Annotated in this window: 92 protein-coding genes and 3 pseudogenes (2 of these 95 cut by a window edge); 52 read left to right on the top strand and 43 right to left on the bottom strand. The window is 52.2% G+C overall.

The features are described from left to right. Together pmrB and HA50_RS30160 are read right to left on the bottom strand one after the other, a co-directional pair. Positions 1-173, bottom strand: the beginning of a protein-coding gene (pmrB, locus tag HA50_RS30155; protein ID WP_084881058.1) for a two-component system sensor histidine kinase PmrB. 907 nt of this gene lie to the left of the window's left edge; the window shows 173 of its 1080 coding nt (coding positions 1-173); its start codon is at positions 171-173; the stop codon falls past the left edge of the window. A gap of 269 nt (positions 174-442) precedes the next feature. After that, entirely contained in the window at positions 443-1384 is a 942-nt protein-coding gene (locus HA50_RS30160) for a formyltransferase family protein (protein WP_084881059.1), read from the bottom strand. A 235-nt stretch (positions 1385-1619) separates the two neighbouring features. Here HA50_RS30160 and HA50_RS30165 point away from each other — a divergent pair, with 235 nt between their 5' ends. The 9 genes from HA50_RS30165 (at position 1620) to HA50_RS30205 (ending at position 25897) form a co-directional block, all read left to right on the top strand. Beyond that, positions 1620-2795, top strand: coding sequence for an efflux RND transporter periplasmic adaptor subunit (locus HA50_RS30165; RefSeq protein ID WP_084881060.1), 1176 nt, complete (start codon positions 1620-1622; stop codon positions 2793-2795). Beyond that, on the top strand, positions 2792-4729 hold the full coding sequence (locus HA50_RS30170; protein WP_084881061.1) for a MacB family efflux pump subunit: 1938 nt from the start codon (positions 2792-2794) through the stop codon (positions 4727-4729). The genes HA50_RS30165 and HA50_RS30170 overlap by 4 nt, the downstream gene beginning before the upstream one ends. A gap of 119 nt (positions 4730-4848) precedes the next feature. Beyond that, a complete protein-coding gene (locus tag HA50_RS30175; RefSeq protein WP_084881062.1) occupies positions 4849-7590 on the top strand; it encodes a hypothetical protein in 2742 nt (913 codons plus the stop codon). Next, positions 7553-8251 carry a hypothetical protein gene (locus HA50_RS30180; RefSeq protein ID WP_084881063.1) on the top strand — a complete coding sequence of 233 codons (699 nt, stop codon included), beginning with the start codon at positions 7553-7555 and terminating at the stop codon, positions 8249-8251. The genes HA50_RS30175 and HA50_RS30180 overlap by 38 nt, the downstream gene beginning before the upstream one ends. Continuing rightward, the gene (locus HA50_RS30185; RefSeq protein WP_084881064.1) at positions 8244-13511 is read left to right on the top strand and encodes a hypothetical protein; all 5268 of its coding nucleotides are present in this window, start codon (positions 8244-8246) and stop codon (positions 13509-13511) included. The genes HA50_RS30180 and HA50_RS30185 overlap by 8 nt, the downstream gene beginning before the upstream one ends. A 222-nt stretch (positions 13512-13733) precedes the next feature. Beyond that, complete coding sequence (locus HA50_RS30190; RefSeq protein ID WP_084881065.1) at positions 13734-15113, top strand: glycoside-pentoside-hexuronide (GPH):cation symporter; 1380 nt, start codon at positions 13734-13736, stop codon at positions 15111-15113. After that, entirely contained in the window at positions 15110-17146 is a 2037-nt protein-coding gene (locus HA50_RS30195) for a glycoside hydrolase family 31 protein (protein ID WP_084881066.1), read from the top strand. The genes HA50_RS30190 and HA50_RS30195 overlap by 4 nt, the downstream gene beginning before the upstream one ends. Before the next feature lie 137 nt (positions 17147-17283). Next, positions 17284-20991 carry a hypothetical protein gene (locus HA50_RS30200; protein ID WP_084881067.1) on the top strand — a complete coding sequence of 1236 codons (3708 nt, stop codon included), beginning with the start codon at positions 17284-17286 and terminating at the stop codon, positions 20989-20991. A gap of 67 nt (positions 20992-21058) precedes the next feature. Continuing rightward, positions 21059-25897 carry a hypothetical protein gene (locus HA50_RS30205; protein ID WP_139811101.1) on the top strand — a complete coding sequence of 1613 codons (4839 nt, stop codon included), beginning with the start codon at positions 21059-21061 and terminating at the stop codon, positions 25895-25897. Positions 25898-25965: 68 nt separating this feature from the next. On the opposite strand, the gene HA50_RS30210 is transcribed toward HA50_RS30205, so the two are convergent. The 4 genes from HA50_RS30210 to galB are packed head-to-tail and all read right to left on the bottom strand — an operon-like array spanning position 25966 to position 29378. Beyond that, complete coding sequence (locus tag HA50_RS30210; protein ID WP_167379279.1) at positions 25966-26841, bottom strand: NAD(P)-dependent oxidoreductase; 876 nt, start codon at positions 26839-26841, stop codon at positions 25966-25968. Further along, positions 26834-27925: a 4-oxalomesaconate tautomerase gene (locus HA50_RS30215; protein ID WP_084881069.1), complete on the bottom strand. Its 1092-nt coding sequence runs from the start codon at positions 27923-27925 to the stop codon at positions 26834-26836. Before HA50_RS30215 ends, HA50_RS30210 begins: the two co-directional genes overlap by 8 nt. 2 nt (positions 27926-27927) lie before the next feature. Then, positions 27928-28644, bottom strand: coding sequence for a 4-carboxy-4-hydroxy-2-oxoadipate aldolase/oxaloacetate decarboxylase (locus HA50_RS30220; RefSeq protein WP_084881070.1), 717 nt, complete (start codon positions 28642-28644; stop codon positions 27928-27930). Beyond that, complete coding sequence (gene galB, locus HA50_RS30225; RefSeq protein WP_084881071.1) at positions 28641-29378, bottom strand: 4-oxalmesaconate hydratase; 738 nt, start codon at positions 29376-29378, stop codon at positions 28641-28643. The genes HA50_RS30220 and galB overlap by 4 nt, the downstream gene beginning before the upstream one ends. Before the next feature lie 136 nt (positions 29379-29514). Here galB and HA50_RS30230 point away from each other — a divergent pair, with 136 nt between their 5' ends. The 4 genes from HA50_RS30230 to HA50_RS30245 all read left to right on the top strand — a co-directional run bounded on the left by HA50_RS30230 (position 29515) and on the right by HA50_RS30245 (position 34685). Further along, a complete protein-coding gene (locus HA50_RS30230) occupies positions 29515-30753 on the top strand; it encodes a LysR family transcriptional regulator (RefSeq protein WP_244193726.1) in 1239 nt (412 codons plus the stop codon). Positions 30754-30963: 210 nt separating this feature from the next. Then, on the top strand, positions 30964-31710 hold the full coding sequence (locus tag HA50_RS30235) for a gluconate 2-dehydrogenase subunit 3 family protein (RefSeq protein WP_084881073.1): 747 nt from the start codon (positions 30964-30966) through the stop codon (positions 31708-31710). A 3-nt stretch (positions 31711-31713) separates the two neighbouring features. Further along, complete coding sequence (locus HA50_RS30240; protein WP_084881074.1) at positions 31714-33471, top strand: GMC family oxidoreductase; 1758 nt, start codon at positions 31714-31716, stop codon at positions 33469-33471. Further along, positions 33468-34685 (top strand): cytochrome c, encoded by a 1218-nt coding sequence (locus HA50_RS30245; RefSeq protein ID WP_084881075.1) that lies wholly within the window; start codon positions 33468-33470, stop codon positions 34683-34685. Before HA50_RS30240 ends, HA50_RS30245 begins: the two co-directional genes overlap by 4 nt. 18 nt (positions 34686-34703) lie before the next feature. Here HA50_RS30245 and HA50_RS30250 read toward each other — a convergent pair whose 3' ends face one another. Next, complete coding sequence (locus HA50_RS30250) at positions 34704-35504, bottom strand: IclR family transcriptional regulator (protein WP_084881076.1); 801 nt, start codon at positions 35502-35504, stop codon at positions 34704-34706. 75 nt (positions 35505-35579) lie between these two features. Here HA50_RS30250 and HA50_RS30255 point away from each other — a divergent pair, with 75 nt between their 5' ends. The 7 genes from HA50_RS30255 (at position 35580) to HA50_RS31645 (ending at position 43384) form a co-directional block, all read left to right on the top strand. Continuing rightward, the gene (locus HA50_RS30255) at positions 35580-37031 is read left to right on the top strand and encodes an NAD-dependent succinate-semialdehyde dehydrogenase (RefSeq protein ID WP_276329390.1); all 1452 of its coding nucleotides are present in this window, start codon (positions 35580-35582) and stop codon (positions 37029-37031) included. 28 nt (positions 37032-37059) lie between these two features. After that, the gene (locus HA50_RS30260; RefSeq protein ID WP_084881078.1) at positions 37060-38220 is read left to right on the top strand and encodes an iron-containing alcohol dehydrogenase; all 1161 of its coding nucleotides are present in this window, start codon (positions 37060-37062) and stop codon (positions 38218-38220) included. A gap of 54 nt (positions 38221-38274) precedes the next feature. Continuing rightward, positions 38275-39066 carry an AttM family quorum-quenching N-acyl homoserine lactonase gene (gene attM / locus HA50_RS30265; RefSeq protein ID WP_084881079.1) on the top strand — a complete coding sequence of 264 codons (792 nt, stop codon included), beginning with the start codon at positions 38275-38277 and terminating at the stop codon, positions 39064-39066. Positions 39067-39358: 292 nt separating this feature from the next. Continuing rightward, complete coding sequence (locus HA50_RS30270; protein WP_084881080.1) at positions 39359-40738, top strand: MFS transporter; 1380 nt, start codon at positions 39359-39361, stop codon at positions 40736-40738. 13 nt (positions 40739-40751) lie between these two features. After that, positions 40752-42008 (top strand): gallate dioxygenase, encoded by a 1257-nt coding sequence (locus tag HA50_RS30275; RefSeq protein ID WP_084881081.1) that lies wholly within the window; start codon positions 40752-40754, stop codon positions 42006-42008. A 93-nt stretch (positions 42009-42101) separates the two neighbouring features. Continuing rightward, positions 42102-43067 carry an MFS transporter gene (locus HA50_RS30280; protein WP_208617358.1) on the top strand — a complete coding sequence of 322 codons (966 nt, stop codon included), beginning with the start codon at positions 42102-42104 and terminating at the stop codon, positions 43065-43067. 173 nt (positions 43068-43240) lie between these two features. Continuing rightward, positions 43241-43384: a hypothetical protein gene (locus HA50_RS31645; RefSeq protein ID WP_208617359.1), complete on the top strand. Its 144-nt coding sequence runs from the start codon at positions 43241-43243 to the stop codon at positions 43382-43384. A gap of 138 nt (positions 43385-43522) precedes the next feature. Here the strand turns inward: HA50_RS31645 and HA50_RS30285 are convergent, their stop codons facing one another. After that, entirely contained in the window at positions 43523-44689 is a 1167-nt protein-coding gene (locus HA50_RS30285; RefSeq protein WP_084881082.1) for a M20 aminoacylase family protein, read from the bottom strand. 15 nt (positions 44690-44704) lie between these two features. Then, positions 44705-46039 carry an MFS transporter gene (locus HA50_RS30290; RefSeq protein ID WP_084881083.1) on the bottom strand — a complete coding sequence of 445 codons (1335 nt, stop codon included), beginning with the start codon at positions 46037-46039 and terminating at the stop codon, positions 44705-44707. Positions 46040-46188: 149 nt separating this feature from the next. On the opposite strand from HA50_RS30290, the gene HA50_RS30295 reads away from it, so the two are divergent. Continuing rightward, positions 46189-47124: a LysR family transcriptional regulator gene (locus tag HA50_RS30295; protein WP_084881219.1), complete on the top strand. Its 936-nt coding sequence runs from the start codon at positions 46189-46191 to the stop codon at positions 47122-47124. Positions 47125-47144: 20 nt separating this feature from the next. Here the strand turns inward: HA50_RS30295 and HA50_RS30300 are convergent, their stop codons facing one another. From HA50_RS30300 to HA50_RS30325, 6 genes are read right to left on the bottom strand one after another with little or no spacing between them, the layout of a single operon-like run. Beyond that, positions 47145-47804, bottom strand: a complete 660-nt coding sequence (locus HA50_RS30300; protein ID WP_084881084.1) for an EAL domain-containing protein — start codon at positions 47802-47804, stop codon at positions 47145-47147. After that, positions 47805-48869, bottom strand: coding sequence for a fimbrial protein (locus HA50_RS30305; protein ID WP_158087464.1), 1065 nt, complete (start codon positions 48867-48869; stop codon positions 47805-47807). A 2-nt stretch (positions 48870-48871) separates the two neighbouring features. Further along, positions 48872-51301 carry a fimbria/pilus outer membrane usher protein gene (locus HA50_RS30310; protein ID WP_158087465.1) on the bottom strand — a complete coding sequence of 810 codons (2430 nt, stop codon included), beginning with the start codon at positions 51299-51301 and terminating at the stop codon, positions 48872-48874. Between the two features lie 4 nt (positions 51302-51305). After that, positions 51306-52004: a fimbrial biogenesis chaperone gene (locus tag HA50_RS30315; RefSeq protein ID WP_084881087.1), complete on the bottom strand. Its 699-nt coding sequence runs from the start codon at positions 52002-52004 to the stop codon at positions 51306-51308. A 56-nt stretch (positions 52005-52060) separates the two neighbouring features. After that, the gene (locus tag HA50_RS30320; RefSeq protein WP_084881088.1) at positions 52061-52657 is read right to left on the bottom strand and encodes a fimbrial protein; all 597 of its coding nucleotides are present in this window, start codon (positions 52655-52657) and stop codon (positions 52061-52063) included. 21 nt (positions 52658-52678) lie between these two features. Continuing rightward, the gene (locus HA50_RS30325; protein WP_139811102.1) at positions 52679-53281 is read right to left on the bottom strand and encodes a helix-turn-helix transcriptional regulator; all 603 of its coding nucleotides are present in this window, start codon (positions 53279-53281) and stop codon (positions 52679-52681) included. Positions 53282-54101: 820 nt separating this feature from the next. Between HA50_RS30325 and HA50_RS30330 the strand changes: the two genes are divergently transcribed. The 3 genes from HA50_RS30330 (at position 54102) to HA50_RS30340 (ending at position 56649) form a co-directional block, all read left to right on the top strand. Then, positions 54102-54881, top strand: coding sequence for a winged helix-turn-helix domain-containing protein (locus HA50_RS30330; RefSeq protein WP_084881090.1), 780 nt, complete (start codon positions 54102-54104; stop codon positions 54879-54881). Beyond that, complete coding sequence (locus tag HA50_RS30335) at positions 54878-55372, top strand: FidL-like protein (protein WP_084881091.1); 495 nt, start codon at positions 54878-54880, stop codon at positions 55370-55372. Before HA50_RS30330 ends, HA50_RS30335 begins: the two co-directional genes overlap by 4 nt. A gap of 245 nt (positions 55373-55617) precedes the next feature. Continuing rightward, entirely contained in the window at positions 55618-56649 is a 1032-nt protein-coding gene (locus HA50_RS30340; protein WP_084881092.1) for an AI-2E family transporter, read from the top strand. Here the strand turns inward: HA50_RS30340 and HA50_RS30345 are convergent. Further along, positions 56638-59367 (bottom strand): cation-transporting P-type ATPase, encoded by a 2730-nt coding sequence (locus HA50_RS30345; protein WP_084881093.1) that lies wholly within the window; start codon positions 59365-59367, stop codon positions 56638-56640. The genes HA50_RS30340 and HA50_RS30345 overlap by 12 nt on opposite strands. Before the next feature lie 462 nt (positions 59368-59829). On the opposite strand from HA50_RS30345, the gene HA50_RS30350 reads away from it, so the two are divergent. From HA50_RS30350 to HA50_RS30360, 3 genes are read left to right on the top strand one after another with little or no spacing between them, the layout of a single operon-like run. Further along, the gene (locus HA50_RS30350; protein WP_084881094.1) at positions 59830-60918 is read left to right on the top strand and encodes an efflux RND transporter periplasmic adaptor subunit; all 1089 of its coding nucleotides are present in this window, start codon (positions 59830-59832) and stop codon (positions 60916-60918) included. Continuing rightward, the gene (locus tag HA50_RS30355) at positions 60918-63980 is read left to right on the top strand and encodes an efflux RND transporter permease subunit (RefSeq protein WP_084881095.1); all 3063 of its coding nucleotides are present in this window, start codon (positions 60918-60920) and stop codon (positions 63978-63980) included. Before HA50_RS30350 ends, HA50_RS30355 begins: the two co-directional genes overlap by 1 nt. Continuing rightward, the gene (locus HA50_RS30360; protein ID WP_084881096.1) at positions 63973-64938 is read left to right on the top strand and encodes an acyltransferase family protein; all 966 of its coding nucleotides are present in this window, start codon (positions 63973-63975) and stop codon (positions 64936-64938) included. Before HA50_RS30355 ends, HA50_RS30360 begins: the two co-directional genes overlap by 8 nt. Before the next feature lie 42 nt (positions 64939-64980). Here HA50_RS30360 and HA50_RS30365 read toward each other — a convergent pair whose 3' ends face one another. After that, positions 64981-65334 carry a DUF1428 domain-containing protein gene (locus HA50_RS30365; RefSeq protein WP_084881097.1) on the bottom strand — a complete coding sequence of 118 codons (354 nt, stop codon included), beginning with the start codon at positions 65332-65334 and terminating at the stop codon, positions 64981-64983. Positions 65335-65495: 161 nt separating this feature from the next. Here HA50_RS30365 and HA50_RS30370 point away from each other — a divergent pair, with 161 nt between their 5' ends. After that, entirely contained in the window at positions 65496-65801 is a 306-nt protein-coding gene (locus HA50_RS30370; RefSeq protein ID WP_084881098.1) for a HigA family addiction module antitoxin, read from the top strand. 111 nt (positions 65802-65912) lie between these two features. Next, positions 65913-66599, top strand: a complete 687-nt coding sequence (locus HA50_RS30375; RefSeq protein ID WP_084881099.1) for a RipA family octameric membrane protein — start codon at positions 65913-65915, stop codon at positions 66597-66599. Between the two features lie 33 nt (positions 66600-66632). Here HA50_RS30375 and HA50_RS30380 read toward each other — a convergent pair whose 3' ends face one another. Further along, complete coding sequence (locus tag HA50_RS30380; RefSeq protein WP_084881100.1) at positions 66633-66887, bottom strand: hypothetical protein; 255 nt, start codon at positions 66885-66887, stop codon at positions 66633-66635. Between the two features lie 149 nt (positions 66888-67036). On the opposite strand from HA50_RS30380, the gene HA50_RS30385 reads away from it, so the two are divergent. Continuing rightward, a complete protein-coding gene (locus HA50_RS30385) occupies positions 67037-67369 on the top strand; it encodes a gamma-glutamylcyclotransferase family protein (protein ID WP_084881101.1) in 333 nt (110 codons plus the stop codon). A gap of 264 nt (positions 67370-67633) precedes the next feature. Then, positions 67634-68581, top strand: coding sequence for a LysR family transcriptional regulator (locus tag HA50_RS30390; protein ID WP_084881102.1), 948 nt, complete (start codon positions 67634-67636; stop codon positions 68579-68581). Here the strand turns inward: HA50_RS30390 and mdcH are convergent. From mdcH to mdcA, 8 genes are all read right to left on the bottom strand, one after another. Further along, the gene (gene mdcH / locus HA50_RS30395) at positions 68563-69474 is read right to left on the bottom strand and encodes a malonate decarboxylase subunit epsilon (RefSeq protein WP_084881103.1); all 912 of its coding nucleotides are present in this window, start codon (positions 69472-69474) and stop codon (positions 68563-68565) included. The genes HA50_RS30390 and mdcH overlap by 19 nt on opposite strands. Beyond that, positions 69471-70076 (bottom strand): malonate decarboxylase holo-ACP synthase, encoded by a 606-nt coding sequence (locus tag HA50_RS30400; protein WP_084881104.1) that lies wholly within the window; start codon positions 70074-70076, stop codon positions 69471-69473. Before HA50_RS30400 ends, mdcH begins: the two co-directional genes overlap by 4 nt. Before the next feature lie 2 nt (positions 70077-70078). Beyond that, positions 70079-71038 carry an AEC family transporter gene (locus HA50_RS30405; protein ID WP_084881105.1) on the bottom strand — a complete coding sequence of 320 codons (960 nt, stop codon included), beginning with the start codon at positions 71036-71038 and terminating at the stop codon, positions 70079-70081. A gap of 131 nt (positions 71039-71169) precedes the next feature. Then, positions 71170-71958, bottom strand: a complete 789-nt coding sequence (mdcE, locus tag HA50_RS30410) for a biotin-independent malonate decarboxylase subunit gamma (RefSeq protein ID WP_084881106.1) — start codon at positions 71956-71958, stop codon at positions 71170-71172. Then, positions 71955-72791, bottom strand: coding sequence for a biotin-independent malonate decarboxylase subunit beta (locus HA50_RS30415; RefSeq protein ID WP_084881107.1), 837 nt, complete (start codon positions 72789-72791; stop codon positions 71955-71957). The genes mdcE and HA50_RS30415 overlap by 4 nt, the downstream gene beginning before the upstream one ends. Then, a complete protein-coding gene (gene mdcC, locus HA50_RS30420) occupies positions 72784-73083 on the bottom strand; it encodes a malonate decarboxylase acyl carrier protein (RefSeq protein ID WP_084881108.1) in 300 nt (99 codons plus the stop codon). The genes HA50_RS30415 and mdcC overlap by 8 nt, the downstream gene beginning before the upstream one ends. Before the next feature lie 9 nt (positions 73084-73092). Continuing rightward, complete coding sequence (locus HA50_RS30425; RefSeq protein WP_084881109.1) at positions 73093-73959, bottom strand: triphosphoribosyl-dephospho-CoA synthase; 867 nt, start codon at positions 73957-73959, stop codon at positions 73093-73095. Then, complete coding sequence (mdcA, locus tag HA50_RS30430; protein ID WP_084881110.1) at positions 73959-75614, bottom strand: malonate decarboxylase subunit alpha; 1656 nt, start codon at positions 75612-75614, stop codon at positions 73959-73961. Before mdcA ends, HA50_RS30425 begins: the two co-directional genes overlap by 1 nt. 451 nt (positions 75615-76065) lie before the next feature. Here mdcA and HA50_RS30435 point away from each other — a divergent pair, with 451 nt between their 5' ends. Beyond that, the gene (locus HA50_RS30435) at positions 76066-76659 is read left to right on the top strand and encodes a MerR family transcriptional regulator (RefSeq protein ID WP_084881111.1); all 594 of its coding nucleotides are present in this window, start codon (positions 76066-76068) and stop codon (positions 76657-76659) included. A 50-nt stretch (positions 76660-76709) separates the two neighbouring features. Here the strand turns inward: HA50_RS30435 and HA50_RS30440 are convergent, their stop codons facing one another. Further along, positions 76710-77186 carry a nucleoside deaminase gene (locus HA50_RS30440; RefSeq protein WP_084881112.1) on the bottom strand — a complete coding sequence of 159 codons (477 nt, stop codon included), beginning with the start codon at positions 77184-77186 and terminating at the stop codon, positions 76710-76712. Beyond that, positions 77179-78501: a nucleobase:cation symporter-2 family protein gene (locus tag HA50_RS30445; RefSeq protein WP_084881113.1), complete on the bottom strand. Its 1323-nt coding sequence runs from the start codon at positions 78499-78501 to the stop codon at positions 77179-77181. The genes HA50_RS30440 and HA50_RS30445 overlap by 8 nt, the downstream gene beginning before the upstream one ends. A gap of 136 nt (positions 78502-78637) precedes the next feature. On the opposite strand from HA50_RS30445, the gene HA50_RS30450 reads away from it, so the two are divergent. The 7 genes and pseudogenes from HA50_RS30450 to HA50_RS30480 all read left to right on the top strand — a co-directional run bounded on the left by HA50_RS30450 (position 78638) and on the right by HA50_RS30480 (position 86785). Further along, positions 78638-79528, top strand: coding sequence for a LysR family transcriptional regulator (locus HA50_RS30450; protein WP_244193727.1), 891 nt, complete (start codon positions 78638-78640; stop codon positions 79526-79528). Between the two features lie 689 nt (positions 79529-80217). Beyond that, the gene (locus HA50_RS31955; protein ID WP_244193728.1) at positions 80218-80832 is read left to right on the top strand and encodes a LuxR family transcriptional regulator; all 615 of its coding nucleotides are present in this window, start codon (positions 80218-80220) and stop codon (positions 80830-80832) included. Positions 80833-80853: 21 nt separating this feature from the next. Further along, entirely contained in the window at positions 80854-81399 is a 546-nt protein-coding gene (locus tag HA50_RS30460) for a fimbrial protein (RefSeq protein ID WP_084881115.1), read from the top strand. Between the two features lie 57 nt (positions 81400-81456). Further along, a pseudogene (locus HA50_RS30465) lies at positions 81457-82222 on the top strand (fimbria/pilus periplasmic chaperone). After that, a complete protein-coding gene (locus HA50_RS30470) occupies positions 82194-84761 on the top strand; it encodes a fimbrial outer membrane usher protein (protein WP_084881116.1) in 2568 nt (855 codons plus the stop codon). The pseudogene HA50_RS30465 and the gene HA50_RS30470 overlap by 29 nt, the downstream one beginning before the upstream one ends. A 37-nt stretch (positions 84762-84798) precedes the next feature. Beyond that, positions 84799-86094: a fimbrial usher protein StbD gene (gene stbD / locus HA50_RS30475; RefSeq protein ID WP_420872895.1), complete on the top strand. Its 1296-nt coding sequence runs from the start codon at positions 84799-84801 to the stop codon at positions 86092-86094. A 16-nt stretch (positions 86095-86110) separates the two neighbouring features. After that, a complete protein-coding gene (locus tag HA50_RS30480) occupies positions 86111-86785 on the top strand; it encodes a fimbrial assembly chaperone (protein WP_244193729.1) in 675 nt (224 codons plus the stop codon). A gap of 226 nt (positions 86786-87011) precedes the next feature. Here the strand turns inward: HA50_RS30480 and HA50_RS31960 are convergent, their stop codons facing one another. Continuing rightward, positions 87012-87377: a carboxymuconolactone decarboxylase family protein gene (locus HA50_RS31960; protein ID WP_244193737.1), complete on the bottom strand. Its 366-nt coding sequence runs from the start codon at positions 87375-87377 to the stop codon at positions 87012-87014. A gap of 84 nt (positions 87378-87461) precedes the next feature. Next, a pseudogene (locus HA50_RS31965) lies at positions 87462-87806 on the bottom strand (carboxymuconolactone decarboxylase family protein); the annotation flags it as partial. An 86-nt stretch (positions 87807-87892) separates the two neighbouring features. Between HA50_RS31965 and HA50_RS30490 the strand changes: the two are divergent. Then, positions 87893-88786, top strand: coding sequence for a LysR family transcriptional regulator (locus tag HA50_RS30490; RefSeq protein ID WP_084881120.1), 894 nt, complete (start codon positions 87893-87895; stop codon positions 88784-88786). 44 nt (positions 88787-88830) lie between these two features. Here HA50_RS30490 and bdcA read toward each other — a convergent pair whose 3' ends face one another. Then, positions 88831-89544: an SDR family oxidoreductase gene (gene bdcA / locus HA50_RS30495; protein WP_084881121.1), complete on the bottom strand. Its 714-nt coding sequence runs from the start codon at positions 89542-89544 to the stop codon at positions 88831-88833. 212 nt (positions 89545-89756) lie between these two features. Here bdcA and HA50_RS30500 point away from each other — a divergent pair, with 212 nt between their 5' ends. From HA50_RS30500 to HA50_RS30515, 4 genes are all read left to right on the top strand, one after another. Beyond that, positions 89757-90002 (top strand): ParD-like family protein, encoded by a 246-nt coding sequence (locus HA50_RS30500; RefSeq protein WP_084881122.1) that lies wholly within the window; start codon positions 89757-89759, stop codon positions 90000-90002. After that, positions 89999-90784: a type I methionyl aminopeptidase gene (gene map, locus HA50_RS30505; protein WP_084881123.1), complete on the top strand. Its 786-nt coding sequence runs from the start codon at positions 89999-90001 to the stop codon at positions 90782-90784. Before HA50_RS30500 ends, map begins: the two co-directional genes overlap by 4 nt. A gap of 76 nt (positions 90785-90860) precedes the next feature. Continuing rightward, positions 90861-91403, top strand: coding sequence for a peptide-methionine (S)-S-oxide reductase MsrA (msrA, locus tag HA50_RS30510; RefSeq protein ID WP_084881124.1), 543 nt, complete (start codon positions 90861-90863; stop codon positions 91401-91403). Positions 91404-91715: 312 nt separating this feature from the next. Then, a complete protein-coding gene (locus HA50_RS30515; protein WP_084881125.1) occupies positions 91716-92018 on the top strand; it encodes a contact-dependent growth inhibition system immunity protein in 303 nt (100 codons plus the stop codon). Positions 92019-92030: 12 nt separating this feature from the next. Here the strand turns inward: HA50_RS30515 and HA50_RS30520 are convergent, their stop codons facing one another. After that, positions 92031-92945 (bottom strand): LysR family transcriptional regulator, encoded by a 915-nt coding sequence (locus HA50_RS30520; RefSeq protein ID WP_084881126.1) that lies wholly within the window; start codon positions 92943-92945, stop codon positions 92031-92033. 128 nt (positions 92946-93073) lie between these two features. Between HA50_RS30520 and hpxD the strand changes: the two genes are divergently transcribed. After that, on the top strand, positions 93074-94105 hold the full coding sequence (hpxD, locus tag HA50_RS30525) for a molybdenum cofactor-independent xanthine hydroxylase subunit HpxD (RefSeq protein WP_084881127.1): 1032 nt from the start codon (positions 93074-93076) through the stop codon (positions 94103-94105). 11 nt (positions 94106-94116) lie between these two features. Beyond that, positions 94117-95085, top strand: a complete 969-nt coding sequence (locus HA50_RS30530) for a PDR/VanB family oxidoreductase (RefSeq protein WP_084881128.1) — start codon at positions 94117-94119, stop codon at positions 95083-95085. On the opposite strand, the gene HA50_RS30535 is transcribed toward HA50_RS30530, so the two are convergent. Further along, the gene (locus HA50_RS30535) at positions 95082-95687 is read right to left on the bottom strand and encodes a LysE family translocator (protein WP_084881220.1); all 606 of its coding nucleotides are present in this window, start codon (positions 95685-95687) and stop codon (positions 95082-95084) included. The two genes, HA50_RS30530 and HA50_RS30535, sit on opposite strands and share 4 nt — an antisense overlap. A gap of 110 nt (positions 95688-95797) precedes the next feature. Between HA50_RS30535 and HA50_RS30540 the strand changes: the two genes are divergently transcribed. Together HA50_RS30540 and HA50_RS30545 are read left to right on the top strand one after the other, a co-directional pair. After that, positions 95798-96712 carry a LysR family transcriptional regulator gene (locus HA50_RS30540; protein WP_084881129.1) on the top strand — a complete coding sequence of 305 codons (915 nt, stop codon included), beginning with the start codon at positions 95798-95800 and terminating at the stop codon, positions 96710-96712. A gap of 201 nt (positions 96713-96913) precedes the next feature. After that, positions 96914-97078, top strand: coding sequence for a con-10 family general stress protein (locus HA50_RS30545; RefSeq protein WP_013511857.1), 165 nt, complete (start codon positions 96914-96916; stop codon positions 97076-97078). 404 nt (positions 97079-97482) lie between these two features. On the opposite strand, the gene HA50_RS30550 is transcribed toward HA50_RS30545, so the two are convergent. Genes HA50_RS30550 through HA50_RS30560 form a run of 3 tightly spaced genes read right to left on the bottom strand, consistent with a single transcriptional unit; the run spans position 97483 to position 101311 of the window. Further along, positions 97483-98793 carry a c-type cytochrome gene (locus tag HA50_RS30550; protein ID WP_084881130.1) on the bottom strand — a complete coding sequence of 437 codons (1311 nt, stop codon included), beginning with the start codon at positions 98791-98793 and terminating at the stop codon, positions 97483-97485. Position 98794: 1 nt separating this feature from the next. Continuing rightward, entirely contained in the window at positions 98795-100567 is a 1773-nt protein-coding gene (locus HA50_RS30555) for a GMC family oxidoreductase (protein ID WP_084881131.1), read from the bottom strand. A 24-nt stretch (positions 100568-100591) separates the two neighbouring features. Continuing rightward, positions 100592-101311 (bottom strand): gluconate 2-dehydrogenase subunit 3 family protein, encoded by a 720-nt coding sequence (locus HA50_RS30560; RefSeq protein ID WP_084881132.1) that lies wholly within the window; start codon positions 101309-101311, stop codon positions 100592-100594. A gap of 445 nt (positions 101312-101756) precedes the next feature. Between HA50_RS30560 and HA50_RS30565 the strand changes: the two genes are divergently transcribed. Further along, the gene (locus HA50_RS30565; protein ID WP_084881133.1) at positions 101757-102785 is read left to right on the top strand and encodes a LacI family DNA-binding transcriptional regulator; all 1029 of its coding nucleotides are present in this window, start codon (positions 101757-101759) and stop codon (positions 102783-102785) included. Between the two features lie 63 nt (positions 102786-102848). Next, positions 102849-103310, top strand: coding sequence for an OsmC family protein (locus tag HA50_RS30570; protein ID WP_084881134.1), 462 nt, complete (start codon positions 102849-102851; stop codon positions 103308-103310). A gap of 3 nt (positions 103311-103313) precedes the next feature. On the opposite strand, the gene HA50_RS30575 is transcribed toward HA50_RS30570, so the two are convergent. The 7 genes and pseudogenes from HA50_RS30575 to HA50_RS30605 all read right to left on the bottom strand — a co-directional run bounded on the left by HA50_RS30575 (position 103314) and on the right by HA50_RS30605 (position 112158). After that, positions 103314-104390 (bottom strand): diguanylate cyclase, encoded by a 1077-nt coding sequence (locus HA50_RS30575; protein WP_084881135.1) that lies wholly within the window; start codon positions 104388-104390, stop codon positions 103314-103316. A 171-nt stretch (positions 104391-104561) separates the two neighbouring features. After that, on the bottom strand, positions 104562-106397 hold the full coding sequence (locus HA50_RS30580; protein ID WP_084881136.1) for a methyl-accepting chemotaxis protein: 1836 nt from the start codon (positions 106395-106397) through the stop codon (positions 104562-104564). Positions 106398-106539: 142 nt separating this feature from the next. Continuing rightward, positions 106540-107817 (bottom strand): beta-ketoacyl-ACP synthase II, encoded by a 1278-nt coding sequence (gene fabF / locus HA50_RS30585; protein WP_084881137.1) that lies wholly within the window; start codon positions 107815-107817, stop codon positions 106540-106542. Between the two features lie 21 nt (positions 107818-107838). Beyond that, the gene (locus HA50_RS30590; protein ID WP_084881138.1) at positions 107839-109398 is read right to left on the bottom strand and encodes a DHA2 family efflux MFS transporter permease subunit; all 1560 of its coding nucleotides are present in this window, start codon (positions 109396-109398) and stop codon (positions 107839-107841) included. Next, entirely contained in the window at positions 109395-110426 is a 1032-nt protein-coding gene (locus HA50_RS30595; RefSeq protein ID WP_084881139.1) for an HlyD family secretion protein, read from the bottom strand. The genes HA50_RS30590 and HA50_RS30595 overlap by 4 nt, the downstream gene beginning before the upstream one ends. After that, the gene (locus HA50_RS30600) at positions 110423-110968 is read right to left on the bottom strand and encodes a winged helix-turn-helix transcriptional regulator (protein WP_084881140.1); all 546 of its coding nucleotides are present in this window, start codon (positions 110966-110968) and stop codon (positions 110423-110425) included. Before HA50_RS30600 ends, HA50_RS30595 begins: the two co-directional genes overlap by 4 nt. A 208-nt stretch (positions 110969-111176) precedes the next feature. Next, positions 111177-112158 (bottom strand): annotated as a pseudogene (locus HA50_RS30605) (LacI family DNA-binding transcriptional regulator). Between the two features lie 305 nt (positions 112159-112463). Between HA50_RS30605 and ascF the strand changes: the two are divergent. Both ascF and HA50_RS30615 read left to right on the top strand, forming a co-directional pair. Beyond that, positions 112464-113912 (top strand): PTS cellobiose/arbutin/salicin transporter subunit IIBC, encoded by a 1449-nt coding sequence (gene ascF, locus HA50_RS30610; RefSeq protein ID WP_084881141.1) that lies wholly within the window; start codon positions 112464-112466, stop codon positions 113910-113912. A gap of 12 nt (positions 113913-113924) precedes the next feature. After that, positions 113925-115343: the 5' portion of a 6-phospho-beta-glucosidase gene (locus HA50_RS30615; RefSeq protein WP_084881142.1), read on the top strand. The gene runs 12 nt beyond the window's last position; the window shows 1419 of its 1431 coding nt (coding positions 1-1419); the start codon lies at positions 113925-113927; the stop codon falls past the right edge of the window.

Below are 115343 nucleotides of genomic sequence, written 5' to 3' on the forward strand. Positions count from 1 at the left end.
GGGTTGTGATTATCCAGTGCGGCATTTACCAGCAGCGCGATCTGTTCTTTGCTCTCATGCCATACCCCCCACACACTGATGGTCTGACAAACAATCAGAATTAAGCCAATCACCAGCAATAACCGCCAGCGCAGGGTGCTGTTTTTGCGGGGGCGTAACAGAGGCCAGAACATGGTCAGCCCCTCGCTTCTCTGGGTTTAGTTAAAATAGTTTTAATCCAGGGTATGAATAATATTCTCATTACCCACTGAGCGAAAACTCGGGCAGGAAAAATCGAAAATTGAATTAATATTGACGGGGAAAGAACAAATAATAACGGATTCCTTACGATCCGCTGAAATAAAGAAAGGGGCATTCTTGACTGGCCTCCTCTAATGATGAAGAGACCAGTTTCTCACCGTTACATTAGGTGATCCTTAAGTTGCTATATGATAATTTTTATTTACGTATTTTGCGGTGTATTCTGACTACTTACCGTGTCACCCACACGCAATCCTAACTTGCGCGCCAGTTCAGCGCCGTTCATCCGCACGCCTTCCTGGGCTTGTCCAGCCACCACTTCAAGCTGCCCTTCACCGCAGGCAATTACCAGCGGATCAAGGCTTAATACGGTACCGGGTTGGTCAGGTGATTTATCCGCACTGACATGACTTTGCCAGACAACAAACCGCTGCCCATTTGCCGCACCAGAAGCGCCTGGCCATGGGCTGGCGAGCCCGCGTACCAGATTGTGGATATCCGGCGCGGCGGCATGCCAGTTGATCTCGCCATCCTCCGGCTTACGGCGTCCGAAACGACTGGCCTGAGACTCATCTTGCTCCCGCTCTGCCAACTGACCGGCGCAGAGCGCAGGTAGCCAAACGGCCAGCATCTTCCCGCTGGTGCTGACCAGCTTGTTATGCAGGCTATGGGCATCATCCTCAGGCAATATTCTGACCTTTTCCTGGGCCAGAATCGGGCCACAATCAGGACGAGCGATCAGACGAAACAGCGTGACGCCAGTCTCCGCATCGCCCTTGATTAAGACCCAATTCAGATGCGCCCTGCCACGATGGGCAGGCAGCAGAGAAGCCTGCACGCCAAACGCCCCGCGACGGGGGATCGCCAGAGTTTCGCGGCTGAGTATCTGCCGAAATGACAGGCTGAACAACATATCGGGGGCCAGTGTCTGCAACAGCGCCAGCCATTGCGGCTGATTGACGTCTTCTGGCATATACAGCGGAATATTTCGGGCCTGTGCCATCCGGGCTACCGAGCCATGGAAGTGATTTTCGCCCGGTGCATCAGCATGCGTGAACACGGCACAGATTTCAAAACCCGCGTTTTCCAGCGCTTCCAGGCCAGCACATCCCATATCGTGGTAGGCAAAAATGACAGCTTTCATTGGTTTCCTTTATATCGGTGGTCGCGGAGGGTAAGACGCATCACATGATAGCGGGCGAAAATTAAAATATGCTTAAACACATTACTTTTCACAGATGTCAGGATAAATCCTGCGATTTCTCATAACTCATTCATTTTTCTTGCCGGTTATGCGGCCTAATCTGAGCGTTGAAAACCAGTTTTCACTTGCCGTAACGGCACGTGATTATTATCCTCTGGCAAAAAAAGGGACTCTCATGCCAACTTCAACGAAAAAATGGTTTTTTCCAGCCTTTGCTGTTCTGCTGATCATCCTCGGTGTTTATAAACTTAATGCCTCCCGCAACAAACCTGACAACATCATTACCACCACCGTTCGTCAGGGCAACATTGAAAACGTCATCGCTGCGACGGGTAAAATGGATGCCATCGAACGCGTTAACGTGGGTGCTCAGGTTTCCGGTCAGCTGAAGAAATTGTATATCCGCACGGGTGATAACGTGCATAAAGGTGAACTGATCGCCGAAATCGATGACCAGCCGCAACGCAGTGGCCTGCGCAATGCCGAAGCGGCACTGAGCGTCGCCAAAGCGGATTTAGAAACCAAACAAGCCACCCTGATGCGTCAGGAAGCGCAATTCAAACGCCTGCAACAGATGCTGAAGATGAATTTAGTGTCCCAGCAGGATTTTGACACCGGCGCTGAAGCCTGGCGTATTGCGCGCGCAGAGCAAACTGCCCAGCAGGCGCGCGTGATTCAGGCGCAGATTGAGGTGGATAAAAAACAGCTCGACCTGAGTTACACCCGTATCATGGCTCCGATGGATGGCACCGTCATCGCCATCATTACCAAACAAGGACAGACGGTAAACGCGGCGCAAAGTGCCCCGACCATCGCCAAACTGGCACAGCTGGCCACCATGACCATCAAAGTGCAGATATCTGAAGCGGACATCAACAATATCAAACCCGGTCAGCAGGCCTGGTTCACCACCTTCTCCGACCCGGATAAACGTTACAACGCCACCTTACGCAGCATCGAGCTGGCACCTGATACGGTGATGAAAGATGACGCGCTGATGAATAACAGCGAGAGCAATTCCACCAGCGCCACCACTGCTGCGGTGTATTACAACGCGCTGCTCGATGTGCCCAACCCGGATAATTCCCTGCGCATCGCCATGACCGCCCAGGTCAATCTGCTGCGCGACTCCGCCAATAACGCACTGCTGATTCCGCTTCAGGCGCGGAAAAAAGATGCTGATGGCAAAAGTTATGTTGAAGTCGCAGATGAAAATCAGCAGCCAGTTAAGCGCTACATCACCACCGGCATTTCTGACAACGTGGATATTCAGGTACTGAGCGGCCTGCAGGTGGGTGAAAAAGTCATTCTTGCCGCCCAGGCTGCTGGCGCAGACAAGGTGGTGATGTGAATATCATCGAGCTGAAAAATATTACCCGCACCTACGCCTTTGGCTCGCAATCTCTGAACGTTCTGAAAGATATCAACCTGAGCATTGCCGAAGGGGAAATGGTAGCGATTATCGGCCCGTCCGGCTCGGGCAAATCAACGCTGCTGAATATCCTCGGCTGTCTGGATGCCGCAGATAGCGGAGAGTATCACCTCAGCGGGCAGAACATCGCCAGTCTGTCTGCGGATGCGCTGGCAAAAGTCCGGCGCGAGCATATCGGTTTTATTTTCCAACGTTATCATCTGATGCCGGATCTGAATGCCCTGAGTAACGTAGAGATTCCGGCCATTTACGCCAATGTCGCCGGAAATTCCCGTCGGGCACACGCCGCTCAGTTGCTGGAACACCTCGGGTTACATGGCCGTGCGCACCATAAACCAGGGGAATTGTCCGGCGGACAGCAACAACGCGTCAGCATCGCCCGCGCACTGATCAATGGTGCGGAAATTATTCTGGCAGATGAGCCCACCGGCGCGCTGGACTCCCATTCCGGTGAGGAAGTGTTGCGCATCCTGAGTGATCTTAACCGTGATGGACACACGGTGATCATTGTGACGCACGATATGAACGTTGCGCAGCACGCGGATCGCATCATCGAAATCCAGGACGGCTCGATTGTCGCTGACAGCGGCCGGGCCACAGAAACGGTGGGTTCCCGTTATCAGCCCACTGCGGCGAAGAGCCAGAGCAAATGGCGCGGCATCGGCGATCGATTACGCGAATCATTACGTATGGCACTGCATGCGATGAATGCCCATCGTCTGCGCACCTCGCTGACCATGACGGGCATCATTTTTGGTATCGCCGCCGTGGTGACAGTTGTCGCGCTGGGGCAAGGTGCACGGCAAAGTACGCTGGAGAGTATTCAGGGGCTGGGCACCAATGTGGTGACTATTTATGCCGGGGGGGATTTCGTTGAGGATGAAAGCCAACCGACGAAAACGCTGGTGATGTCTGATGTGCAGGCCATTGCCCGACAGCAATTTGTTGCAGCCGTCAGCCCGGAAATGATGTCTACCCAACCTATTCGCTACCTGTCTAATGCCTCTAAAACCACGGTTTATGGCGTCGGTAAGGATTATTTCGCTATTCAGGGTATTAAACTCATTGAAGGGGGTAATTTTTCAGACGAACTTCATGCGACTCAGGAAATCATCATTGATGAAAATACCCGGAACAAACTGTTTGGCGATCAACCTGGCAACGCGCCAGGCAAAATGATCATTCTCGGTTCGGTTCCGGTGCGGGTGGTGGGTGTCGCAAAGTTGAACGATGGTTCCAATCCTAATCGCCTTAACGTCTGGCTGCCGTGGAGCACCATGATGTATCGCATCAACGGCCAGACATCTCTGACCAGCTTCAGTATCAAACTGAAAGATGATATCGCCAGTGGTCCGGCGGTGGCTGCGTTGAGTGAAATCCTGACCGACCGCCACCGCGGGAAAGATTTCCTGGTGTTTAACCGCGATAAGTATCGCCAGGCTATCGAAAATGCCGCTGCCACGCTGACACTGCTGATTCTGATGGTTGCGGCTATCGCGCTGACCATTGGTAGCATTGGCGTGATGAATATCATGCTGGTGTCGGTGACCGAGCGTACCCATGAAATTGGCGTGCGCATGGCAGTCGGCGCCCGCCGCAGTGACATCATGCAGCAATTTATGATTGAGGCCGTGCTGGTATGTCTGGTCGGCGGCGTTTTGGGGGTAGGACTTTCACTGGCGATTGGCCCGCTGGTCAGCCTGTTGGCTGGCGGTTTACTGACGGCCATCTACTCCTGGGAGTCCGCCGCTGCCGCCTTTATCTGTTCAACCGTGATCGGGATGATCTTTGGTTACCTGCCCGCACGTAAAGCCGCACGCATGGACCCGGTTGCCGCACTGGCAAGTGAATAAACCATCTATCCGGGGCGGGTAACGCCCCATTTTATTACCCTGTTAAATTGTCACTCTCAAAAAATCTGTACTAAAGTTTAGGTTGCGATATTCATTCAAGCAAATAAGGAAATTTGCCTATGCAACCTGAAATCAACATTTCCCCTGGATGCAACAGGGGTGCAGTATTCACTGCGATGCTTGCCGGTTATAACCGGGCAATAGGTACGATAAGAACCATTACCAACACCCCCACCCTGCCCCTTTCCCGCCTGATTTACCAATGTTTACCTGCCACAGAACCTCTGTTAGAAAAAACACGTGAAGACTTTGAGAATGATTCTTACCCTTATAAATATTACATCGATCTCTTTATCGCGATAAAAATCATGAAATCTGACAAAATGAAGCCACTGCTTGTCAGGTTATATCGACCAGACAAGAATAAAACCTCAACGAATAAACAGGCCGTTAAGGATTTTATCGAATTGACAGGCATCAGCCAGGGTATTCCGGAAATAAATTATCGTATTTTTAAAAAACTGGTTCAAATTCTGGAGGATGGTGGCGCACTGCGTAAGCCACCCGAAAATATAGTACCCCCTGCCATATCACGCGATACCGTACTGTTGAATTTCTTCTCCTCATTTATTGCTCCGCAATTCATTACACTTCCGGTTATTAATGAAGGAATTAAAGCATTAGTGGTTTCTGGTATATCCCTGTTCTCACCTGGCCTGGCTGGGGCGATCAAATATGTTGATACATTTAACCCAATTAAGTTCTTCTTCCCGGATGTCAACCCTCATGAATACTCACAACGTTTACGCCGCGAAGCGATCATGGCGTATCATCGACGGCAGCAAGGCAGACAGCATAACAATAACTATTCTGCATCTCATCAGCATTCACCAGCCAGTGCTGTAACACCTGATGCACCGTTGCTCGGTGCCTCTGCCGCTGCGGTGCTGGCAGCTCGTGGCTCGGGCAGTGCCGCAGCTATCACAGCCGCCGCCGCTGCGCTGGTGACCGGTTCATATCTGGCATACCGGATTATCCCTTATTTGATCGCTGATAATAAAATATTTAGCGAAGAAGATCCCCCGGCTGAGAATGAAATAATCGAGGTACAACATGACGTGTTTCATGGTTCACAGCCGCAGAGTCTGAGCCTGACCAATACGACAACGCCTGAAATGATCACTTGCCTCAATACTATCAGTATCGTCCGTGAATTGTTAAATTCGGCACAGACCGGATTGAGACTGGTCGATGAGTTCAGCCAATATATTTTTGACGAACATTGTGATCTTAATATCAGGCATGCGGAACATTTGTTAAAGAAGATGGGGGTAACTCAATTCACTCCTCATGACCGGGATGAGATCAATGCCATATTAATAGACATTTTCTCTGTATTGCTCACTCCGGTAGGCAGAAACAATATTCTGAACCTGAACGCTCTGGTTTTTTCGGTAGGGAAAATGGTGATTAAAATCTGGCGCGATAATGCTTCCGGCAACCAGGATAACACCATTACCTATGCACTTGACAAACTTCGCCTGCATATTTCACGTATTCTTGTTAATACTTTAGGTCTTATTGATGAAACGAAAACCCGACGATTTGCTAACTATATAATCACCTTATCCGCACCTGACTTCATACAATTTGAAAATAATGGTCTTGGTGGAGAGAAAATTATATCTAAAAAGCTTAATAACTATTGGGTGTGTATGGGTGAAGAATACCCGAACAATAAAGCTCTTCGTTTCGGTGATTTTTACCGGGCGTTACATAAAGGAGAGCGCTTAGTGCATTTCCTGATAAGGGGAAGATTTTACAAAGATATTTTTTCGCAGGACCCCGATGGCGCCAGATTTGAAAATTATACCCGAACCGTCAACAAAGCGACGATGGAGTACCATGAACTGGATGTCACGCTGGAACGACAATTATTCCTGACGTTAAATGACATCATTATTTATCGATTTAACCATCTGGGTGTCGATGTCACTCGTCCAATGGATTTTGACAGAGCAACGTTCAAAATCCATCGTCACCCTGCCAGACATCTGGAATACCCTTACCTGCAAAACTGCAAAAGTTTACTTTGTGCGATCCGCAGCTTCCCCGACGGTATAAAGGTCGTTTATGAAAGCATGCCCAACTCTATTCCTGGCCCATTGAGAAATCATAAATATGACAGCAGCACCGTATTTACATTAAAACCTTATCCAAAACGGCTGGAATTACAGAGGGAATACCATGACATCTCATCAGAAATTGAGAAAGAACATATTCAACTCTATCAGCAGGTAGCAACACGGGCATTTTCTTTGATAACTGAGGACGACAGAAATTTTATTAATTCTCCCCACGTCAAACTTTCCATCATCGACCTTGATAATCACCGCTTACAACGCATCCGCTTTATGCTGACACATAAAGCCTTCAGATTGCTTCCCGAAATCGCACAGCGTATGTCCTATAATGTCCGGCCTTATTGCCAGACTGGTGTACTATTTTTTGCCAGAAATTACCAGACTCAGGAAACACGCATTTTCCAGTTAAATATAGAAGCGAGCCGTATTCAACTCCAACTCCCTGTAACCCGATTAGCCGTGAACAGTATGCAGGACATCACCGATCTGGGCGATAAATTTCTCAATCAACACTATGTCTTTACGGATGGACTCCTTTTCTGGGATCCCTGCGATGATATTATTGAACCTACAACATCATGGCTTGACCCACCAGAGAAAATGTGGGACTTCATTTCACAACACTATCAATATTATCGTGCAAAATGGTGTGCATACAGTAGACCTGATCATTATATCGTTGCBTTTTTTCACGGAGAGAGATATTGGAAAGGCTGAGGTTGCTATACCCCTCATAATTAATCATGCCGTCGAAAACCGCAAAAAATTACTTGAACTGCAAAAAGAAAAGATAAACACCGCCACAGAAACCGAAAGAGAAAAGGATGACCGCAAGGGGACATGGGGTATGATTGCTGATTATTTACCCCTGAAAGAATGTTATGAACTTGGCAAAGACATTTTTTATAATAGAGAAGATACCCTCTATACTTCTGCGTCAATCGATTGGTTACGAGCTGGTATATGCGCGCTTGATACGCCCTTTCCCCCGGGGGTAACAAAATCACTTAAAGCATTAGGGAGTAGCGTCAGGACACTTTATATACAGAGAATGCAAAAAAAACATCAGTTACGTGTACTGAATGAAAAAATAACCCTTGCTCTGAGCATGCCTCATTCCAGCCAACAAGATCCTTTGGCAATTTTCGCACCGACCAGAAAAGCGCTTGAGAATGAAATCAATGACTTAAACCTGTCACTTCGGCAATCACAGGAAAAAGTCGCCCATACATTACTCCAGCTGGCTTCTATCCCAAGTAAAATTATGTTTCCTGAGTCTAATATATCCCCGGATCGATCGGCACCTCTGGCCATACTTCCGGGTATTTTTGGTCGGTTAAAAAAAACACGCCCGGGCGTTATACTCAGACATGGGTGAATTGCCTTTTCAACGCTGGAATGCACCCGAATGGGAAAATAAATATAACATTGAAAATTTTGCCGTACCCATGCCTGCCAAAGTTAATATCACCTGCTTTACCGATGGTTCTCAGTCTAAAAACATCACCCTGAATGTTTTCGATATTCATCGCAAAAGCCCGCCGTTATATATGGAAATGTTTTTTTCTGCATTAAAAAACCCGGATGCACAGGAAATCATTGAGACCGCCATGGATGGAGGATGGCGAATTTCAAATGACTATGACCGCATGGCCATGTTCTGTTTTCGATCTTTCACTTTCCCTGTACGATTGTTTGTTAACAAAATATTAGAGTTAAATAGTTATTACAACCTTAATCAAAACCGAACCGATATCAATGCGGAGTTTTTTTATAACCACTTACAGAAAAATGCTAACAATAACAAAACCACACCACTTGAAAATGTTGTACTGACCGCAGAGCAAAATCTTCTTATCGACCTATCCATGAATGTCATTAATAAGACATTCAAGAGCAATATTCAGGCATTCGAAGCCAACTATCTGTTTTTGCTGGATGATGGCCTGATGAGAAAAGATACTGATTCGTTATTAAAATTGGTGGGTGAAGGAGAAAGTGCGCAGGCAGAAAAAACCCGGACGCAGCAAGATATACACTACGAAATGGGGCGATTCACCTTATATCTGACCCGTTCTTCTGCTCAGGAAAAATTTCACCTGGCGGTGATCGATTTTCTGATTGATTTCATCAGAGATACCATTGAACAAAACCCTGCCGCCATCAGTTTGTTTAGTGCCAGCATTGAAATATTTAAAAAACGTTGTGACGAATATCGTCTTGCTCATCCAGGGTCTGAACCTCCTTCACTGGCCGAGTTTATCCAAACGCGATTTCGGATGATGAAAAGGATAGAAGTTATTTATGAAATATATGCCCGTATTGAATACAGTGCCAAAGTGCTGGCTGATTACCCTATCGAAGAATGGTCAGGCACTGATGCCCAGGCTGACTGGCTGGCAGCTATGCAGGAATATTTATCGCCAGATATGCGTTTTCAGGATATGAAACCTTTTCTTGCTGATGTCACTAAAAGAGTGGTCGCTGACTGGCAAAAAATTCTGCGCAATGCAAGCATGGCACGGGAAACGCAAATTATTGATGCTGATGAGGTGAATTCTGAATTTATTTCGCTGGTCAAAAATGCTTTCAAAGAATGCTGTCTGATTCATCACTCTTTGTTGTTTTGCCAATACTATCTGGTTGATGAGGGCTGCTGGTTTACCTTCCTGACAAATGACTTTATCTCGGAAACCCATTTGCGTTCCCGACGCCAGGTGTACAGCGAACATCCTTTTGAGCCGCTGCCCATCACGCATGACAAGGAACTGCCTGACGCATTTAATGCGCAGACCGGCCCCTTGTTAGTCAGGTTTAACCAGAACAATACGGCGTTATATCAGGCGACGCTGAATAACGTCGTGCAAAATTTCATCTTTTTTTCGCTGCTGCCCTTCCATGACAGATTATATGGTCATCTGCTGACGCTCCCGACACCGGAAAAGATCACATCAGATGACATCGCATCCATGATGGATAAACTGATTGATGAAGAGGGTGAACTACAATCTGCCGAGATTATGGTGTTACAGCGTTATCTCCCCGCAGCAACATTAATCGACAACGACCGCCTGTTCAGACTGTTAAGTGATATTTTTCTGCTGAACGACCCCAGCATACCAAATCTCTATATCCATGTTTTGCATCAGCTACAAAGGGTGATGAATTTACCCTGGATCACTCTGGAGCAAATTGCTGATGAAAGATTTCTCAATCAACAATCGATTAATTTTGTTCAGGATTTTCAGCGCGCGCAGCCAGATACACAGGGACGGATACTGCTAGCCATCTCGCGTTTTATCAAAGCGATCGTACGCCATCATCTGGCATTTACCGGCGCATTAGGCAATATCGATCCCAGCCTGAAACAACTGGTGATCACTGATGCACCGGCACAACAACTCTGTATCGGTGCCATCATCGCCCATCAGCTTCAGGCAAATACACTGTCTCACGGATATTTACTGAAACTCTACAGCGCAGCCCTGTATGATCCGGGCTTTATTCCAGTCATCCGCGTCCCTCAGTTGGCGCTGCTAAGCATGTATGGCAATCATTACGCCGCTGATGCACTTCATTCCCTGAGTCAGCGGCTGTCCCATGCGGCACAAGGGCAAACGCAGGTCCTTGCCTGTGCCACAGGTAGCCAGAAGTTAGCCATTGAACTGGCTGAATTCAGTTTTGCTTCTGCCACTGCTGAAGCACATCAGCGTTTACTTGCTGTTGCTATCACCACCCTCAGAGACCTCCATAAGTTACTGACCCACAGCCTGCCCCCGAAGCTTGAGCAACCATTACGCCAGGCGCGCGAACGGGGAGAATTGCGCTTCAGCTGGTATTTGACCGCCGGGCAGAATGTCACCGTGGCTGGGATCGGTTTTGCCACCCCCAATCAAAATGAGGGATTGATAGTGCCCTTTGGTTTGCCGTTACCTGCCATCGGGCCGGTACGGCAGATGCCTGTTTCACGCAATGCTGCAAAATTAACCCACCTGTGCTTCGGTGATAATCACCAGGAAAGCATCCCCTTCACCTTTTACGAACTGACAGCAGAATCCCGGAAATATCCCACAAACGAAACGGTGATAACCACATTCGCCAATCTGGTGGAATCCTCATTGCGTCAGCAATTCCTGCAACTTGCACAGGCGAAAAATGCCACAGGCTTTGCCACACAACATCATCAGACCCAGGAATGGCTGACACGACATTTCCCTTTTTACGCTGCCAAACACAGCATTACTGAAGAAGTACAGTCCGAGCGTATTATCCAACTGGCCGCTCATCCCGACATCGTTAAATGGAAAAATCGTACCCTGCAAAAAGCGGATAACCAATCATCGGTAGACTATGTCGAGCAGGCTATTTCCGGGGTGATGGGAAAGTTTACCGACTGGCCAATGATTGCGAAGGCATTAAGAACCCGCTGGACAACAGATGACACATATTCTCCTGACGCCCTGCCAGCCACGGGGTTTATGGGCGTCTGGTGGGACCCAATAAGTTATGTCTGTTATCTTGGTTTTGGCACCGGAAATGAACGCTCTCTGTATGCCAGCCTGGCGGGGAACCGCGCAGGTTTGTACTTACTGACCGATAATGATGTGCATCGCCGAATCTGGCAGTCGCTCAGTTTGCGCTCAGAACTGCAGAATGAATATCAGGCATTCCGTAGTGGAAATCTCACGGCGCGGATCTTCTTTGAACACAATGTGCGTCAGGCATGGCAGCAACAGCAGGCAACGACAAGCGAAAACTGGCAGCTCATGCCAGCACAAAGCGCAACTGAGCTAATCCGCCATGGTGTGTTATACCCCGTTTCCTATCTGCAGCCTGAAACCCGGCAAAACGATACCTCGTTGAAACTCACCCCCTATACTCTGCAATTTCACACTGGCGATTTGGTCTTTATATTCAGTGAAAACAGCTACCGCAACGTCAGTTACCGTTTTCTTGACGCGCAAGGGAAACTTCAGGTATTCCCCCTCGGGCAGCTGGACTGGCCACGCCAGATACAGGCTGCGGATGGGACATCTTCCGAAGCGTTATTTAGCACCACGATGGAACATTTCCTTGCGCGGGAACAGAGACAAAAGTTGGCCGATTTCCTGCCATTGCTGACCAATCCGCAACAGCAAGTTATGCAATCTGCGCTGTTGAATGGGCTGGTTACACGGCGGAATTACATTCACTCGCTCAGTAACGTCACCGCCGATATCCCGTTTCGTTTTGAATTCAGCCTGGGCGGATTAATCGAACTTGATCAGGCTCTGAAACGCAGCGGAACCAGCCTGAGTAACGAGATTCATCAACATCGATTGAATGAACGTCCCTATGCAGAGCTGAACCAGGATACCTGCGATATCTTTTCCTGGCGCAACGCTGATCTTTATGATGTCGCAACATGCAACCAGACTCTGGAAGCACTGCACAAAAAAAATGAAACCCTCACCCGACTGGTATATATCCTGCAAAATCATCAGGTGCTGCAAAGACACCCTGAAATCAGCAGCTATGGTTGGGTAGAGCAAGGTCGTAAGATACTTTCCCGCGCGATTACCGCTATCGAATGGTTTACATCCAGCAGACCGCGCCCCATTGATACTGATGAAGAAAACACGCGACTGCACCAGAATTACCTGGCGCTCAATAACTTCTTTAGTTATTACGACGAGCAACCTTATGTGACACCCGAAGTATTCATGGACGAATGGCAATATCACCTCGACCAATCCTGGCTGCCTCGTGATTATCAGGCGTGGATTCGGACCTTTGCGCAACTCCGTTTGCTGGCGGCAACCATCCCTGATAGTCGTCGTGCCAGTGACCCCTTTCTGCAATTAAATGAACAAAGCTGGCAGGGACAGACGTTGCAAAAATACGCAGGACAGTTGCAGCACATTATCAATGGTGCGCGAACCTACTGGTTGCAGGTTCATAAACCTGAAAATCTAATGTTAATCAGACCAGAGACCTCCCCCCTCGATATCAGTTTGTCCTCAACAAAACATGAGCTGCCAGTTCGCCTGATCGTTTCTGTCAGGGTGGGTGATGCAGCAGCCACAGGCAAGGCACAGCCCTTGTTGCTCTCCCCTGATCACGCAGGAGACATATTGCTGGCCAACGCATCTCCGATCACCGCCACGCATACAACCGTTCGTCTGGCGGGTATTCACGGTGAGCCACAACGTGTGCGTGAATTCGCAGCATGGGCCAGACATCGTCTGGCCGGACCGATATTTATGTGTGAACTATCCGGATCAGGTTTTCTCTTCCGATTGCAAAATAGAATCCAGCAGGTGATGACAACGGAGGCACAGGGCTGGAATGCCGCTGAACAAAAATTTTATGCTGCGGCTGAGACCATTCAATTTATGAAAGCAGGGGATTTTAGCGCGGCTGATCGTTTCCGCTATCTCGACTTTTTTAGCCATCTTTTCACCAGCGAAATTCTGGTTATGCGCCTGATCATGCCCGACCCAGAAATGGTCTTCGGCTTAATGTGTGACGCTGTAAATTCTCTGCACCCGGAACAGGCAGACGAGGATGTGTCCATGGCATGGTTTATGTTCAAAGAGACTTTTGCTGTCGCGGCGACCGGGGAAGATCGACGTCCTCCCTGGTTGATTGGCATATAACGGCTCCAACATAAATCCCTGATAATTAATATGCATTGCATGATCTTTGCCATGTTAATTATTTGTTGCCATTGTTGTTACCCGTATCACATAAAGTAAAAAACATAAAACCTGAAAGAAATCCCGCAATTGTCTCGCCACGCCGCACTTTCTATAACTAAGCGTCGGAGCCAGGGAGGGTGTCATTGACCCTATGCGATACAAAGACAGGCGGGAATCTTTATGCAAGCAAGCTTAACGATTAAAGAGAAAATCAGTTACGGACTGGGTGATATGGCCAGCCATATCGCCATTGATAACGTCATTATTTTCCTCACTTTTTATTATACCGATGTGGTGGGCCTGCCTGCGGTATTTGTCGGCACCCTGTTCCTGCTGGCGCGCGTGGCCGATGCGGTGATCGACCCGGCCATGGGCATGGTGGCAGACCGCACCCGTTCTCGCTGGGGCAAATTCCGGCCCTGGCTGCTGATGCTCGCCGTGCCATTCGGGGTGAGTTGTATGCTGATCTATGCGGTGCCGGAAAGCCTGTCGCTTAGCGGCAAAATGGTTTATGCCGCCGTCACTTACAGCCTGATGATGCTGATGTATACCGCCATCAATATCCCCTATTGTTCGATGGGGGCAATTATCACCTCCGATGATAATCAGCGCATTTCGTTGCAGTCGTGGCGCTTCTTTCTCGCTACGCTGGGCGGTGCCATGTCTACCTTCCTGATGATCCCGCTGGCAACCTGGCTGGGTGGTGGCAACAAGCTGGAAGGCTACTTTGCCGCGATGTCGATTATGGCGACGCTGGCAACGCTGATGTTTTTTGTTTGTTTCCTCAATACCCGTGAGCGCGTCAGTGCACCAGCCAGCCATAGCCATTTCCTGACCGACCTGCGTGATCTATTGCGTAATGATCAGTGGCGCGTGGTCGCCCTGCTGGTGTTCTGCAACATTTCCTTCGGCGTGGTGCGACTGGGAGCCATGATGTACTACGTCACCTATTTTCTGGGTGATGCCAGCCTGTTTATGTGGCTGCTGGCGGCGCATATCGTCGGCAAAAGCGTCGGCAGCGTGCTGGCAAAGTTGCTCACGCGCCGCCTGAACAAAATCACCGCCTTTACCCTCAGCGCCATAGTGTGCGGCGTGCTGAGCATCAGCATCGTGTTTCTCCCTGCCACCGTGGTGTTGCTGGTCGGTATGACCTTTATCGTCTCCAGTTTCTACCAGGTCACCACCACCCTGATGTGGGTAATGATGTCAGACGTGGTGGATTATGGTGAATATCGCCAGGGGAAACGCCTGGATGGCACCGTGTTCTCCACCTTGCTGGCAGTGCTGAAAATGGGCATGGCGATCAGCGGGGCCATCGTCGGCTGGACCCTGGGGTTGAGCGGCTATGTCGCGCAGGCTCCACATCAGCAATCCTCCGCAATGATCGCCATTGTCGCGTTATTTTCCGTTATTCCCGGCCTGCTGGCGCTGCTCAGTGCGCTGGCGATGCGGGGTTACAAACTGAATGACGCCCTGATGCGCACCATCAACCAGAACAAAGTGTCGGCGCAACCTGCCGCCACCGGACCGACCGTTTTACAACCACAGGAGTTGTCATGAGCGAATTACGTGCCGAATCCCAGCGTATTGTCTGGACCTTTGATCGTCAGACACTGGTTATTGAACCCTGGGGGGCAAATAGCCTGCGGGTACGTGCCACCTGCCAGCCGGAATTGATCGACAACGACTGGGCGCTACTGCCAGCCCAGCCTTGCGAGGTTGAAATTAAGCGCGAAAATGAATCGCTCAGCCTGCGCAATGGCAACATCACCGCCACCCTGAACATACGTGGTCAGCTGGCTTTCTATAACCAGCATGGCGAATTGCTGCTGGAAGAGTTCTGGCGTCAGCGCAGCACCGTCGGCATTGGTGCATCTGAGAAAAGCCAGGATAAATACATCAGCGCCCTGAAACTGGATGGCCGCAGTTTTCGTCCGATTCCCGGCGGAAAATATCAGCTGAGCGTACGTTTTGAAGCGCGTGCCGAAGAGAAAATCTACGGCATGGGGCAATACCAGCAGGATTGTCTCGATCTGAAAGGCTGTACGCTGGAACTGGCGCAACGTAACTCCCAGGCAAGCGTCCCGTTTATGGTTTCCAGCCTCGGTTATGGCCTGCTGTGGCATAACCCGGCGATTGGTGAAGTCACTTTTGGTAAGAACGGCACGCGCTGGCAGGCCGAGGTCACTGACCAGATGGATTACTGGATCACGGCAGGCGATACCCCGGCAGCCATTGTCCGTCAATATGGTCAGGCCACCGGCACGGCTCCGATGATGCCTGGCTTTGCCACGGGTTTTTGGCAGTGCAAATTACGCTATCGCACCCAGCAGGAAGTGCTGGAAGTGGCGCACGAGTATCGCCGTTTGCAACTGCCGCTGTCGGTGATCGTTATCGACTTTTTCCACTGGCCGAATCAGGGAACCTGGTGCTTTGATGCCCGCGACTGGCCGGACCCAGGCGCGATGGTGCAGGAACTGAAAGCAATGGGCATTGAAACCATGGTTTCGGTGTGGCCGACGGTGGACAGTCGCAGCGAGAACTATCGCCTGATGAAATCAAAAGGGCTGTTGGTCAACAGCGAACGTGGCGTATCGGTGAACCTTGATTTTATGGGTAATACCACCTTCTTCGATGCCACCCACCCCGCCGCACGTGAGTTTGTCTGGCAGGAAGTGAAACGTAATTATTATGACCTGGGTATTCGCACCTTCTGGCTGGATGAGGCTGAGCCGGAATACCGTGCCTACGATTTTGACAACTATCGCTACCATCTTGGCCCGGTGCAGGAAGTGGGAAACATCTACCCGCAGCTGTTTGCCCGCGGTTTTTATGAAGGGCTGCAACAACAGGGCGAAACAGAAATCGTCAATCTGGTGCGTTGCTCCTGGGCAGGAAGCCAGCGTTATGGCGTGCTGGCCTGGTCAGGGGATGTGCATTCCTCATTTCATGCTCTGCGTAATCAGTTCACTGCCGGGCTGAATATGGCGATGGCCGGTATTCCATGGTGGACCACCGATATCGGCGGTTTTCAGGGCGGCAATATTCACGATCCCGCCTTCCATGAACTGTTGATTCGCTGGTTCCAGTGGGCCGTGTTCTGCCCGGTGATGCGTTTGCACGGCTACCGCGAGCCACAGATTGAACCGAATGAAGCATGGCGCGATGGTATCGCCCAGTGCAACAGCGGTTCACCGAATGAAGTGTGGAGCTATGGGGAAGAGAATTTCACCCTGATGAAAAGTTGCCTGCTGCAACGCGAGCGGCTGCGTCCCTATATCGACCAGTTGATGCGCGAGGCGCACGAATTAGGCGATCCGGTGATGCGCCCGCTGTTTTATCACTATCCGCAGCAGCCGGAAAGTTGGCAGGTGGAAGATCAATATCTGCTGGGACGCGACCTGTTAGTTGCGCCAGTGCTGCATGCTGGTCAGCGTGAACGTGACATCTGGTTGCCCGCCGGGGACCAGTGGATTGCCCGCAATGGCGAACGCTATCAGGGAGGACAACGGATTAAGGTTGCGGCCCCTCTCAGTGCCATTCCGGTATTTCTGCGTGAAGGAGGTCACGCAGATGTGCTGCATCACGAATAAATAAATCAACAGATACAGCGCGAGCGATCGCGCTGTCTTTAAAAACATCCGCCGAATAAAAATCTAACGACTATAGTTATCAATGAGAGAACAATGATGCCCTGATGAATATTAACTGCAAATAAGGACGTTTGCCGATGAACTGCGATCTCCATTCTTCTGCCATTTCAAAAGGTGAATCCTGTTTAAAGCAGACAGTCACTTGTTATAATCTCGCTCTGGGAACAATAAGGACAATAACCAACGCACCCTGTATCCCCTTATCCAATCAGATCCACCATTACTTATCCTCCCTGATTGCATCCGTTTCACCTCAGACCAACAAAAACGAAGACGATTTTCGCAATCAGAGTTTCCCTTATCAGAATCATCTCTATATCGCCATCGCCGTACAGATTATGCAACGGAGCGACATAAAACCGCTACTGGCACAGTTGTATACGGAAGATGATCACTACATTAGTCATTTCCTCTCGCTGTCGGGTATCAACTGGGGTATACCCTGCGGAGTAAATCAGGATATTTTTGCGCAACTGGTTTCAGTGCTACACCAGGGTGGCGCACTGAAAGAAGCACCGCTCCCGACCCGTCATGCTGACAGCCACATTCCTCGTGAAATAGTCTTACTTAATTTTTTCTCGTCTTTTATTTCACCCAGATTATTCACCCCGGCGCTGGTGAATGAAGGTGTTAAGGGGGTACTGATGTCAGCCATCACCCTGATATCACCGGTGGCTGGCGGTGTCATTAAGATGATTGATGGCTTCAACCCGCTGACGACACTTTTTCCTCATCGCACAAATAATATTTCGCGTTTGGTTCGGGATGAGACGAACAATATTACGACACTGAAAAGCGTATTCTCTTTCTTGCCCACAGGTAAGCAAAAGCCACCATCACACGATTATTCAGCGTCAGCCAGCGCAACAACCGTCAATACCCCGCTGCTGGTTGGAAGTGCAACACTGGCACTGACACCACACCCACAATGCGTGGTAAAAACGATGGTGGGTATCACCTCAATAGGATTAGCCGGGGCCTACACCCTTTACCGTTATTTCTCTTCTCCACCAGAGTTTACTGGCCTGGTGCAGAATAATGACCTTGCGTTGAATAGTGAGAACAATAACCTTACCCACAGTGTATTTTATCCAGCGAGACCCGCCAGCCTGAGCCAGCTAAACCCGAATGGACGGAAAAAGACCTGCTATGATATTGAACGTGCGATACAGGAACTTCTCTCCTCAAATAAAAATGGCCTGAGATTGGTTGATGAGTTGTGTCATTTTATTTTCGATCAATATAGCGATTTGAACATATCACATGCCCGCAGGTTATTGAAAAAATGGGAGATCAAGAATTTCGGTCCTCACGATCGCACCGAGATGTCGGTATTACTCACGCATATTTTATCGGTATTACTCACCCCTGCGGGTAAAAAAGAGGTTTTCGATCTAAACAATCTCATTTTTTTGACAGGAGAGGAAGTCAACCAAATCTGGCTGAGAAATCTAAGGAACAGACCACAGGAAACCATCAATGACGCGCTAAAAGAGATACGCTTATTTGTATCAGCACGTCTGGTGAAAGAACTTGGCGCAGTTGATTTAACTAAAGCCGATAAACTGATCGATTATATCGTTTTATTATGCGCCCCCGATCTCATCCAGTTCCATAATAATAATAAAGGCAATCTGGATGTGGTATCGAAGGAAGGTTATTATTACTGGAATTATCTGGGAAAGGAATATTCAGACAACAATTATGTTTACCACCAGGACTTTAACTTCGCTATAGAAGAAGGCAGGAAATATGGTTTTTATTTGCGCAGACGAAAGTTCTATGATGGCATCGAAAAGTTATCCCCGGTAAGAGAATTATTTGAGAACTTCACCAGCAGTATTAATCAGGAATTCATTAACTATCATGAGAAAGATGTTAAGCTTGAGCAACTTATTTTCCCCACTTTCGATGATATTATTGAAGATGCTTACCGTGAAAAAGGCGTCACTGTCTTTACGCCAATAAACTTTGACAGAGAAAGCCTGCGAGTTAACTTACAGCCATATATAGATAAAGATGATGAAGTTGAATACCTGCGCAAATGCAAGGATATCCGTCAGGTCATCCGTAGCTTTCCGGATGGTATGGATGTATTACGACGTCGCCTGCCTAACCTAGTGCCCTATTCATTGCGGAGTTATACGTCAGATGACAGCTCTTTATTTGTTCTCCGACCGCATCCAAAGCGAGACGAGTTGAAAGAAAGCCATGAAAGAATTTATCAGGAGATCTGTCAGCAACATAAGTCGTTGTATAAAGATGTCGTGCGCATGGCGTTTGAAATGGATCCCAATTATCACTTTTTCTCTGATCCCCTGGTTCAGATTAGCGTTGTAAAACTGGATAGCAGGCGTATACAAAAAATCCGTACCATGTTCATGCCCAAATCTTTCAGATTTCATGCCCAAACCATGTTACAAGCAGCCTATAATCCGCGAAAACATTATCAACGCGGCGTGATTTTTATTGCTGAACATACCCAAACCAAAGAGAAGCGATTTTTCGCCGCTAATATAGAAGCCAGCCGAATATATCGACAACTTCCCATCATCTCACTCAATATTAATAAGACAGAAGATATAGCCCGTTTATCGAATGAATTTCTTGATGGACATTACAAGTTTCACGATGGCAAGCCTTTCTGGGATCCCTGTGATGAGCAACAAGCGTTCAAAACATCCTTACTCAGCCCGCCGGAAGAAGCGTGGAATTATATCACCGAGCGATTACAGTTTGTTAAATCCATCGCCTGCAAAGCCACCCGCTCAGAAAAAGAGATTGTCCCACTGTTTACAGAAAAAAAACTGGGAAACTCGACAGCCGCTATCCAGCGGCTACAAAAAGAAATGTTAGATATGCGTGACGAATATTTAGCCTATGAAAAGGAAGAAATAGATACCTCACGAGAGACAGACAGAGAGCGCGATCTGAGAAAAGGAAAATGGCAACTATTTAAAGAAAAACTCCCCCTTTATAGCTGCATTGAGATGGTTGATGATTTGCTGGTCCCGCATGAAGATATCGTTCTGACATCATTATTAGAGAATGTGTTCCAGGGGGTGCTATGCGCATCTGATGCCTACTTAATAAGTTCTCTGGCGAAAAAGTTAACGGGTCTGGAACAAGCGTTAAAAAAGTTATTTTTGCAAAAAACGAGAAAGAAAATACAGCTGGATGCATTGAACAATAAGTTGGCAGTTTCTCAGTCAGCCCTGAAATTGCACCCTTCATTAGAAATTTCCATAAATAATTTAAGATCGGAAATCGTTCTTCTGAATAGAGAATTAAAATCCACTTATGATGATATTTTTCTGACGGGTGTAGGTCTGGCAGCTAAACCCACAGAAGTCATCTATCCATTATTTAGCTTTGGTAGCGGAAAAACATTTATTTTTCCATTAGCAGCGGGCATTGGCAAGAAAGAGTTGAAAGAATTCAAGTCCGGTCTTAAATCCTATACATTTTACCCCTGGATAAAACCTTCTGCGAAAGAATTACTGGAAAAAGAACACCACATACTATCAAGTCCTGAAAGAAAGAACATCACCTGCTACTCTGATGATTCCCAACCGCTGAATATCACAACGAATATATTTCACATTCATGAAAAACACCCCATACTCTATCAAAAAACTATTCTTCGCCATGCTAAAAAACCCCTGATATTCAGACGATTATTGATACTGCCGACAGTGGTGGCTGGAAGATCGCTGATAACTATGACGAAATGGCCATGTTTGTTTCTAGAAGTTTTATCGCCCCGTCTGGCATTATATCGGTGAAATCATCGATCTTGAAAACATTACAACCTTAACCCTAATGAGAATGCATTAAATGCCGGACTGTTTTTTGTACTATCTGAATGATAATCTCATCAGCATCACGCCCTTCTCCAACCTGATATTAACTGCCGATCAAAATCTTCTCATCAGGCAATCCGTTAAAGCCATCAACAGTACCCTGGAGAGCGATCTTCAGGCATTCCAGTTTAATTATCTGTTCACATTGAAACAAATTTTATTAAGTGAGAATATAGAAGCATTATTGCGACACTCAGATATCACTGAGAAGGAAATAAATCGCAATCATAAAACCGCCCTGCAAAACATGCATTATAAACTCGGAAAAACCACCTTATACTCCACGCATTCCGCCATACAGGAAAAATTTCATCGCGCAGTCATTAATCACTTTACTCAGGCTATGACGCAGACCATCCGGGAACGTCCCTCAGCCATAACATTATTTAGTGCAAATATCGAAACGTTCAATTATCGCTGCGCACAATATCGCCAACTTCATCCCAATGAAGCGATCCCTTCACTGGCTGAATTCATTCGTCATCAAATCTGGATGGAAAACGAATTTGAAAGAATCTATCAACCTTTCGCACGGATAGAGTACAGTGCGAAAGTGCTGGCGAACTATACAGAAGATAAATGGCTCAGTGCTGATGCGCAAACTGACTGGCTGGATAGCATTCATGAATATTTGCCACCACAACTTCACAGTCAGAATCTTAAGCCTTATCTAAAAGATGTGACACGGAAAGTATTGACAGACTGGCAACATGAGCAACACCAGAGTGCCAGCAAAGATGCGCTAAAACTCATTATTAGCGGAAACGTCAACCCTATTTTTATCTCTCTGGTGCAGTCCGCGATGCAGCAATATTGCGCGACCTATCCGAAGTTGTTATTTTGTCAACTTTATCAAATTGATAATGGTAGCCGCTTTACCTTCCTGAAAAATGACTTCGTGACTGAAGCACCACAGCGTTCCAGACGCCAGCTATTTAGCGAGCATCCATTTTATCCACTGCCGTTACTGGAAGAAGAGAAATTAACAGACATTATCATCTCCTCATCGCCACGCTGGCAGCCTGAGAACAAAAGGAATAACACCCGCCAATATCATAAACAATTAAATGTCATCGTTCATAAATTTATCTATTTTTCATTCAGACCATTCCATGAGCGTTTATATGGTTTTACATTCACCACACTGGCACCTGAAGACATTGCTGAAAATGACGCTGCAACCCTGATTAATACCCTCATTGATGACAGCGGAAATTTTATTGCCAGCCAGAGAAAAGTGCTGCAACGTTACCTGCCTTCAGATGCAGTTATCGATACAGATCGCATGTTGAAACTGTTAAGCGATATCTTGAGGTTAGTCCATCCATCCGCACCTGATTTATATGAATTTGTCTTTCGCCAACTGCAAAGCCTATTTAACTCACCAGGAATGACGTTAACACATTTAACAGACAGGGATTTTATTACCACTCAGGCAAGAAACTTAACCCAGCGTTACCAGCAACAATTAAAAGTCAGCAACGGTGTGACATCGCTGGCGATCAACCGCTATATGACCGCCGCTATTCAATATCATCTCGCTTTTGCTCGCTATTTAACTGCGATCGATACAGAAATGGCGGATATGCGCTTAAAAGAGGCTTCTGCGCAGCAACTCTGTCTTGGGGCGATTATCGCGCAACACTTACAGCTGGAAAGTGCCAGCCATGTTGCCTTACGAAAACTGTTCAGCATCGCAATGCAGGATGCCGGTATTATTCCAGTTAGCGCGCATCAACAGATCGCCTTGCTTACCCTGCCAGGTCGTCATAGCGGAGAAGATACGCTCCATTGTCTGGCTTCCTGCCTGGAAAATACCGCCAGCAGACAGCTACAGTTGGTGGCATGCGTTAATGCCAGCCAGCAATTGGCGGCGTATCTGACTGAACTCCAGTTTGATCCCTCATCAGCAGAGCAACAGCAGCAATTGCAGACCCTGGTTCAGGCGGCGATACAAAGTCAGCAGCAATTGCTGACCAGCGCCATGCCAGCAAACTTAGAACAGCCATTCAGACTGGCACGCGATCGTGGCACTTTACGCTTAACCTGGTATCTGACAACAGGCAGAAATAATAGTGATGCTCTGACTGTGGCAGCGATCGGCTTCAATATTTCCGATCAGGATAAAGGTATCTTGTTTCCTTATTCCCTTCCTCTTCCCCTCTCCGGGACATTTCGCCAGCGGCCGACGCCGCAGACAGATGAAGCACTGACAGCGATTTGTTTTGATCCTGGCATCAGGGATAGCGTTACGTTTAATTTCACCACGGTGACACCACCAGCAGTAACCCAGCGTCACAAGAATGACAGCATAATAGCCACGTTATCCGACTGGATGACGCTTGAGGCAGGAAATCAATTGCGACAGTTCACCTCAATACACAACGAGGCAGACTTTGTTCGCACGAAAAATGCAATGATGAACTGGCTGCTACGCCATTTGCCCTTTACTGGCTCGGATAACTTGCTTGCCGAGCAGCTTAAGTCAGAGCGCATCATAAAACTGGCCTCACAACCCACCGTTAATAAGTGGAAAATGCGCACCCTGGCAAAACCGCAAAATATGTCAACGGCCCATTACCTTGCAGACGCCATCACCGACGTGATGGGAGAATATACTGACTGGCCTGCTGATGCCTCTGAATTAAGAACCCGAAACGCCAGGGTGAGGACCCTTTCTGCCGATGAACTGCCGATGACGGGTTTTAGAGGAGTCTGGTGGGATCCGATGAACGCCGTGTGTTATCTGGGCTTTATTAATGAAAATGATCGCCAGCTGTATGCCACTCTCGGTGAAAATCGTGAGATTTTATATCCGCTGACAGATGAGTCGGTACATAGCAGAATCTGGGCTGCGCTGAGCCTGCATAATGAATTGCAGGATGATTATGCCGCCCTGCGTCGCGGGCATCTCACCGCACAGAAGTTCTTCGAACAATCTGTTCCTGTGGCCTGGCAGCAACATAATGGGAATGCCACGGAACACTGGCATCTGATAGATAATAAACAGGCCAGCCAACTTCTCCGTCAGGGTATTCTGACCCCCCACCGTTATTTACAACGTGCTGACGGACGCAATGACACCCGCTCACAATTAACGCCTTATGCGCTGCAACATCACAGCGGAAAAATGGTGTTTATTTTCAGCGAAAGTGATAACCAAATAGCCCGTTATTGTATGTTGAATTTGCAGGGCGAGCTTCAGGCATTGCCTGCCAGATTCGCTGACTGGCCACATCTCATTCGCACTTCCGATCATGTTTCATCAAAATTGCTGTTCAATGCCACCATTGAGAGTTTTTTAGATCAGGAGCAACGCGAAATACTGCCGGGGTTTCAGCCATTGTTGAATGACACCCAGCGGCAACAGCAAAAATCTGCGTTGTCAGGCCAACAGGCCACGCTGCGAGAGCATTACCGTTTAATCAGTAACATCACGGCAAATATCCCCTTTCGTACGGTGGTCAATGCTGAAGGGCTGATTGATATCGATGTCAATTTAAAGCGGCATGGTCGCACGCTGAATGACGAGCTGCAAAAACGTATCCATGAAGCAGTGGAATTTAATGACCGAAACTGGAATATCTTTGCATGGCGAGAGGATGATCTTTATGACGATTTGATTTGCAACAACACCCTCAAGGTTCTGAAGAAAAAACAGGCGCTGTTTACCGCATTGAATGATTTAGTGACGCATGATCCTTTCCTGACATTACTCCGGACGGCTGGCCTGATTTCATGGATTGATACCAGCATGGCTTATCTTGTCCGGATTATTGCTGCTATCGAGTGGTTCAGATCCCCAGCTAACCTCCCCGTGCCTGCCGATAACCTGGCATCGGGCCTGCATCTGGACGCTCTCGCGAAAAACATGTTTTTCCGTCATTACGGAGAACAACCTTATGTCACGCCGGAATTATTTGCCGAGCCATGGGAATTTAGCGTTGAACGGAATCGTTCGATCCTGCCCTCCCCCTTATGGCAGCGGGCATTAGATCAATTACGTTTGATCGCCACTGCACTACCCGATAACAGCTATATATTTAATCAATTTTTGTCGCTACCGGATAATTTATCGCAGGTGGCGCAGATGCAGACTTATGCCAATCAATTTCAGCACGCGCTAAACAGTACGTTAAGTTACTGGCGGCAACCTCATAAGGCGCAGCATTTGCTATTGATCCGACCACAAGCGTTGATGTCTACCCGCAACAATCATCCGCCCAGCCTGATTGTCACAGCGGGGGCGGGCCATTTAACCGCAGGGGAGCCAGCCCCAGCGATATCGCTCTCTCCTGAGCAGTTTAACGATATCTTGCTGGTGCAACCGGGAGAGTCTTCAGAGCTGCGTCTGGCAGGGATTAATAGCGATCCGATGACTGCGGAGGATTTTGCCACCTGGAGCAAAAGTCGCTTTGCTGGCCCGGTATTTATGAATGAACTTTCTGGCCCGGCATTTTTATACCGGCTGCAAAACACAATCGAAGCGGTGATCGCCACTGAATCGCAGCAATGGAGCACCGAAGAACGTGACTTTTATGCTTCACCCGCCACCACGCGATTTTTGCAACTTACCGATTTCGACATGGCACGCAAAAGCCACTACCACGATTTCTTCCGCGCGTTGTTCGCCAGTGACGTGCTGGTGACCCGGTTGATTTTGCCTGATGTCGAAATGGTTTTTGGTTTGCTGTGCGATTACTGGAAAACACGCTATCCGGAACGCGCCGGGGAGGATGTTTCGCTGGCATGGTTTCTCTTCAAAAACACCTATGCAGATCTGACAGCGGAGTCGCATGGCCAACCGATCTGGCTGCTGGGGGTGTAACGGCGCATTTTGCGCCGCGATAATGTTGAAAATAGCGCGATAAATCGCGCCGCTACGGATCCGTGCGGTTATGACAACTTAGCCAGCACCGCGCGCCAGCTAAACGGCACCAAATCCTCATATTGCAGATGATGTGATTTAAGCTGCGCCGGTAATGCCGCCTGAATCTGACAAATGGCCTGGCTGAGCAGCGCTTCCAGCCCGACATCCTGTAAGGTCTTCACCACTTCCTGCATCTCTTCCGCCCGTCTGACACCGTGCTCGGCAACCCGGCTGATAAGATAGTCGGGCAGCACGTCATTCCAGCCTAGCGAGGGAAAACTGGTATGCAGCGAATTCAGCACCGCCTCTTCAACACCGTAGCGTTGTGCGGCAGCCAGACACTCGGTCGTTAACGCCTCCAGACCTTTGATCATCACGCTGCGACACATCTTGATCGCGGAAACCGTACCAATCTCCTCACTGGCGGCGCGAGCCTGGCAACCCAGCCCGGATAGCAGCGCAGCGACAGTGGCGGCCTGTGTGCCACCGATTAATAACGGTGTGTCCAGCCGTTTGGGTGGCACCGGGGCCATGACGGCCACATCCAGATAGCTTCCTTCACCCTCGGCCACCGCCTGCGCCGCCGCGCGTTTGGTGTCCGGCGCGACAGAATTAAAATCCAGTAAAGTCTGGCCCTGCCGCAGTAACGGAGCGGCCTGTTGCGCCACTTGCAAGGCGTTGGCGGCTGTCACCAGCGAGAGAACCAGCGTGGCCCCTTCCAGGGCCAGCGCCAGGCTGTGCGCAGCGTGCAGCCGCCATTGTCCCGCCAAAGCTTTAAGTTGATCCGCCTCGGCGCTGAGGAATTTTTTATCCCACACCGTCACCTGAACACCCTGCGCCGCCAGATCCTGGGCGTAAATCCGTCCGGCTTCACCAAAACCAATAATGGCGATACTAATCATTTGTCTCTCCCTGCCACACTGAACCCGGTACCGCTACCGATCCGATAAACAACAGCCGTGCGGTGCGGATCAGGCCACTGCGGGTAACGTTCCCGGCACTGTCACGTTGCAACATCACGCTGAACTCCCCGCTCGGATGTTCAACCGCCAGACGCTGTTCGCTACCTGGATGCAGTTGCGCGATCCCTTCCGTCACCGAACCGGGAATCAGGCAGGCCGTTGCCACACTGACCGCGCCCAGCACGCCGATAGAGGCATGGCAACGATGCGGAATAAAAGTGCGGGTTGAGAGCGTTCCGCCCTGGGTCGGTTCCGCAATCAGGGTCATTTTGGGCACGGTGCGTTGCGCCACATCGCCCAGATTCATCCGCGGCCCGGCCTGTAAACGAATCGATTCCAGCTGCGCTTTTAACTCGTCATCATTATCCAGTTGTTCACGGCTCTCCAGCCCGGTACGGCCCAGGTCAGCGGCGCGCAGTAAAACCACCGGCATGCCGTTATCGATGCAGGTCACCGCCACCCCATCAAATTGATCCCTTGCCTGCCCGGTGGGCAACAATGCACCGCAGCTGGAACCGGCAATATCGGCAAAATTCAGGACCTGTTGAGCCGCATGACCGGGCACACCATCGATACGCACATTCCCTTCATACTCCACCGCGCCATCCGGCGTGGGCAGCTGCGCCTCGGCGATTTGCCCGGTGTTGACCATAAAGATACGCACCCGCGTCTCTGCACCCTGGATCGCCACCAGCCCTTTTTCGATGGCAAAAGGGGCCACCGCCGCCAGAATATTGCCGCAGTTCTGGCCGTAATCGACCACGGCTTTATCCACATTGACCTGTGCGAACAGATAATCCACATCTGCATCAGGGCGGGTCGAGGGGGAGATGATCGCCACTTTGCTGGTCAAGGGATCGGCTCCGCCAATGCCATCGATTTGCCGCGTATCCGGCGACCCCATCACCGCCAGCAGCACCCGATCGCGCAGCGCCGGATTGGCAGGCAGATCCTGCGCCAGAAAACAGGCGGCTTTTGAGGTACCACCACGCATCAGTACACAAGGGATCAGCGTCTGTTTCATCGTCAGAGATTCTTCAGTTCTGCCAGCGAATCGACGTAACGCAATCCTTTCGCGGCCAGTTTTTGTCGCATCTGGTAAATATCCAGCCCCAGTTCTCCCGCCGACAGACGCTGGCGTTTGCTTTCTTCGATCTCAACCCGCTGTGCTGCCGCCTGCGCCACCGTTTTCGCATCCGCACGCGGCACAATCACCACGCCGTCATCATCCGCCACCACCAGATCACCAGGATTGACTAACTGACCCGCGCAAATCACCGGCACATTCACCGACCCCAGCGTCTCTTTTACCGTGCCCTGCGCATACACCGCCCGTGACCACACTGGAAAATGCATCTCGCGCAACGTCTGGCTATCACGGATGCCGATATCGCCCACCAGCGCCACCACGCCGCGTGCCTGCAACGAGGTCGCCAGTAAATCGCCAAAGAAGCCGTCATGGCAATCCGAAGTAGGAGCCACCAGCAACACATCACCCGGCTGGCATTGTTCCACCGCGACATGGAACATCCAGTTATCGCCGGGGGAAACCAGCACCGTCACCGCGCTGCCCGCAACGGTTGTGCCCTGCTGCACCGGGCGAATACGCACATCGAGTAATCCCTGGCGCTGCTGTGCTTCATGCACCGTCGCCACCCCGAAGGTGGCAAACTGCGCCACCAGATCCGCCTCTGCCCGCTCGATATGGCGTACCACTACGCCTTTCTGGTTTACCTGGCTCATGACAAGTCCTCCGTCACACGCGGGAACAGGCTTTGATAGCCTTCACCGTGGCTGATAACGCGCGAGGAGGCGATCCCTACATTGCGTTTCGCCTGCACACCGCGCTGTAAAGCGACACGCGTGTAGTATTCCCACAGATGTTCCTGACCCGCCATGCACTGAATCGCCGCGTATTTCTTCTCCCATACCGAGGTGATATCCAACAGCACATCCGGTTTCCAGTTGCATTGCTCCGGCTGATGCGGCTCGAAACAGTACACCGGTGGCGCACCGATTATCGGCTCGCCCGGTCGGTAGCCTTCGGCCTGGGCGATGATGCGCGCTTCCTGAGTCAGATTAGCGGCCAGCGGATGATCGTAGTTGTAAGGGTCAGCCACAGAGTGGGTGAGCACAAAATGTGGCTGTACCCGGCGGAATACGTCAGCCAGCCGGAAAAGGGTCTCTTTATCGGCACGCAGCGGGTAATCACCCAGGTCGAAAAATTCAATCGATGCTCCGAGGATTTCCGCCGCGGATTGCGCTTCGCTGCGGCGATTCGCTTTGACAATGTCCTCCGTCATATTGCCTTTACGCCACAGTTTGGCGGACTCGCCCCGCTCACCAAATGACAGGCAAACCACATGAACGTCATAGCCGCGCTCGGCGTGTAAGGCGATAGCGCCACCCGCGCGCCAGACAAAATCAGCTGAGTGGGCACTGACCACGAGGGCACTTTTTTTAACGGTGTTTTCCATCTTTCTATCCTGCGGTGGCTGTTTTTTTCATCCTGACATGCCACTTGCGGGCCGGATAATGCCTTTCATTGCGCGAGCTATGATTTTTATTTATGTTGTGATTTCGATCGTCACAGCAACCGGGGAAACGCCAGCAATGAAAGCCGAAGATAATGAGATTAAAATCATGCAACTACGCGCTTTCTGCATGATTGCGGAGCGCGGGACGGTATCGGAGGCGGCGGAGAAATTATTTCGTACGCAATCGGCGATTACCCGATCCATCCGTGATCTTGAGCACACTTTAGCCACGCCGTTGTTTGAACGTCATGCCAGTGGCATGTTGTTGACGGAAATGGGTAAATGCGTGCTGCCACGGGCACAGCGCGCCATCAGCGAGTTGCAGCGTATCCCGGCGACCCTAAGTCGGCTCAAACAGCGCGATCATCACCGCGAAGAAGCCGAACCCATTTGGTTGTTCAACGTGCGTCGTTTGCAGGTTTTTCTGCGGTTGTATCGCCTGCACCATACGCAAAGCGTGGCGAATTCACTCGGCATCAGCCAGCCTGCGGTCAGTGCCGCGCTGAAAGTGCTGGAGAAAGGAGCCGGATTATCCCTGTTTCAGCGCACACCGAGAGGGATGATGCCGTCCACCGCTGCGCGGGAAATGGCTCCCTTTATCAGCCGCGCATTGAATGAGATTCGTCATATCCCGGAAGACCTGGCCGCAGCAACCGGTATTTTACGTGGCACGGTGCATGTGGGTGCGTTGCCGCTGTGTCGCAGCACCCTGCTGCCGCTGGCGATTACCCGGCTGGTGGCAACCCATCCTGGTATCAAAATCGTCACCAATGAAAGTGCCTTCGACGCGTTAGTGACCGAATTGCGCGCCGGGGATATTGATTTCATCCTCGGCGCATTGCGTCAGGATGAGAACGTGCTGGATATTCAAAACCAGATGCTGTTTGCCGAATCGCTGGTCTTAGTGGTACGACCGCAACATCCGCTGGCCGGACGTCAACTCAGCGCGACGGATTTAACCCCTGTGCAGTGGATCTTACCGCGCGTGAACTCGCCCGCACGTCATCTGCTGGATACGGCTTTTCAGGCATTGGGCATCAACGTACCCACCCCGATGGTAGAAAGCGGCGATCTCGCTATTGTGCGCGGCCTGTTGCTGAATTCCGATATGGTGGCGGCGGTGTCGTCCCATCAGCTTGAGTACGAACTCACTGCCGGGATCCTGCGCCCGTTAGCGTTTTCCCTGCCGAATACCCGTCGCGAGATTGGCTTAACCTTGCGCCAGGGGGCGTTACACGCGCCAGCGGCCGAGGCGCTGATCCGCTGTATCACCGATGTCGCGACTGCGCAAAATTTGTCATATCAACTGCGCTAATCACCTGCCAGAACCTCTCTCATTTGTTTCTTTTTGAACAAAAAATGCATTTTCCTGCCCGGTAACTGGCTGTATCGCCGAAAGCCCCTACATTTAACATTTGTACAATGTTAATCATACATAAACACAACACGCAGAGTCTGTGGCGATATTTTCGAAGCTGGAAACACCTTTGTTGCAAATTTGTTCAACTTACAATTAGGAAGCAAAATGAAAAAAAGAGCCAAAACGCTGCCGGGCGTCACGCGACGGCAGGTGTTGACGTGGACGACGCTGGGCGTCGCCGCCACCGTTGCGCAAGCGGCTGATGCCGTCTCTCTCAAAGGTTCACCGGGCTGGACGCCCTTCTCCGACAATCCCCCCGAATCGTTTGATCAGCAAGGCTGGCTGTTTTTCACCCCGGAAGAAGTCCAGACCGTTGAAGCCATTGTCGACCGCCTGATCCCTGCCGATGAACTCAGCATCGGCGGCAAAGAAGCGGGCTGCGCGGTGTTTATCGATCGCCAGTTACATGGTTTCTACGGCACCTTTGAACGGCTGTATATGGAAGGCCCTTTCCAGCAGGGAACGCCGGAACAAGGCGACCAATCCCCGTTGGTGCCTCAGCAGCGCTATCGCCATGGCATTGCGGCACTGAATCGTTATGTGCAGCAAACCACCAAAAAGAACTTTGCCGAACTGACCACTGAACAGCAGGACCAACTGCTGGAGGCGATGGAAGCAGGCAAGGTGCAATTCGACGGCTACGACGCGAAATCGTTTTTCCTCGATGTGTTGAATAACACCATGGAAGGCTTCTTTGCCGATCCGATTTATGGCGGCAACAAAGAGATGGTCTCCTGGAAGATGCTGGGATTCCCCGGCGCGCGTTATGACTATCGCGACTATATCGAACGCCATAACGAGAATCTGGGACTTGAACCCATCAGCATTGCGCAATGGAAAGCCAGGGGATAACGCATGAAAAAATTACCAAAAACCGATGTCGTGGTCATTGGCCTCGGCTGGGCAGGGTCGATTATTGCCAAAGAACTGGCCGAAGAGGGGCTGGAAGTGATCGGGATTGAACGTGGCCCCTGGCGCGATACTGCGCGTGACTTCAATGTCGCCACGGTGACCGATGAATTGCGTTACGTGATGCGCGAAGAACTGATGCTGCGCACCCGGCAAAACACCTGCACCATGCGCAATAACCCGTCACAAACCGCGCTGCCGATGCGTACCTGGGGATCCTTCCATCCGGGTAACGGCACGGGTGGCGCAGGTAACCACTGGGCCGGTATCACCTTCCGTTTCCAGCCGGAAGAGTTTCGCCTGAAAAGCCATCTCACTGAACGCTACGGTGCCATCCCTGACGAGCTGGTACTGCAGGACTGGGGCACCACCTGGGAGGAGATGGAACCGCACTATATGCAGTTCGAGCGTGTGGCCGGCACTTCGGGTTATGCCGCTAACGTCAACGGTGAAAAACGTGAGGGCGGCAACCCGTTTGAAGGTATGCGTTCTGGCGATTACCCGACAGCGCCATTGCGTCAGCCTTACGGACCAACCCTGTTTGCCGAAGCGGCGAAGAATATGGGGTATAAAGCCTTCCCGGTTCCTTCATCGCTGGTATCCGAAGCCTATACCAACCCGTATGGCGTCACCATGGGTCCGTGCACTTTCTGCGGCTATTGCACCAACTACGGTTGCGCCAACTATTCCAAAGCCAGCGCCATTACCACGGTACTGCCCGCGTTAATGCGCAAAGAGAATTTCACCGCCTATACCAACTGCGAAGTGCTGGAAGTGCTGACCGACTCCACAGGGAAAAAAGCCACGGGCGTCACCTATGTAGATTCTTCGGGCGACACCTGGGAGCAGCCCGCTGACCTGGTGATCGTCGCCGCCTTCACCTTCGAGAACGTTCGCCTGATGCTGCTTTCCAATATCGGTGAAGCCTACGATCCGGTAACCAATCGCGGTACCACCGGACGCAACTATGCCTATCAAACCGCAAACGGCGTGACGTTATTTTTCGATGGCAAAAACTTTAATCCCTTTATCGGCGCGGGTGCGGTCGGCATGGGTATTGATGAGTTTAATAACGACAACTTCGACCATAGCGGTCTTGGCTTCTTCGGTGGCGGCAGCATCCGCGTGACGCCGATCGGTTCCGCTCCGATTGGTTACCGACCGGTGCCGCCCAACACGCCCAAATGGGGTTCCAAATGGAAACGCGCTGTCAAAGATAATTACCTGAGCACCATGTCTATCGGCTGTGAAGCCAGTAGCTACACCTCGCGCACCAACTATCTGTCGCTCGATCCTAACTACAAGGATCCCCATGGCCGTCCGCTGCTGCGCATCACCTTTGACTTCGCTGAGAATGACCTGAAGATGGCGCAATATTGCACCGGCAAGGTGGCCGAAATCGCGAAATCGATGAATCCACGCGAGATTGTTTCCAAGCCGATGACCGGCCACTGGAGCAGCGTCCCCTACCAATCGTCCCATGTGGTAGGCGGTTTTGTGATGGGTGCCGATCCCAGCACCAGCTCGGTCAATAAGCATTTGCAGGTCTGGAACGTGCCGAATCTGTTTGTGGTTGGCGCGTCGGCCTTTCCACAGAATCCGGGCTACAACCCGACCGGCACCGTCGGTGCGCTGGCCTTTAAGGCCGCACACGCCATCCGGACTTATTATCTGAAACGCCCTGGGGAGATGATCACAGCATGAAGACTTTCATTTCTCTCTCAGCTGCGGCGTTGCTGGTCGCGGCCAGTTTCAGCGTGCAGGCACAGCCTGAATATGACCAATACAGCCGTGGCAGCTACATCGCCACCCTCGGTGACTGTAGCGCATGCCACACCACCGATGCGAAACAACCTTTTGCCGGTGGCGTAAAATTGCAGACGCCTTTTGGTACGTTGGTGGGAGCCAATATCACGCCGGATCGCGAAACGGGTATCGGTAACTGGAACTATGACGACTTCAAACGCGCCATGACCGAAGGGATGGGTCACGGTGGAAAACGTCTGTATGGCGCGATGCCGTTTACCGCCTATACCAAAATGTCTGACAAGGATTTGCAGGATCTGTGGGCCTGGATGCAGACATTGCAGCCGGTGCATAACGAAGTGGAAACCAACCAGCTGCCCTTCCCGTTCAATATCCGTACCAGCCTGATGGCGTGGAACTGGATCAACTTCGACAAAGGCGAATTCCAGCCCAATCCGCAAAAATCAGCAGAATGGAATCGCGGTGCTTATCTGGTTGAGGGCCTCGGCCATTGCGGTACCTGTCATACACCAAAAAACCTGATCGGGGGCGACAAAAACGGTCAGTTCCTCGGTGGCGAAGTGGTGGAAGGCTGGTATGCCCCCAATCTGAATGCCAGCGACCATACCGGGCTGGGTAAATGGACGAAGGAGGATATCGTCAGCTATCTGCGTACCGGTGTGAATCGCTTCGACATCGCCTCCGGGCCGATGGCAGATGCGGTGCGCCACTCCACACAGCACTGGCGCGATGAGGATCTGCAAGCTGTCGCCACTTTCCTGAAAGAGGGGGACAAAACCAGTGAGAAAGTGCCGCAACCGCTGCCTGCCAGCGATGACCGCATGAAACTGGGTGCGCAGATCTATGAGTCAAAATGTTCGGCCTGCCACAGCCCTGGCGGACGTGGTGAGCAGAACATCTTCCCGCAGCTGAAAGATAACCCGCTGCTCAACCAGCCAGATGCCACTTCATTGATTCGCGTGGTGGCGGCCGGTAGTCGCGGCGTAGATACCGATACGCGCCCCACCGCACCGGCAATGCCATCGTTCGCCGGTACCCTGGGTGACGATCAGATTGCTGCGGTAGTGACCTATATCCGCAACAGCTGGGGTAACGCTGCGGCACCGGTGGATGCTGAAGCAGTGAAGAAGGTGAAAGAAAGCCTGCAGTAAGGAGCGTCCGTGCGGTTATCAACCCTGATAACCGCACTGCCTGGAAAGCGCCAACGCCGCACAACGCATCTTCTCCCCCAGCGTCTCAATCAGCCCCGTCTCCGCCTCGCTGCTGAGAAAACTGGTCGCAATCCCGGCGATGGCCCGGCCGGAATGGTCGTAAATCGCCGCCCCGACGCAGGTCATTGCCGCATGAATCTGCCCGTTATCAATGGAAAAATGCCGCTCACGAATGATCGCCAGCTCCTGCTTAAGTTCAGCGAGGTCCGGCACGCTGGTCGGCGTCATCGGCGCAGGAAAGTGTGTGGCAAAAAGCGCGGCCAGTTGATCATCGTTCAGCCGGGAAAGCAGCATCTTGCCGGTGGCCGTAAAGGGAGCCGGCAGGCGCATACCAATGCGGAACGTATGCCCCAGGGGTTTATCTGAATTTCGGCAGCTGATATAGACCACTTCATCACGGTCAAGCACAGTCAGCGTGATGGTATAGCCTTCCAGTGCCGCGTCGCTGGCAAAATATTCACGAAAAAGCGCGACGATATCCATCTGTGACAGAAAACCGTCTGCCCAGCGCATCAGGTGCGGCCCGAGGCGAAATGTGCCGTCTGCGGTTCGGACCAGCAACCCCAGCTCCGTCAGGACATTCAGCTGCCCGTGTGCGGTGCTTTTCGGCAATGCCAGCTGACGCGTGATCTCGGCGGCAGTCAGCCCATCACCCGACGCCGCCACTAAATCCATTATCGTCACGGCACGACGCAGGGCGGGAACGGTGTCGATATTTTTGCGCGTTTGATCGCTTTTTGTTACGGATTCCCCTGACATACTGCGCCCTCACACTTAGTTCACTATAGTGATATTAGTTCAATATATTGAACTTATCTTATGGGGGAGTCCATGATCCAACTCAAAAATCCATCTCTGCTGCGTGACCGTTGTTTGATAAAGGGTGAATGGGTGAGCGCAGGCGATGGCGCGACCATCGACGTGAATAACCCGGCCACGGGTGACATTATCGCCTCCGTTCCTGCGCTGGCGGCAGAAGATGCCAGCACCGCCATTGTCGCGGCGGAGACAGCCTTTCGCAGCTGGAGCAAGCTGGCCGCCAAAGATCGCACCGCACTGCTGCGCCGCTGGTTTGATCTGATTGTCGAAAATGCCGATGACCTCGCCGCATTGATGACCGCCGAGCAAGGCAAGCCGCTGGCGGAAGCCAAAGGCGAGGCGTTGTATGCCGCCTCGTTTGTCGAATGGTTCGCCGAAGAAGCCAAACGCGTGTATGGCGAGACCATTCCGGCCCCGACCACCAATAAACGTATTGTGGTGATCAAGCAGCCGATTGGCGTCTGTGCAGCAATTACCCCGTGGAACTTTCCGGCGGCAATGATCACCCGTAAAGCCGCGCCTGCGCTGGCAGCCGGGTGCACCATGATCGTTAAACCCGCAGTGCAAACCCCTCTGACCGCGCTGGCGCTGGGGGTGCTTGCCCAACAGGCGGGCATTCCGGACGGGGTTTTCCAGGTGATAACCGGGGATGCCCGTAAGCTGGGCGCGGTGCTTACGGCAAGCGATACCGTGCGCAAACTCTCCTTCACCGGCTCCACCGAAGTCGGCCGTATTCTGATGGCGCAATGCGCGCCCACCATCAAAAAACTCTCGCTGGAACTTGGCGGCAACGCACCTTTTATCGTGTTTGACGATGCCGACCTGGATGCGGCGGTGGAAGGGGCACTGGCCTCTAAATATCGCAATGCCGGACAGACCTGCGTCTGTTCTAACCGTATTTATGTGCAGGCCGGGGTGTATGACACCTTTGCGGAGAAACTCGCCGCACGGGTCGCCGCCCTTAAAGTCGGCGCAGGCCATCAGCCGAATGTGATGATCGGGCCGCTGATTGATGAAGCCGCCATCAGCAAGGTGACAGACCATATCGCAGATGCGCTGGCGAAAGGTGCCACGGTTATCACCGGCGGCAAACCCCATGCGCTTGGCGGCACCTTTTTCGAACCCACGGTGCTGGTCGGTGCCACGCAACAGATGAAGATTGCGCGCGAAGAGACCTTCGGACCGGTGGCCCCGCTTTTCCGCTTCGAGAGCGAGGAAGAAGTGATTGCCATGGCTAACGATACCGAATTTGGCCTCGCCGCGTACTTCTACACCGAAAATGTGCGCCGCACCTGGCGTGTCGCCGAAGCCCTGGAATACGGCATGGTCGGTCATAACAGCGGATTGATTTCGAACGAAGTGGCCCCGTTTGGCGGCGTCAAGCAATCCGGCCTGGGCCGCGAAGGTTCCCACCACGGCATCGACGAATATCTGGAAATCAAATACCTGTGTTCTGAGATCGCCTGACTATATCCACCCGCAGAGAGGAGATGAGATGACTATCAATCCATTCGAGTTTCGTACCGTACCGGCGATTGAAATGAAGTGGGGAGGCGCTCAGCAACTGGGCGCCAGTGTAGCGGTCCGTTTTACCCAGCGGAACGTCGGGCTGATTACCGATGCCGGGCTGATGAAAGCCGGGCTGATCGCGCCCATCGTGGAAAATCTGACCACGGCGGGTTTTAACGTCACGGTGTTTGATGACGTGGTCGCGGACCCACCGGAAGCCATCGTGCAGGCCTGTGTTGAAGTGATCAAACAAGCCGGGGCCGACATTATTATTGGTCTTGGCGGCGGTTCCTCGCTGGATATCGCCAAAATTGCCGCCGTAATGGCCGAAGGGGATCAGCCGCTGGCGGAGATGTATGGCATCGGCAAGGTGACAGGGTCACGCCTGCCGCTGGTGCTGATTCCCACCACCGCCGGGACCGGCTCCGAAGTCACCAATATCGCCATCATCACCACCGGTGAAACCACCAAAATGGGGGTGGTTGCGCCACAACTGTACGCTGACTTCGTGCTGCTGGATGCGGAGCTGACGGTGGGTTTGCCAAAGATTCACACCGCCGCCACCGGCATTGATGCCATGGTACACGCCATCGAAGCCTATACCAGCAAGCACAAGAAAAACCCGCTGTCTGATGCGCTGGCGCGTGAAGCACTGAGACTGCTGGGGGCCAATCTGATCAACGCCTGTCAGGACGGCAGCAACCGCGCTGCGCGTGAAGGGATGTTGCTGGGTGCCACGTTAGCAGGCCAGGCGTTTGCCAATTCGCCGGTTGCCGCCGTGCATGCTCTCGCTTACCCGCTGGGCGGTCACTACCATGTCGCGCACGGCCTTTCCAATGCGCTCATGCTCGGACCGGTCTTGCGCTACAACGCCAGCGCGGCGGCTCCGTTGTATGCCGAGCTGGCGGATGTTCTTGGCGTCGCGGGCAGTGGCGATGCGGATACGCGATCTAACGCTTTCGTTGAACACATGCTGCAACTGATGGAACAAAGCGGCGCACCGCGCCGACTGCGCGATGTCGGCGTCACCGAGGAAAGCCTGCCCAGACTGGCCGCCGATGCCATGTTACAAACGCGTCTGCTCACCAATAACCCGGTAGAGGTTCTGGAGCAGGACGCCCTGAATTTGTATCGCGAAGCATTCTAAAAGCCTTATCCCACAACAATAAAGTACCCACGACGAACCAGAGGAATGCCCAGTATGAAAGATATACGACTCTACATGCTCCAGTCCGGCACCCTGAAATGCAAGGTCCACAATATCAAGATGAACCAGGGAGCCGGGGCAGATTATGAAATCCCCGTGCCCTTCTTCCTGATCACCCACCCCGACGGCCATACCATCATCGATGGCGGCAATGCCATCGAAGTGGCAACCGATCCCAAAGGTTACTGGGGCGGGATCTGTGACGTTTACTGGCCGGTACTTGGCGAAGATCAGGGATGTGTCGATCAGGTGAAAGCACTGGGTATTGATCCGGCTGATGTGAAATATGTGGTGCAGTCTCACCTGCATCTCGACCACACCGGGGCCATTGGCCGCTTCCCGAACGCCCGTCATATCGTGCAGCGGGCGGAGTATGAATATGCCTTCACGCCGGACTGGTTTGCGGCGGGTGGCTATATCCGTAATGACTTTGACCGTCCGGGGCTGAACTGGCAATTCCTCAACGGCACCGACGATGATTTTTATGACATCTACGGCGACGGCACCTTAACCACCATTTTTTCTCCCGGCCATGCCCCTGGCCATCAGTCGTTCCTGGTACGTCTGCCGAACAGCAAACCCCTGCTGTTGACCATTGATGCGGCTTATACCGTGGATCACTGGGAGCAAAAAGCGCTGCCTGGCTTCCTCGCTTCAGCAGTCGATTCAGTCCGTTCCGTACAGAAACTCAGAGCGGTGGCCGAGCGTGCTGATGCCATTGTGGTGACCGGCCATGACCCCGATGCCTGGGCTAATTTTAAAAAAGCGCCGGAATACTATTCCTGAGTAAGCTGATGATATCCAGAGGGGTGCCATACCCCTCTGCCTTCCCTCTCCCGGTTGCCTGCTAAACGAAATTCATACTTATCCTTTACTTTCCCTGCGGGCAACTCCATCTGTGGGCCGTTTCTGCACGCGCTGAGTTTGTCAGCCAGCTCACAATATAAATCTAACTCATACCCTTAAAAGCCTTTTTTGACAGACACTGCCCGTCGCCATGCTTAAGGTGTGATCGGATTGTTAAATTTCTCTCACCATGACAATAGCCGTCTGACACGGCATAACAGAGAGCGTACCCATGAACACAAACAACCTGGTCGATATCAAAGCATGGATCGACGCCCGGCCGATTTCGCCTTTCCAGTGGCGCGTATTATTCCTCTGTCTGGTTATCATCATGTTCGATGGCTACGATGCTGCCGCGATGGGTTTTATCGCCCCCGCGCTGATTGAACACTGGGGCATTTCCCGCGCAGCGATGGGACCGATCCTCGGTGCCGCAATGTTTGGTGTCGCCATTGGTGCGTTAATCGCTGGCCCGCTCTCGGATCGTTTCGGTCGCAAACGCATCATTTTGTTGTCATTTCTGATGTTCTCCGCCTTCAGCCTGCTGTGCGCATTTGCCACTACGCCACTGCAAATGGCGTTGCTGCGCTTTATCACCGGACTCGGGCTGGGTGCGGTGATGCCTAACTGCGTGACGCTGCTGTCGGAATATATGCCGGAGCGCCGCAAAGGGGTGATGATAACCCTGATGTTCAGCGGCTTTAATATCGGTTCGGGTCTGGGTGGATTTATCGCCGCGGGTCTGCTCAGCCTTTATCACTGGCAGGCGGTGCTGATTTTTGGCGGTGCCGTTCCCCTGCTGATGCTGCCCCTCTTCGCCGGGCTGCTGCCGGAATCAGCCCTTAATCTGCTGGTGCGCAAAGCGCCACGTCAGCAGATAGCTGCCCTGCTCAATCGCATGGGCGGACAATTTAGCCACGAAAACAGCTTCGTGCTGCACTCGCCACGCGTCAATGGCCATAGTCCGATCTCGCAGCTGTTCCGCCACGGTTTCGCTCGCGGCACCATCATCCTGTGGCTGACCTACTTTATGGGGCTGTTCGTGATTTATCTGCTGAACGGCTGGCTGCCCACCATTATGCGTTCCGGCGGCATTTCCCTGGAGCAGGCCGCGATCCTCGCCGGATTGTTCCAGCTCGGTGGCCCGGCAGGCGGCATTATTGTAGGGGCACTGATGGACAAACTGAACGCCAAATATGTGATTGGCGTGGTCTATCTGCTCGGCTGCATCTGCCTGGCGGCGCAGGGCGTGTTTGGCTTCAGCGGCGTGGCACTCGGGGCCTTTATCTTTGTCATCGGCATGTGCATCAACGGCGCGCAGAACGGCTTGCAGGTCTACTCTCCGGCTTACTACCCCACAGAAATCCGCGCCACCGGCGTGAGCTGGATGCACGGTATTGGTCGCACCGGGGCGATTCTCAGCTCCTCGGTGGGTGGGCTGTTGATGGGCGCGTTTCCTGACCAGTCATCCATTTTCTTTATCCTCGCCCTGCCTGCCTTGCTGGCGGCGCTGAGCATCGTTTTGCATCGTACAGTTCCTCTGACCATGAAAATAAAAGGCGCCGGACTTGCCGACATCCCCGCGCTGTCACAAACCTTAAATAACCGATAAGTGGAGATATCCCATGGCGAACATCATTGGCGGCCTGGCCGTTTCTCATACCCCAACCATAGGTTTTGCTGTTGACCATGATAAACAGCATGAAGGTGCCTGGGAGCCGATTTTTGCCAGCTTCGCACCGATGCAGCAGTGGCTGGAAGAGAAGAAACCCGACGCGCTAGTGTATATCTTCAATGACCACGTCACCTCGTTCTTCTTTGATCATTATTCCGCCTTTTCTCTTGGTATTGATAACGAGTACCGGGTCGCTGACGAGGGCGGCGGTCCACGCGATTTACCACCGGTCAAAGGGGACGCTGCGCTATCGCGCCATATTGGCACCAGCCTGATGAGTGACGAGTTTGATATGTCATTCTTTATGGATAAACCGCTGGATCATGGCCTGTTCTCTCCACTTTCTGCGCTGCTGCCGTTTAAAGACGGCTGGCCGACCAAAGTGATCCCGTTACAGGTGGGCGTATTGCAGTTCCCCATCCCTTCAGCGCGCCGTTGCTACAAACTCGGCCAGGCACTACGCCGCGCGATTGAAAGTTATCCCGAAGATATCAACGTGGCGATCGTCGCCACCGGTGGGCTATCCCATCAGGTGCACGGCGAGCGCTGCGGTTTCAATAATGTGGAGTGGGACCAGCAATTTATGGACTTGCTGGTAAACGATCCTGAGCGACTGACCGAGCTGACCATTGCGCAATACGCCGAACTGAGCGGCGTGGAAGGGACAGAAGAGATTATGTGGCTGGTGATGCGTGGTGCACTGTCCGCCAATGTGGTGAAAAAGCATCAGGGTTATTACCTGCCCTCCATGACCGGCATCGCCACCCTGGTGCTGGAAAACCAGGCAGGTGATGTTCCGGTAGACAATATGCAACACCATCGCGAAAAGATGGCGCGTGAGCTGGCGGGGATTGAAAAGCTGGCGGGCAGCTATCCCTTCACCCAGCAACGCAGCCTCGATAGCCTGCGACTGAACCGTTTCCTGCACCAACTTATTCAGCCAGGTCCGCGCGAGCGTTTTCGGCACGACCCGGAAGCCATGTTCGATGCCGCGCAATTAAGTGCGCGTGAATGTGAAATGATTCGGCAGCGCGACTGGCGCAGCCTGATTCAATACGGTGCCAGCTTTTTCCTGCTGGAAAAAATGGGCGCGGTGATCGGAGCCTCCAATCTGGATATTTATGCGGCGATGCGGGGGATATCGCTGGAAGAATTTATGAAAACCCGTAATCAGCAGGTGACCTATTCGGTGGCGGGGAAAGAATAATCTATAACGCTGCGCGCAGAATTCACTTCACTGCGCGCTTTATATTTTTTGCCAGCATTCGGGGAATGCTCTTCAATAAATCACAGGTGAAGCATGAAACTCGCGTGGTATTCCGATCTGACCAATAAAGAAAAAAGAACCTACTGGGCTTGTCTCGGGGGATATACGCTGGACTCGCTGGATTCCACCATATATTCGCTGGTTTTACCGGTTCTGCTGGGTATTCATTTTCTGACTCGCGCCGATGCAGGCTGGCTGGGTTCGGTGTCGTTAATCGGCAGCGCCCTGGGTGGCTGGGGTGCGGGAATTCTGGCGGACCGGATTGGCCGGGTGAAGGTCATGCAGCTCACGGTGCTCTGGGTGGCGCTTTTCACCGCAGCAACCGCATTTTGTCACACCTTCTGGCAGTTCTTTTTGCTGCGTTTTTGCCAGGGGCTGGGTTATGGCGGTGAAGTCATCGTTGGCGCGGTATTAATTACTGAAGTTATCCGTGCTGATTATCGTGGCCGTGTCGCCGCCTCGATTCAGAGTGGTTATGCGATTGGTTATGCTATTTCGCTGGGCTTATTTCCGCTGGTAATGAATGCCTTCCCGCCAGAACAAGCATGGCGCGTTTTCTTCCTGATCGGATTAATTCCAGCGGTGCTGATTTGGTTTATTCGGCGTCTGGTGCCGGAATCTGCCACCTTTTCCCATGCGCAGCAACCGCGCGAAAGAAAGAATATCGGTATTATTTTCTCGCGTCCTTATCTGCGCACCACTATCACTTCAACTTTACTTGCCAGCGGCATTTTTGGTGGCGCTTATATTGTGATTACCTGGTTACCGGCCTATCTGAAGCTGAGTCTGGGATTACCGGTGACACAAATGTCAGGCTACCTGTTTATTAATATTCTCGGCTCGCTGATTGGTCCGTTTATTTATGGCCGACTGAGTGACCGCATGGGCCGCTGGCGTGCGGTTATCCTGTTCCTGCTGCTGCAATCGGTGGTCATCAGCCTGTATATGTTTGCCCATCTCGATCTGGATATCACGCTGGTGCTGGTGAGCTGTTTTTAGGTGCTTTTCAGGGCGGTCTGGCTTCGGGGCTAACGCCGGCCTTCTCGGAACTCTACCCCACCGCCATACGCGCCAGCGGTGCCGGTTTTTGCGCCAGCTTTGGACGCGGTTTTGGCTCCCTGATGCCTGCGGCAGTCGGCCTGTTTTCGATGCATTATCCCCTGGGTTTGACCATGGGAGTACTGGCGATCGTGTCTTATTGCATTGCTTTGCTGGCGGCGTTTATGTTGCCGGATGCCACCGGCGTGGACCTTGAACGAGTTGAAGCGGATGAGGCGCTGTCGCCACAACCCGTTGCAACCCGTGACGCGCACTAAGCGTTCTCGCTCCGCTTTTGTCCACATTCCGGGTGCATATCCGCGGCAAAACCCTGTGGATAACATTCTGTGCGCCACGCCTGGCGCACCCGGACAAGTGCGCGGTCAATAATTGACCGCGCACGGCTCCATTTTTCCTTAGCGCAGAAAGGCTTCGGTTAACCGCGCCCAGTACGTTGCCCCGATCGACAGGCACGCATCGTTGAACTGATACAACGGATGATGCACCGCGTAGTCCTGATCACCGCGGCTGGTGCCCAGCCACATATAGTTTCCTGGCACCTCTTCCAACATGTAAGCGAAGTCTTCGCTGCCCATCAGCGGTTTAACCTGGTCGTCATCCGCAACGCGTTGTGCCCCGAAGGTATCCCGCGCTACCTGAGTCGCAAATGTGGTTTCCGCTTCATGGTTGATGGTCACCGGATAACCGAAATCGGCTTGCAAGGTGGCCGTCAGACCAAAGCTGGCGGCCTGCGCCTGCACCAGATGTTCGATACGCGCTTTGACTTTCTCACGCACCTCAGCGCTGAAGGTGCGCAGGTTCAGCTTCAGCTCGGCACTGTCCGGGATGACGTTATGGGTGCTGCCGCTTTGCAGACTCCCCACGGTGACCACCACCGCATCCTGCGGGTCGACATTACGTGACACGATGGTCTGCAATGCCATGACAATCGCCGCTCCGGCCACCGTAGGATCGAGGGTATTTTCCGGTGTCGCACCGTGGCCCCCTTTGCCATGCAGGGTGATGGTCATGCTATCGGAAGATGCCATCAGCGGACCGGATTTGGTGAAGAAATGCCCGGCGGGCAGCAAGGGAAAATTATGTAAACCAAACACCGCATCGCAGGGGAATAACTCGAATAACCCGTCATCCATCATGCGGCGCGCACCGCCATATGACTCTTCTGACGGCTGGAAAATGACGTGTAACGTTCCGCTAAAGGGACGTTTTTCCGCCAGATAACGCGCAGCGGATAACAGCATGGCGCAGTGACCATCATGGCCGCAGGCATGCATTTTCCCCGGCACCTGGCTGCGCCATGGCACATCGGTTAACTCCTGCATTGGCAGAGCATCCATATCGGCACGCAATCCCAGCCGTTTTGTGCCATCGCCCACTTTCAGGGTGCCCACCACCCCGGTGCCAGCCAGCCCGCGATGGACTTCATAGCCCCACGAACTGAGTAACTCGGCAATACGTGCGCTGGTGCGAAACTCCTCAAAACCCAGCTCCGGGTGTTGATGGAAGTCGCGGCGGATAGCAATCATCTCTTCTTCATAGTCGAGAATTTCTTTAATCAACATGTCAGACCTCAATATTCACTCATCGGATAAAACCGGTTTTTCTCGCCACGCCAGCAACGCCGCCAGTGAGACCAGCGCACTCAGCATCAGGTACCAGGCAGGAGCCATGGCGTTGCCCGTGACATTCAACAACCAGGTGACGTTGAACTGCGCGAAGCCGCCAAACAGGGTAACGCCAATGGCGTAGATCAGCGCCATGCCCGACGCGCGTACCGAACGGGGAAATGCCTCCAGGATCAGCAGGAAGAAGGCCACCGCTGTGATATTCGCCAGTACCTGATCGAGGATGATCAGCGTCATGGTGAGGGCAAAAGGCGCACCGTTGTGCAGCGTGGCAAATATCGGCCAGATCAGCAGCAGAGAACCGACACCACAGGCCAGCAACAACGGCTTACGATGCGGCAGGCGATCCGCCAGTTTGCCCGCAAAGAACGGCACCACCAGGGTTAAAGCACCTGCAACCAGGCTAATCCAGTAAGAAGTCGATGCGGGCATGTGCAGGGTATGCACCATATACGCGGGCATGTAATAAACGATGATGTAAAAGGTCGTGGTGCTTTTCATCACCAGCAGAATGCCAAGCAACATTTGGCGACGATAGTCACGCCACAGGCGGCTGGCAGGCTTAGACGTTGGTGCTGCGGTTGCGGTTACATGGGTTTCATGCAAATGACGACGGATATAAATGCCTACCGGCATCACCGCGAGACCGACGATAAAGGGAATACGCCAGCCCCAGCTGTACAAGGCATCCTGGCTTAAGCTGTGGGTCAATAATGCCCCCATCGCCGCCCCAAGTAGTGCCGCCCCGCCCTGGCTGGCCATTTGCCAGCTGACGCGTGAGCCGCGCTGCGCTTGATCTCCCGCCTCCATCAGCCAACTGGTTGCCGCTCCGACTTCCCCACCGGCCGAGAAACCCTGCAACAAGCGTCCGGTCACCAGCAGCGCGGGAGCCAGCATTCCCACCTGCGCATAAGTGGGTGCAAAGGCCACCAGCGCCACGCCGAGTGCCATCAACGCCATAATCAAGGTCAATGCTGCCTTACGCCCGTGTTTGTCAGCGTAATGGCCCAGCACCAGGCTGCCGAGCGGACGCATAAAAAAACCGACACCAAAGGTGGCGACCGCCAGTAGCAATGAAGCGGAATCGCTATCCGTGGGAAAGAAAAGGTGACCAATGATGACGGAAAAAAAGCTGTAAACCGCAAAATCATAGATTTCTAAACCATTCCCCAGCGTCACGGCAAACAGCGATTTTGCCTGGGAGCGGCGACTGACCGGCGCAGCGGCGCTGAAAGGAAGCGAGACGGCTAATTCCGCCTCAGCGGGTGCGCATTTGACTTTTTTCATCGGCATATCCTTCCAGTAACGTTCCAGAAACGGTGGAAGGTGCACTATTGGCATAAATAAATTACATTTCAATCATGAGAAATAGTTATGCCTTTGGTTATCTTCATTGATATCTGATGGTGCATTTTCTGCACCAGCGACGGGAAAACATGAAAATAAAACTGAACCAGCTTGATGTGTTATTGGAAGTGGCGGCCCAGGGGAGCATTGGCAAAGCCGCACGCACCCTGCATCTCACCCAACCCGCCATCAGCAAAACCATTCAGGAAATGGAGGCCGAGATCGGAATGCCGATTGTCGAGCGTTCCTCGCGCGGCGTGGCGTTAAATGAATATGGGCAGGTGTTATTACGTCATGCCCGTGATATCGACCGCTCGCTAAGTCAGGCGCGGGAGGAGATCGATCATCTGCTGGGTAAAGCGATGAGCCAGCTGCGTGTCGGCTTTACTTCTGCGGCGTCTTACGGTCCCTTCACCACCACTTTGCTCAACTATCAGCAGCGTTTTCCGGGCGTGAAACTGATTGCGATGGAGGGCCGTCCACATCAGCTCTACGATGCCCTGGAAAACAGCCGTATTGACCTGGCAGTGATCTCCGCCACCGATGGCATGCGCATTGCGCCTATGTATTATGAGATGCTTTATTCGCTGAACAACTCGATCATCGCCGGTCAGCAGCATCCCATCACCCATACCACCTCCTTACGCAAACTGCTGGCTTACACCTGGCTGGACTGGGATGAGCCTGGCGACCATTCAATTCTGGCTCAGGTCTTTCGGCGTTATAACCTGCCGCTGCCTGAGCGGGTGATTCATTGTTCTTCTCCCACCATCATGGCGCGCCTGATGGAAGAAGCGGAGATGGTCAGCATGTGGTCATCGGTGCGACTGCGGTTTCCTGGTTATCAGCAAACATTACGCCCCCTGACTCTGAAGGAGGTGTTGCCTGCTACCGATATCGGCATTTTGTGTCCGAATATTGGCCGTCTTTCCACTGCCGGGCAGACCTTTATCGAGATGTTGCGGGTGGTGAGCCGAGACTGGTTACAGCAAAATGATGCGCGTGAGATGGTGGTGCAAAAGTAAAGGTTGCCGCTTTTGCTGGCCTATTCACGCCACAAAAAACCCTGGCCAACGGCGGCTCCACTGGCAATGGCTTTCGCCAGATGTGCGTGGGTTTCAATTCCTTCGAAAATTACGCAGCCGGTGATGTGGCGGGCCAGCCGGGTCATCGCATGCAGCCTGGAGGAACAAGACTGCTGGAAAAGGCTCGCGGCAATCTTGATAGCGGCAAAGTGATAGCCGGTTCCTGTCAGCCTGAGCAAGGCTTCCTCGCTGATATCATCCAGCCACAGCGGCCAGCCCGAGCGACGCAAATGTTCTGAGTGTTGTAAGAAGCGGCTTAACTGATGTGCGTTTAAATCAGCTAGTGCACTGGCATCCTGTAATTCAATCATCAATCTCTGGTGGCTGGCATAGTTTTGCAGTCGTGGCAGGAAATGCGGACTCATCAACACCCGGAGTGGCAGATTGAAACTAAAGATGCCCTCAGCATGCTGCTGCACAATCTGATCAACTTGCCAAAAGAACAACCTGCTGGCTGCTTCTATGCTGATCGCCTGAAAATAGCGTTCAATATCCAGCCGGGGAGAAAACGTGGATAACACTTCATGCGCCACCACTTCCTGTGACGTTAAGCAGACCAACGGCTGCAATCTGATCCCTGCAACAGGCTGGAGGGCGTGCTGTATGCCTGAGATAGACATTTATTCATACTCCATATAAATCACCATCGTGCCAATCACCGTGCCTGGTGAGAGATTGCTGCTGTCATAGATTTTGTACCGCGCGCCAATGCCGATGCTGGTGAGCGAGGTAACCAGGTCACTCCCCTTCGTCATGGAAGCCAGCGAGGTGGCGCTGCTATCAAAGGTTGAACTCATCCTGATGGGATCAGTGGAACTGTTAAACAGCTGGAAACCAATGCCAGATGAAGTTGAGGCGGAATTTCTGATGATGTAATTGCTGGTATCGACCAGGTCGTTACTGTAAGCACGTAAATTAAAAGTTTTGGTGGCGAGGCTGTTCACGCTGCCGCTACAACTCACCGGAATTGTGAACTGGCTGTCGGAGTATTCACCCGACTTCAGGGCAAACACGGTGGTGCTGGGCAGTGAGAATTCCAGATTTTCAATGGTACAGGTCGTGCTGACAGGCAGGAAATTTACCGTCATTGAGGCAAATCCCTTGAGATTACTGTAAGAGGCTGCGCTTGCCGTCGCTGAGGTAGCGACAAAACTACGCAGGGCGCTGGCAGTGGCATACGTTGAGTTGCCGCTAGAAGTCAGCAGATACAATACCGGAATCTCCATGCTGGAACTGGAGGTGGTTGCGTCATAGGTGGTGGTGCTGACCACTTCAGCGTTGAGCGTCATATCTGCATCAAAATCACTGGCCGCATAAGTGGTGCCCATCAATCCGCTAAAACTTTTGCTGGTCATCGACAGTGAGGCGGTGAATTTAATGTACGTGTCTAAATCGCCACTGGTGAATTTCACGGTATAACCACCATCAATGCCGTTGCGATAATAAAGTGTTTCTCCCCCCGTCCAGCATGCCAACTGATAACCCGCAAAATTCGAGCTTTGCGTGTAGGAATAACTGCTACTTAACGAGAGCATGTCACTAATGTCAGTCGCACTGTTACTGGTCACTGCGACAGCACTTGAGCTGGTTGAGATGTTTTTTGGGTCGCAGTAAGCATAAACCTGTACAGAAGCGAAAAATAACAGCGCCGCCAGACATAACTGCATTAAAATACTTTTCTTCATAATTATTTGCATATATTCTCGCCTGCCAAACTTACGTTTCTGATGATGCAGGAATTTTTACTGTCGGTTTTAATTAAAATATAGTCAGGCAGAAATTCCGCCTTAATATAAATTAAACCCCCCTGAGCAACATACCCGAGAGCCTGACCTTGTCTGTCAAAAATTGAGGCACCAAAGATTAAAGCTCCACCCTGGGCATCCGTGGCCCGCAGGGAAAACGTCTGCCGTGTGTCGGTTATATATTTCACATAAGAAATACTGCCCTTCCACGGCGCAATTTGTTTGATATTGCCGAGCACATCACTCCCGGCTTCAGAACGCAGATAATAACTATTTTTACGCCATGCTTTAGCATAGGGAATTAATGTTTTACCGGAAGCGTTGGTGGTAAAACTTTCATTACCGTTGACCCTGGCACCTGAAACACCCGGTGCATCAATAATGACAAAATTGCTGCCCGTTTTCGGCGATGTCAAGACGCCGTATCGAGAGACTAAAATACTGCCACTGGCACCAGCGCCATACTGGCTGTAATTGCTCCCCCTGGTGGCATTACCGGTCAAACTGGCGGCAGGCGTATCCCAGGAAACGAATCCTCCGGCCGTGGTTTTCTCATTCTGACTATTTTTCAGAGACAGGCTATAGCGCAGATTGTCAGCATATTGCTGATTCCAGTTCAGAGAAGATGAACTGTAGTTTTTACCTTCGGCGGTTAGTGCTGAAGTTATGCTGCCCGGTCGCTCAAATAGGGTAAATGGAATACTTAATGAGAGACTAATGTATGATTCGTCGTAATATTTTACGTTGCTGTCATCACTATAATCATCCGTGTAGTTCTCACGATAAAGACGTCTTCCTGCGTTCAGATTCCATGAAATATCATTATAGCTGTTGCTCCAGCCCAGAGAGTATTGGGTGGATTTGTTGCGAGTATTCCAGTAGCTAACAGTATAAATACTGGCTGATAATGTGCCATAGCCGTCAGGCAAACGCTGATCAACCGATATGCTGAGATTATTTTTTTCCTGGGCCTGGTAGCCAATTTTGTCACTGATATATTCGCTGACGGAATCGGATTCATTCAATGTCAAATAGCCGGGGTTTTTGTGCGTCAAGCTGACGGTAACATTGGTATTTGCACTGAAATAACGATTCCAGGCAATTTTGCTTTTGTTACCGCTGGCGGTACTCTGCGCATCATGTAATGTTGCCTGTTCAAAGCTGGCTGACAGCGTCCCGACATAGGGCACCAGCACCGACGTGCCTACCAGCCCCGATTTATATTTACTGCTCAGCAGCGCACCCGCTGCCATCGTCAGGTAATTATTTATCCCCAGCGTATATTCCGCCTGAGAGAAGTAACATTTATCCAGCTGTGATCCGGTCCGCAACTGACCGGCGTTGAACAACCAGTCAGACGATCCACTGCGCAACATACCGGAAGCCGCAGAATAGGGAATAACGGAAGAGTTGGTAGTGCCATTGGCATTTTCGATGACCAGAGTCAGATCGGAGCGTGAACCCGTGGGCATCAGATCGGCGATGATAAATGGCCCGGCAGGCACACTTTGCTGATAGATAATTTTACCGTCCTGCAAGACCTTGATAACCGCATTGCTATCAGCATTCCCTTTAATAACGGGCATATAAGTGCGATAGCTATCCGGGAGCATGGTCAGGTCCTTTTTCACGCCCAGACCACGGAAATTGAAGCTATCAAACCAGTTTGCATTGCTGGCGTTGTCACCTATTGTCACCGTCGAGTCAATCGCGGGGATTGATTTCTCCAGATAACGACTGCGATTTACCCACTTCGCTTCCGCGTTCTGCCGACGGTAGTAGTAAGAGTTATCATGGAAGTGCCAGTCGGCCAGATTAAAGCCACTGTTAAGTGACAAATATAAATAGGATTGATCGTCACCACTGTTGCGGTAACGGCTTTTTGAATAGAGAAGATTATAATTGGTATACAACCCACTAATACCTTTATCCCACAGCTCGGGTGGTAACCAGTTTTTATCATGAGCAATAACATCTGCCTGCGGAACAGTAATATCGAGACGAAAGCTGTCGTGATGAAAAACTACTGCGCGCGCATCAAGATATTGCGCCAGCATGACCCAATCTGCATCCTTATGCCCCGTCACTGTTGTGAGGGTTTTAATATCAAACCTCTTCAGATGTGCGGCATTGACATATACCGCGCTGGTAGCATCGATTTTTACCTCATATTGTCCTTTCCACTCTCTATTGACAAAAACGTCTGCGGAATAGATACCGGGACTAATAGCACTTTTTTGTTCCTGAGAGAAATCTTTGGCACTGGCACCAACCATAAAGCTCGGGTCAAATTCAGTGGCAGCATAACTCTGGCACGAACAGCCAGCGCCCGATAACAGTAATGTGACGGTTAATCGATGATGAAGTTTCATAGTATCAGCGGCTAATGTCGATAGCTCTTTGTGTGCCGAAGTCATCAATAATTTTAAAGACGTAAGACGTTTGCTCGCTCAGAGGATGACGCCTGTCGTATGCATTACAGGAAAATGGACGCAATAGCAGCGCCTTATCGATCAGGTTCAGTCCTTTTTTACCGCTACTTTCTTCAATGCCCACCACGGTAACAAAATAAGGTGTCTCATTTTTAATGCAGCCACCTTGCACGCGAATATGTTGGGCAAGACTGCTTTGGCTTATGGCTAAGCCTGCTGGTCGATAAAATACTTTTAACCGGCTGCGTACCGCAAACTGTAAATAGTTACCGCTTTTATGCTGCGGAACCGGAGGGATATCGATGATGTTCAGCCAGAACAAACTTTCCCGGTCTTTTGGCAACGCGGCAACGAGATCATTTTTAATGATATTCAATACCTGACCATTGTCCGCATCAATGCGTACTACAGCAGGCACTACCGCCAGCGCTAATTTTAAATCTTCAGGCTTGGCATCCGGGTTGCCATTATCAATCCAGGATTGCACCAAATGTGTTTCTGACGATTTGTTCATTAGCTGCACATTGGCGCTCTTTTTATCACCATTAAAAATGACCCTGGTGTTATTTATTACTACGCTGGCATACGCAGTGAATGTGCTCAGAAATAATAATGAGCACAGCAGAATGGATTTGCGAAACATGATCTTTCCTGGCAGGACATCCTTGTCCGGTTTTCTCGTCCAGATTGGGTTAACGATTACTCGTAGTCAAAGGTATAGGTGGCGGTAGTGATGACAGAACCTGTCGTTACCGACGTCCCACCGTAGTTGTAGTAGTTGGCGTAATAGGTCAAAGTACCATTGGCTGCCGTGTCAAAACTGGTTGAGTCAGACGAAGTTGTTGCCAGCCCGGTATCCAAAGCGCTGTTCAGTGCCACCAGCGTGCTGCCGTCTGAGGTAATACCCACCCCAACCCCGGTCGCAGTGCCCGATAAATTCTTCAGGTAGACACCGTCATCAGAGACATTAGAACCGGAAAATTTAATCTGCAGCGATTGAGCAGTGGTGCTGGTATTGTCAAATCCACTACACCCATCCACAGTCAGGCTGAATTGCTGCGGATTCGCCGTCACCACACCCACGGTTGTGCCCACATCAGTGGTGGTAACCGGGCTCATATCTACGGTGAAATCACTTCCGTTGCTGGTGGTGACATTACAGGTCACATCCGTCACTGCACCTGAGAAAGTGATCGTGCCTCCGCCAACGCCAGAGGTGGTTGTCGCTGAAGCAAGATTACAGAATAAATAGGCAAATACGCCGAGTGTCACTTTATTAAAAATACGATTTTCCATTTATGAGGCTTCCTGGATAACTTAAATTATTTCTAAAAGGCTCAGTAACAATTTGTAGAAGTCTACGGTGTTATGACACCGCCACTTCATCATCACCTTCGCTTTTATGTTGCTGATGTTCTTATGTCCACAATGAAAGATAATGGCCATTTGCGCCACTGAAACTCCCTGAGCCAGCAGCATGCAATAGCGTCTTTCGGTATTGGTCAGTCTGGGAATATAAGATGACCGTACCTGCTCCCTGGTGAATGAGTTGTTCATCAGTAGCTGCGCAAATTCACCAACGCTAATGGTACTGCACACCGCGATAACGCTGATGTCATTTGGAAACAAGCTAATGACACTCAATAAGTGCCTGGGTGCAATAATAATCGTACGCTGAAAATCAATGTCATTCGCTTTCAGACAATCAATAATCCCACCATTCTTAATTTCAAACCTATCGTTCGGCATAGCGAGACACGAAATAACATACTTCACACCTTCGGTCATAAACTCATCGCCACCGAGAATAATGATTCTAATCTCTCCCATGTAAACCAACCTGTAAGTTCCTGGCTTGCTGAGCCATAAAACTGTGCGTACCAGAGCATCACTGAGCAGGCCGGTGATTGAGTTACGCACAAATTTTATGTAGATAATGTTATCCAGATAAGTCTGAAAGTGAATAATTAATTGCGTGGATAGTTCTTAAAAAGAACCGTGAATTAATTTACAAAACCAGGAATGTCACTCAAGCGTTATCTTATTGATAGCCATTCCTTTTCATACGATAAATTCAATGCCCATGGTGTTATACACATTCAAAGTTTACAAAAACAGTGACTAATCCGTGGAATTGTCCTGAAACTAATGAGATCCCTTCTTGCATTTCCCCGGCAGTTCATTTTCGAACCGATTTTTGACGCTATTTGATCATAATCAATTTAATGTTCACTATTTTTGTTTTGTGAATGAAACATCTTGACGCCATGAATTATTTCGCCTGCTTTTATGAGTTGTCAGCATCAGGTCAATATGACGGCGTTTTATCCATTCGCAGATAATAGTTGTTCAGATAAATCTACTTCCCGATGCCTTAACTTTACTGTTCAAAGATTGGACAGAGCAATTTGAATATATGATTCGCGAATATTTAGATAAATATACTGCTATTATGCCCGCCTACCGTACGATGCTTTATTACGATTAGGTGTTATAGGGGAACACCGTGCTTTGTGTTCTGCTTCTCACTCCCGGCCTTTTACTGGATTTATAATCCGATAATAACAAAATTATCAGAACTAAAACCTATTTTAACAACATTTATAGATTTAAATTGCGAGGGTGGGTGATGGTGATTAATTTTCTCTCAGCAACTCGTGCAACAGTCCGGTAAGCAGTAGGCTATCTTACTGTTCTGACCTATACTGCAAACAATCCGCGAAAATATAGTGATTTCTGAATGATTTATACGATCGACGGGACCGTAACTTATAACTCCGATGACTGCACATTAAACCATCTCCCTACCCAGGAGACGCTGAGTCTCAGCCTCTCATCTGGCCGATTGTTTGAACAATTACTGAATTCCAACGGTGAGATCCTGACGCGGGATGCACTGTTGACCGAGGTATGGGATAAATACGGACTACGGGGATCAAATAATAACCTGAACCAATATCTCAGCATTGTACGGCGTGCACTGGCATCCTTTGGCTGTGAAAATTTGATCATCACCGTGCCGAAAATGGGGATTCGTCTCAACACAGAAATCCCCATCACGCGGGAAGAGACCATCAAAGAAGAGGCATCAACTTCAGCGCCGGATTCTCCTCTCTATCCGGACGGTCACCGCGCAACACACGGCCACACCAATTATCTCCTGCTATTGACGGTGCTGATGGTTTGTCTGATTGCCAGCGGCAGTTGGTATTATCGGGTAGTGCGATCAGGTGAACAGGAAATTACGCCGGTTTCTATTCCGTTAGCCGGCGGCTGTAATGTGGTGTTTGTGCAGGGCGTCGACAGCCATGACCAGCCGATGCTGGAAAAGCAAATTCAACAAATGTTGCGCGAGAACCACCAAACCTGTGACAGTAGTCGGCGTCTCTACTTTGATAAAATCACCGCATTTTCGGCACAAAACTATGGCAGAACCACGCTCTCCTCCTGCAAGCTGAATGACAGCGGTCATGTCATCGCGTGCGATAACTTTTATTATCTCGACTGGAGAATGGGTTGAAGCGTACTACGATGATCGTGTTGGCCAGTGTACTGGTCGCCGTAACCTTAATTGCCATAGGCGCAATGACTTTTATACGTCATGCCGACGCGTTTCCTTTCCGTTGCTCAACCTTCACTCATTATGATCTCAGTCGTAAAGAGGGTTCACATAACGAATTTGCACTCACCCAGGATTTACGCTTCCAGGATAAAACTTCAGGTTATTTGTTGCTTAACGGCCAGGTGAATTATGGCAATGCGGTCGCCACTCTCAATCGCAGAATTATCCTCAATCAGGGTGACAAAATTGATTATGATACCTATCACTATCATATCGAGAGCATCATCACTTCCCCGACTGATAATACCCCGGACGCAGTTTTTAATGATCTGCTGGCCGAGCTCACGCTTGACCCTTCTTATTTACAGTTGGATGTCGTGCAAGTCGATACTAAGGCCTACCTGATTGGTGGCCCTCTCTCTTATTTATTCACCTGCCAGCGTTACTAAATATGTGTAACCGCGCTTGACGCACCAGTCAATCATATCGAGATACAGCTAAAATTCTTAGCAATAGCAGAATAAAAACCTATATAAGCATGCCTTACTGGCATCCTTGCTAACTTTCAGCGTTATGCTGCACGGCCATGTGCATAATCTGCCCTGCCACCACCTTTAAGTATGCTGAATCAAAACATTGCAGATATAGTTAATGCACTATGCAGCGAATCGTTAACTTCAGGGAAATGACGACAATGAGCTGGTTTACGCCGTGGCCGCAGTTATCGCGTGTACTGATTTCACTCGCCTGTCTGACATTGATTTTGTTCGGGTTACACCTGTCCGCGCACCTGATTAATCAGGTGCTGCTGGCGATGCTGCTTTCCATCATGCTGGATCCGCTGGTGAGCTGGTTTGAACATAAACGCATCCCGCGCATTCTCTCCTCCCTGCTGATTATCTCGGTATTGCTGCTGATCATTGTGGTGACCATTATCAAACTGACCGTGTTGACACCGGATTTGATCCTGCTGAGCCGCCAGACGCCATTGTTACTGACGGCAAGATTGCAGGAAGTAACTCAGGCTCTTGATCAAATTGGCATTGCCCTGGCACCGGACGAAATGCTGGCGTTTGTCGATGCCGGTGCCATTGTCCGCTGGGTTACCGCTTTCCTGACTCAAATTCCCGGCGTGTTGTCATGGTGGGTGATGGTTTTCCTGATGCTGTTGTTTATGCTTTACGAGCTGCCGCTGCTGAAAAATGCCTTGCAGAAGCGTGCGTGCGGCGACTCACCGGCGATATATCTGGCACTGCAGGAAGGGATTCAGAGTGTGATTGTCTATGCTCGGGTCAAAACGCTGACGGGGATTTTTGGTGGTTTGATCGTCTGGGGTGGCGCGCAGTTACTGGGATTGAAGTTTGCCTTTTTCTGGGGCGTTTTGATGTTTGTTTTCAATTACGTGCCGGTGCTGGGCTCCTTTATGGCCGCCATTCCGCCTGTGGTGCAAAGCTATCTCGCGTTTGACCTGGAAATTGCCCTGGTGATAGCGGGATTTTTTGTGGTGTTGAACCTGACGCTCAGTTCCGTGCTGGAACCGTTGATGGTGGGTAAACGGCTGGATATGTCATTAACCAGCCAGCTGCTGGCCTTTTTGTTCTGGCAGGCCGTGCTGGGCATTACCGGCGCTATCCTGGCAATCCCTCTGACCTACCTGATTAAAAAAGTCCTGCTGGCCAGCTACCGGCAACAGCAGGACTCAATATCAGCGAACTCAGGTCAGTGATTGGGTTTTCACCCCACGCCATGATCGTGTCAGACGTTTTTCTATCTCAACCACAATAAAGATAGCGATACTGACAATCAGTGAGATAAACCAGTAATTAATCGGTAACGGACGGGTACCGAACAGCGTATTCATCAGCGGGATATAAATGATGATCGCCTGCAGCACGATCAGTACCACCGTCACCAGCCAGATACCTTTGTTCTTTATCAATCCGCTGTCGAGGGAGAAGCCTTCCGAATTACGGCAGTTAATCATATAAGCCCACTGCGCGGTCACCAGCATTTGCAGCAGCACGGTGCGGATAAATTCCGGGCTGTAGCCACGTGGCTGTAACCAGGCTTCCAGCACAAAGGCGCTGATGGAGATTAACAAGCCGACAAAAATGACACGCCAGATGGCATATCCATCCATCACATGCGCCTTCACATTACGTGGAGGACGGCGCATGGCATTGGCTTCTGCCGGTTCAAATGCCAGGCCAAAAGACAACGTGGCGGACGTCGCCATGTTCATCCATAAAATCTGTACCGGGGTGAGCGGCAGCAGATTCCCCATCAGGATGGCGATGATAATCAGTAAGCCCTGCGCCAGGTTGGTCGGCATGATAAACAGAATGGTTTTCTTCAGGTTGTCATACACCCGCCGTCCTTCTTTTACCGCGGCGGCAATGGTGGCGAAGTTGTCATCCGCGAGAATCATATCCGCCGACTCTTTCGTCACCTCGGTGCCTTTGATACCCATGGCGATACCGACGTTGGCCTGCTTCAGCGCGGGTGCATCGTTGACACCGTCGCCGGTCATACCGACGATTTCGCCGCTCGATTCCAGCGCTTTTACCAGGCGTAATTTATGCTCCGGGCTGGTACGGGCAAAGATGTCATAGGTTTTCGCCGCCTGCGCCAGTTCCGCGTCGTTCATATGCTCAAGTTCATAACCGGTGACCGCTGATTTGCTGTTGCCAATACCCAGCATCTGGCCGATAGCCATCGCGGTTTCCTGATGGTCGCCGGTGATCATTTTGACGCGAATCCCCGCCTGCTGGCAGTCGTGAATGGCCGAGATGGCCTCCGGACGCGGGGGGTCCATCATGCAACCCAGCCCCAGCAGTACCATGCCGTTGTTCAGTTCATCATGATCCAGCGAAGTGACCGGCTCTGACATCGGTTTCCACGCCGCAGCGACGGTACGCAACCCCTCACTGGCGTAGGTGGTGATCGCCGCTTCCCAGTAAGCGAGGTCCAGCGGCTCCACGCCATTGGGTGTCTGTTGCTGCTGGCAAAGCTTCAGCAACACATCGGGGGCACCGGTCAGCACAATGTACGCCTGCCCATCCGCGACACAACTCACCGACATATATTTATACAGCGAATCAAAGGGAAGTTTGCTGATGACCTCAACGGATTTTTTCTGCGCAATGCCTTTTGCCGCCAGCACTTTCATCGCACCTTCGGTGGGGCCACCGACGATGACCCAGTGCCCGCTGGCATCCTGCCGCAGCTGACTTTCGTTACAGGTATCAACCGCATGCAGGAATTGCTGGAACAGCGGGTCGGTCGCGGCATTCAGTCCGCTGGCCCCTTCTTCTGCCACAATTTCGCCTTTCGGTTCATAGCTGTTGCCGCTGACGCGCCATTTGCTTTTTGCCAGCACCACCGCTTTAACCGTCATTTCATTCATGGTCAGGGTGCCGGTTTTGTCGGAGCAAATCACCGACATCGCCCCCAGCGTCTCAACGGTAGGTAATTTACGGATAATCGCCTGGACCCGCGCCATGGACTGCACGCCGAGCGACAGGATGATCGAGATAATGGCCGGTAATCCCTCCGGTACCGCCGCCACTGCCAGGCTGATAACCGAGAGCGCCAGCTCAGGGAACGGGATATCACGCAGGATATAACCGAAGATAAACAGCGCAACCATCATCAGCAGGATGATGAAAAATATCGCTTTGCCGAGTTTATCAATCTGGACCAGCAGCGGAGTTTTCACCTCTTTCACAGAGCTTATCATCTCATTGATATGCCCCAGTTCGGTGTCGCCTCCGCTGGCTACCACCACACCCGCAGCGGTGCCGGAACTGACAGTGGTGCCGGAAAATGCGAGGTTAAGGCGGTCGCCCAATGATTTTTCACCGGACAACGCATCGACATTTTTAGACACCACAGTGGACTCGCCGGTAAGAATCGCCTCTTCTACCCGCAGGTTATGCACGTCAAACAAACGCAAATCCGCCGGGATTTTATCGCCCGGACGCAGCATCACCACATCACCGGGCACAATATCCTGGGTAGGTATGGTGATTTGTTTGCCGTCGCGCACCAGGATGGCTTCGCTGGCTAACATATTCTGGATACTTTTCAGCGATTTTTCGGCATTACTTTCCTGAATAAAGCCAATTAACGCATTGATTACTGCGACGCCGATAATGACAAATGTATCCACCCAGTGGCCCATCACCGCCGTGATGAGCGCGGCGGCAAACAGGATATAAATCAATACATCTTTGAAATGAGAGATAAATTTCAGTAGCGCTGACTTCTCGGGTTTTTGCGGCAGCGCATTGGGACCGTATTTTTCCAGGCGCTCATTGGCTGCGGAAGAAGATAAGCCAGACGGTGAACTTGCTAAGTTTTGGAAAGTTTCTTCTGTAGTGCACTGATACCAGAGCTGCCCAGTTGAAACAGCGCCCTTATCCTGACCTTGAACATTTTCCATATGGACCCCTAGCTATTAAGCTATTGTTAAAATGAGTTTTTCAACAAAACACACACAAACTGAGGTAATTAGATTTTTAAGACACTGACCGAGATTTTCGCCTGAAAAAAAATAATCCAGCTAATGATTTGAATGAGATAAATTAAATCTAATCTATATTATCAGAATGGCAATGTTAGCTTGCCTGTGCGTCCGGACTCTGGCTGTACGCGTCTCTTGTCAGCCTCCACGACAGAGAGGAAAGGGAAATAACAATGGAAATACAGACGGTTAAGTTAGTTTTTGGCTTCGTTATCATGGCAGTTGTCGCCACCACGCTGGTGGGGCTGCTAACATATTTCGTGGTTTCGCATATCTCCTGATGACATTTCTGAACTGCAACACAAATGTAGTAATGCTTAAAATTGTTCCTTGTTAACTGATTAATCCATGGCGCGGTATTTTCGGGATGAGGGAAAAATAATGATAAAATACAAGGCAATGCTTTTTCTGCTTTGCTGTGTTTTGCTTACCGGTTGTGATGAAAAAAAAGAATCCCCGCCACCACAACCTCGTGTAATTAAGGCGTTTACCATCGCCGCAGGCAACGCTTCCAATATCCGCATATTCCCGGCACGTATTCAGGCAGGTGATAACACCGACCTCGCTTTTAAACGCGCAGGGCAAATCACCCAGCTGGATTTACGTGATGGGATGACGGTTAAAGCCAATCAAACCCTCGCGACGCTGAATGATACTGACGCGCGTCTGCGCGTGAAGGATCGGCAAAATACTTTCCAACTGGCTGAGCGGCAATATCAGCGCTTCCGTTCCCTTTCCAACCGCAGCGCGGTGTCGCAGGCCGACATGGATGTGCAGAAATCCAATCGTGATGCTGCCGCCACGGCGCTGAGAATCGCCCAGGAAGAACTGCAATTTCTCACCCTGCGCGCCCCCTTTGATGGGGTGATTGCCAGAGTTCAGGTCCGTAATCATCAGGTGGTGGCCGCCGGGCAATCCATTGCCTTGCTAACCCGCGCCGATGTGCTGGATGTGATATTCACCGTACCGGAAAGTTTGTTTACCAGTCTCGATATCCAGAACGTCAGCTACCAGCCGGAGGTGCAATTTAACGCCCTGCCCGGCAGAACCTTCACCGCCAGCTACAAAGAACACACCACGCAAACCGATGCCGCCACCATGACCTGGCAAGTGGTGCTGACCATGCCGCGTCCCGCCGATTTACCCAATGTGGCAGGGCTAAGCGGATCGGTACGGGTCCAGTTGCATAACCTGCCGAATGCGCCAGCTCAGTCACGCGTGGTGGTGCCTGGTGCTGCGGTGTTCAATCCCGATCGCAGCCCCACCAATCAGCCCCATGTTTGGTTGATTGTCGGCGAGGGCAATGATTTACACGTTAAAGATCAGCAGGTAGAAGTTGGCGATGTCAGTGCCGCAGGCGTTGAGATTATTTCCGGACTCAAACCTGGCGACCGTATCGTGTCAGCAGGAACCGGCGAGCTACGCGACGGCGAAGCCATCCGCATCTGGACCCGTGAGCGGGGGTTATAATGCGGATTTTAGACAACTTTATTAATAAACCCATCCGCATCTGGATGGTTATTCTGCTGCTTGGCGTTGGCGGTATTTATGCGCTGCTCAACATTGGCCGACTCGAAGATCCCCTGTTCACCATTAAAGCTGCGGTGATTGTGACGCAGTATCCCGGCGCATCGGCGCAGCAGGTGGAAGAGGAAGTGACGTTGCCGCTGGAAAACGCGTTACAGCGGCTCCCTTCACTCGATAACGTCACGTCCATCTCCAGTAATGGCCTGTCGCAGATCACCGTTTCGATTCATACCAGCTACCTGGCAAATCAGCTGCCACAAATCTGGGACGAACTCCGGCGGCGCGTGGGTGATGCCGCGCTTCAGTTTCCGCCGGGGGCGCATACCCCGTTTGTGAATGACGATTTTGGCGACGTTTATGGCTATTTCTTTGTGATTTATGGCAAAGACTTCAGCAACGACGAACTGCGCAACTACGCCGATCAACTGCGACGCGACCTGGTGCTGGTGCCGGGCGTGGCCAAAGTGGCAGTGGCGGGGGTGCAGCAGGAGCAAATCCGTATCGCGCTCTCCAGTACGAAAATGAGCAGCTACGGTATCACTACGGCGCGGGTGGCTGATTTGCTCAGCCGCAGCAACGTGGTTTCTAACGCCGGAAGTATCCGGATTGACGGTGAATCCATCCGTTTTAACCCCACCGGCGAATTCCAATCGCTGGAGGATTTAGCCAACCTGCCAATTTCACGTCCCGGCACCTCGCAAACCCTGCATCTGCACGATATCGCCACCCTGTCCCACGGCGTGACCGATACCCCGGATAATCTCTACCATGCCGATGGGCATGAGGCATTGGCGATTGGCGTTTCCTTTGCCCCTGGCGTCAACGTGATTAACGTCGGTGATGCGCTGACGCAAAAGCTCGACGCTTATCAGCAGGATAAACCGGCAGGCATTTCACTGAAGGTGTTTTATAACCAGGCGCAGGAAGTGAAGCAGTCGGTTGATGGATTTATCCTTAACTTCCTGATGGCGCTGGCAATTGTCGTCGGAACGCTGCTGATTTTTATGGGGGTACGCAGCGGCATCGTCATCGCCGCATCGCTGGCATTTAACGTACTGGGTACGTTGCTGGTGATGTATTTGTTCGGGCTGGAATTGCAGCGCATCTCGCTGGGCGCACTGATCATCTCGCTCAGTATGCTGGTGGATAACGCCATTGTGGTGGTGGAAGGTATTAAAATTGACCAGCAGCGCGGGAAGCCGTTGCAGCAGGCCACTACGCAGATGATTCAACGCACGGCGATGCCGTTGCTGGGCGCGACGGTGATTGCCATCATCGCGTTCGCCCCGATTGGCCTGTCCCAGGACTCCACCGGTGAATACTGTAAATCCCTGTTCCAGGTGCTGCTGATCTCCCTGCTGCTCAGCTGGATCACCGCACTGACGCTTACGCCGGTGTTTATCAAATGGAGCGAAGCGCGGCGTAAAGAATTACAACTGCCGCCACAGGACGATCAATCTCCTTACCAGGGCATCGTGTTCCGTGTATATCGCAACACGCTGGCCACATTGATTCGCGTACGCTGGCTGACGATTACGGTGATGGTGGCCTGCCTGGCGGCATCGCTGTATGGCTTTACCTTTGTTAAACAGAACTTCTTCCCCTCCTCCAACACGCCGATATTTTTCACCGATCTCTGGCTGCCCTATGGCACCGATATCAACCATACCGCCGCGACCGCCGCGCAAATCGAGCGTTTTATTAATCAGGAAGAGGGGGTTGCGGCTACCGTCACCACCATCGGCCAGGGCGCGATGCGTTTTACCCTGACTTATGATTCCACCCGTCAGTACACCAATTACGCGCAAATCATGGTGCGGGTGAAGGATGGCCGCCAGCTGGAGCGTATTGCCTTAGCGACTGAACATTATATTCAGCAGCAATATCCGCAGGTGAATGAACGTATTAAACGTATTCAGTTCGGCAGCGCCAGCGACAGCGCGATCGCCTTACGCGTCATCGGCCCGGATCCCGATACGCTGCGCCAGATTGGCAGCCAGATTGACGGCATTTTCCAGGCCGACGGCACCACCTTCCCGGTGCGTAATGACTGGCAGGAGCGTAGCAAAGTTATCCGCCCACAATACTCGGCATTGCGCGGACAGGAACTGGGTATCGATAAACGCGATATTGACCAGGCGTTACGCATGAATTTCAGCGGTGACGCGGTCGGCATCTTCCGCGATGGCTCACGGTTGATCCCGGTGATGTTGTTTCCGGAGGATGATGAACGGCAGAATATTGACCACATCGCCAACATTCAGTTGTGGAGCAACTCATTACAACACTTTGTCCCGCTCAGCAACGTGGTGTCAGATTTCCGCCTTGAGTGGGAAGACCCGTTGATTATGCGACGTGATCGTATGCGCGTGTTAACGGTGCAAACTGACCCGGACCCCGCCCTCGGATTCACTGCGGCCCAGGTGGTGGCGCGGGTGCAGCCACAAATCGAACAGCTGAAGTTGCCAGCGGGCTATCGCCTCGAATGGGGCGGCGAGCTGGAAAGCTCACGTGAAGCGCAAAGTGGGTTGCTGAGTTCGCTTCCGATTGGCTTCCTGGTGATGTTTGTTATCACCATTCTGATGTTCAACTCGCTGCGCGATGCGGTGGCAATCTGGATCACCGTACCCCTGGCCTTAATCGGCGTCACCTGTGGCTTCCTGCTAACCGGTATTCCGTTTGGCTTTATGGCGCTGATTGGGTTATTGAGCCTCTCGGGAATGCTGATCCGCAATGGCATTGTCTTGCTGGAAGAAACCCGCCAGTTCCGACAGCAGAAATCGCTACAGGAGGCAATTCTGGATGCGGCGACTTCGCGTTTGCGACCGATCCTGCTGACGGCATTTACCACCGTACTGGGTCTGTTGCCATTGTTGCGCGATGTTTTTTTCCAGAGCATGGCAGTGGTGATCATTTTCGGGTTAGGTTTCGCCACGGTGCTGACTTTGCTGGTGCTGCCGGTGCTGTATCGCTGTTTCCATGCAAAGGAAGCTGTTGATGAATAATACCGGGCTTAATCTGTTGAAAACGCTGGCCTGTATGACGGCGGTGTCTTTTTTCACCCTGTATCAGAGCTATGATCGCTACAACTACAATTACAGCCTGGCCCTCAACATCCTGAGTTTTATTTCCACTATCGCCACGCCGCTCTACTTTTTACTGAGCGGCTATATCGACAGCGGGCAGAAACACAGCCCCAGTTGGCAACTGGATAAGATTCGCCGCATTTTGTTGATTTTTCTCTTCTGGTTTACCTTTTTCTGGTTTGCCGGGGTGCAAAACAAAGGTTATCTGATTCAGCCGTGGTTTATGATTTCACTGATTTTAATTTACGTGTCACATCCCTTGATTGACCGGTTAATCCTGTTTCCCGGCAAAATGGCCGCGATCATTTTTGTCCTGCTACTGGCGGCATTCTTGTATGACATTCTCGCGATATTGTGGCCGGACAATCGGGCGTTCTCCCTGCTGCCGCAATATCGTATCTGGACCTGGGTACTGTATTATCTGTCCGGTCGTCTGATGGCGTTGCCGATGGTGATTCAGACACTGCAATCGGTGCGGGTGGTGCGGCTCAGCCTGCTGTTGCTGCCTGCGGTTTATCTTTTTACCTGGCTGTATGAACGTTACTACTTCATCGCCCGTTTTATCTCTACCGGCAATGATTTCGTCCTGACAGGGTCGCAGGTCTATTTTCTGGTGATCCTGATAGCCATCAGCGTTAACGCCATCACGCTACCTGCCCACTGGAAAAAACTCCCGACGGTCTTCGCCACCCTGGGCAAGACCATGACCGGCGTCTATATCCTGCATTATCTGGTTTTCAATATTCTGGCGTGGGCAATCAGCATTCGATCGGTGGTGGATAAGTTGCTGGTGATTGCGCTGACGGTAGCGCTGGCGATGCTGATTTCGCTGGCAATGTTGCAAATTCCGGGTGTCAAAAAGCTGATTAGTTTGTAACGGGGATGGCTGGCGGCACGCCGCACAGCCAGCAGGGCCGCCTCATTCATCAAGCAGCGGAGCGAAACCGCCATAAATCATGCGCTTGCCGTCAAACGGCATATTTTCGCCCATCTCTTTCATCCGCGGATCGGCCATCAGTTTTTTGTTAGCCTCATCACGCACTTCTTTCGAAGGGTATTCAATCCAGCTGAACACCACCGTTTCGTCCTCTTCCGCTTTTACCGCCATGCGAAAGCCGGTGGTTTTACCGTCCGGCACATCATCTGCCCAGCATTCAACGATGCGCGTCGCGCCAAACTCCTTAAACAAAGGCGCGGCTTTCGCCGCCATCGCCACATAAGCCTCCTTGTTGTCTACCGGAACCGCCACAACAAATCCATCAACATAGGACATACACAAATCCTCCGTCGTCAACTGCGCGATCGGTGATGATCGCGAGGTCCAGTGTACGTGAGCCAGGTAAAGCGGATTTGCGTGATGGGCCGCAAAACGACCAGCAATATGCCGATGATTAAGGGTAAAATCACAGCAGAATTTTATGAGGATTATCACTAATGAGTATGCATAACCCCCCACATGGCGGTGAAATTATCTCGGGCATTATGGAAGATCTTGATATTGGAGTCAGGGAGCTGGCACGTGCATTGGCTATCGCACCATCAACCGCTTCTCGTATGATCTCTGGTACTACGGCCATCACGCCAGAAATGGCAATCAAACTAGCAGCTGTGCTGGGTAGCACCCCCGAGATGTGGTTAAGAATTCAGGCGGTTTATGACCTGGAACGGGCGCAAAAGACTGTCGATTTGTCTGTACTGAACACCAGTTATAAACCCAGACCGTTACATAAAGTCGGCTAACGATCTAAATCCTGCCCGTTCACACGGGCATTCCACTTTTATTCACCAGTCCCTTTAACCTGCTCAATGCGTTAAACTTTCAGTCACCTTCGTTCAGTCACACGGAATTTTATGCGTATACCCATCGAACAGGCCGATCAGCCCTTTATTCATAGCTTCTTTGGCGAAAAAATTGACAGTATTGAAGCGGAATCCGCTCAGGCCAACCCGCTGCGGCAGGCGCTACAGGTGGCACGTCAGCAGGTAAACCAGGAAGCAGAGCTGAACTGGAAACGCGGTGCAATATTTCTCGTGCTATTTATATTTCTCTACGCGGCGCTGGGTGCATCGCTCACGCTGGATCTCAGCACCAAAGACACCAGCCATAAAAGCATCGCGTATGCACTGGAAGCGGTGCCGGTTCTCATCGCTTTTTCTGGTTTTTTCCTCTCGCTGCTGTTCCTATTTTTTACCCGCAGCAGCGCACGCCGCGCGCGCAATTGGGAACGCAGCATCCTGTTGCTGGAAAAATATACCGGCAACAATCTGAGCCAGCAGATTAACGCGATGGGCGCACGCACCACGCATTACTCGTTCTCAGCGATCATGACTTCCCTGGCGCTTTTTATCAGCCTGACCTGGGTGGTGATGTATAACTTCTTCACCTTTACCACCAGTGGCGTGATCGGCAGCGTTATTTCGCTGTTTATTACCACCATGACCTATGTGATCCTGGATATTCAGCTGTTGAAATCCGGTAAGCAGAGCGAGGTTGATGAACCTCTCGTCCCTGCTGACGACGATAAAGAGCAAAAGTAAGCCTCGTAACGGTGCTGAATCGCACTTTTCGATTCAGCACGCTTCCGCGATCACCTCCACCAGGATTAAGGGACAACGCTTCACCCGGCAGGCCTGGGAATAAGCCAGTGAACATACCGAACACAGGTCCCGCACCTCAGACTGGTATTCATATTCGGTGAAATAACGGAAACGGCCACTGTCAGGCTCGGTACGCCAGAAACGTTGTGGTTCGAGAATTTCATCAAGCTGCCTGAAAGTCAGGGCTGAAGGGTTATGAAACCCCACTCTTACGCGATATATAGTCATAACCTGATTATTCGCACCCTGCCCGTCACCAGCCAGACGTTATTGGTTTTCAATGCGATAGACTTTGCTTATCAGCTTCCCGGTGGTGCAGGTGACATCCCGCATCACGGGCGCTAAAGTGGTTCTTTTGTTTGATTTTACGAGGGAAAATGAAACCTTTATTTGTCTACGGCACGCTGTGCCCAGGCCGTTCCAATGCACATATTCTGGAGAACATCGGCGGCGACTGGCTGGAGGGCTTTGTGACCGGCACCTTCTACGAACGTGGCTGGGGCGCAGCGGCAGATTTCCCCGGTATCGTGCTGGATAAAAACGGCCCGCGCGTGGCGGGGTATTTGTTTTTGTCAGATCAGCTGGATGTCCACTGGCCGATGCTGGATGAGTTTGAAGACGGCTATGACCGGGTCGAGGTTGATGTCACGACGTCACAAGGCCAGCAGGTGGCGGCCTGGGTGTATCAGTTGCAGCCGCGGATTGAGTAACATTTTGCCGGTCCGCAAAAAATACGGTTGACGGAACCATTGACCATATTGATACTAAAAAACGACGGCACGGTGGGTAGAGACCGTGACCGCCGGAAAAACTACTTACGTTTGTGGTTTGTCATAGGGGGCTTGACGTTGCTGCGTCGGCCCCTTAGTTTTTTCCACACCCGCCGAACCATCAATACTTCCGCATAATCATGCCCGCATGACAAAAATGAAACGTGTATCATAACCAGCGTATTCATTTTTAAGCCTTTATCCATGAAACTCAATTTCGATAACGACCTGACGGTGCGTAAGCTTTTTATCTTCTGCACCTATATGGAAAGCGAGAATCTGGCCCGCACGGCAGAAACTCTCGGCATTAGCACGGTCAGCGTGCATCGTGCACTACATACGCTGGAAGAGAGCCTGCGCTGCCCGTTGTTTACCCACAAGGGGCGCAATCTGGTGGCGTTGCCCGCCGCCTGGACGTTGCTGGAATACAGCAATGAAGCGCTGCAAACTCTGAGCCAGGGGCTGGAGGAGACGCGACGCACGGCGGGTATCGGGCTGGGGCATCTGCGTATTGGCACCCTCTATTCATTGTCGCTGGATACCGTGCCGCGCCTGATTATGAATATGAAGCTGCGCCGCCCCGAGCTGGAGCTGAACCTGACCATGGGTTCGAATCAGGTGCTGACGGGCATGTTACAAAATAATCAGCTGGACGCGATGATCATCTCGGTGACGGAAACCGAAATCGACCAGAAGGTGTTTGAGCAGGTAGGTTTGTTTCAGGATGATATCTATCTGGCAGTGCCCACCGCCGAGCAGCGCGATTCAACAGCAGATATTGATCTGAGCGACTACAGCGATAAGCCGTTTGTCTCGCTGGATGAAGGATTCGCCACCTTTACCGGCTTCCAGGAAGCCTGTCATGTCGCCGGTTTCGAACCCAATATTGTCACGCGGGTGAATGATATCTTTTCCATGCTGAGTCTGGTGCAGGCTGGGATGGGCTATTCACTGGTGCCGGGCCGGATGCGCAAACAATACGAACACGATTTACAGTTTCTTAAACTGGCCGAGCCGTATCAGATGCGCCAGCAAATCGCCATCGTCTTTGCCCGCAACCGCGAACATGATCCCAATCTGCTGGCGCTGGTGGCAGAAGGTCGTATGTATGCCTTAAGCCTGCAAAATAAGGCTCAGCGCCCCTCATCCTGATGCAGACGGGCGTAGAGATGATGCACCAGTTCCATGCTGCTGCGTTCCAGCGCCAGACACTCACCCTGCGGCTGCGTGCTGCGGGTGAGCCCGGTCAGCACCCCGCCTGGCGGCATTTCAAGCACCAGCCGCACTTCGCGCTCCTCAGCCGCGACCATCGCTTCATGCCAGCGTACCTGGCGCGCCATATTCAGCGCCAGATCATCTGCAATATGTTCCGGCTGCCACAGCACGCGCGCGCTGTTGCCACTCAGGTAAGCACAACGCGGACGTTGCAGGCTCACCCTTTTCATCGATTCCACCAGCTTACTCGCCGGTTCAGCCAGTAATGCGCAGTGGGAGGGTACGCTGATCGTCAGACGTCGGACACAACGCGCCCCGCGCGCGCGCGCCGCATCACCGGCGGATTGCATCGCCTGCTCGCTACCGGCGATCACAATTTGTGATTCCGAATTGATGTTGGCGATAAAACTGTGCTGGTTATCCACCAGTGGTTCCACCTGTTCCAGTGGCAGGCCGTTGATCGCCGTCAGCCCATAACCATGCGGATACGCGCTTTCCATTAAGTCACCACGCAGGGCGACCAGCCGCAGGGCATCAGCAAAATCCAGCGCCCCGGCAATCACCGCCGCCGGATAAGCGCCAATCGACAGACCACATACCATATCCGGCTCGATGCCCTGGGCTACCAACCGTCGTGCGGCTGACACCCCGGCAATCAATAACGCCAGCTGCACTGCGCGGGTGTGCTGCAACGCTTCCTGGCTATCCAGCGTCGCCAGTTCATCACCCAGTATATCCTGCGCCAGCTGCCAGGTTTCATCGCGCGGCAGCTCGGCTAACATGCCCGGCCGTTGTGCGCCCTGGCCGGGGAAAGTAAATAAGGTTTTCATGGCGTCTCCTCCGCCCAGGGGTTATCCGTCAGGCGCGGCCCGCGCGCGGTTTTCAGCAATACCCGTCCGCTACGCAGCCACTCATTCAGGGCAAAACCACCCTGCGGCGTTTCAATCTGGGTATCAGCGCGACAGGGCAACAATGACAGCGCCTGTTGCCAGCGGGCAAAATCTACTGGCTGCCGGGGTTGTGGTGCACGAATCAGCAGATCCAAATCACTATCCCGATGTAATACCGGCAACGCGGTAGCCAGTGCGAAGCCGGTACTGCCGGTAACGCCCCATTCCCACGGCCAGGGCTGCTGGCGCAACATCACCAGCGCCTGCACCGTCGGATGGTCATTTAACTTCGCCGGGACCACCAGCATTTCTGGTGAGATGATGTGCATCACATCATGCGGGGCGACCCAGGCCGCAGCCCGCTGATGGCGTGCCTGACCGCGCACGCCAACCGGGATCAACCCGTCCTTCATCACATCACGCCGCACCACCACCGGTTGCTGATGGTTCCACAGTTCCGCCACCCAGGGTTCTGTTACCCCAAGTAGCGCTGCATCATGGCGCAGCCAGAGGAGGTCATGTGGACGTGCGGCGAAGTTCATTTTCAGATTCCTGCGGTTAAAGAGATAAACAGCGGCAGCGACAGAATCGACAGCAGCGAGCTAAGCAACAGCACCGCTTCCGCATCCGGCGACTGCACGCCAAAACGGTTGCCAAATACCACGCCAAAGAAACCGGCGGAAAGCGCAATCATCAGAATCGCAGTGACCGCGACGGTGCCGTGTAGACCAAAGGCCAGCACAATTCCCCAGGCTATCGCCGGTTGAATCAGCAACTTCGTGACGGTGGAGCTGATCACCATGGTGTTGATTTTCAGTTTACGCGCCGAGAGGATCACCCCGGTCAGGAACAAGGCAGCAGCGGTGGCTGACAGGCCCAGCGGCTTAATCGACGCCAGCAGCAGGTCAGGCATTTTCACACCAAATGCTGACAGCACCACACCCAGCAACGGTCCCCAGACAATCGGTTTTTTCACTGAACGCCACATCAGTACCGGCAGCATAGCCAGCGTTGAACGTTGTGTTTCACCGGCAGCACGCGCTTTCTCACGTTCGAGGATCAGCAGACAGAACGGCGTCATCAGCACGGATCCACAGGCGATGGAAACCGCCACCGATAGCGAAGTCGTAGAACCTTCGCCCACTACGCTGCCGAGAATCGGCAATCCGAGCGCGGCATAGTTGGGCAGCGCGACGGTCAGCGTCAGTACGGCCGCATCCTGCGGAGACTTTTTAAACACGCCAACCGCAATGAAATACAGCGCCGCATAGGCAATCCACATTGCCAGGGTCAGCACCACAATCAACGGCATCTGCGCAACGATACCACTCCAGGGAGTTTGCACCGTGGCACTGAACAGCGCCGCCGGTAAGGCAAAATCCATCACAAAAATATTGAGTAACGAGACGTTCTTGTTATCGACCATCCCGGCTTTGCCAGCCCAGAAACCCAACAGCATGATGACAAAAATGGGTGCAAGGGCATGAAGAATCACGTAAGTCATAAATCACCTGTTATTAGAAGAGTGAATACTGACGCGATGGTGTTCATTTAACAGATGCTTCAGGTCACCGGGCGTGGATTACACACCCGGTCCTGTCGCTATCCGGCAGGTAAGTCTTTTTTTATTTTTTATTACCAGGCGGCGCGCATACGTTCGCGTACCTGCGCTGAAGCCTGACGATTGGCGGCTACCTCACCGGAACCACGGCGTGGATCACGGCGTGCATCCTCAATCGCGGCGGCCAGGGTGTCGCGCACCCGCTGGAGGTCACTCGCGCTCGGTGCATCCGGGTCGGCAATGTTCAGCAGAGAAGAAAGCAGGCCCAGGGTGGCGTAATTGCTGATGTCGTAGGCCATCGGCGGCACGGTCGCCGCCAGTTTTTCCAGCGCTTCGACGGTACGCAGCGTGATACGGGCGGCAGATTCTTTACCCATCGCATGCACCAACACACCGGCATCATTGAAGGCAATCAGACGATTGGCCTGATACCCGTGCGCCAGAAACGCCCCGGACATTGCCTTACCGACGATCAACCCGATGACCGGGTGTCCGGCCAGACGGGCCTGGGCATAGGCACCTGCCGCACCCGCCAGCGCCTGGTGGATACCAAAGGCTTCTTCACGGCGGCCATACGCCTGGCTGGGAACATCAATCACCGCGACAATCGGGCGTTTGGTCGGCTTGTCGGCATCGGCGGCGATGGTCTGATGCACCACTTTCGCCAGCGTCCAGCCTTCCAGTAGCCCTACCTCGCCTTTGGCGGCGCGCGGGTAACGATTGTGCGCATCCGGGATCACGGCGATATAACGGACACCGTCAGCATCAGCTGCCAGCACCGATGGGCACAGGCCCGACATTCTTTCTGCTCCGGCAGTCAGCTGGTTAAACCACAGTTCACCACGGCTGTTCATTGCGCTCATTTGTTCACCTCCGGTGCAAAGACCTGTTGAATCACGGCCGTACTGGCCTGCTGCTGCGTATCAAAGCGGGATAAACGATCCAGATAGAAGGCATAGTTGTCGCTACGATGCTGCGCCGGTACGCCCTGCGCGATCGCCGTATCCACCGCAGCCTGCACCGCATTGACGCCATCACCCACCAGCGCCTCCACCAATCCGCTTTGATAGCGGATTTCACCGCCGGTCATGCTCCAGATAAACGGACGGTCGCGCGAGTCGTACTCTTCAATCCCGGCCTCCTGCTCGATAACCTGCGGACCGTTCAGACCCAGACGTGCTTCGCGGGTGACGATCAAATAGCTGCACAACGCTGCGGCAATCGACATACCGCCAAAACAACCCACCGTACCGGCAACGATGCCGATCACCGGGGTGTAACGCCGCAGGTCAACGATGGCGGCATGGATATCGGCAATCGCTGCCAGGCCAAGGTTGGCTTCCTGCAAACGCACGCCGCCGGTTTCGAGGCATAGAATTGCCTGCGTCGGAATGCCTTTACGGTTGTCTTCGGCAGCCAGTTCCAGTGCCGCGGCCATTTTAGCCCCGGACACTTCGCCCATGCTGCCGCCCTGGAAAGTGCCTTCGATAGCCACCACCACGGTAGGTTTACCGTTGCGGGTGCCTTTCATCACCACCATGCCATCATCGGCCTGCGGGACAATGCCCTGCTTTTCCAGCCACGGCGACATCACACGCTCGAAGGGATCGAGCAACTCGCGGGTGCTGCCTGCGTCGAGTAACGCCAGCGCCCGTTGCCGCGCCCGTAACTCAATAAAACTGCTGTCGTTACGCATGAGCGACCTCCTCAAACACCTGTTCAATACGGATACGTGCGACACCCGGTGTAGCGCCAAAGTCATGAATCACCAGCTGGCCCGCAGGCAAATCAGTGAGCTGCGCCAGGCGGTTAAACAGCGCTTCCCAGCGCGCCTGACTGTTGTTTACCGATGTGGTGATCGCAATATTCAGGACGTTTTTATCGTCAGCCGTAAACAGCACTTCCATATCACCCGATCCCACAACCCCCGCCAGCGCCTTACCGCTGAGCGTGCGGCTGGACGGGTATGACAACGTTATGTGTTCCATAGCTACCTCTTATTCATTGAGTGGCAATGCGTGAGCGCCCGTGATCCGGTCAAGAAACAAGGTGGCGGCCAGTAAATCGGCGGCCCCGCCCGGTGAGGCGTTGAACCCCAGCATCGCGTTATCCAGTTTTTCCAGCGCCCTGCGCCCTGCCGGTTGCGCATAACCCCCGGCGGCCAGGACCTGACGCGCGCCGTTCTGCAGAGCGCGCAGCGCTGGCAACCCGGCCCGATGCAATACGCAGGTATCGGTCAGAGAAGTCAGAATGGCCATCAGCGCATCAATGCGCGCCGCCGTTTCATCGGCCCCGTTACGTCGGCTGGCCTGCAACTGCGGCAGCGCCAGTCGGGTGATATGGGGAAAGCCCTGCTGCGCTTCTTCGCGCGCACCGGGAACCCGGAAGCGATGCACCACCCGTAAGCCTTTGCTGAAGGTTTTTGGCGCGGCGCGATCCGGCAAGGTTGCCAGCTGAGCGGCCAGTTCACAGATGCGCTGAGGGTTGCCCGCCCCTGCCTGCATGGCGCAGGCACTGACCAGCAATCCCAGCGCCCAGATGGCACCCCGATGCGTATTCACCCCGGCGGTCGCCATCATCATGTGTCTCTCACCTTCACGCCCCAGTTGCCCGATGGTTTCCCGCAGAGCGATATCCGCCGGACGTTGCCAGCTTTGCTGCGCCAGCGCGTAGAAAGTCGGAGTCAGGCTGCGGGCGGATTGCTCCATCAATGCCAGCGTGAGATCGTGATGTGCACCGCTACCGCGACGATCAACCAGCCCAGGCTTGGGCGTGAGGTTCACTTCTTCAATCAGGCAATCGGTCGCCACCTGCGCCAGCCATTGCAGACGATGTTCAACCGGTGTGGGTGAGAGTCGTTTCATTACCAGCTCCGGAATTTAGCGGGCGGGTTATAAAGGCCATCTGACCATTCAACCAGGTCAGCAACGCTACCCGCCGCCAGCAGGGAACGGGTGGCATCCGAACGGCGAATACCGATGTCTTCCGGGAACACCACTTTGCCGCTGCGACGCAGTTCGGTAACGCGTTTCGCATCCACACCCAGGCCGATATCGGTGATACCCGCCACCGCCGCCACCATCGCCCGACGTTCTTCAAGGCTGGTGGCGCGATACAGGTAAGCGATACCCTCTTCCGTCAGCACATGGGTGACGTCATCGCCATAGATCATCACCGGAGCCAGCGGCATACCGGCACTCTTCGCCACCTCAACCGCATCCAGTTTTTCTACAAAGGTCGGTTTCACCCCGGCCTGGAAGGTTTCTACCATCTGCACCACCAGCTTACGACCACGCTGGAGCGGATCTGGCTCGTTGATCATCGCCAGCCATGCCGGTGTGGCGTGACGACGGCCATGTGGATCGTGGCCCATGTTAGGTGCGCCACCAAAGCCCGCGAGACGGCCACGGGTAACGGTGGAGGAGTTACCTGAACCATCCACCTGCAAGGTGGAACCAATAAACATATCGACCGCGTACTGCCCGGCAAGCTGGCACATGGCACGGTTGGAACGCATGGAACCGTCAGCACCGGTGAAGAAAATATCGGGACGCGCACGGATGTACTCTTCCATCCCCAGTTCACCACCGAAGCAGTGCACACTTTCCACCCAGCCACTTTCGATAGCGGGAATCAGCGTGGGGTGCGGGTTGAGGGTCCAGTGTTTACAGATTTTGCCTTTCAGGCCGAGTTGTTCGCCGTAGGTTGGCAGCAGTAGCTCAATCGCCGCCGTGTTGAAACCGATACCGTGGTTAAGTGACTGCACCTGATGCTCGGCGTAGATGCCCTTGATGGCCATCATCGCCATCAGGATATGTTCCTGTTTAATCAGCCGTGGGTCGCGGGTAAACAACGGTTCGATAAAGAAAGGCTTGTCTGCCACCACCACGTAGTCAATCCACGAACCGGGTATATCAACGCGTGGCAGATCGCATTCGTCATCCACCAGTTCATTCACCTGAGCAATGACGATGCCATCGTGGAAGGCGGCGGCTTCCACCAGCGCCGGGGTATCTTCGGTGCTGGGGCCGGTGTACAGGTTGCCTTTGCGGTCAGCTTTGTAACCGGCAATCAGCGCGACGTTGGGCGCTAAATCGACATACAGACGCGAGTACAACTCTATATAGGTATGAATGGCACCGATTTCGAGAATGTTATCTTCCAGCAACTGGGAGATACGTAAGCTTTGCGTACCGGCAAAGGAGAAATCGAGTTTACGGGCGATGCCCTTTTCAAAAATATCCAGGTGCTCACTGCGACCAACACTCGGCATGATCATATGCAGATTGTTGACCTTAGCGGGATTGACCTGCGCCAGCATGCGGGAGAGGAAATCGGCCTGTTTCTGGTTATTCCCCTCCAGCACCACCCGGTCACCTGATGAAATCAGCCGTTCAAGCATTTCTACCAGTTGATCGCCCGGAAGCACTTTGCCCGCTACCGGTACGGATGCCAGTCTCCGCTGTTTTTCGATGCGCCGCGTATTCCAGACACGTGGCGTATTCTGTCCTGATGACATGACTAACCTCCTGAATTAGCGAATCTCAATGATTGCTGCAACTGGATTGAGTCTGGTCTTCAGGCCGGATTTCATCAATCAAGCCTGGGAGCAAATCGTTAGCCTGAGAGTAATGATTGAATGTTAAAAAGTTTGATGTGGGTCAAGGACGCGGACATTTTTACTCACTCCGTAACGGCGCAATTTATTGCGCGTCTTTTGGCAATGTCGAAAATAAAACAGCACGATTAATCACGCCGCGACGAATTTGTGCCAGTTATTAAGCGAAGCGCTATATTTAATTTTTACAATTACTCACAGCTCCAATAATTAATTGTGTCCAAAAATTTTCAGCAGAAATATATTACCTCTTAATAGGTATTATGATCGCGATCAATCCACCAATAAATTATCAAAGCATGATAGAGGCGTGTTGATGTTCTGTTTATAGTTTTCCCGGAGAGTACGTAATATGCGATATACAACAGATGAAGTGTGCCGACTAACCCATCTCTGCCCTGAGATTTTACGTAACTGGCATAGAAATAACCTGATTAAAATAGATTTAACACAACAGGTTAGTGATGCCTGTCTTAATGATATCCGTGTAATTAAAGCACTGACATCATCTGGCGATACGCTGGAAGAAATTCAACAACTTCTCAATGATTCATGGCGTTACCGCCCCAGCGGTTGGCCGATCAGGCAGAGAGAACTGCGGGCATTAATAGACAATCATAGCCGCTTCGCTATTAATGCCCACCTGAGAAAACTGACCAGGACTTATTGTTTTTATGACTTAACAAAATATTTGTTTATCCCGTTGATTCATCAACCTGCTTCTGCAATAAATCATCTGGAGAACCACCAATTTGCTGTCGCAACGATCAGAGAGTTGGCCTGTATTACCCAATACCCCTGTACAGTCCAGAAAAGATTGAAATCCTTACAGCAACCGGCATTTTCATTTCACGGTAGCCTGGGATTAAAAACGAATGAGTTTAATTCTCACCGGGTTAATAATCCTGGCACAGTTAATCGTGTGACTACTGTTTTACCGGGCTAAGGGCATGATATTTAGCCAAAGAAGGAGGTTCCGCAGAACCTCCTTGTCATTTATCTTTTCTGCCAGAATGATTGTTGTAAACCAAAGATTTCGGCTTCCAGCGCCGGGATCGGCCCAATAAGGCGTATATCTTTCTGCCCATGCGCAAAAACTTCACTCGCTGCCAGGCTCATGGTTGGGTTTTCTTCATGGCTGCCAGTGCATTCCAGCAAGCGCGCTTCGCTCATGCCGTACACCACCCGCCCGATGTTCGCCCAATAGAGGGTCCCGGCACACATACAGCAGGGTTCGACTGCGGTATAAAGCGTGCATTGCCACAAATACTCCGGAGAAAAATTTGTCGCCGCGTTACGCGCCAGGGTCGATTCCGCATGGTTCACGCTATCGATATTGCATTGTGTCAGCAGCACGGTTTTATTGTCTGGCGCCACCAGTACCGCACCAAACGGGTGTTTTCCCAGCGCAATCGCACGTCTGCCCACCTCATTGGATAAGCGGATAAATTCAATATCATAATCATTAAGCATGGGTGCGCTCCGTTTGCGAGGCCTGGCGATTCAGTACCGCGTTCAATAGCACGGCGGTGAAGCCGCCAAGGAAAATACCACTGTCAAAAATCAGTTTTAACGACGGAGGCAAGGCATGGAAAATTGCCGGAAAAGCCATTGGTACGATCCCCACCGCAATCGAGACAGCGATGATTAATATGTTCTTTTCATTATTAAAATCCGTGTTCTTTAGCTCCTGAATCCCGGCGCTGATGGTCATACCAAACATCAGAATCCCTACCCCGCCCAAAACCGGGCTGGGAATGGCGGCAATGATGGCACCCAGCTTAGGAAACACGCCAAGCCCCACCAGAATGGCTCCCGCCGCAATCAGCACCAGCCGACTGGTCACTTTTGTCAGCATGATCAGCCCGGCATTTTGCGAAAATGCATTGTAGGGAAAGCTGTTCAGGCAGCCACCGAGCAGGGTGGACAAGCCATCAGCGCGAATCGCATCCGCCAGACGGCGTGAGGTTGTCGGCTGCCCAATCAGTTTGTCGATTAACAGAACATTGCCGGTGGTTTCCGTCATCACAATCAGCATCGAGAGGCACATCACCAGTATCGGCGCAAAATGAAACTCCGGCAGGCCAAAGGCGAATGGCATGCTCAAACCCAACCACCCCGCACTGGAGACCGCAGAAAAATGGGTCATGCCCGCCACCCAGGCCAGCGCGGAACCGCAAAACAGGCCAAAAAGAATACTGAAATTACGCATCACCCCACGCGTCATGCAGTAGAAAATCAGGGTAATGATCAAGGTTCCGGCACCGAGCAACAGCTTATCGACGCTGGCAAAATCTGGGGCGTCCGGATTGCCGCCTCCCAGCCAAATCGCAGCGGCGGGCATTAGCGATATGCCGATTAGGGTGATCACACAACCAATCACTACCGGAGGGAAAAACCTCACCAGTTGACTGAAAATCGGCGCAACCAGTAAGGTAAATAAGCCACAGGCAATCGCGCCACCAAATACCGAGGTGATGCCATATTGCTGGCCGACCATCAACATCGGCCCCAGTACCACAAAAGAGCACCCCTGGATTAAAGGCAGGCGCGCACCGAAACGCCCTACCCCCAGCGATTGCAAAATAGTGGCTAAGCCCGATGTCAGTAAACAGGCATTGATCAACACGATGGTTTCGCTGCCCGAGAGTTTCAGCACCGATGCCAGAATCAGCGGAACCGTCACCGTACCTGCATACATCACCAATACATGCTGGAATCCCAGCGTCAAAATACGCCTTAAGGTCAATGGGTTATCCGCCCGCTCGCTATTTAACACGCTTTCCATACTGCCCCCTGAAAAATGAAAACGTTGACTGAACGACCGTTCGACTATATGTAATTAAAAATGGCAACCGATAATCAGCTGCTTTCAATAAAACTGAAAGATGAGGCATTACGTGAAGTATTCATTGGATCAACTTATGACCTTCGAACAAGTCGCGAGGTCCGGTTCATTTTCAGCGGCCGCCCGCGTGATGAAGCGCTCACAATCTTCGGTCAATATGGCGATGAGCAATCTTGAAGACGAATTTAACCTCAGCCTGTTTGTCCGTACGCCCCGCCAGATAAGCCTTACCCCGGAAGGCAACACCTTGCGTGAGTACATCAAAACTATTCTGGAGCAATGCAATGCACTGGAGCAGCGTGTCAGTGCCTTCAACATTGAAACCGAAGCGCATGTCAGCCTGGCGATCGAAGTTCCCTATAAGACGGTCGCCGCCGTGCTATACGAATTTGCTATGCATTTTCCCGAGGTGGATATCCATGTCCGGGAACCCTTTCAGGGTGATGTAGAAGCAATGGTGCGGAAAAATGAAGTGGATGTCGGTATCTCCATGTCGCGTCCGGTGGACAGCGATGCCATTGAGTTCGCCCAGTTAGGCAAGCTTGTCATGGTGCACGTGGTCAGTTCAGAACATCCGCTCGCGCAACGGTTGCCGGTGTCGTTTGCCGATTTGCACCGCTGGCGACATATCACCTTTGGCGAACATCAGAAAACTATCCCCAGCACCGAATATCTCGGCAGCCCGCTGGTCTGGCGTGTCGAGAGTTACAATGCAATGATCGATGCGGCCCTTGCCGGACTCGGCTGGGCTTCGGTTCCACGCATTTTTGTCCAGCGCGAACTGGAGACAGGGGTATTAACTGAGCTACGGCAAAAGGAGTATCCGCATACGGACTGGATTGTCGGAGTAGACCTGTTGTGGTCGCGAAAAAAACGCGCCGGACGCGCCATGAGTTGGTTAATTGATCGGTTACTTAAAAATAAAATTATCGAAAAAGATCATGCCGGAAATAGCACTACCCTTTGAGGGGAATGCACGCTATTTACGGCCCAGCACAAGCTTGCCTGTAGAGTTAGTTACTTGTCGTTACGCTTAATCACTGTTCGGAAATAAAACCAGCTGGAATGACGATTTTTTACAAAAGGAACAAACTAATAAATACCCACCTTCACCACCATCACACTTTTAGATAAAAGACGAAGACAAAACCACACATTCACTCTGCATTAACGTGCAGACATGACTATTTTTTTTAATCAACGATTTCAAAAAAATAATTACGATAAACTTCACGAAACAAAAGTCCAACTTCCGTGAAAAATATCTGCATACGTCATGCGGAGAAGTTTATTATTATATTTATCATTGAGATACGCCGCTCAACAATTAAGTAATCCGCCAAAATGCTTAATGCGGTGGAACGAAATCGTGAAAAAAACTTTAGCAAATAATGCGATTTTTTTATTGATCAAAACTTAAATTTCCCCGGAAATATCCTACACAACTCAGAATTATCCTACCTAATTAGAGTTATGTACTCTTTTAGATAAAGCCTAAATTACGAAAACTCAATAACATCTCTCATTAAATGCTTACGGCTACCTTTAAGAATTTTCCCAGACCACAAAAACACGACTCATTTTAACCCATTGAATTGGAAGGATTAAAACCTTAGGATCATCTCAACTCTCTTACGAAGCGGTCGAGATCAGCTTATGAAAAACATAACCAGAGAGGACATTTGCTGCGTCAGTTGTAAGTTTGGTTGTCAGCTTACAGGCGAAGCAACAGACCTGCTTAACCGGTGTCCCCTACAGAAGATCGCCGTATGGCCAGGTAGAAATTACTTCATGACTAAAGGGGTACTTTCGATTGTTAGCGGCCAGTACGAAAGCGTATTTTGCAGAGGGTGTATATTTGTTGATTTTTCAGCAAGGAACCTGCGTTATTTCACCAATAGAAATTGGATAGATTATCTCAGGTTGACAAAACTGAATATTATTCTGATCTGTGACGCCCCTATGGAGGCACTCGCTCTTTATTGGAAACGAGAAGATCAGGCAATCAGCACCGTAATCACTGGTCGGGAAAGTCTTGAAGAAATTAAGAAGTCAATTAATTATTCCTATTACGGCATAAAGGGAGGAGGAAAGTATAAAGGAAATCCGTTAACTAAAGATGAGGTCAGATTTCTCGATCTGGTCGTTAATGATCGATCACTCATTTCGATTTCCAGAGAATTGATGGTCGATGTTAAGAAAATTTATAACATGAAAGACTCTATCCGCAGAAAAACCGGTATCAGTCTTAATAAGCTTCTTTCAAGATAATAGAGATAAAGGAACTATTCGATGGCTAACAAAGTAACGAAAACATGTTTGTCACTGATCATGAGCGCAAGTCTGGTTTCGGGTTTTGCGTATTCAGCCTCTGATAACACCATCAGTTTCCAGGGCGAAGTCACCGCTGAGACTTGCTCCGTCACCGTCAATGGCAACACCACGTCACCGGTTGTACTGATGCCAACAGTAAGTACCACTGATTTAGCGGCCAGTGGTGATACTGCCGGTGAAACCACCTTCACCATGGGCCTGACCGGTTGTACTGGAGACTCAACGGCATCAACCAGCGTATCAACCGTTTTTGTCGGTAATAACGTCAGTTCAACCGGCAACCTGACCAACACCGGAACCGCGCAAAATGTTGAAGTTCAGATTCTGGACCCGCAAGACGCGGTGATTGACCTGACTGACGGATACACCGCCAGCGGCGACCTCACCCTGGCTACGGGTGAAACCGAATCCAGCGCCAACTATAGCGTCCAATATTACGCTACAGGCGTGCCTACAGCAGGTACGGTTGTCGCTTCACTCCAGTATGCAGTGAGCTATCAGTAATTTTTTTGGTGCGTATCGGTTACAGGATACGCACTTTTTCTATTTGAGAACCCAGGTATGTTTGTCAGTCGTAATCTCTCTCTATTCAAAACAGTTCTGACCCTTTTATTGTTGTCATGCTTTATTTCAGTAACGGCTGAAGCCAGCGTCACCATACAGGGAAGTCGTATTATTTATCCGGCGAATGCTAAGTCAGTAGATGTGCAGTTAAAAAATAACGACAACCTGCCTTATGTCATGCAGACATGGTTTGATAACGGTGATATCGACTCCCGACCGGAACAGACAGCTCAGACGCCGTTTATTGTCACGCCACCGGTATTTCGTATTCAACCCAAATCAGGCCAGATTGTTCGGGTAATTTTTAGCGGTGATAAATCCCTGCCTCAGGATAGAGAATCGGTTTTCTGGTTTAACGTTCTGCAAATCCCTCCGGCAAATCTGGCAGGCGCGACACAACAAAATGCGATGATGGTGATGTTGCGTAATCGCATCAAAATCTTCTACCGCCCTGCGGCTGTCGGTAAGCCGGGCAATATTTTAGACGGGCTCAAAATTCGGCACATCAGGGACAGCAAAAAAAGGCAATGGTCTTGAGATTGATAATCCACAGCCGTGGCATACCTCGCTTGTTACCGTATCGCTGAAAATTGCAGGCCAGACATTTCAAGCCCGACCAGACATGGTCGCACCATTTTCTAAACAAATATTTTGGTTTCCGGCTTCGGGTAAACACTTGCAGGGTGCGGGTGTGGCATCGCTAGCTGCTATTAATGATCAGGGAGCAAGGATAAGTGAAAATTATACGGTTGAAGTGCAGTAACGTTAAATTCACTTTTTTCGCTTTAAGTATTTCCACGTATTTGCCAGCCAAAGGTTTTTGTGATGAGTATTATTTTGATTCATCCCTCTTCAAAGGCTCGGCCTTTGGCCAGAATCTTGAGAAATTTAATGAGAGCAGCACACCTGCGGGAAACTATTTGGTCGATATTTACCTTAACAACCAACTGATCAAATCCGGCGTAAAGATCAACTTCGCGGCAAGTAATGCCGGGAACAAATCTGAACCTTGTATTCCTGATTCCATCGCTAAGTTAATGCAAATCAAAACAATGCCAGATGGCAAAAACGACGATCAATGCCATCCCCTTTCATGGTGGGTGAAAACCGGAAAGTGGGAATTTGACCAGTCCTCCCTGCGCTTGCAATTGATGATTCCAATGGCCGATCTCCAGAGCCCCCCCAGAGGATATATTCCAGCTGCTGAGTGGGATGATGGGATGACGGCCTTATTTATTCGCCATAACACCAACTATACCTGGACGGAAAATCCAGGTACCGGTTACAGCTATCAATATCTATGGAGTGGTATTACGGCTGGCACCAATATTGCCAACTGGCAATTTCGTCACCAGGGAAACTTACGCTATCTCCAGACCAGCAGCAGCGGCAGCAGTTATCGCTACAATGCGGTGAAAACCTGGGTCCAGCGTCCGCTGGAGAGCATCAATAGCCTGATGTCAATTGGCGACAACTATACCGAAAGCTCACTTTTCGGCAGCTTGTCCTTTAATGGTATCAAACTGGCGACTGATGAACGCATGTGGCCACAGGGGAGGCGTGGTTATGCGCCTGAAGTCCGGGGCGTCGCCTCCTCTAACGCACGCGTGGTGATCAAACAGTTAAACAAAGTGATCTACGAGACAACGGTTCCTCCTGGTCCATTTGTCATTAACGGTCTGTATAACACCCGCAGCCAGGGTGATTTGGAAGTAGAGGTGATTGAAGCTAATGGTAAAACCTCGACTTTTACCGTGCCCTACTCCTCTGTTCCGGATTCAGTACGCCCCGGAAACTGGCACTACTCAATCGCTCTGGGCCGGGTAAGACAGTATTACTCAGTTGATAATGCATTCTTTGAAGGGATTCTGCAGAAAGGTATCAGCAACCGCCTGACCGCAACCGCAGGTTCACGGCTGGCCAAAGACTACCAGGCATGGTTGTTGGGTGGCGTGCTGGCAACCGAAGCAGGTGCGCTGGGTATTAATACCACTTTCTCCGATGCCAAAGCCGAGCAAAATAAAAATGTCACCGGCTGGCGTGCCGAAGTCAGCTACAGCAAAACATTCCAGACCGGGACCAACCTGGTGCTGGCCGCTTACCGTTACTCCACCAGCGGGTTCAGAGACCTGGAAGATGTGCTGGGCGTGAGGCGCCAGAACCAGTCAGGCGTCAGCTACTACTCCGATACTTTGCATCAGCGCAATCGCTTATCCGCCACCCTCAGCCAGTCTTTTGATGGTCTGGGGATGGTTAGCCTGAATGCCAGCACAGCAGATTACTATAATAATCAGTCACGTATTACCCAGTTGCAGATGGGATACAGCAATACCTGGAAAAAGATCAGCTATAGCTTCAATGTCGCACGGCAACGCACATCCTATAGTTACGATCGCTATAACGTCAGCGTCAATGATTCCGATGATGACTCCAGCAAACAGAAATACACGGAAAATACCGTCTCTCTGAATATTTCTATTCCACTGAACTGGGGCAACAACCTGTCGTCAGTGGCATACAACTATAACCAATCGAAGGAAACCCGCTCCTCAACCATTTCATTAACCGGTTCCGCCGGACAAAACCGCGACTTTACCTATTCGGTCTACGCAGGTGCCGATCAGGACCGTGTAGACGGCAACAGCAGTTCCACCACCTTTGGTGGCAGCGTGCAGCAGAATACGCGCGTGGGTAACTTCCGTGCCAATTATGGTCAGGGAAGTAACTATCGGCAGGCAGGCCTGGGAGCATCAGGAACCATCCTGATTCATAGCGGCGGGGTCACCCTCGGCCCTTACACCAGCGATACATTTGCCTTAATACATGCTGATGGTGCTCAAGGTGCAGCAGTGCGCAACGGTCAGGGCGCGGTAGTCGATAGCTTCGGCTACGCCATTCTGCCCTCTCTGACACCTTATCGTGCCAATACGGTCAGTCTCGATACGCTGAATATGCGTTCCGATGCAGAACTGAGTGGTGGTAGCCAGCGCGTTGTGCCCTATGCCGGTGCAGTGGCGAAAATTAACTTCGCAACCATCAGAGGTAAAGCGGTGTTAATTAATCTGACTATGCGCAATGATGAGGTTCCCCCAATGGGCGCTGAAGTTCGTGATGCCGATAATACATTAATTGGTGTTGTTGGCCAGGGCGGACAGTTGTATGCACGCGTACCCCATGATTCCGGCACATTAAAAGTGAACTGGAGTGATTCGGCTAATAGCACCTGTTACGTCAATTATCAGATTACGGGACACAATGACGAAGGAATTATTCACCTCAATAGCTCATGCAGCAAGGAATAACCCTGTGCGTTTAAAAATTTATTTCCCCATATTACTTATTTTTTACTTTATTAGCTTCTCAATACAGGCGAGCTGTACCAAAATCACCAGTTCCTCTTCCTTATCTTCTGCCGCGATTGCGGCAGGATATACGGCAACGTCCTGGACAGGAGCCTGTGATACCTGCAATGGCAACATAGGCTTACCCGCGGTGATAAGCATCAACAGTGGCAGCACATTCCAGGCTTCTGGCACATTGCTGGCAAGCGCTGTCGGTAATTTCCTGACCTCGGCCAGTAATACAGCGTACACAGCCAATCAGATTTTATATCGCTGTGATGTCGCCGACGCCGATAGTTTATATGAAATGTATGCAACCAATGGCGATGATGCTTATACCGGAAGATATACGACCTCTGAAGTCGATGGAGCCTATTACGATCAGGCTAAAAATGTTGCCGTGCGCATGACCAACCTTAGCACTGGCGAATATTACAGCCGTTACTGGAAACAACGACAATTAACAGCCAATGATTGGTACTCCGATGGTACTTATATTTATATCCCGGCAAGCGCCTTCAGCAACGTGTTATATGAAATGTTTAAGATTGACTCTACGACTTATTATGCTAACTCCGATAACTATTGGCTTGATTCCAGGAGTCAACCGAGGGGATATATTGCATTTAAAGGCCCGGGACTGGATACCAATAGTCTTACGGTCGGAATGGACAGCGCCAGCTATTTTTATGGCTGGTATGGCAACTGGCCAGGTACCTGGAGCAGCTACAGTGACGTGACCTATGTGCGTGGCGCACTTTGTGAAGTGAGGGATTATCCCTCCGTGGTCCTTTTGCCTACGGTCAGTATTAGTACGCTTTCGGCCGGTGGCAGCAGTCAGGCCCCCTTCTCAATCAGTATTGAATGTGAATCAGGGGCTATTTCCAGCACCAATACCTCTTCCTCAAGCTCAGCAAATGTCGCGATGGGTTTTTTAGTTAACCAATCGAACGCTGTCATCCAAGCGACCAATCTGGGATTGGCCACTTCTGGCGGCGGGCTCACCTGGTTGCTTGATACCCACTATGGCAGTAGCGGCGTGGCTTCCGGCGTGGGAATTAAAATTTATAACAGTAATGGCACCGCAATAAACCTGCTGCCAGACCTCACCAGCACGGGAACAGGAAATACCCGAGGATGGTATGCCTACAAAGATCTCACCACATTGGTTTCATCGGACTCCACCAGCATCTATAGCGGGGACTTCACCGCTTCACTGGAAGCCATCGATGGGCAAACTATTACAGCAGGAACAGTCAATGCGCAATTGCAAGTTGTCATCAGTTTTCAGTAAGGCGATGATTTTAATAATGACGATGGTCACTTTTAATGCCTCTGCGGTGGTCAATGTCGACAAAACCCGGGTTATTTTTAATGCCACGGCGAATATGCAGTCGATTAATTTAGTTAACAGCAGTGAAAGCCCGACAATTGTGCAGGTATGGACCGATGATGGCGACATCAATGCCTCACCAGATCAAAGCAGAACCCCGGTGATCGCCTTACCACCTGTTATGAAGATGTTTCCCGGTGAACTCCGTTCATTGCGCCTGATGTTAACATCAAGGGGGGCTATTCCTGCTGACAGAGAAAGCCTCTATTGGCTGAACATTTATCAGATACCTTCACTGAAAAGCGATCTGAATAAAGTTGAGAAGAAAGTGGTGTTGCCCTTGCGGATTCGGCTCAAGGTATTTATACGACCTGAGGGGCTGAATGCACCGCAAATTGCCGACCCAGCAAAAATCCAGTTTCTGACTAAAGACAGGGAGTTAGTTGTAAAGAACCCCACTCCCTGGTACATGAGCATTAATGTCAGCGTCGGCAGTCACGAGATGTTAAAAAATCTTCTTATTGAACCCAAATCTCAGCTGATAGTGCCAGTCAAGGAGGCTCTCAAACCGGGTGAGAAAGTTAAATATGACGTGATCGATGATAATGGTAATCCGGTGAATTACTCCGCAAAAATGTTGCCTCTTGTTTAACTTAGAACTAAGAATTATCTGATGAAAAAACTAATCATCACGGTCGATTTTCTTCATTTAACATTACCTTTACATCTGTTCGGTCGTTGCTATTATAGCGACGCAAAGCAGACACACAGCAACGTGCTGCGAACGAGAGTTTTCCTGGTTTCGAATCTGATGCATTTTAACCCGCGATTCGCGGGTTTTTTCTTTTTAAGACGTGAACGCCAGCTTTAAAGATTGATTAATCTTCAGTTACTGCTTCATTCCAGCGACTGAAAATATCCTTCGCCGCAAAGATACCGTTAAGCGCAGCCGGGAATCCGGCATAAACCGCCATCTGTTGTATGACTTCTGTAATCTCTTCCGGTGTTACCCCAACATTAAGCGCGGCGCTGATATGCACTTTTAACTGCGGCTGAGCCGTGCCGAGCGCAGTCAGCATGGCAACAATGGCCAGCTCTTTCGTGCGATTATTGATCACCGTCCGGGACAAGATATCCCCGTATGAAAACTCAACCACAAACCGGGCCAGGTCAGGCGCTATCTCCATCAGGCTTTGCGTCACGTTTTTACCTGCTCCGGCACTGATGGCCTCAAGTGCCGCCATTCCGCTTGCGTAACGGTCATCAGGGGCAGCCTGAATGACGGGCTGAAAACAGGCGCCACGATCGGCTAACACTTCTTTAGCCACCAGTATGGCGTTCCCGGCGGCAGGAAAACCCGCAAAGACCGCACTGAGCATGATCACTTCAATAACCGCTTCAGGCTCACAGCCTACATTAAGCGCTCCGGCAATATGATACCTGAGCTGTGGCTGCGCATTCCCCATGGCCGCAAGAGCCGCGACGGTACTCAACTGACGGGTCTGCAAGTCAAGCTCGCTGCGTGACATGATTTCGCCATAGCAAAATTCAACCGTGAAACGGGCCAGATCCGGTGCGACATCTTTTAATTGATTCAGTGGACCATCATAGTCGGCTCCGCCAACCTGCTTTAACGTTGCCAGACCTGAATCATAGCGAGTTGATGTTGACATAGTTCTCTCCTGACATGGTTAAGTTGATGAACTCTACAACCCGCGAAAGGATGTGGCGAATACCCTTTCTGTGATACCTTTTTGGTATGAATACTTCTATCGATCTTCGCCAGTTCCGCTACTTCCTTGCCGTCAGTGAGGAGCGTAACTTCGGGCGTGCCGCCCGGCGTCTGCATATTTCTCAGCCACCGCTCAGCAGACAAATCCGGCAATTAGAAGAACAGCTGGGCGTTGAATTATTTATTCGCACCGGGAGTGGTGTCACGCTGACAGCGGCAGGAGAAAAATTTCTTCCGGAAGTGAAACGCACGCTGGCACAGGCAGAAAAAGCGATTGCGGCGGCCAGATCGGCACAAGACGCGACTCAGGGAAAAATCGTTATTGGCTACACCACTGTTTTTGACAGAAGCGTATTTCCCGATGTTTTTTCCCGCTTTCAACAACGCTTTCCCCAATGGCAGCTCATTACCAAAGGCAATCACTCAATCAACCTGGTGCGGGATATCAGGAATGGCATCATGGATGCGGCGTTTATTGGTTTACATACTGATACCGCCGAGCTTGCTACAGAAGTCGTTCACCGGGAATCGATGGTGGTGGCCCTGCCTGCGCATCATGCCCTCGCGCGTAAACGCAAAGTGAGCTTCAGCGATCTCAGCCACGAATCCATGTTCTGGTTTGAGCGTCCGCTGAATCCCGGCTTTTATGATTATTGCCAGTCATTCTTCGATAAAATCGCTTTCCGGCCAACGATGCTGCCAGAACCGCCAGATCATCACATCCTGCTGGGATTGATTGCCGAGGGGAAAGGGTTCGCGCTGATCCCCTCATCATTGAAGAATATTAAACGACAGGGGGTGGTGTTTCGCGAACTGAAACCGCAACCCAGCACGCTGTCAATCGGTGTTAGCGTGGCGTTTCTCAAATCCAATACATCGCCCGCCTTACAGGCTTTGCTTGAGATGGTCAGGAGCGAGTGATAACGCCCGCCAGCGCGGGCGAATGTTCCCAAGCCAGGGATAAATCAGGCACCAAATGCACCATCGATGGTATGCATTGCCCCGGTGACAAATCCTGCTTCCGGGCCAGCCAGCCATGCGACCATCCCTGCGACTTCTTCAGCTCGTCCATGACGCTTGATCGCCATAAACCCGTGCATCAGGTCTTTCAATGGCCCTTCCGCCGGATTCGCATCCGTATCGATGGGGCCAGGTTGCACCACATTTATCGTGATACCACGCGGGCCGAAATCACGCGCCAGTCCTCGCGCCATGCCCTGCAAGGCAGATTTACTCAGGGCGTAAGACGCCATGCCGGGTATCGGCATGCGATCGCCATTGACGGAACCCATGATGATAATGCGCCCACCTTCCGGCATCTGACGTGCCGCCTCGACAGAGGCGAAATATGGCGCATTGATATTGATACGAAACAGCCGCTCAACCTCGTCAGGATCCTGTTCTAACGCATCGCCGAAGGCGATGACACCTGCATTGACGACCAGCACATCCAGCGGGCCACAGTCCCGTACACGGGCAATCACGGCATCGCGGTCTGCGCTATCAGTCTGGAAAGGCTGGCTACCCGTTGATTCAGCAAGTTGTCTGGCGGCGTCGGGCGATCCGGCATAGGTGAAAATAACGTTAGCGCCTTCGGCACAAAAGCGCCGGACAATCGCCGCACCAATTCCCCGGCTGCCGCCGAGCACCAGGACAGACTTACCTTGAAAATAAGACATGGGCACTCCTTAGTGATTTCGGGTAGCCGCCATTGGCTACGATGCAGTCAGTTTAGCTGACGTTGGTTATGACAACGCGACACGTTGTCCGACGAAAGCGAAATGTTGCGTTCTCCGATTAACCTACGGACCAGCGAAAACTTTACCTTTCAAAATCAGCGCGCCCGGCGTAATCTATATATAAACCATATACGTTTCATATAGGCCATGTGATGGGTATCGTAAAAATCTCCGATCTGATGCACGAGAATCTGCGCGTAGCGAGCACGGCGTTAAGCCGCTCGATCAACGCTCAGGCGGAGCATTGGATGAAAATTGGCATGCTGGCCGAACTCTATCCGCAATTAAGCCATCAGGAACTGACACGTCTGCTGATGCGGGTAGAAATCGATGGCGGCTCCGATCTGGCTAAGCTGCTTAACACCTCTTTACTGACACCGCAGGGAACCGCGCAATGAACGACATCAAATTGCATTCACCCCATGAAATTGAACTGGCACGCGCTGCCGGTCATGACGCCGCCAAAGTGCTGGCAATGATCACCCCTTATGTGAAACCCGGCGTCACCACCGACGAACTGGACCGCATCTGTCACGATTTTATCGTTAACGAATTAAAGGTGATTCCGGCCAATATCGGCTACCACGGTTATACCCGCACCACCTGCACTTCCGTCAATCATGTGGTGTGCCACGGTATTCCGGGGGAGAAGAAGCTGAAAGACGGCGATATCGTTAATATCGACGTGGCGATCATCAAAGATGGCTGGTACGGCGACACCAGCCGCATGTATTTCGTTGGCACGCCGTCAGTGCGCGCCAAACGTCTGGTGGAGATCACCTATGAATCGATGGTGGCAGGTATCCGCGTAGTGAAACCCGGTGCCACGTTGGGTGACATTGGCGCTGCCATTCAGCAGGTCGCTGAGAAAGCCGGTTTTTCGGTGGTGCGTGAATATTGTGGTCACGGCGTCGGTGAAATTTATCATGGTGACCCACAAATTCTGCATTACGGTACAGCGGGAACGGGCATGCCGCTGGAAGCGGGTATGATTTTCACTATCGAACCAATGATCAACGCCGGTAAAGCGGGTACCAGCGTGCTTTCCGATGGCTGGACAGTGGTGACAAAAGATCGTTCGTTGTCAGCCCAATGGGAACATACCGTGGCGGTGACGGAAAGCGGGTTTGACCTGCTGACGCCGTGGCCGGACGGCACCGGTGAATACCCGGCCATCTGACATGTCTGACGATGGCGCTTTCCCTGCCAGTGATGTAGGGTAGCGCCATCATTTATTTCAGGGTCAGGATGTTAGCGTGAAAAGTGAAAGCGCGATTTTTGCCGGTGGCTGTTTCTGGTGTACCGAGGCAATTTTTCAGTCCATCGATGGCGTCATCGCAGTAGAAAGCGGTTATATCGGCGGGCATGTTGCCTCCCCGACTTATGACCAGGTGTATAGCGACACCACCGGCCATGCCGAAGCGGTCAGAATCGTGTTTGATGCTGATATCGTCAGCTACGACGATCTGCTGGATATCCACTTCGCGACCCACGATCCGAGCCAGCCGAATATCAAAGAGGGCGTTGAACGTTCCCGCTACCGTTCTGCACTGTTCCCCACCTCAGATGCACAGCGTATCGCCGCCAAACAGGGTATCGCCCGCACTGAGGCGGAAATCGGTAAACCGCTGGTGACCACACTCGAACCACTGAGCGAATGGTATCCGGCCGAAGATTACCATCAGAACTTCTGGGAAAAAGAGGGCCAGGAAAATGCCTTCTGCATGATGAATATCCCCGCCAAACTGCAAAAGCTGCGTAACAAGTTCCCGAAACAGGCAAAAGAAAACCCGCTCTGACTTATCGCACGGGTTGTAGCGGCGTGATTTATCACGCGTTTTTTCCGGCACCGTGCACGGAATTGCGCGATAAATCGCGCCGCTACAGGCCATCTTATCATTAAGAGATTTCTGATAAGATATTGTTTATCTGAGAGAATTTTTCCAGACTATGACCTGGGCGGCGTTTCCGTCATGGCGTTTACCGTTAAAGTACAGGTTGTTTTTCAACCAGCAACGGAACGCTAATAATAGCGTACGTGTTTCCCTCGAATTCAGACCCTATAACGGAAAGCCCTATTTTGTGTTAACCGCATTCCCGGAACTTTAGATATGGACCGAATCAATATCAGCGCTCTTGATGATCTCATTGGTATTTATTTCGGGCAGGACTATGACCTGTTTGACGACAGTGAAGAAATAGAACCCAAAATCGATGCATTCCTGGCGGCATCCCATAAAGGGATGCGTCATGCCGTGATTGATGACATCGATCTGTTCCTGAAAGAATGTGATGATGTGGATAAAGATTTCAGAGCACATTACAAACGCACATTCTCTCCCGAACTCTGGGGCACTACGCCCGCCGCCTTTCTAAAACTGGTCAGAGACAAAATCAGCCAATCCATCAATTAAACCGGCCGCCGCTCAGTCACCGGGCGGCGTCATCTCATCAATCACTTCGGTGATCCGCTGAATCACCCGTTGTGCCGCACGCGACAGCTGACGGGAAGGGGCAGTACACAGCGCCAGCGTCAGTGGGCGCAATACGCTGTTTTTGAGCGGCACAAAGTTCAGCTGCTTTTCTTCCACTTCACTCATCACATCCAGCAGGCTTAACACGCAGATGCCCGTGCCCTGGGCAATCAGACTGCGGATCAGCCGGATATCATTACAGGCGATGATATTATCCGGTTCCAGCCCCTGCTTGCGATACAACGCGGCGACGCGTTCATGCACCACCAGCGATTCGCCGGGGATAATATGGCGTTCACCACTCAGCTCACTGAGCGATAACGATGTCCGGCCACTCAGCGCATGTTCTGGTGGCAGCACCACTCCCATTTCCAGTTCAGCAAATGCCAGCACTTCGAGGCCACTTTGTCCGGCGGGGTCGAGAATCAGGCCAAAATCAATTTCCGCCTGGCGGATTAACTGGCTGATGGCATGGCTGTTATCCACCGTCAGTTCCAGCCGCAGCCACTGATGTTGCTGGGCAATGTCCGCCAGCGCATCAGCCACTTTACCTTTGGTCAGCGACTGCACCAACCCGGCGCTGACGTTGCCGCGTTTTAGCCCCTGAATATCATCAAAACGCTGGCGGGTGACGCGGAACTCGCGCTGCCAGCGCATCACATCGTCATACAACAATTCACCGGCGGTCGTCATGCGCAGGCCATCCGGCAGGCGCTCAAACAGCGGCGTGCCAAAACTTTCCTCAGCCTGCAAAATTTGCCGGTTAATCGCTGAGGCGGATACATGCAACTTTTCCGCCGCTTTGCGCAGACTGCCGCTGCGCGCCACCTCGGCAAAATAAACCGCAAATCGGGAAAATGGACTCATGCTTCACCTGTACTAATTTTTGCAACACATAATTGAATTAATGCTGATGGATTTGTACAGGGTTAATTATCAACAATGACCAGACAAAAATGAAGTCTTTTAATGTGAGCAACCGACAGGACATCGCTATGAACACCATCACCCCACCCGCCCACTGCACTTTTGAACCTGATGACTGGTTGCGTCTCGCCAGTCAATGGCACCCGGTGGCACGTTCCTGTGACATCGCCGGTGCCCCCACCAAAGCGGTGCTGCTGGATGAGCAGCTGGTGGTGTATCGCATCAAAGGTCAGGTGGTGGTGGCGCGCGATGTGTGTCCGCATCGTGGTGTGCCGCTGACGCTCGGCTTTCATGATGAGGAAGGGGTGGTTTGTCCTTATCACGGCCTGCGCTTCGGTGAAGGCGGACGGTGTAACCGCATCCCGTCCAGCCCCGGACAGCCAATCCCCGCCAAACTCAATCTGATTAACTATCAGGTGGAAGAACGTTACGGGCTGATCTGGGTGTGCATGGCCCCGGACGCTGACAACCCTGCTCCGCTGCCGGTGATGCCGCACTGGGACGATGCCGGATTCCAGCAGATTAACTGCCCAGGCTTCGATGTTAACGGCTTCGCCGGTCGTCAGGTGGAAGGTTTTCTCGACGTGGCGCATTTCGCCTGGGTGCATACCGAAACCTTTGCTGACCCGGAGAACCAGACCGTTCCGCCTTATCACCCCATCGAAACCGCCTATGGTTTCGCGGTGGATTACTGGAGTTCCGTCAGTAACTTCGCCGCCGACAGCGGCCAGCAGGCACCGGAAGGCTTCGAGTGGCTGCGTCATTTTGAGATGCACCTGCCGTTCACCGCCACACTGACAATCCATTTTCCCGGCGAGGCGCGACTGGTGATCATGAATGCCGCCTCACCGGTTTCAGCACGCAAAACCCGCATGTTCGCCCCGATTGCCCGCAATTTTGATCTGCACATTCCTGTGGAAGATGTCCACGCCTTTAACCAGCGCGTTTTCGAGGAGGACCGGCTGATGGTGGAAACCCAAATGCCAGAACGCCTGCCGCTTGACCTGACGCTGGAGGCACATATCCCGGCCGATCGCAGCTCGATCGCCTATCGTCGCGGCCTGAAACGGATGGGCTTCGGTGAGTTTTTCCTGGTCTAATGGAGGCGATGATGAGCAACGTTTTACGGGTGGTGGTGGATGGGATTTATCGTCAGGGTCGTCACAATCTGGGGATTAATCTGGTGGCAGAAAATGGCCAGCCTTTACCGTGCTGGCAACCGGGTGCGCATATTGATGTCCACCTGCGTGAGGGGTTGGTACGGCAATATTCACTGACCGGACACAGCGAAAACACCGGCCACTACCAGATTTGCATCGCGCGCGATAAACAATCGCGTGGCGGATCACGCTATGTGCACGAGGTGCTCCGCCCCGGCCAGGTGATCGACATTTCTCCGCCACGTAACCTTTTCCCGCTCACCACCGCAGGCAAAGTGATTCTGATGGCGGCGGGGATCGGTATTACACCGCTGTACGCCATGGCACAGGCGCTGGAAACCGCCGGTGTCGCCTTTGTGCTCCATTACTATGTCAGGGAACGGGGTGACGAGGCATTTTTGCCGGAATTATCCCAACCCTTTCAACACGGTTTTTGCGAAATCTGGCACAGCAGCGAAGGACGCAGTCCGCGCAATCATGCCCCGGCAGAATTGCTGGATCCGGCAGAAGATACCCATCTCTATCTGTGCGGTCCGGAGGGCTTCATGGCCCATATGCGTGCCACGGCAACGCAGCACGGCTGGCATGAGGAGAATATCCATATTGAGGCCTTTAAGCCCCTGACGACTGCCCTGACGAGTGGCAACGACGAGAGCTTTACCGTCACCCTCGCCTCCAGTGGTCAGCAATGGCCGGTGCCGCCAGAAAAGACCATCGCCACGGTGTTACTGGAAAACGGCGTCGATGTTCCGCTTTCCTGCGAGATGGGCATGTGTGGTGCCTGTCTGACGCGCGTGACCGCAGGGGAAGCCGATCATCGCGATACGGTACAATCAGACGCCGAGAAAAGCGCGGCTGAGCAATATATCGCCCTGTGCTGTTCGCGCAGTTTGTCACGCAACCTGGTGATTGATCTTTAGCACATTTCCCACAGGTTATAGCCCACGCCAGCAAGGGCGACCAGCAGCAGAAAGCATTGGGATAACACCTCCAGCCGCCGCTGCTGTTTGCCCGTCACCCAGTGACGTACCACCAGGATGTAACACATCATCACGCTGAAATCGAACACCATCCACACCCCTGTCAGCACCATCAGGCTGGTGCTAACGTGAGGCGTAACGCTGATAAATTGAGGAAATAGCGCGGCGAAAAACAGAATATCTTTCGGATTTGCCACCCCGACCCAAAAACCCTGACACACCCCGCCCTGCATAACATGTTGCTGCCCAGCGGGTGCTGCTGGCGCGGTTAATCCCCGCCATGCGCCAAAACCGATATAGCCGCACCCCGCCAGTGCCGCGATGCGCAAACTTAGTGTATTGATCGACACCAACCCCACCAGCATCAGGGTTGCCAGCGCAATCAGCACCAGCGACGCACCATGCGCTCCCATCACCGTGGCCAAGGCCCGCCGTGTACCATGGCGCGCAGCGGTGCCGGTTACCAGCGCCACCACCGGGCCTGGCGTCACTAATAAGGTGAGAACGGTCAACATATAGGTACTGAGCAACACCAGGTTCATGAGCGACATCGTTAGAGAAAAAGGAAGTGCAGTATCCCCCGCGCTGATCCGGTTGAAAAACGGATAAAACTGACGTTGAATATGAGTTTTAGTCACAATAGAACATGATAATGTCACTTCCTCCGCTCTATGCTCTGCGCGCCTTCGCCTGTGCCGCCCGGCTTGGGTCCTTCAGCCAGGCCGCTGCTGTGTTGCATGTCACCCCTGGAGCCATCAGCCGTCATATCCGTACGCTGGAAACCGTGTTTGGCTGTGAACTCTTCATCAGGCGTGGGCCAAAGGTGGAAGTCAGCCCGGCGGGAAAAATACTGGCGCTGCAATTGCAGGAGGGATTCGACAACCTTGAACGCGCCTGTGCCGCCTTCAGCCAGCAGGGTAAAGCATTGCGTCTGAAAGCGCCGTCAACGCTGACCATGCGCTGGTTGCTCGATGTTTTGCAGGCTTATCGTGAGCAAAACTCAACACAACCCGTCGCCATCACCAGCGTCTGGATGGAAACTGACAGTGTCGATTTCAGCCATGAGCCTTTTGATTGTGCCATTCTGCTCGGCAACGGTGATTTTGGCCCTGATAGCGAAAGTCGGCTGTTATTTAAAGAGTGGCTGATTCCACTGTGTGCCCCGCCCCTTAAACACCAGGCGCAGCAGGATCTGGCCAGCTGTGAATTCATTCATCCCACGGCCGATCGGCGCGACTGGCGGCGCTGGTTGCACGCCACCGGGTACACACCTGTCCCCAATCTCTGGCAAGGCAAGGTGTTCGACACACTTGAACAAGGCAATATGGCGGCAATCAGCGGCCACGGCATTTCGGTGGGTGACCTGATGTTGAGTCTGACTGCGGTGCGCGATGGACTGCTGGCCTTGCCTTTTACCCAGGCGGTGGCAACCGGTGACGGATATTACTTTGTCTGCCCGCGCGTCGGTGCCAAAACCTCCCAGACCGAAGCATTGTGGTGTTGGCTAAAAGAACATGTCCCTGCCGAACTGCCAGATGGGGTGGAACGGTTAAACAGCGGCGCTTAGAACATTAGGCTGGAAATTATTTTGTAGCTATCTAAATCAACGAAAATAATTTTAACGACAGAATTTAAACCCGGCAAAATTGCAAACTTAGGATTATTCCTAGACCACCATAATTAAAATCACCGCTACAGTTATTCTTGCTTCACGAGGTAAAAGAAGCACGTACCGTTAATCGCCAAATACATCGATGAGGAATAAACAATGACACAACGTCGTGGTGGTTCAGGTAACTTTGCAGAAGATAAGCAGCGCGCGGCTGAAGCGGGTCGCAAAGGTGGTCAGATGAGTGGTGGGAACTTCCGCAATGACCCGGAGCGCGCCATCGAAGCTGGCCGAAAAGGTGGAAAAATCAGTCGCCGCAAGTAACGAAAACATCCAAATATTCCATATTCATTTCTTCCTTTTGTGGGAAATTCTTTCCTGACGAACATGGTAAGTGCTATCGGAGAGTTATTTTCCCACAAACACCAGGATATTCCCCGCCATCTTATACAAACAGACCATTTAATTTGTACAAGGATATTTTCCTTGTACAAATTAAAACAAAACCAAAAATCAATATATCTCAATTAATAAATGGACCTGACAATAACTAACCTTATAAAAAGTCGTCATTTCTTGCATTTGTGATGCTACTTTCCTGAAGCCTATGTGTTTCGCTGTGGCGGATTATGCAAAGTGATATTTTGATGACTTGTACAGAATCACAACATAAAGCGCGATAAATCGCGCCGCTACAATGCCGCAGCGCGTTATCGCAGGTTTAACGCTTAATGTTCTGCCATTTGCGCAGGCAGCCGCAGTGATGTGCGCTGTTTCACCACGTCGTCCGCAGTCACCGCAGGCGCAGCATTGCCCCAGCTGTTACGCAGGTAAGTCGCTACCGCCGCCACCTGAGCATCCGAGAGTTTCCAGGCAAAGGATGGCATCGCACCGCTGGTAGGATTGCCGGCGGTGACAGCCCCGCGGCCCCCCTGCAACACGGTGGTGATGATAGATGATGTATCCTCCGCCATCAGTCCCGGATTCCCTGCCAGGCTGGCCGCCAGGTTGGGTATGCCTTTACCATCACTGTTATGGCAGGCGCTGCAATTGGCCGAATAGACATTTTCCCCCATCTTCATTTGTGCAGTATCCGCAGACAGGGGCTGCGGGCGTTGCGTTGCTGAAGCCGGTACCGATTTCAGATACACCGCAATCGCCTGCAAATCCTGATCGGTCAGATGCTGAGTCGAGTTGGTCACCGCCTCAGCCATCGGACCCGATGCCACCGCGACATGGTTGCTGCCCAGCTTCAGGTACTGCACGATTTGCTCATTGCTCCAGCCACCGATGCCGGTGTAATCATTCGGCGTGATATCCGGTGCGTGCCACTCCGCAAGGTTGCTGCCTTGCAAATAATCGCTGGTGTCACCGCCAATCAGGTTTTTCGCGGTATGGCATGCGGCGCAGTGTTCCGGCCCTTCCACCAGATACGCCCCGCGATTCCACTCAGCGGAATGATTCGGATCCGGCTGGAAACCGGCGTTTTTAAAGAACAGCAGATTCCATCCCATCATCGCCAGACGGATGTTATACGGGAAGCCGAGGTGGGTTTCCGGCACCTTATAGTGCACCGGCTGCACGGAACGCATATACATCCACAAATCGTGCATATCCTGATCGGTCAGCTTAACGTAGGCGTTATAAGGCATCGCCGGATAAAGGTTCTCACCCTCTTTGCCTTTGCCATGGCGTACCGCGCGGAAAAAATCCCGCTCAGTCCAGCTGCCAATACCGGTTTCCACATCCGGCGTGATGTTGCTGGCGTAGATGCCACCAAATGGCGTGCTGATCGCATAACCTCCGGCCAGATGCAATTTGCTCTCCGGCATGGTGTGGCACGCGGTGCAGTCACTGGCAATCGCGACATAGCGACCACGAGCCACCGCCGCAGCATCATCCGCACCTGGCGGCTGGCTGGTCAGCACATCCTGACTGGCGACATCATCCGCCGACGTGTTCCCGTTTTGCCACAGCAAGGCCGCAGCCACGGCGGCGGCCACAATGACCACGCCACCTGCAATCGTTGTTTTTTTCATGTCACACCTTCACCAGCGGGCCAGGGTTTTTCCGGTACTGCTCGATAATGGCTTTCGCCGTCCACAGACTGAGTGCACCAATGGTGCCAGTGGGGTTGTAACCCGCATTGTTCGGAAAGGACGATGCCCCGAGAACAAACAGGTTATGAACATCCCAGCTCTGTTGATAACGGTTCAAAACGCTGGTTTTGGGGTCGGTGCCCATCACCGCACCACCAATGGTGTGATCGCTGGCGAAGTTATAAGGGGAATAGCTATCCGATGCCGAGTTGGTGCCAATCACCTGTTGAGCGCCCATCGCTTTACCAATTTCGACGCTTTTTTCTTCGATGAACCTGGCTGAGCGACGGTCGTTCTCGTTGTAGTCATAGGTGACGCGCAGCAGTGGATTGCCGTTGTCGTCTTTGTATTCCGGGTCGAGATCGAGATAGTAATCTTCATGCGAGTAACTGGTGCCCTGACCGAAGATAAAGGTGGCGTTCTGGAACGCGTGGGTATACGCCTGTTTCCACTCTTTACCCCAGCGCGGCGTACCCGGTGGCAGCACATCGGCGTTACCAATCGGTCGTGCACCACGCGCGACCACCAGAATACCCGCACCGCCGATAAAACCGAGGCCGGTATGGTCGAAGTTGTCACCGTTATAGTCATCAACCTGCTGCGATAACGCACCGGCCCCGATGTACTGATTAAGGTTCTCATCCGCGAAAAACAAATTGGCACCGGACACGGTCTGGAAACTGTAAGCACGACCCACCACGCCGGTTTTGCTCACCGGATCGTAAGGCTTACCAATTTGCGACAGCAGCAACAGGCGCACGTTTTGCATCTGGAATGCGGACAAAATCACGATATCCGCTGGTTGCTCCCACTCTTTCTTGTTCTTGTCGATATAGGTCACGCCGGTGGCCGTTTTACCGTCGGCGGCTTTATTGACGCGTACGACGGCAGAATCCGTCAGCACGGTGAAGTTTTCACGCTGCATCAGCGCCGGAATCACACAGGCGTTGGGGCTGGATTTGGAGAAGTTGCCGCAGCCGTAATACAGGCAGTAGCCACAATAGGTGCAGGGCCCCATACGCACGCCCAGCGGATTAACATAGGCGCGCGAGGCCTGCCCGGCAGGCACCATAAATGGATTGAGACCCAGCTTCTTCGCGCCATCCCGGAACAGATCGGTCAGACGCATACTTTCCAGCGCGGGCAGCGGATATTCGCTGCTGCGATTACCTTCGAACGGGTTGCCATCGGGGATGATTTCGCCATTCAGCTTGCCCGCTTTGCCCGACACCCCGGCAATCTTCTCGAAACGGTCATAGAAAGGTTCCAGTTCGTCATAAGTGACGCCCCAGTCCTGCAAAATCAGCCCTTCGGCGATTTGTTTTTTGCCATAGCGGGTGACAGTTTGCGTGTAAGGTTCAAAATCGAACGGGGTAAAACGCCAGGCCATCCCGGCCCAGTGCGTGCCGGAACCACCGACGTTGTAGCCCAGTTCGTTCAGGTTCCACTCACGCGACGGCAGCGCGGTCTGGCTGCGATTGTTACGGAACGTGGTGGTTTCCACTGCGGGCGGCAGCAGCATACTGCGACGGGTATCCCAGCGCAGTTCATCGGTATCAATCGAAGGGGGGAAGTCAGTCGCGGTTTCAAACCACGGGCCACGTTCAATGGCAACGACATTCAAACCAGCACGGGTCAGCTCTTCGGCGATCAAAGAGCCACACCAACCCAGACCGACGATGACGACATCAGCTTTTGGACGGACATTATTCATGTTCAGAACTCGTTATTGCGGGAGTTAAAGGGTGTTATCAATCAGGCTGGTAGGAATGATGTTGAGCTTCTGCCCTTTCTTCGCCAGCAGGTCACGGAAGTCGTAGCGTGCGCCAGGGAAACCAATCATCTTCCAACTGGCCATCTCTTTATTGCCGCCGTAGATCGGATCAGAGAGGAAGCCTTCACGGACGTTTTGCAGCAGCAGTTCGAAGAACACCTTCGTTTCCACCTGCTCGCCGAGATCCAGTTTGTTATTCTCCATCGCCTGCAATACCGCATCCTGTTGATCACCGTTTAGTGCCACAAAGGTTTTGCCATACTGTTTTTGCGTCGCGTTATCGAGCGCCGCAAGGCCCAAACGATAGCGTTGTGCGGGAGTCAGCGGTGACTGTGGGCCTTGTTCCGGAGTGCCTTTCACAAAGCGGCCAAGACGATAGACCGCGACCGCGTTACCGTAATCACCGGCCAGCTGCCGATCGATAAAAATGGCGCAGCCCGCGTCTTTGCCGCTGATGCTCATATCATCAGCCGGAATAAAACGTTCGGCGATGGCACCCACGGTGTCGAATTCGTGTTGCGTGAGGTATTGCAGCCCACCTTTTTTCGGCGGTGCGAGTGGCGTTTGCACTTTGCCCGGTTCCCACGGCTGCCCGCCATTGACGACTTCAGCCTGCGCCAGCGTGGGGATCGAGGACGCCACTCCCAATGCGGTGATGGAGGTGAGAAATTCTCTGCGTTTCATATTTTCCCTGCCAATGAATTTGTCACATTGCTCACCGGGCTAAATAACAGACGTGTTTTAGCCTGGCGATAAACTTGCCATAAAGAAAAACTGTATGAATTAAATACAGACGTGCCCATTGGGCGTTTAATAATCAGAATAACAACGAGGTAAGAAGCTTTACATTCAAATCAAAGAATTAAATAAATTTTAACAACGACGCAAAGGTTAATTTCTCACCCTGCATTTTGAAAGGGTTTTCTTGATGGTTTCCCATCATGGATTTTTTTAATTCTTGTTGAGATCAGTTGTACAGTGCGTTTTTGTTTCGCAACATTTAGTTGCTTGCAAGCGATGCTCTCCTGAGCATAATACGGCGCAAAAATAAGCCCTGCTGTGATGTAAAACGCAAACTTAGCTGCCGGATAATGCGGCACAATTTTTATACTGGTGCGCTGAGGAAAAAATGAAAAAACTCACCCTGATTAAAGTGGCCGAACTGGCCGGGGTTGGAATTGCGACCGTCGACAGGGTGTTAAATGAACGTGGCGGCGTCCGGCCAGAAACAGCGCGCAAAGTGTTGCGCGCCGCGCGTCAGGCGGGTTTGCAGCGTTTGCTGCCGGAGGAATCACAGCAACCGTGGCAAATTGAGGTCTTTTTAAGCAGCAACAACACCTGGTTTTTCCGTCAGCTGGCGGAGGAATTCGCCCATATTGCCGATCGGCTTGGCTATCGAAAAATTAAATTATTCCGTACGCTGGTGGCGGAATCACAACCCGAAAAGCTGGCAGAAAAGATAAATAAAAGTAGTGAGTTGCGCGACGGTATTATCGTCTTTGGTCACGATTATTCGGTTATTCACCAGGCATTATCAGCGTGCCAACAAAAATCGGTTCCGGTGATTTCACTCGCCACTGACTTACCCGAATCGCATCGTTTATGTCATGTGGGAATAAATCAATATCAGGCCGGGCGCACTGCCGGTTTATTAATGAGCCGCAGTATGCCGACGGAAGGCGACGTCATTATGGTCAGTGGGCGTTTTGATTTTCGCGCCCATATTCAACGTATTTCCGGTTTCCGCGATGCTATCAGCCAGCGCGCCCCCTGGCTGCGGCTGCGTGAAGTGCTGGCCGGTGAAGATGAACGCCACAAAATACGCACCCTGTTACACCAGACATTACAGCAATCAAACAATGTGGTCGGCTTATATAATTCCGGCGACAGCAATAGCGATATCAGCGAACTGCTGCACCAACATGGTCTGGCTGGTCACTGCTGCTATATCACCCATGAGCTGTATGATGTGACGCACCGTTTATTACAGGAAGACGTGCTGGCCTATACCCTCGACCAGAACGCACGCCAGCATGCGGAGCTGGCCACACAGCTGCTGCTGCGTCATCTGGAGCAAGGCTACCAGCCTGATTTATATCAGGATGGCAGCGTAGAACTAAGGATTGTCACCGCCGAAAACCTCCCGCACAATCGATAAAACTCTGTACAGAGTGGTAGCGGCGCGATTTATCAGGCTTAAACAGCAAAAGGAGCGACAACGATGGCAGCACGGGAACATCATTATCAGGTGACGGTTCGCTGGACCGGCAATCGCGGTGACGGCACCGCCAGTTACACCGCTTATGATCGCAATGGCGAGCTGCTGGCGAACGGCAAACCCACCATGCCGCTGAGTGCCGATCCCGCCTTTCGAGGTGACGCAACACGCTGGAACCCGGAAGAGTTGCTGCTGGCAGCAGCCTCAGCCTGCCATAAGTTGTGGTATCTGCATCTATGCGCTGATGCCGGAATTATTGTCGAAGGTTATGAGGATGCAGCAGAAGGGACGATGGTGGAAGGCACGCGCGGTCGGTTCACACAAATCACCTTAAAACCGCGCATTACCTTGCGCAACCCGGCGGATGCTGACCGCGCGCGGGGGCTGCATCATCAGGCTCATGAGGCCTGTTATGTTGCCAACTCCTTTAACTTTCCAGTGAACTGCGAACCCCGCTTCGATTAAGTTTCAGGCCGCGCCGGCCAGCGCAGGTTGCCACAACCGCACCCCGTTACGTCCGGCGCGTTTCACCTGATACAAGGCTTCATCGGCATGGCGTAACCAGTAGCCGAGCGATTCCGAACTGGCGGCAGCGGCAATGCCAATACTGACCGAGCAACTGTAATCGGCTGACGCGGGCAAACGCAGCTGCGCAATCTTTTCTTTCAAACGTTCCGCCAGCGCCACCACCGATTCATCACAAGCGTGATGCACAATCACCCCCAGCTCATCGCCGCCAAAGCGGGCCGGAATATCCTGTATCCCAACATAATTGCGCAACAACGCCGAGATTTCCGCCAGCAAAAAGTCACCAGCTTCATGGCCCCAGGTATCGTTGACCGCCTTAAAATTATCGACATCGATCAGCAGCAGATAGGCGGAACTGTCGCCCCGGCGCGTGCTAAGGAATTCGCTCTCCAGTCGCCGTTCGAACAAGCGCCGGTTGGGGATTTCTAACCCCGGATCCATCAGCGCGATGCGCTCCAGTTCGCGGTTACGTTTGCGCAATTGCCAGGTCAGATTGTAGGAAGCTACGCTCAGCGCCAGCATATACACCGTCGCCAGGGGCAACGTCAGCCAGACTGTCTGGGTACTGAACGCCCAATGGAAACTCGTGCCATCGAACAGCCACACCACCATAAAGGCGCAAAAGAATGCCTGAAGGGCCGCCAGCAGTTGCGCCCCACCGCCTGCGGCATAGCGGTCTGAAGCCAGCACCGCCATGATGACAAACGACGGCATCGGACTCATTCCCATCAGCGCCACCCAGATGCCACCAAAAGCCGCATCCAGGGTCAGATTCCGTCTCTCCGTCGCGGTGGAGTCTTCCGCACGTAACGCGAGGCGATAAGCGACCCAGGGCCAGATAAAGGCGTTGATAAATAACAAACCACAGAATGCCAGGCCGCGATTCATTTCCAGCAGCACCGAGAGGATCGGGAAAAAACACAGGATCGTGCCAAGCTGGCGCATCAGGAACATGCGACGGACGAAGCGTACAGAACGTCGCTTCAGGTGGTTATCATCAGGTGAGTAGTAATTCATTCACAGGAAATATCAGATCGTCAAGAAATCCAGTTTATCGGAAAAGCACGAACCCGAGCGGACTTTTTCAGATTTTTTCCCTTGTGCATTAGTAACAGAATAAATTTCTAACGATCTGCGAGTAAAACCAGCATCGCAGGCCATACAGGCGGCCCGCGATGCATTTTTTATTTAGCGGGCAGTTCCCTGTAAACGGAACTGTGCCACCAGACGTTCCAGCATCACCGCCTGTTCTTCCAGCGAGTTAGCCGAAACCGATGAAGCGCTCACCAGAGACGCGTTTTGCTGAGTGGTGGTATCCAGTTCACCCACCGCGCGGGCAATCTGTTCAATACCGCGACTCTGCTCATCCGAGGCTGCCGAAATCTCTTCCATGATTTCATTAACGCGCGCAATGCTGCTGAGGATGTGATCCATGGTTTCACCGGCGCGTGCCACCTGCTGATGACCATTGCTAATGCGGCTGACCGATTCGCTGATCAACTGTTCAATGTCTTTTGCGGCCTGCGAGCTACGCTGCGATAAGTTACGCACCTCACTTGCTACCACCGCAAAGCCACGGCCCTGTTCACCGGCGCGCGCCGCTTCGACCGCCGCGTTCAGAGCCAGGATATTGGTCTGGAAAGCGATGCTGTTGATCACTGCGGTGATATCAGCGATTTTCTTCGAACTTTCCGAAATCTCGCCCATGGTACTCACCACATCCCGTACCGCGACACCGCCCTGATTGGCATTGCGGGTGGCCTCTGCGGCAATCTGGCTGGCCTGACGGGCGTTTTCAGCATTGTTTTTCACCGTCGCGGTGAGCTGCTCCATGCTGGCGGCCGTTTCGACCACCGCCGCCGCCTGCTGTTCGGTACGCGAAGACAGGTCAAGGTTGCCCTGATTGATGGCACTGGCCGCGTGCGACACGCTGCTGACGCTGCTTAACACATCGCCAATCATGCTGCGCAACCGTTCGTTCATTCTCCCCATCGCCGACGTCAGCTTGCCGAGTTCATCATGACGATCGGTGGCAAACTGCGAGCTAAGATCGCCATTGGCAATGCGCTCCGCCAGTTCAAGGTTATGAAAGACCGGCTGAGTAATCTGGCGGATGATGTACCAGGCCACCAGAACACCAAACAGAATCGCCAGCCCGCCAATCAGCAATAACAGCGCCGAGGAACCGTTAGCCAGTTCATCATTGCGTGCTTTCACGATGGTGATGATTTGTTTGATCGCCGCACTGCTTTTATCGCCCGCGACTTTCACGCCATCTTCCGCGCTACGCAGCTGCGTATAAGCCTGTGCTGACTGCAGACTGAGATCTTTAAAACGTTCGGTATCCTGCCACAGCGCGTTAAATCCACCCTGCTGTTCCGGCGGTAATTGCGCCAGCAGCGCCTTCATCCCTTGTTCCGCCTGGCTGAAATGGGTTTCCAGCGTTTTGCGCAACGGTTCGCTGACGTTAAAACGCAGCGCCAGCGCTTCTTCGCGCACGTTGCTGATGGCGAATAACTGGTCGTAGATTTGGTTGGTCAGTTCAGGAGTGGCAACCGGGGTACGGATCAGTTGCGTATAGCGTGAGGTGGTGTCCTGCTGGCTGATGCTATCGAGCTGCGCGCGCAGGCTATTAAGCTGCTGTGTCGCCTGGGTCATCGCCCCAATACGCTGCTGAAAATCCGCCAGATAAGTACTGATATTGCGGATGATTTCCGTGCCGCCATCTGACCAGTTAAGCTTTTTGGCCTCATCGGTGAGTTGCTGCGCGTGAGTCACATACTTCGCCATTACCGCGCCTGACGCATCATCGCCATAGAGATATTTAAGGCGGTTAATTTTCGCCTGGAAGACCTCAATATTGATGTCATAAATCAGGTTGGTTTTCTGATAGATATTATGGATTTCATTAAAGCGCTGCACACTCAGCCCGGAGGCTAGCGCCACCAGCAGCAGCACGATGCCGAATCCCGCCGATAATTTTCTGGTGATGCGCACGTTCCGCAATCGCGATACCAATCCCATGTTTCCCACTCCTGCGTTTTTCGTTTTTGTTAAGTTTGCTGCTGGAGTTATCGGAGGAATTGCGGAATTGTTTATCGTAAGGTGCACAAAAATGCGCGAGTCATCACACCGCCCGCAGCGGGGCGGCGTGATGTTGGGTAATTTATCCCTGCCAGCGACGGAAAATCAGGCTGGCATTGACCCCGCCAAAGCCAAATCCATTGGAAAGCACGTACTCCATCGGCATCGGGCGAGCCGTCAACGCTACCAAATCAAGACCGGCGGCCGCCTCGTCGGGCTGATGCAGATTCAGCGTCGGCGGTGCCAACTGGTCACGCAGCGCCAGGATGCTGAAAATCGCCTCAACCCCGCCTGCCGCACCCAGCAAATGCCCGGTCGCGGATTTGGTTGAAGTGATCGCCACGGGATTGTCGGCGAAAACTGAACGGATCGCTGCCAGCTCACCTTTATCTCCTACCTGCGTTGACGTGGCGTGCGCGTTGATATGCTGGATAGCGTCAGGCGTGATCCCTGCCTGACGAATCGCCGTCTCCATCGCCCGGCGAGCGCCGCTGCCATCTTCCGGTCCGGCGGTCAGATGGTAGGCATCAGCGCTGGTGCCATAACCCACTACCTCCGCCAGCGGTGTAGCACCACGCTCCAGCGCATGCTCCAGCGATTCAATCACCAGCAAGCCCGCCCCTTCGCCCATCACAAAACCGTCACGCTGCTGATCAAAAGGACGCGAGGCGCTGGCGGGTTGATCGTTAAAACCACTGGAAAGCGCTTTCGCCGCGGCAAAACCGCCGAGGCTAACGCGATGGATTGCCGCCTCGCTTCCGCCACACAAAGCAATATCCGCCTCGCCACTGCGAATCAGCCGCGCGGCATCACCAATCGCCTGCGCACCGGCGGCACAGGCGGTGACGGGCGCGCCAATCGGGCCGCGAAAGCCATGCGCAATCGAAACATGACCGGCGGCCAGATTGGCTAAAAACGAGGGCACGGTGAACGGTGATAAACGGCGCGGACCGCGATTGTTGGTGGTTTCTACCGCCGCCGCGATTTCGTTAAAGCCGCCGATACCGGTGGCAATGATGGTCGCGGTACGCTCACGCAGCGCCTCCAGCTGTGGGAACCAGTTGGCCTGCGTCAGGGCTTCCTGAGCCGCAACCAGCGCGAATTCGATAAAGCGATCCATTTTTTTGCGCTCTTTGGCCGGGATAACCGCCAGCGGGTCAAAACCATGTTGCGGATCCTGTTCAACCGAAGGCACCTGGCCCGCCACTTTGCAGGGAATATCCTGCGCGATAGCTTCAGGTAACGGGCTGATGCCGGACTGCCCTTTCACCAGGTTACGCCAGACATGTTCCACACCACATCCCAACGGGCTGACAATACCCATGCCAGTCACGACGATGCGCTTTAATGAGATATCCATATGATCTCCGGATAGTGAGACTTAAGTTTTTGGCACTTTCATAAACGGCACCAGCAAGGCGGCGATAAAAAACCCGATCATGATTAGCCAGAAAGCGTCCGCGAAAGCCTGGGTTTTGGCTTCGCGGAGCGTAAGTGCCGCAAGATTTTTCAGCGCGGCGGTCTGTGCAGCATCGGGGCTGAAGCCCTGTTTTATCAGTGCTGCGGTGGAAGATTGCATAAATTCGCCCAACGACAGACTGGCGCTATTGAGATGGTCCGCGAGGCGACTGTAATGCAGGTTTGTTCGATCATTAAGTATAGTGCCGCACAGCGCGATGCCGATGGCGCCGCCCAGGTTGCGCATCAGATTAAACAACCCGGATGCCAGTTTGAGACGCGCTGGCGGCAGGCTGCCGAGGGTCAGCGTCACCGTCGGTGCCACCGCGAACTGCTGGGCCATGCCGCGAAAGGCCTGCGGCAACAACAGTTGTTCTGCACCCCAGTCGTGGGTGATAGGTACAAAGCTGTACATCGATACACCAAAAGCAATCAACCCGGCGGCCAGCAGCCAGCGCAAATCCACCCGATTGGCTAACCAGGAATACAGCGGGATAGAAAGCACCTGAAACAGGCCGGTGGAGAAGATCGCCAGCCCAATTTGCAATGCGCTATAGCCGCGCACCGTGCCGAGAAACAGCGGCGTCAGATAGATGGTGGCAAAAATGCCGACCCCGGCCATAAAGGAAAAATAACAGCCGAGGGTAAAGGTGCGGTCTTTTAACGCGTATAAATCCATTACCGGTTGCTTGTGACGCAGCGTGCGCACAATAAACAGCACCCCGCAAATCAGCGCCAGCCAGCCGGTGAGGGTCAGTGTACTATCATCAAACCAGCCCCAGCGCGGACCTTCTTCCAGCGTGTATTCCAGGCATCCCAGCGACACCGCCAGCAGGACAATGCTGAGATAATCGGCACCACGCAGCAACGAGGTATCCGGCGAATCAATGTTCACCAGCGCGGGCACGGCGAACGTGATGTAGATACCCGGCAGGATGTTGATAAAGAACAGCCAGTGCCAGTTAAAATTCTCGGTGATCCAGCCGCCGACGGTAGGGCCAAGGGTAGGTGCCAGCGAGGCCAGACCGCCGATGGTGGCGGCAGCGATCACCCGCTGTTTTCCCTGAAAGAACGCAAACGCCGTGGTGAACACCAGCGGAATCATCGAACCACCCGCCAGCCCCTGCAACGCGCGGAAGGCAATCATGCTTTGAATATTCCACGCCCAGCCGCATAACACGCTCATCAGGGTAAAACCTGCTGCTGAGGCGGCGAATAGCCAGCGCGTAGACATCACCCGAGCCAGCCAGCCGGAAAGCGGGATGATGATGATCTCTGCAATCAGGTAGCTGGTCTGCACCCAGACGGTTTCATCATCACCTGCCGATAGCCCCCCGCCGATATCCCGTAACGAGGCGGAGACGATTTGAATATCCAGCAAGGCGATAAACATCCCCAGACACATGGTGGCAAAGGCAATCACCTTCTGGCTGACCGGCATCTGCAATGTCGGGATGGCAGGCAGAGCCGTCTGGTTGCTCATGGCAAGGGCTTCTCATCAACCGTTACCGTCACTGACAGCCCAGGGCGCAGCAGACCGAGATTCGCCGCATCCCCCTCCAGCGCGATACGCACCGGTACGCGCTGAACAATTTTGGTGAAATTACCGGTGGCATTTTCCGCAGGCAGGATACTGAAACGCGAACCGGTAGCCGGAGACAGGCTGACAACATGGCCGCTAAAGGTACGCCCCGGCAGCACATCGGCAACGATCTGCGCCTTTTGTCCCGCCTGTAAATGCGCCAGCTGGTTCTCTTTAAAATTGGCATCCACCCATAATCCCTGCGCGGGCACCAGCGACAGCAACTGGGTGCCACTGGTGACATAAGCCCCTGACCAGGCGCGTCGGTTGCCGATCACGCCATCGAAAGGCGCACGGATTTCGGTATAGCTCAGGTTGAGTTTTGCCATTTCCAGCCCCGCCTGCGCCTGGACCAGCGCCGCCTGGGTCTGCTTTTCACGCGCATCCAGCACCATCAACTGACGCACGGCGACGTTTTTGTCGGCGCGCGCCTTACCCTCCTGGGCCACCGCCTGATGATAATCGGCCTGCGCATATTCGCGGGTTTGCGCCGAAACGATAGAATTCAACGCCAGCGCACCATAACGTCGGCTGTCCCCGGCCGTTTTCTCCGTCACCGCCTGAGCGGCATTCACCGCCGCAGACGACCCGACAATGGTCGCCAGCTGCAATTCACGCGTAGCGGCGATATCGGCCAGTGCCGCCTGTTGCGCATCCACCTCACCACTGGCCTGCATCAGCGCGGCCTGATAATCACGCGCGTCGAGCCGCACCAGCAGCTCGCCTTTTTTCACGCGCATGTTGTCCTGCACCGCAATATCCTGCACGTAGCCCGCCACTTTGGCGGAGATGGCGCTAATATCACCACCAACATAGGCATCATCGGTTGACTCGATAAAGCGACCCGATTGCCACCACCACAGGCCGTAGCCGGATGCCAGCACCGCCGCTGCAATAACCACCACCGGAATCACCACGCGTTTGTTCATGGCTGCTCGCCTTTTTGCGTCTGCGGCATAAACTTCAGCGCGGCCTCACCCGCGCGTTTTTTCTGCAAATATTCGTGCCGATAGTGCAGGATGGGAGCCGCTGCGGGGGCCGGAACCATGCTGTATTTATCTGAGGTGATCGGCTGTCCGGTGGTGCTATCCACCATAATGGGCTGCACCGGACGCTGAGTGGCGGTTTCCACCAGCTGCATCTGACGACCTTCCGGCGAGAAATGGCGGCTCCCCCATTCTGCCAGCGCCAGCATCACCGGCCGGAAATCCCGTCCCAGTTCGGTGAGACGGTATTCGTAACGCGGCGGCGTGCTGCTGTAGCACACCTTTTCCAGCAGACCATCTTCCACCAGCTCTTTCAGGCGGCGGGACAGGATGTTAGGCGCGATGTCGGCGCTTTTCTGGAACTCATCAAAACGGGTAAATCCGGCAAAGGCATCGCGCAGGATCATCATGCTCCAGCTGTCGCCAATCCTCCCGAGGCTGCGTGCAATGGGGCATGGGGTCTGACAAAGCGGTTCGTTTTTCATGGTGCTGGCTCAGATAAGGTCTTAATGCGCACAGATTTCCATAGTCACTTTCAAAATGCAAGTGACTATATTGACGGCAGCTCAGAGTGCGAAGTGATTGAGTCAGGTGGATAGGGCCTGCCCAGGTGCGCATGAATGCGCACCCTACAGGAGTAAGGTCGGCATTTATGCCGACCAGGCCAATAACCGCACGGAACCGTAGCGGAAATTAATGTTTCGGAGCGGGTCCGACGGATTCGCGCATGACCAGGCTGGCATTGAAACTTTTGCGCTGGCCGATTTCTCCGCCGTCCAGCATCGAAACCAACTGTGCAATGGTTTGCTGCACCATCTCCGTCACCGGGATTTTCATACTGGATAAGGACGGGATGGTATAAGGTGCCAGTGGAATATCATCAAAACCCACCACGGAAACCTGTTCAGGAATGGCGATGCTGGCCGCCTAGCTAGCTAGCGACAATCGCCGTAAAGCGGCATCCGCGCGTCAACAAAGTTTCTACCGCCGCCATGCCACTTTGCGCATTCCATTTTCCGGGGATAATCAGCGCATCCTGCACCGGTATCTGATGTTCAGCCAGCGCCGCTTTATAACCTGACAGGCGCTCCAGCCCGGTGGGAGAATCGAGTGATCCGGTGATAAAGGCGATATCACGATGCCCGAGCGCCACCAGCTGGTTTACCGCCTGCATCGCGTTGGCTTTCTGATCGGAATAAATACAGAAACTATGGTGCTGCCGCAGGCGACGATTGATCACCAGAATCGGCTGTTTATGTTGAGAAATGATCTCATCCATCTCATCAATGGAGAGAAAACGCGGGTAAATGATGATGCCATCACAACGCAAATCCAGCAGAAACTGAATCGCCGCCCGCTCCTCCGCCGCGCTGTGTTTACCATCGGCGAGGATTAACTGCCGATCCTGCTGTTCCAGCAAGCGGGCAGAATGGGACATCAGCTCGCTAAAGTAGCTGCCGCTGTACAGGGTATTGGTGATCACCAGGCCGATGGTCTGGGTCGATTTAACCGCCAGATTGCGCGCCAGCAGGTTGGGTCGAAAGTCAGTCTCAGCAATCGCCCGCAGCACCCGTTCGCGCTTTTCCTGGCTGACATAGCCATTTCCCGACAACACGCGCGACACCGTGGCTTTCGACACACCGGCTCTTTCAGCCACTTCCAGAATGGTTGCCATGGTTTTCTCATCTAATTCAAGACGTTTCGCAGTCTACCTAACATGCTCATTGATTGGGAAATTTTTCGCATGTCCGGCTTTGACACGCAACCGCCATTAAGTGATTCAGTTCACAATGTCATAAATCAAATTTTAAATTTCTTGCCAGGTTAAAAATACAATTTCATTATTTTGTGAAACCGGTTTCTCATGATGAGAAATTGAGCAAACGCTTTTCCCTGGTGTGCAACATCGTGTCACCTCTGTCCCTACAACAGATGCGCGACCGGCCAGCAAGTGACCTTTTGATAAGAGACGAAGAATCCATGTCGAAGAATTATGCCGAAGTCTCCCGCTCCATAGTCCAGGCGTTAGGTGGGCTGGAAAATATCGAAGCCGTGACGCATTGCATGACCCGCCTGCGCTTTGTGGTCAAAGACGGTAATCAAATCAACAACCCGGTATTGAAGGCCATTCCCGGTGTGATGGGGGTGGTGCATAACGATGCGCAATGCCAGGTGATCATCGGCAATAACGTCGGTCTGGCCTATCAGGAAGTGTTAAAGCTCGGTACGCCAGGAGCAACTGGTGACGCGACATCGGTGAAACGAAAAATCACCCTGAAAAGCATCGGCGCAGGCATCCTTGATGCGCTGGTGGGCACCATGTCACCCCTGATTCCTGCCATCATTGGCGGATCGATGGTGAAACTGCTCGCCATGGTCCTGAATATGTTCGGTGTGTTCGCCGAAGGGTCGTCAACGCTGGTGATCCTCAACGTGATTGGCGATGGGGCGTTCTTCTTCCTGCCGGTGATGGTCGCCGCCTCAGCCGCGCTGAAGTTCAAAACCAATATGTCGCTGGCGATTGCCATCGCCGGGGTGCTGATCCATCCCAATTTTATTGACCTGATGGCTAAAGCGGCACAGGGACAACACGTTGAATTTGCCTATATTCCGGTGACTGCCGTCAAATACACTTACACGGTCATTCCGGCGCTGGTGATGACGTGGATCCTGTCGCATATCGAACGCATCGTCGATCGCATCACCCCGGCGGTGACGAAAAACTTCCTTAAACCGATGCTGATTGTGTTGATTGCTGCACCGATCGCCATTGTGCTGATTGGCCCGCTGGGTATCTGGATCGGCAGCGGCATCTCCGCGCTGGTTTATACCATCCACGGTTATCTCGGCTGGCTGTCAGTGGCCATTATGGGTGCGCTCTGGCCGCTGCTGGTGATGACGGGCATGCACCGGGTATTTACCCCGACCATCATCCAGACCATCGCCGAGACCGGTAAAGAAGGCATGGTGATGCCTTCGGAAATTGGTGCCAACCTTTCCCTCGGCGGTTCCTCGCTGGCGGTCGCCTTCAAAACCAAAAACCCCGAACTGCGCCAGACGGCACTGGCCGCCGCCGCGTCAGCGATTGTCGCCGGTATCTCTGAACCGGCCCTGTATGGTGTGGCGGTACGCCTCAAGCGTCCGCTGATCGCCAGCCTGATCAGTGGTTTTATCTGCGGGGCGGTGGCCGGGATTGGTGGCCTTGCCAGCCATTCCATGGCCTCGCCCGGCTTGTTCACCAGCGTGCAGTTTTTTGATCCCAATAATCCGATGAGTATTGTCTGGGTCGGTGCCGTGATGGTGCTGTCCGTGGTGCTCTCGTTTATTTTGACCCTGATGCTGGGCTTTGAAGACATTCCGGTGGAAAAAACCGCCACTGCAACCCCGGCAACCGCTCCTGACATCGTTAAACCCGTAAACGCCAATTAATTGAGGCTATTCATGTCTGAACTGACATTTCCAGAAGGATTTTTATGGGGCGGCGCTTTGGCCGCCAATCAGTCTGAAGGGGGCTACCTGGAAGGCGGTAAGGGATTAACCACTGTTGATATGATCCCACATGGTCAGCACCGTATGCCGGTGAAACTGGGCCTTGAAAAGCGTTTTACCTTACGTGATGACGAATATTATCCCAGCCACAACGCCATCGATTTCTATCATCGCTACAAAGAAGATATCGCGCTGATGGCAGAAATGGGGTTTACCGTGTTTCGGACTTCCATCGCCTGGAGCCGCCTCTATCCGAATGGCGATGAGTTGCAGCCCAATCCTGAAGGCATCGCTTTTTACCGCGATGTTTTCAGCGAATGTAAAAAATACGGTATCGAACCGCTGGTGACCCTGTGCCATTTCGATGTCCCGATGCATCTGGTGACCGAGTACGGCTCATGGCGCAATCGTAAAATGATTGAGTTCTTTGCCCGCTACGCACGCACCTGTTTTGCAGCCTTTGATGGCCTGGTGAAGTACTGGCTGACATTTAATGAGATCAATATCCTGCTGCACAGCCCCTTTTCCGGTGCCGGGCTGGTGTTCGAAAGTGGTGAAAATCCCGAGCAGGTAAAATACCAGGCGGTACACCATGAACTGGTCGCCAGCGCCCTGGTGACGCGCATTGCCCACGAGGTCAACCCGGAAAACCAGGTCGGTTGCATGCTGGCGGGTGGCAACTTCTATCCGTGGTCGAGCAAGCCGGAAGATGTCTGGGCGGCGCTGGAAAAAGATCGTGAAAACCTGTTCTTTATCGATGTTCAGGCGCGTGGTGCCTACCCTTCCTATGCTGCGCGCGTGTTCCGCGAGAAAGGTGTGAAAATCGAGATGGAGGAAGGCGATAGCGAGATCCTGAAAAACACCGTGGATTTTGTTTCCTTCAGCTACTACGCCTCACGTTGTGCCTCTGCGGAGATGAATGAACAAAACAGCAGCGCGGCAAACGTGGTGAAATCGCTGACCAATCCGCATATTAAACGCAGCGACTGGGGATGGGGCATTGACCCGCTTGGCCTGCGCATCACCATGAATACCCTGTATGACCGCTACCAGAAGCCGCTGTTTCTGGTGGAAAACGGGCTGGGTGCGCGTGATGAAATCACCGCTGACGGCGAAATCAATGATGATTACCGTATCAGCTATCTCAAAGAACATATTTATGCGATGGCGCAGGCGATAGATGATGGTATCCCGGTCATCGGTTATACCACCTGGGGATGCATTGACCTGGTGGCCGCCTCGACGGGTGAAATGAGTAAACGCTATGGTTTTGTCTACGTTGATCGCGATGACCATGGGCAAGGCACCCTGAATCGCACGCGCAAGAAATCGTTCTGGTGGTATAAAAAAGTCATCGCCAGCAACGGGCGG

It is taken from the genome of Pantoea cypripedii (assembly GCF_002095535.1).
In the GTDB taxonomy this organism is placed as follows: Bacteria; Pseudomonadota; Gammaproteobacteria; order Enterobacterales; family Enterobacteriaceae; genus Pantoea; species Pantoea cypripedii.

What these genes read in the sequence shown, in the direction of transcription:
- HA50_RS30160 (WP_084881059.1), bottom strand. Translation starts at nt 1,384, where the DNA reads ATGAAAGCTGTCATTTTTGCCTACCACGATATGGGATGTGCTGGCCTG.
- HA50_RS30165 (WP_084881060.1), top strand. Translation starts at nt 1,620, where the DNA reads ATGCCAACTTCAACGAAAAAATGGTTTTTTCCAGCCTTTGCTGTTCTG.
- HA50_RS30185 (WP_084881064.1), top strand. Translation starts at nt 8,244, where the DNA reads ATGGGTGAATTGCCTTTTCAACGCTGGAATGCACCCGAATGGGAAAAT.
- HA50_RS30190 (WP_084881065.1), top strand. Translation starts at nt 13,734, where the DNA reads ATGCAAGCAAGCTTAACGATTAAAGAGAAAATCAGTTACGGACTGGGT.
- HA50_RS30195 (WP_084881066.1), top strand. Translation starts at nt 15,110, where the DNA reads ATGAGCGAATTACGTGCCGAATCCCAGCGTATTGTCTGGACCTTTGAT.
- HA50_RS30200 (WP_084881067.1), top strand. Translation starts at nt 17,284, where the DNA reads ATGAACTGCGATCTCCATTCTTCTGCCATTTCAAAAGGTGAATCCTGT.
- HA50_RS30210 (WP_167379279.1), bottom strand. Translation starts at nt 26,841, where the DNA reads ATGATTAGTATCGCCATTATTGGTTTTGGTGAAGCCGGACGGATTTAC.
- HA50_RS30215 (WP_084881069.1), bottom strand. Translation starts at nt 27,925, where the DNA reads ATGAAACAGACGCTGATCCCTTGTGTACTGATGCGTGGTGGTACCTCA.
- HA50_RS30220 (WP_084881070.1), bottom strand. Translation starts at nt 28,644, where the DNA reads ATGAGCCAGGTAAACCAGAAAGGCGTAGTGGTACGCCATATCGAGCGG.
- galB (WP_084881071.1), bottom strand. Translation starts at nt 29,378, where the DNA reads ATGGAAAACACCGTTAAAAAAAGTGCCCTCGTGGTCAGTGCCCACTCA.
- HA50_RS30230 (WP_244193726.1), top strand. Translation starts at nt 29,515, where the DNA reads ATGAAAGCCGAAGATAATGAGATTAAAATCATGCAACTACGCGCTTTC.
- HA50_RS30235 (WP_084881073.1), top strand. Translation starts at nt 30,964, where the DNA reads ATGAAAAAAAGAGCCAAAACGCTGCCGGGCGTCACGCGACGGCAGGTG.
- HA50_RS30240 (WP_084881074.1), top strand. Translation starts at nt 31,714, where the DNA reads ATGAAAAAATTACCAAAAACCGATGTCGTGGTCATTGGCCTCGGCTGG.
- HA50_RS30245 (WP_084881075.1), top strand. Translation starts at nt 33,468, where the DNA reads ATGAAGACTTTCATTTCTCTCTCAGCTGCGGCGTTGCTGGTCGCGGCC.
- HA50_RS30250 (WP_084881076.1), bottom strand. Translation starts at nt 35,504, where the DNA reads ATGTCAGGGGAATCCGTAACAAAAAGCGATCAAACGCGCAAAAATATC.
- HA50_RS30260 (WP_084881078.1), top strand. Translation starts at nt 37,060, where the DNA reads ATGACTATCAATCCATTCGAGTTTCGTACCGTACCGGCGATTGAAATG.
- attM (WP_084881079.1), top strand. Translation starts at nt 38,275, where the DNA reads ATGAAAGATATACGACTCTACATGCTCCAGTCCGGCACCCTGAAATGC.
- HA50_RS30270 (WP_084881080.1), top strand. Translation starts at nt 39,359, where the DNA reads ATGAACACAAACAACCTGGTCGATATCAAAGCATGGATCGACGCCCGG.
- HA50_RS30275 (WP_084881081.1), top strand. Translation starts at nt 40,752, where the DNA reads ATGGCGAACATCATTGGCGGCCTGGCCGTTTCTCATACCCCAACCATA.
- HA50_RS30280 (WP_208617358.1), top strand. Translation starts at nt 42,102, where the DNA reads ATGAAACTCGCGTGGTATTCCGATCTGACCAATAAAGAAAAAAGAACC.
- HA50_RS31645 (WP_208617359.1), top strand. Translation starts at nt 43,241, where the DNA reads ATGGGAGTACTGGCGATCGTGTCTTATTGCATTGCTTTGCTGGCGGCG.
- HA50_RS30285 (WP_084881082.1), bottom strand. Translation starts at nt 44,689, where the DNA reads ATGTTGATTAAAGAAATTCTCGACTATGAAGAAGAGATGATTGCTATC.
- HA50_RS30290 (WP_084881083.1), bottom strand. Translation starts at nt 46,039, where the DNA reads ATGAAAAAAGTCAAATGCGCACCCGCTGAGGCGGAATTAGCCGTCTCG.
- HA50_RS30295 (WP_084881219.1), top strand. Translation starts at nt 46,189, where the DNA reads ATGAAAATAAAACTGAACCAGCTTGATGTGTTATTGGAAGTGGCGGCC.
- HA50_RS30300 (WP_084881084.1), bottom strand. Translation starts at nt 47,804, where the DNA reads ATGTCTATCTCAGGCATACAGCACGCCCTCCAGCCTGTTGCAGGGATC.
- HA50_RS30305 (WP_158087464.1), bottom strand. Translation starts at nt 48,869, where the DNA reads ATGAAGAAAAGTATTTTAATGCAGTTATGTCTGGCGGCGCTGTTATTT.
- HA50_RS30310 (WP_158087465.1), bottom strand. Translation starts at nt 51,301, where the DNA reads ATGAAACTTCATCATCGATTAACCGTCACATTACTGTTATCGGGCGCT.
- HA50_RS30315 (WP_084881087.1), bottom strand. Translation starts at nt 52,004, where the DNA reads ATGTTTCGCAAATCCATTCTGCTGTGCTCATTATTATTTCTGAGCACA.
- HA50_RS30320 (WP_084881088.1), bottom strand. Translation starts at nt 52,657, where the DNA reads ATGGAAAATCGTATTTTTAATAAAGTGACACTCGGCGTATTTGCCTAT.
- HA50_RS30330 (WP_084881090.1), top strand. Translation starts at nt 54,102, where the DNA reads ATGATTTATACGATCGACGGGACCGTAACTTATAACTCCGATGACTGC.
- HA50_RS30340 (WP_084881092.1), top strand. Translation starts at nt 55,618, where the DNA reads ATGAGCTGGTTTACGCCGTGGCCGCAGTTATCGCGTGTACTGATTTCA.
- HA50_RS30345 (WP_084881093.1), bottom strand. Translation starts at nt 59,367, where the DNA reads ATGGAAAATGTTCAAGGTCAGGATAAGGGCGCTGTTTCAACTGGGCAG.
- HA50_RS30350 (WP_084881094.1), top strand. Translation starts at nt 59,830, where the DNA reads ATGATAAAATACAAGGCAATGCTTTTTCTGCTTTGCTGTGTTTTGCTT.
- HA50_RS30355 (WP_084881095.1), top strand. Translation starts at nt 60,918, where the DNA reads ATGCGGATTTTAGACAACTTTATTAATAAACCCATCCGCATCTGGATG.
- HA50_RS30360 (WP_084881096.1), top strand. Translation starts at nt 63,973, where the DNA reads ATGAATAATACCGGGCTTAATCTGTTGAAAACGCTGGCCTGTATGACG.
- HA50_RS30365 (WP_084881097.1), bottom strand. Translation starts at nt 65,334, where the DNA reads ATGTCCTATGTTGATGGATTTGTTGTGGCGGTTCCGGTAGACAACAAG.
- HA50_RS30370 (WP_084881098.1), top strand. Translation starts at nt 65,496, where the DNA reads ATGAGTATGCATAACCCCCCACATGGCGGTGAAATTATCTCGGGCATT.
- HA50_RS30375 (WP_084881099.1), top strand. Translation starts at nt 65,913, where the DNA reads ATGCGTATACCCATCGAACAGGCCGATCAGCCCTTTATTCATAGCTTC.
- HA50_RS30380 (WP_084881100.1), bottom strand. Translation starts at nt 66,887, where the DNA reads ATGACTATATATCGCGTAAGAGTGGGGTTTCATAACCCTTCAGCCCTG.
- HA50_RS30385 (WP_084881101.1), top strand. Translation starts at nt 67,037, where the DNA reads ATGAAACCTTTATTTGTCTACGGCACGCTGTGCCCAGGCCGTTCCAAT.
- HA50_RS30390 (WP_084881102.1), top strand. Translation starts at nt 67,634, where the DNA reads ATGAAACTCAATTTCGATAACGACCTGACGGTGCGTAAGCTTTTTATC.
- mdcH (WP_084881103.1), bottom strand. Translation starts at nt 69,474, where the DNA reads ATGAAAACCTTATTTACTTTCCCCGGCCAGGGCGCACAACGGCCGGGC.
- HA50_RS30400 (WP_084881104.1), bottom strand. Translation starts at nt 70,076, where the DNA reads ATGAACTTCGCCGCACGTCCACATGACCTCCTCTGGCTGCGCCATGAT.
- HA50_RS30405 (WP_084881105.1), bottom strand. Translation starts at nt 71,038, where the DNA reads ATGACTTACGTGATTCTTCATGCCCTTGCACCCATTTTTGTCATCATG.
- mdcE (WP_084881106.1), bottom strand. Translation starts at nt 71,958, where the DNA reads ATGAGCGCAATGAACAGCCGTGGTGAACTGTGGTTTAACCAGCTGACT.
- HA50_RS30415 (WP_084881107.1), bottom strand. Translation starts at nt 72,791, where the DNA reads ATGCGTAACGACAGCAGTTTTATTGAGTTACGGGCGCGGCAACGGGCG.
- mdcC (WP_084881108.1), bottom strand. Translation starts at nt 73,083, where the DNA reads ATGGAACACATAACGTTGTCATACCCGTCCAGCCGCACGCTCAGCGGT.
- HA50_RS30425 (WP_084881109.1), bottom strand. Translation starts at nt 73,959, where the DNA reads ATGAAACGACTCTCACCCACACCGGTTGAACATCGTCTGCAATGGCTG.
- mdcA (WP_084881110.1), bottom strand. Translation starts at nt 75,614, where the DNA reads ATGTCATCAGGACAGAATACGCCACGTGTCTGGAATACGCGGCGCATC.
- HA50_RS30435 (WP_084881111.1), top strand. Translation starts at nt 76,066, where the DNA reads ATGCGATATACAACAGATGAAGTGTGCCGACTAACCCATCTCTGCCCT.
- HA50_RS30440 (WP_084881112.1), bottom strand. Translation starts at nt 77,186, where the DNA reads ATGCTTAATGATTATGATATTGAATTTATCCGCTTATCCAATGAGGTG.
- HA50_RS30445 (WP_084881113.1), bottom strand. Translation starts at nt 78,501, where the DNA reads ATGGAAAGCGTGTTAAATAGCGAGCGGGCGGATAACCCATTGACCTTA.
- HA50_RS30450 (WP_244193727.1), top strand. Translation starts at nt 78,638, where the DNA reads ATGACCTTCGAACAAGTCGCGAGGTCCGGTTCATTTTCAGCGGCCGCC.
- HA50_RS31955 (WP_244193728.1), top strand. Translation starts at nt 80,218, where the DNA reads ATGAAAAACATAACCAGAGAGGACATTTGCTGCGTCAGTTGTAAGTTT.
- HA50_RS30460 (WP_084881115.1), top strand. Translation starts at nt 80,854, where the DNA reads ATGGCTAACAAAGTAACGAAAACATGTTTGTCACTGATCATGAGCGCA.
- HA50_RS30480 (WP_244193729.1), top strand. Translation starts at nt 86,111, where the DNA reads ATGACGATGGTCACTTTTAATGCCTCTGCGGTGGTCAATGTCGACAAA.
- HA50_RS31960 (WP_244193737.1), bottom strand. Translation starts at nt 87,377, where the DNA reads ATGGCGGCACTTGAGGCCATCAGTGCCGGAGCAGGTAAAAACGTGACG.
- HA50_RS30490 (WP_084881120.1), top strand. Translation starts at nt 87,893, where the DNA reads ATGAATACTTCTATCGATCTTCGCCAGTTCCGCTACTTCCTTGCCGTC.
- bdcA (WP_084881121.1), bottom strand. Translation starts at nt 89,544, where the DNA reads ATGTCTTATTTTCAAGGTAAGTCTGTCCTGGTGCTCGGCGGCAGCCGG.
- HA50_RS30500 (WP_084881122.1), top strand. Translation starts at nt 89,757, where the DNA reads ATGGGTATCGTAAAAATCTCCGATCTGATGCACGAGAATCTGCGCGTA.
- map (WP_084881123.1), top strand. Translation starts at nt 89,999, where the DNA reads ATGAACGACATCAAATTGCATTCACCCCATGAAATTGAACTGGCACGC.
- HA50_RS30515 (WP_084881125.1), top strand. Translation starts at nt 91,716, where the DNA reads ATGGACCGAATCAATATCAGCGCTCTTGATGATCTCATTGGTATTTAT.
- HA50_RS30520 (WP_084881126.1), bottom strand. Translation starts at nt 92,945, where the DNA reads ATGAGTCCATTTTCCCGATTTGCGGTTTATTTTGCCGAGGTGGCGCGC.
- hpxD (WP_084881127.1), top strand. Translation starts at nt 93,074, where the DNA reads ATGAACACCATCACCCCACCCGCCCACTGCACTTTTGAACCTGATGAC.
- HA50_RS30530 (WP_084881128.1), top strand. Translation starts at nt 94,117, where the DNA reads ATGAGCAACGTTTTACGGGTGGTGGTGGATGGGATTTATCGTCAGGGT.
- HA50_RS30535 (WP_084881220.1), bottom strand. Translation starts at nt 95,687, where the DNA reads ATGAACCTGGTGTTGCTCAGTACCTATATGTTGACCGTTCTCACCTTA.
- HA50_RS30540 (WP_084881129.1), top strand. Translation starts at nt 95,798, where the DNA reads ATGTCACTTCCTCCGCTCTATGCTCTGCGCGCCTTCGCCTGTGCCGCC.
- HA50_RS30545 (WP_013511857.1), top strand. Translation starts at nt 96,914, where the DNA reads ATGACACAACGTCGTGGTGGTTCAGGTAACTTTGCAGAAGATAAGCAG.
- HA50_RS30550 (WP_084881130.1), bottom strand. Translation starts at nt 98,793, where the DNA reads ATGAAAAAAACAACGATTGCAGGTGGCGTGGTCATTGTGGCCGCCGCC.
- HA50_RS30555 (WP_084881131.1), bottom strand. Translation starts at nt 100,567, where the DNA reads ATGAATAATGTCCGTCCAAAAGCTGATGTCGTCATCGTCGGTCTGGGT.
- HA50_RS30560 (WP_084881132.1), bottom strand. Translation starts at nt 101,311, where the DNA reads ATGAAACGCAGAGAATTTCTCACCTCCATCACCGCATTGGGAGTGGCG.
- HA50_RS30565 (WP_084881133.1), top strand. Translation starts at nt 101,757, where the DNA reads ATGAAAAAACTCACCCTGATTAAAGTGGCCGAACTGGCCGGGGTTGGA.
- HA50_RS30570 (WP_084881134.1), top strand. Translation starts at nt 102,849, where the DNA reads ATGGCAGCACGGGAACATCATTATCAGGTGACGGTTCGCTGGACCGGC.
- HA50_RS30575 (WP_084881135.1), bottom strand. Translation starts at nt 104,390, where the DNA reads ATGAATTACTACTCACCTGATGATAACCACCTGAAGCGACGTTCTGTA.
- HA50_RS30580 (WP_084881136.1), bottom strand. Translation starts at nt 106,397, where the DNA reads ATGGGATTGGTATCGCGATTGCGGAACGTGCGCATCACCAGAAAATTA.
- fabF (WP_084881137.1), bottom strand. Translation starts at nt 107,817, where the DNA reads ATGGATATCTCATTAAAGCGCATCGTCGTGACTGGCATGGGTATTGTC.
- HA50_RS30590 (WP_084881138.1), bottom strand. Translation starts at nt 109,398, where the DNA reads ATGAGCAACCAGACGGCTCTGCCTGCCATCCCGACATTGCAGATGCCG.
- HA50_RS30595 (WP_084881139.1), bottom strand. Translation starts at nt 110,426, where the DNA reads ATGAACAAACGCGTGGTGATTCCGGTGGTGGTTATTGCAGCGGCGGTG.
- HA50_RS30600 (WP_084881140.1), bottom strand. Translation starts at nt 110,968, where the DNA reads ATGAAAAACGAACCGCTTTGTCAGACCCCATGCCCCATTGCACGCAGC.
- ascF (WP_084881141.1), top strand. Translation starts at nt 112,464, where the DNA reads ATGTCGAAGAATTATGCCGAAGTCTCCCGCTCCATAGTCCAGGCGTTA.